The following is a 113,528-nucleotide window of genomic DNA, read 5'->3' on the forward strand; positions in this document are numbered from 1 at the left end:
CTATTATGCTTGGCAAGTAGGTGGACAACTACGTGATGGTGTATTCGTTGCGATAGAAAGCTATGGTGATTACCTACAAGTTAACCATCCCGATAATCAGGCAAAACCAATAGTACAAACCTCAACACCTGAGCAACTTCCTGAAGGCTTTGCTGTTGGTCTACACTTCTTTAACGGGTATACACGACCAGCGACTCAATTAACACAACGCTTCCCTCAACTGTTAGAGCGTAAGCAAGCAATGAGTGGATTACCTTACCATTCGGTTACGGATGTGTCTGATGACGCCTTACAAGCCTTAAAACCCATCGTTCAGAAAACAGAAATTACCTTATCACCAGAAGATAAAGTGTTATTTGCGGGCGATTCAATGATGCAAGGTGTTGCACCTTTACTTAAACGCCAGCTGAAAACAGATTACAACATCAGCAGTATCGATTTAAGTAAACAAAGTACAGGACTTGCTTATCCACGCTTTTTCAATTGGCCACAAACGATTGCGACACGTTTAGCCAGTGACGACTCTATCAAATTATTAGTGGTCTTTTTAGGTCCTAACGATCCTTGGGATATGCCACCCGATGGGGGAGGACGTTACTTAAAATTTGCGAGTGAAGCGTGGGAATCAGCCTATCGAGCTCGTATTGCAAGCATTATAGAAAATGCTCGGCAGAATAATGTCACTGTTATTTGGGTTGGACCACCTAATATGCGCAAGCAGAAGTTATCTGAAGGTATGGCATATCTCGATAAACTTTACCGTGAAGAAGCTGAAAAAATGGGCGAAATTTACCTTTCCGTCAATGATATGTTTAAATATGAGAAAGATATTTATTCTGATTATATGGGTGACGGTAGCAGTCGTGTTAAGTTAAGAGCCGGTGATGGCATTCATTTTAGCTTAAAAGGCCAGCAAATTATTGCTCAACACGTATTCTCACGCATTCATCTTCAAGAAGAAATTAAAGAAGATAATGCAGTCGATGATGTAAAAGATAAAAACACGGTTATTGTAAATGAAACAGATAACGCACATCCTTAAGCGTAAAACTTTAGTCAGTAGCTCAATCATATTGGCTTTAGTTTCACTCTTAGTTGCTTGTAACCAAGACACTGAAAAAAAAGTAAAGCTCCCCACACCAACCGTATTACCCGCTGATGGTTCAAGACAGCTTTATAACTATCATGATCCCAACTTTGCAGGCTTTGTTAAGAAACTCCAGCAAGGTCGCCAAACTGTTCACATTGTCCAGTTAGGAGATTCCCATACTGCGGCTGATTTTTTCAGTGGTAAGTTGCGTGAACGTTTTCAAACTGACTATGGTAATGGCGGTATTGGTTTTATTCCTCCGACAAATATCGCAGGTCAACGCATTGCAAACGTACAATACCAGAGTGACAAAAAGGCATGGGCACTGCTTTCAAGCAGAAAAGACAGCGATCCTGATTTCCCATTAGGAGGCTTTATTAGTGAACCTCAAGCGAAATGGGCAAAATTACAGTTATCTGAAAACCCTGTGACTCAACAACGCTATCAGTTACAAGCACTTTATAAAACGCCAACAACGGCACAAGTGAATGTACAGTCATCGACAAGCAAAGTCCTTTCACTATCGCAAACACAAGGTAAATGGCAGTTTTCAAATCCAACAGCCATGACATTCCCTGTCAACATTACAGTGAGCAAAAACCAGCCAGTAAAATTAGGCGGTTGGTTGATAACCAATCAACAACCTGGGGTAATGCTTTCTTCATTAGGCATTAATGGCGCCACTATCAATATGATGGATAAATGGGGCCCACAGTGGACTGAAACGTTAGGACAATTACATCCTGATATGGTGATTTTGGCTTATGGTACAAATGAAGCTTTTAATGACACCTTCGATTTAGTCGCCTATCGTCAACAACTTACGGATAAGATCCGCCAAATTCGCCAGTACGCTCCTAATAGTGCCATTTTATTAATTGGGCCTTCTGACTCAATCAAAAATAAAGAAGCGCTAGATTGCCGTTCACAACAACCTCAATGGCTAAGTGATATTGTCAGAATTCAAAAAGAAGTCGCCCAACAAGAAAAAACCCTTTTTTGGGATTGGCGTAACTATATGGGCGGAGAGTGCTCAATAAAAGTGTGGGCATTGTATGATTTAGCAAGGCCAGATGGTGTTCATCTTTCTCGTGAAGGTTATGAAAGTAGTGCCAATACACTTTATAGCCAATTAAATACCTTAATAAACAAAGGCTGATCCACTCTGTTTAATACACCAAAAGGAGCCTATCGCTCCTTCTTGGTTTTCTTATTTTTATTTATCTAATTAGTAAGTTCCTGAGTTTAATAAAACATCCACATACTTGATAACATCAACACTGGCTTGTTCCATTCGTTCTATATATTGCGTTACTGCATCTTGATCACCATTTATATTAGCGCTTAGTGCTAAACGCCCGCATTCATGTACCAACTTATGTGGTTCTTCTAAACGACGAAAAGCCTCTGTACCTGCGAATTTCCGTCCATCACCTTGGTAATACCATTTACCTAATCGACATTCGGTATGTTGGTTAACACAGTGCTCATCATCATTATTTAATAAATGGATATAAATCGCTTCTTTCCATAAAACATGATCAAGTTTAACGGTATTAAAAAATTGCTGCATCGAAATAAAGGTAAAAATATGTTTAAGTTCATTCACTTGCTCTGACAATGAGATTAAGTTTTGATGCCCTTCTTCTACCTGTATTTTTATTTGTTGAACCTGTTCTTGGTTTTTTTCTGTAGTTTCTTTAACTGGAATAAAGCGAGCACCTAAATTGTTATTAATGCTAGCAATAGAAGAAGCTTGTTTCTGGATTTCTAATGATAATTTTTTCATCTCTTGGGCTAAGACTGAAAATCCCGCACCTTCTCGCCCTATATGCCCAGCTTCAATTGCCGAATTTATCGATAACAAGTTCGCTTGACTAGAAAGCCTATCAATATTGCTGGCACTCTCTTTAATTTTTTTTAGCCAATCTGAAAAATTTTCTATCTCTTCTCGGCTATGCGTAAAATGTGTATCAACCTCATTTAAAAATTGAGTTAATAAGCTGGAATTATCTAACATCTTATTGAATAGATGTTCCATCTCATCAAGTAAATTAAGCTTATCTTGTAACTTATTACTTGATGCCAAAATCGAATCACGTATAAGTGTGATTGTATGAATATTACAATCCGTGTGTTTAATAAAAAGCGAATTATAGTCAACCATATATGATAGCCCTAAATATTCTCAACGAATAAAGAAACCTATAGGTTAATCATTAATGCGGTATTTTCTGTCATATTTGATAGGCATTTATAGCAATGAAAAAAGCGCGTCAAAAGACGCGCTAATAATTTGAAACACAGGGATTAGATATCAAAGAAAAGCGAAGAAAATCATACCGATCACTGCACCTGTTGTGCCAAGAATCGTTTCCATTAATGACCATGTTTTTAAGGTTTGTGCTTCTGTCGCACCCGTAAATTTACCAAACAACCAGAAACCTGAGTCATTAACATGGCTAAGAATAATAGAACCACCCGCGATACAGACTGACAATGCTGCCATTTGAGCACCACTGTATCCCAACTCATTGATCACCGGTAAAACTAAACCCACCGCGGTTAAACAAGCAACCGTTGCTGATCCTTGAATCACACGTACTGCACCCGCTAATATAAAACACGCGACTGCGATAGGCATACCCGCGCCAATTAAAGCATTCCCTAAGGCAGGGCCAACACCTGAATCGACTAATACTTGTTTAAAGACACCACCTGCACCCGTCACCAGCAAAATGATCCCCGCCGGTTGAATGGCAGCAGAACAAATCTCCATCACTTTTTCTTTGCTCATACCACGGCGGATTGCTAAGCCATAAATAGCCACTAAACACGCCACAAGAATAGCGATAAAAGGATGACCAACAAATTCAAGAATGTTGTACAGCTCTGAGCCTTTCTCAACGAAACGTGCACCAATGGTTTTACATCCCACTAAGACTAAAGGTAACAACACAAGTGCAAGACTGAAACCAAAAGAAGGCATTTTATTCTGACCTAAGCTAGGCTCAGATAAATCTTTTGGTAAGTCTAAGGTGACATAACGGCTGATAAAGTTACCAAAGATAGGACCGGCTAATAACATGCCTGGAATAGCCGCACACAAACCAATTAAGATCATCCAACCAAAATCAGCATTCATTTGATCAGCTAACAACATCGGTGTTGGTCCTGGCAATAAGAAAGCTGCAGCACCGGCAACCCCCGCAAATAGAGGAATAGCCATTTTTACCACATTGCCACCGGTACGACGAGCAACAGCGAATACAACACCAATTAATAAGACAACAGCGACATCAAAGAACAGAGGTAGAGCACAAATTAAACCTGCAATACCTAATGCGTAGTTGGCACGTTTCTCACCAAAGTATTTTAATAATCGCACTGCGATTTGGTCTAATGCCCCAGTTTCATGCAGTACCTTACCAAACATTGCCCCTAACGCGACGACAATAGAGAGGAAACCTAAAGTCCCCCCCATGCCGTTTTGCATGGTTTGTGTGATTTTCTCCAAAGGCATACCAGAGAAAAGGCCTGCGCCAATGGCAACAATCATTAATGCAATAAAAGCATGTAAACGAGCATACATCACAAAAAAGAGCAGTAATAAAACAGAGCCAACTGCCGTTAGCACCAGTGTTAATGTACTCATACCGTTTCCCCTTCAAAGGTCCCTTGAGTGACTGAATTTATCTTATTAATTGCACTTTCAATCACATCATCAAGTGGCATTGAAATATCAATTTCATACACATCGTTTTCAGCTTTAGTTGGCTCCTCTAAGGTTTCAAATTGAGTCACTAACATTTGAGGTTTAAAGAAGTGCCCTTTACGTGCTTTTAAGCGACTTTCAATCAGCTCATAGTCACCTTTTAAATATAAAAAGTGCAGACAATGATTGCCGTCTCTTAACATATCTCGATACTGTTTTTTCAATGCAGAACAAACAATTAATGAAACACTATTAGTTCTTTGCATTGCAAATGCGGCATCATTTAATGCTTGTAGCCAAGGTTTACGATCTTCATCATTTAAAGCATGGCCAGATGCCATTTTAGTAATATTTGAGCGAGGATGGAGGAAATCACCGTCCAAAAATGCAGCACCTGTACGTTGTGCTACACCACTTGCGACCGCAGATTTACCGCTGCCTGATACCCCCATTAAGATGAAAACATGGTGTAGGGATTGGGTATCGTTCATAGAATGCTCCTTTAAGGCAGATATTAAGTCTTTCTTGTAATGTTACCCGTAACTGTTACGGGTAACATATCCGAAATAGCAAGGTAAATACAACTACGAAGATCAACTAAGAAGTGAAAATGTGAAGCGACTCTCAAATGAAAGTAAGATGATCTACAAACTGACAACAAAATATCTTACTAACTTCTTTTTATTCTCAGCAAAATGGGGAGAGATAACGCTAAAAGCGAAAAGCAATCTCAATAAAAAAACCCTACTGTTACGAACATAACAATAGGGTTTAAATATTTATTTTTTAATATTATCAATAAGTTAATTAATCATATACTTTCACCAGTAATAATGCGGAAACCAACATCTATCACTTGACCCCGAGCAATTTTGCCTTTCATTCGTTTAAGCAATAAATCAGCCGCTTGTTGCCCCATTTCATCACGTGGCGTGAAAATACTGGCAAGGCGAGGTGTCATCACTTGTCCAACATCGTGCCCGTGGAAACCCGATATCGCAATATCGTCTGGTACAGAAATCCCTAAACGTTGACACTCAAAAACAGCACCAATTGCAATATCGTCATTGGTACAATAAAGCCCGTCTAAATCAGGATATTGCTTACGTGCAGCATGTAATAATTCGGCCCCTAACGAATAAGATGAGCTTTTGGGCGTCATCACATTACCGATAGGTAAACGCGCATCTTGCATTGCTTTTTCATAACCCTTTAAACGCATTAAGGTCCGTTCATCCTGTCTTGCACCAAGATAAATAACGCGTTTACATCCACGTTTGATCATCTCATTGACCATCTGTTCTGACGCATTCACATTATCTAATCCCACCGCCGAATCAAAACAAGGCGACACGCTGTCCATGATTTCCACCACAGGAATACCTGCAGTTTCTAACATTTTCATTGTCTTTGGCGTGTGCGTTCTTTCAGCAAGAATAAGCCCATCGATATTATAAGAGAGTAATGAAATCAGACGTTCTTCTTCTTTTTCAGCACGATATCCGTAGTGCGCTAACATGGTTTGATAACCGTATTTATCGGTCACTGATTCAATACCACGAATAACTTCAGCAAAAACTTGGTTAGTTAAAGAAGGTAGCAATACCCCAATCGCATGACTGGTCGAATTAGATAAAATATCAGGTGCGCGATTAGGAATATAATTGAGACTATCTAATTCACGCGCAATTTTTTCTCGTAAAGCTTCAGAGACTTGTTCGGGGTTACGCAGAAAACGACTCACAGTCATTTTGGTAACTCCAACTCGTGAAGCGACATCCTGTAATGAGGGGCGTTTTTTCTTCATTTTATATCGCAACTATCCAAAAACACTCGTATTAATACGCGCTTTAATTTTCCAAGAACGCTGATTATAGCCCTAGGTTATACACTATTTCGAATAAAGTTTTTCAGATGTGTACCTAGATTTGATTTTGACTGATGATCCCTTGACTTAAGCCAAAGGAAATATAGTATTCTTCGCTATATAATAAATGAAATAACGATACCAATATAAAACAATAAACAGTGTGAACTTATGGCGATCCGTAGACGACAATTTCTAACTTATCTCACAACCCTTGCAACATTATCAGCACTTCCGCATTCTGTAAGAGCCGCAATAACCTCACGTATTGCAGCTCAATTTGGTCATGTTCCAGTATCAACCGCAATCAATCGCGTGATAAGTGCAGGACCTCCTACTGATCAATTGTTACTCGCATTAGCACCTGAAAAATTATTGGGTTTTTCCTCACTTAATTTAGAAAAAAGTCCTTTATTTTCAGACGAACTGCGCAAATTACCCCGTTTAGGGCGTTTGTCAGGACGAGGAAGTACTCTTTCTTTAGAAGCTTTACTGACATTAGAACCCGATATCATTATTGATAGTGGTAATGTCGATGAAACCTATCGTTCATTAGCAAAACGTGTTTCCGATCAAACAGGTGTACCTTATGTATTAATTGATGGCACATTAAAAGATAGCCCAGCTCAGTTACGTCAAACAGGCGCTTTATTAGATGTTGTAGAAAGAGCCGAAACATTAGCACTCATTGCAGAACAGTATCTTAGTGATGCCACCTTGTTTGCATCCACACAAAAAACAGCTCCTCGTTTTTATCTTGCTCGCGGTGCAAAAGGGTTACAAACAGGCGCAAGGCAATCTATACATACCGAAGCTATTGAAATGTTAGGTTTTGAAAATGTGGCAGATATTCCTAATTTCACGGGATTAACGGATGTTTCACCAGAACAATTATTAATGTGGGATCCTGAAATTATCATCACACAAGATGAAAATGCCTATCAACAAATTAGGCAAGATCCTGTATGGAAAAGCGTTCAAGCCGTTAAAAATAACAATGTGTTGCTGTTTAAAGGCCTACCATTTGGTTGGTTAGATGGCCCTCCTGGTATCAATCGTTTAATGGGAATGCGTCGCTTACAGAGCCATTTTGACTCTCGAATAGAAAAACAAGCCACTCAAGATCTACAAAATTACTTTGCTCATTTTTACCATACGCAATTAAGTGCTGAACAATGTCAGCAATTGTTGGAGTATTCATGAGTCAAACCTTACGTATCACGCTTTTATTTGCGGTATTCTCTATCGTTGCGTTAATTGCAATCACTAGTGGTAAGTATTCACTTACTACTAATGAACTGTGGGTTCTGATAAGTAATAAATTTACCGGCAATATAGAGTATAACCGTACTGAAACCGTCTTTTGGCAAATCAGATTTCCTCGCGTTCTAGCGGCAATCTTAATTGGTGGAGGACTGGCGATTGCGGGTGCTGCTTATCAAGGAATGTTCCGTAATCCTTTGGTATCACCGGATATTCTTGGGGTATCCTCCGGTGCTGGCGTAGGTGCCGTGTTCGGTATTTTTCTTGGACAATCAATGTTGTCTATTCAACTTTTTGCCTTTACTGGCGGTTTAGCCACCGTTGCTCTAGTCTACTTTATTGCGAGGCTTGCAAAACAACACGATCCGGTACTTTCCCTTGTGTTGGTTGGTATTGCTGTTAGTGCATTGTGTGGCTCAGCAATCTCATTAATGAAAATTCTCGCCGATCCTTATACTCAATTACCTTCAATTACCTTTTGGCTTTTGGGTGGGCTTTCAACCATTACCGCTTCTGATTTAATTTCGATTGCCCCTTTAATGTTAGTGGGTTTTATTCCACTCATTTTATTACGCTGGCGTATGAATATACTCAGTTTATCTGACGAAGAAGCGAGAGCGTTAGGTTTAAACGTTGAAGTCACTCGACTTATCTTTATTTTGTCAGCCACATTAATCACCGCAAGTGCAGTTTCTATTGCAGGTATTATTGGGTGGCTCGGCTTAATTGTTCCCCATATTGCAAGATTGTTAGTGGGTGCCAACTTCAGCCAACAACTCCCTGTTTCCTTACTTGTGGGAGCCATCATGTTGTTAATTACGGACACATTAGCCCGTACAATTGCCAATATTGAACTTCCATTAGGTATTTTAACGTCTGCCATTGGTGCGCCATTCTTCTTAATGTTATTACTTCGAACGAGGAAAGGCTCATGATCATTGCTAATGCAAAGCAGCTCGCCATTGGCTATAAAGGCAAAACCTTAATTAAAGATCTCTCATTCCATATCGAGCAAGGGCAAATCATCTGCTTATTAGGCGCCAATGGTTGTGGCAAAACGACGTTGATGCGAACGCTGTTAGGGCTAATACCCTGTATTGATGGTCAGATTCATATTGCGGGTAAAACACTAAGTGAGTGGTCACCAACAGAACTTGCTAAAGTGGTGGCGTATGTTCCTCAAGCCACACATATCCCCTTTTCGTTCAATGTTATCGATATGGTTGTGATGGGGCGAGGGGCGCATATCTCCTTTTTCTCTATGCCTAGCTCACAAGATAAAGCAATGGCAATGGAAACCTTAGAAATGCTTTCACTTTCTCATCTTGCACAACGAACTTTTGATACTTTAAGTGGCGGTGAAAAACAGATGGTATTAATTGCACGCGCATTGATACAACAACCTAAGTTGCTGATTATGGATGAACCTGCAGCAAGCCTTGATTTTGGTAATCAAATAAAACTGCTTACCCAAGTTAAGGCATTAAAGGCTTTAGGGATCAGTGTGTTTATGTCTACACATCACCCTCAACATGCGGCCTCTTTAGCAGATGATGTTATTTTACTGACACCTCATACCCCTGTTTTACAAAACAGTCCTAACGTTTTGCTAACACCCGAAAACTTAGCGCACCTTTATGGTGTACAACCAACAGATATTCAGGCGCATTTTCACGCCTACTCTGATAATAAAAATGGCTATAGGCAAGAATATGAATACTATTGAAACCACTGATTTTGCTGAACTTTATAAAAACCATATGATACAGGCAGAAAGAACTAAAAAAGAGCCTGAACATTGGGATAAACGAGCTGAAAAGATGGCAGAAACCTGTGCCAATCCTAATGATCCCTATTTAATAAAATTTCGTGAAATGATGGATTTTACCGATGCTGAAACCCTATTAGATGTAGGTTGTGGCCCGGGCTCTATCAGCCTTCATGTGGCAGACAAATTCAAAAAAATCTTTGGTATTGATTACAGTACAGGCATGTTAACTGTCGCTAAACGCAGAGCTGAACAATCGGGTATCAACCACGCTGAATTTATCACTTGTTCATGGGAAGATAGTTGGGATGATCTTCCTCGTTGTGATATCGCCGTTGCTTCACGCTCAACATTAGTGATGGATTTAAAAACTGCGCTCTTAAAGCTTAATCGTCAAGCTAAACTACGTGTTTATACTACTCACACGGTTTCACCAACCTTTGTTGATCAACGTATTATTCGCTTACTGGGTCGAGATGTTCCTACTCTTCCGACGTATATTTATGCAGTGAATATGCTGAACCAAATGGGGATCAACCCTAAAGTGGATTATATCCGTAGCCGTAATTGTCAGAGTAATTTCAAAAACCTTGAGCAATTTATTGAAGGCATCAACTTCTCTGTAGGGCCTTTAAACGAAGACGAAATAGTACGCCTAACGCATTACTATCATGAAAGCATTGCAAGGGGTGTTTCACTGATTTCCCCCACTCGTGATTGGGCGATGGTTTCTTGGGATGTCGTCCCTGAAAGTGAGTTAACCCTATGATTTATTATCCTGATGCCTTTCTTGATAATTTATTGATGGAAGATATCCAATATGGCGACCTCACTAGTCGAGCGCTCAATATTGGTGATCACATCGGTACAATGACATTTACACGCCGTGAAGCGGGTTGTGTCAGTGGGATCACGCTAGGTTGCCGTTTATTAGAAAAATTAGGATTAGTAGTCACAAGACATCTACAAGACGGTGATTTTGCTAATAATGGTGATTGCTTAATCACTGCCGAAGGCCCTGCTGATGCACTACACCAAGGATGGAAAGTAGTACAAAACGTATTGGAGTGGAGTTGTGGCGTTAGTGACTATATGGCAAGAATGCTAGAAATCTATCACCGCTATCAACCTCAAGGGCAAATTGCGTGTACTCGTAAAAATATCCCTAATACCAAATTACTAGCAACCCAAGCAGTACTCGCTGGTGGTGGTATTATTCATCGCCAAGGTTGTTCTGAAACTATTTTACTCTTTGCTAATCATCGCCGATTTCTATCAGAGCCTGATAATTGGGCACAACACGTTAAGCAGTTACGCCAAGCGGCACCTGAAAAATGTATTGTTGTGGAAGCGGATGATATTGGACAAGCAAGAGAAGCGTTAAAAGCACAGCCTGATATTTTACAGTTAGATAAATTTTCGATTGAAGATATCTCACTGTTACAACAAGAAGCGCCTCAAATCGCACCTCATTGTCACTTATCTGTAGCTGGTGGTATTAACCTCAATACGATAGAAAATTATGCACGGACAGGTATTACTTTAATGGTAACGTCTGCGCCTTATTATGCTCCACCGGCAGATATTAAAGTTCGTTTGTATCCAAAAAATTAAATAAAAAATAACAAATTACATGTAAGTAAGTGTTTACAAATTTAATCAATAATAAGCAAAGAAAATGCACGTTGTAAACAAAGTGAAGTAAGCTACAAGGAGACGGTAGTGTCGACATAGTGGAATGCTTCGCCGTACTTGAGTCACTTTCAACGTAATCAATTTGTTTTATAAATAAGCAGAGCACTTATAAGTAAGTGCTCATTTTATTCATTTATTTTTACGCAAACCGTTATATAAATAATTATATAATGATTACATAATTTGAGATTGGAATAATGAAATTAAAACCTCTATGCTACTGCTTATCTTTCGCCCTACTACCAAATATTGCGCTTGCTGATACCACTTATGGCCAATCAACACCTGACTTATTAACTGTTTGGAGTAGCCCAATAGCGGCAAATCCAGATGTGTTAACGCAAGAGCAGATGCTTGAACAAAATAAAGTGAATGCAGCACAAGCTATTGCAACATTACCTGGTGTTGTTATGCAAAAATCAGGTAACCGTAATGAATACACCATTAAAGTACGTGGCTTTGATAGCCGCCAAATACCAATATTCTTTGATGGTATTCCTACTTATGTACCTTATGATGGCAACTTAGACTTGGCTCGTTTTACCACCAACGATCTGGCAAGCATTGAAGTTAATAAAGGTTACACGTCATTACTACAAGGCCCTAACTTAATGGGGGGCGCTATCAATATCACAACAGCAACACCGAAAAAACCGTTAGAAGGCAGTATTGCCTATTCTCAAGGCTTTGCTCGTGGTGCTGATTATGCACACAACATGAGTGCACGTTTAGGTGCTCGAAATGATTTAGGCTTTATTCAAATTAGTGGAAGTCAATTAAAACAACGTTTTACTCCAATCCCCGGCGCTGATGAAAATAATGCAGTAGCTGGAACTCATGGACGTCGTGATAATTCAGCAACTGATGATAAACGTGGCATGATCAAAGTTGGTTGGACACCTCGTCCTTCTGACGAATATACCCTAACTTATGTAAAACAAGAGGGTGAAAAAAATAGCCCGCCTAATACCTCTATTAATGCAAAAGGTAAATATAAGTATTGGGCATGGCCAGATTACAACAAAGAGAGCTACTACTATAGCGGTATTACTCAAATCACCGATGGTATTAATCTACAAAGCCGCGCTTATCACGACAAATTTGAAAACACTCTCTATATGTATCCGAAAAAAGGCAACGATGTTGACTATAGTCATTATGATGACTACAGCACAGGTGCCGCATTACAGTTAGGCATTGATACTCGCGAAAATGATTTACTCTCTTTTGCGACACACTGGAAAGATGATGTTCACCGCTCTCAAAAAAAGAGAAATGGTGATTGGATACGTTATAAAGACAGAACATGGTCTTTAGCCTCTGAATATCAGTGGGTGGCGACTAACGATTTAGATTTTGTGGGTGCGATTAGCTATGACTGGCGTGATAGTGTTGATACCGACAAAGGTGCTGATGATAATAAACAAACTGCCTTTAACTGGGAGATGATGGCTAAATATTCATTAGCGAATAATGATAGCATTCGTTTCTCTGTTTCTGATCGTAGCCGTTTCCCTACCCAAAAAGAACGTTACACGACTGAAAAACCGAAAGATAGCTCAAAAGGGATTATTAATCCTAATTTAAATCCTGAGCGCGCTTTATCTTTCGATTTAACCTATAACGGTCATATTACCGATAACTGGGGTTATCAGACGAGTCTTTACTACAATCGTATCAGCGATGCAATTATGGCACATACTGTTTATCGCAATGGTACAGCTTTCTTCCAAAACCAAAATAGCGGACGTATTGACTATATTGGTTTAGATTTAGGCACCAAAGGTAACGTGACAGATTGGTTAGAACTTGGCTTAAACTATAGTTATATTCATAGTGACCCGAAACAGATCGAACACATTGAAGGCTTACCAAAACATAAAGCCTATATGTGGATAACATTTATTCCAGTTGAACAAGTTCGCTTTACCGTTATGGAAGAAGCACAAGGTTGGACTTATAACCGGATTGATGAAGATGACAAGCTGGCCGGCTATGCAAAAACAGATCTACGTTTAGATTATGATTTGGGGTATGGCATTTCTGCTAATGCATCAATCAATAACCTATTCGATAAATCTTATGAATATACTCAGGGTTATATGGAAGATGGTCGTAATTACTGGTTAGGCGTTGAATATAAATTCTAATTTATTTTTATCGATGTAAGAGCTGATGTTTATTTTAATATCAGCTCTTTTTTATCCATAAATAAACTTTAATTTCCATTACGTTACTCTATAAAAAATTAGAAACGTAAGAATCCTTTTGCCATTTCTAATAAGGTATTCATGGTACTACTAACTATTTTAACAAAATTATCATAATTACTATTTGCAGCACTATATTTTTTAGAAAGCTCATCAAGATTAGTATTTATATTTTTTTCAAATGCATCTATACCATTTTTGAGCAAATTAAATTCCGATGATAAAAGTTTAACATCTGAACCATCAGAGGCTTTATTAATTTCATCCTCTGATGTTCCATCCAATACTAAATCTAATAATTTATTAAAACTAGACAAATCCACCTTGAAGTGAATTTCATATTCCATATCTTGGCTGGATAATTGATTTATACTAACCTTGCCACCTTTAATCTCCTTTAATAAATCTTCTATGGCATCAATAGGTACCATAATTCCATTAGCATATATTCTTTCGCCGTTAATTTCACGATAAAAATGACCATCACTATCTTGTTTGAAAACAAAACTCCCTAAATAAAGATCTTCATTGAAACGAGAACTATATTTATCAATAAAATCTTTTATTTTTTTATAAAAGTCTTTTCGTTTAAAGTTAATATGGTTATCATCACTTCCTGCACTAACATATTGGCTAATACTTGCTAATATCTCTCTTAATTCATTAACAAACTTCATATAATTAGAAAAAACATCTTTTAAAACATCTAAGTAATCATTTTTACCTGTGACAATAGAATCTTTGACTTCTTTAAAAAAATCATGCAATGAATTAGCATTAGAGTCACTTCTGCTATTAACTTGAGAGTCCATCTGTTGAATTTGAGATATCTCTTTCTCTAGTATTCTGGCATTGTTAGTATTTATTGCATATTTGTTTTTATTAATAATCTCTTCTTCTTTTAAAGAATAATGATTAACAAAACAAGTAGATGATGATGATATTGAAATAATTTTATTAATTTCATTTTGGAATTTCTCTTTAACTCTAATAGCTTCTTGGTTAAATTTTTCGGGCATTAGCTGATCATATTCTTTATCAACAACATAAGAGCTATTTTCGTAAAGATTAGTTCCCGTTAATAATTTTTTATTTTTTTCAAAAATATTAAAATTATCAATTACATGACCGACCATAATTAACCTCTTACCTTTAAATAAAATAAGTGGCTTTCTATAAATTATAAATTTATATATAAAGCCATAAAAAATTAAGTATCAGCACTTTTAGTTAAGTTATTACTTGATTTAAAGTCAAAACAATTGAATATTTTCAGTATAATTATAAATTTATAATGCTATCTATTTATTAAAAACGTAAAAATTCTTTTGCCATTTCTAGTAGTACATTCATTGTACTACTGACTATTTTTACAAAGTAACCATAATTACTATTTGCAGCACTGTATTTTTTAGAAAGTTCATTGAGATTGGTATTTATCCTTTTTCCTAATGCATCTAGTGATCTTTTAAATTACTTTTATTTAAATAAAGATTATTATTTTATAGTTTTTATCATAGTTAGTTGGGTTTACCACTATTAACCTCTTACATTACTAGAAATCGTTGAAGCCGTATCTTGATTGGCTCGAATAATTGCATCCATTGCTTGTATTAACGTTTTAATAATATCTAAGGCTTCGCGTTGGATCTCTGAATTATTACTATCCAATTGCCCTGCGGCATGAATAGAATTTTCTAATACCTTAATATCACCGTCCATACGTAATGCATTATTTTGAATAGAACTATCAACTATTTTTGATACAGGGTCTGCCATGGATGAAATAAATGAACCTTGAATCATAATCTTGTTATTTGTCTCACCTGATAATTTCGCCTTACCTAATCCTTTTATTGAGGTAAAAGCACCAATGCCATGAATGGCCATAGAAACAGTAGCACTTGAAATAGCAGCAGAAAATACAAGGTTCGCTTTTTTATATAAATCATCTTTTATTTGATTAGCGTAACTCAATTGCATTAACATAAACACATTGCCTAACTTTCTTGATGACTCATATTTTTTTATCATAGCTATTAGATAATCAATCATTAAGTTAATAATACTTATCATTTCTTTAGAAAGAAAATTAAAAATACTATTATTTATTATATTATTTTTCTTTACAGTTTTATCTTTTTGTAATTCAATAGTTAAATATTGATAATTTGCTTTGTTTTTTGGCTCCCTTATCTTAGGATTTTCAATATAAACCTGATATTCTTTTCTTTCAATTCGTTCATTTATCTCATTTGATCTCCTTCTACTTCTATTATCAAGCATTAAATTATTATTAGTTTCAGTGTTTTTCTTAACATTATCAATATTATCAATACCATTTTCTAACTGTTTTTTTATTGAAAATACATTATCATATTTATTACTTATATTGGAAACCATAATATTACTCCTATAAAATAAATTAAATATTCATATTTTTTACAATAAGTGCTCGAGTTTTATTACTTATAGATAAATTATCACTCATGCTCTGCAACATTTCAGTTAATGTGTCTACTTGTTCGTGATAACTATCCATAATTTTCTCTATTAGAGATTGGATTATATCTAATATAACTTGTAACTTTTTAGAATCTGCAATGGCTCTAATAATTGCATTGGTAATGGTCGCTGTATATATATTAATAATATTTTCAACTGTAGCAGTAATTAATCTTGATATTAAAAGCATTCTATTCAAAGCATTTAATCCAAAAGCAGCAAGATCTTTAGTTAATAGTTTAACTATTGATTTTAAAAGATTCTTTAATGCTTCTATAATTATTTCTTTAACCATTTTACCTAACATAGCTTCAAGATAAGTATTTAATATTTTCTTTAATATCATTTTAACTTGTTCAGTAAAAATCTTTTTAGCGACACTAGTCACCGCATTACCCGCTGGACCAGCAACAAAACTTAATGCAATACTTCCCGCTAAAAGTCCAATAGCAACGACAGACTTTACTACCATTCTTATCCGCTCTGTCATTTCATTTTTAGTTTTTTTCATAAGATCTTCAATAGCTTCTTTACTTACACCAAATTTCGATAAAATATTAGAAAATGCAGTTTGAAATTCAGCCACGAGTTCATCGGTAATAGCATCAACAAGTTTATCGACAAGTTCACTTACCGCCTTTGTAACAGGAGCCATTGCCTCTTCCATAAACGATTTATGAGTTATCGCTTGATAAATTTCATCAGCAACTGTTAAAGAGACACTGGCTACCATCATCACCACAGCAACACCAAGCAAAACTAATGAAGCACCCGCTGTAAAAATAGCAACGGCACCCGCAATAAGTGTTAATAAAGCACCCAATATCTTTAAAGCAATCCCCCCCCAAAAGTCAGTTTCTCTTTTCTTTTCAAGTTGAGTTTTTTGATCTTCAATTTTTTGTTTTAATGATTTAGTGGTCACTTCCTGAATATCATTAAATATTTTCTGTTCACCCCGAACACGTTGTAAGGTGACTCTTAATGTTAACTCTCGTAATTTAGCTAATAAAAAAGTTAATAAAGCCATTCCCGTTAGTACATGTGATACAACTTCGAGCTCTATTTTACTTTGCGATTTTGTTAGCTTAAGATAAATATCTTGTGCGCTATCTAATCTACTATTAATTGACTCATCATGCTTTTTATTAATTAATGAATTTAATTCATCTCTATGAAATGTAATAGAATTAAGCTTATCATTGCTCATAGAAACATTTGGTATATATTTAAATGCTTCATCTAAAAAATTAGCTAATAAATTAGCTAATTTATTAATATCCGCTAAAGTATAATCTTTAGTGCTATCAGGTAAGCGCATAAAAGGAAATTTATCTTTAAGAAAAACCTCCATTTCCTCTCTAGTTTTAATCTTTTTAGTAAGTAATTTGCTAATAACAGCATCAGGAATATTTTTATTTTTTAAAAAATTAATAACTTCATCTTTAGTTTTAAACTTATTAACCTTAATTTGATTATAGATTTCCATCCAATAATCAATATAAGCTTCTTTATAATTATTCATATCATCTAAAATAGATTGATAATCATTTTTTAGCCCATTAACACCTTGAGATAATCTATCTAATTTATCTAGATAATAATCAATATTATCAATATCTTTTAATTTATCTAAGATACTTTTATTTATTAAATTTTGATATGATAGTTGTAGATAGAGGTAAGTATTTGTTCCTTTCGGAGGGGAAAAGCTTGACTCAGTAGATAAATTCGGATGTTCTTTTATAGTAAGATTGATATTGATAGAATTTTGGTTTACACCACACTTACAATCATCATATAGGTGCTTTTGATTGGCTAAAATCTCCTCTTTTCTATTTGCCTCAACGGGGCTATTTAATACATATTCTCTCTCTGTTTCTTTTTTTTGAGGATATGGCTGTGCCTTGTCTTCTTGTGTTGCGGCTGTTTTGATATTAAAATTTAAATCAGATTTAGTATCTATTTTTTTACTATTTTCTTCTTGTTCTATAGGTGCTCTTAGAACAGGATATTCAAAACTATTTTTATCTTTTAAAACGACATCATTAATTAACTTTTCATTAGTAACAGTATTAATTATTTGAGCTTGTTTTACACTCTGCTTATTAACTTTCTCAACCTCCTTAGAAGGTGAGAAAGTGGAAATTTTTCGTTCATAAATAATATCATTATTAACTTTACCATTCATATTACTCATCCTTACTTTCATCGATGACGATAAGAGGTATATCTTTTAATGACTCTAAATAAACTATTGCTTTCTCTTTTATTGCTTTATCATTAATATTTTTAACCACTTGGTCAAAGCAATATTTTGCTTTCTCTTTTTCCCCTAAAGACAAGTTACACTGCCCTGCATAAAATACGGGGCGATAATCTTTATCTGCATTTAAATAAGCTAAAGCATATAGATCAACTGCTGCTTGGTACTGTTTTTTCAATTGATTAACTGCAGCTAATCCCATGATATAATCAACATTATAAAAATCATAAAGACATAAAAACTTGAAAATAGCTTCGGCTTCATCCAGCTTTCCCTTCTGGTAGAAGTCATAAGCAAATGAGTAGATTCCTTCCATAAACCCTTCTGGAATAGCGCTTTCATCCTTAAGTGTTGTCCCATTTTGAACAATAGAAACAATATAGCTTGCTAATTGATCAATTTCTTTTTCTGACATTTTTTCATATATTGACATCGTGTTAATCCTTTCATCTTAGATGAATAATTAATAATAAAATCATAGAATAATTTTCGTTCAATTACTTTAATAAAACACACGCCACTATTTATAAAAATGAATTATCTTTTTTTATATTTTTTTATATTTATAAAATAAAAAGCATTTATTCATTTATATAATCCATCTCTTCTCTTAATCTTCCATCGATTTCTATTCTCTTCAACCAAATTAAAATATCCATAATATCTAATAAATCCTGATCCATCATAACTTCAAAAAGATGATATTTATGATAAATCTTCCGGGCTAATTCAGGATATCTTACAACAGGCGTACCTACTTTTTTTGCATAGGATTTAACGGCTAATGCCTTTGCATTAATACATTTCAATGAAACCAATGGCATAATGCCATTATCAGGATCAAAATAGATCCCAACAGCCACATGGGTTGGATTAACAATGACTGCAGAAGAATCCCTAATCACTTTCTTCATCGGTTCATCAAGTAATTCTTGATGTAACTGTTTACGTGTTGATTTTATTTCGGGATCGCCCTCCATATTCTTATTTTCTTGTTTAACCTCATGCTTTTCCATCATCATATCTTTTAAGAACAGAAAGAAATCTGTAATAATGTTTAAAATAAGAATAGGTAAAGACAATATAAAAAAAACAAATATAAAACTAACAACTAGCGAACCCCATTTATCAATAACTTGATTTAATCCAGAACGATATAATAAAAATATTTCTCGTCCATATACAACAATAAATAAATAGCAAGTAATGACAAATACTACGATAAAAAGTAGTGTTTTTATAAAATCCTTAACAGTTCTTAAGCTAAATATTTTTTTAAATCCAGAAATGGGATTGATACGAGTTAAATCTAGTTTTATTGCCTCTGTGGCCAATTTAAAACGCGATTCAAACAAAGAAGGAATTGTGCCAACTAATGCAGTTACAACTAATATTGGCAAAATGATATCAAAAAATATTTTTGATATCACTTCAATATAACTTTTTAATGTAATATTAGTAGGATGAAGTAAAAGTGATTGGTAAAAATGAACAAACTCGGTGAAATCAGTCTGATGAAATATATACATCATACCAATAATATAGACTAACCCAGAAGTTAGCTCTTTATTTTTAAAGCTTTGGCCTTTTTTAGATGAATCGTCCAGTTTTTTCTGGGTTGGTTTTTCCGTTTTTTCAGCCATGATAAATTCTCATAAATAACTCATAAAAATATCTGTTATTAAAAAATTCAGATAATTCATTTGTTAATGCTGAAGCAAAAAAGAGGAGCAACGCAGAAAATGCTATGACCCCCTTAATACACAATGATAAAGAAAAAGCATTAAGTTGTGGGCAAAATAGAGAGTAAACACCCAATGCGACTTCACTTAAAAACATAATAATAAGTACAGGTGAAACAAGCACGATCGCAGCTCTTACCATATCAGTTAGCCATTTACCAATAAAAGAGTAGCCAATATTTTGATTAAAATAACCGATAGGAAAGACATCATAACTGTCTTTTAAAGTATCCATTAAAATAACTAAGCCACCTGTGTTCATAAAATAGGCAACACAAAATAACCCAGTTAAAGAAGCAAATTCAGAAGATTCAATACCTGTCGTTGGATTAATAGTATCACCAATGCTTGCACCTCGTTGATTATCAATAAATTCACCAAATGCTGACGCAATCCAAAAGGGGGTCGCTATTAATAATCCAATTAATATACCAACCACTAACTCGCTAATTAAAATAATCCCCCAACTCTCTCTAATATCATCAGTAATAGGAATACTGGCTTTTATTCCCATTGCAACATAAAATACGATAATGTATTTCAATAACTGACTATTTAATACTCGGCTATTAAGAAAAGGGATAAACATAAAGACAGGAAATAAGCGAGCAACTAAAAGTAGCAGATCGATCAAATAAACTTGTAAATACCCAAATAGTATCAACATGTTATTTATCCAGATAATCCTATAACTAGCATCTCTTTTGCATAGACTAATATTTTATCGCCCATCCAGCCCATCGAGATCAACAAACAGACAAAGACACTCACTAACTTTATTCCAAAAGGTAATGTTTGCTCTTGAACTTGCGTAATAGTTTGTAATAAACCAATAATTAAGCCAACAAAAGTTGCTACTGCTATCGGACCTGCAGAAAGCAAAATAACCAGATAAACTGCCTTATTTGCTGCATAGACCATATCCATTAGCTTACCGCCATAAGATCAAGATATTGATTAATCAATCCTTTTGATAATAAAGTCCAACCATCCATTGCAATAAATAAAATAAGTTTTAATGGTACTGATAGCGTTATAGGGCTCATCATCATCATCCCCAATGCTAATAAAATACAAGACACCACCAAATCAATAACAATAAAGGGAAGATAGAGATAGAATCCAATAATAAATGCAGATTTAATTTCACTTAATGCATAAGCAGGTAATAATGAGAGTAAAGAATTTTCAATATTTTCACTATCACCTTGGCTTTCGGGCCTATTTCCCTGCGCTTTTTCAAAAAACTCAAGTAATTCTGGCTCTGAATAACGATATAAATAGCGCTTGTATTCACCTAATGCTTCATCAGAAAAGCGTTCTAATGATTCTGGTGATGTAATGCTAATAGGTTCATCAACTAAATACTGATAGCTATTTTTAGCAATTGGCGTCATGACAAATAGCGCCATCATCAATGCAACCGCATTAAGTACCATATTTGACGGAACTTGTTGAACACCAAGTGCATTACGTGTCATCACTAATACTATTGAAAATTTTAAATAACATGTTCCTGCCGCAATAATAAAAGGAGCTAATGTTGCAAAAGCAAGCGTCAGAATTAGGGTTGTTGGGCTATCCATAAATTACTCTTGAGCTGAAAAAGAACGTTGTATTTCAACAGCAAAGTTATCGCCAACTTTAACTAACTCACCCGATGCAACAGATATGCCATTTACTTTTACAATAATATTTTGGTAAGCATTTTCTGGTAACTCTATTTTATCACCCGGCGCAAGTGCTTCTATCTGTTCTATCAATAACGTCTTACTTGCTAATAAAAAAGAGACAGTAACAGGAATGGTGCTAATTGATTGTAAATTGACAGAATTATCATGCTCTAGAGTTGGCAAAATATCATCATTATGGTCATCAACATTTTTTTGATGAAGTTGAATTAAATCATCAAGATCGGTTTTTTCAGGATCAAACATTTCATTTAATTCCACGCTATTTTCCCCTTTCCATTCAAATTTCATCCATTTCTTTTGCCCAATAACTAATATTGGAGAGACTGTCTTAATTAATAAAATATCGCCTTGTAATGCACTTTTAAGTAATGAAAGGGAAATTTGGCTACTTCCCCAATAAAAATCAGCTATAGCACCAATTTTCTTTTCTGATATGCTCATCCATTGAAATTTACCATTAATTTCATTTATAAATAATTCACCAATATCACTATTAACTACAGGATAACGAATGTCAGCCGACTTTCCCAAACAGACATTATTTACCTTAAGAGACATAGGCTCTTGTGCAAAAGGAAGTGTAATTTTTGAGAATTTTTCTAATAAAAAAGCACATAAATAAGATGCAGGAACTTGTGTCCAATCGATATTTTTTTCGGGGTAAATTTTAGTCATAACAGTATCCACTAAAATAAACCCACTAAAAGTGGCTAATGTATTTTCACCTTTAATATGAAAATAATAGCTTGATATGTCAGTAGGTAATGAATCAAATGATGCAGATAAATATTTCATTGCGCTGCCTTCATAATTTTCATTTTCTAATGGCGTATTCATCAATATTCATCCTCTTTATGCTTATCTGCATCAATTGAATTAATATGCCTATAGCTATTTTTTTCATTATTTTCTAAAGATAGTGTTGAACGACCTTGATACTGATTTAAATTTTCAAATGATGCTTGATAAACTCGTCCAGTTGATGCAATTAATTGAATTTGATTTTCTAGCGCAAAACGAATTTGTACTTGGTGATTGTCATTTCCCCAACGTTTAAAAACATAAGTTATATTATTAGGCTTAGAGAATAGAACATCTGTTTTATGTAAAATATTCCATGTTGGTAAATTAAGTAATTGCTTTCCAGAAAACATGTTTTCTATTTTAGGAGTTAACTGTGATTTTGCTATATCAGATAACGACATAGCCGTATTTATTAACGTTGTACCTTGTAATTGTTCTGTTAATCTATTTTTCGTCTTTTCTCTAAGATTATCGGCTAACAAAACATGATCATTATCCTGACCTAATTTATTATTTAATGGTAATTTATTATTCTCATCTTTTATGAGATCATGATGTGGCACACCCTCTATTAATATATTATCTAATTTATTCTTTGAGTTTGATAATTTATTTAAATCCCTATCAAAATTATGATTTTCTTCCTCAAAATGAATAAATTCATTTTTATTTTTTGATTCTAATCCATATTTGAAATCAGTATTTGATAAGTGTGGTACCATACTTTTTTTTAGTATTTTATTTATACTTTCTTTTTTATCAACCTTACTATCAACAAACTCTTTATCTTTTTGTTTTATATTTATTTTTTTATTTGTGATATTACTATCAGGCGTAGACAATTCTCTTTTAAGATCTACCTTTCTACTATTTTTATCAATATAATTTATAGTGTTTTTTAATTTATTATTTTTTATATCAATACCTTGACTGATTAACTGTTTTTTTAAATTCAATGGGATAACTGGTTGCATTATTTGCTGGTTGAGCAATAATCCTTCTAGATTTTTAAGCTCATCACCATCCGTTTCCAACTCATCTTTGGTATTTTTATTTGTAGATAATTTTTCTTTTTTATCTACAACTTCTGCGACTTCTTTTTTACTATCAACATCTTTTTTATCTATAACTTCAGCGACTTCTTTTTTACTACCAACATTTTTTTTCTCTGCGCTATTGCCTTTTTTACTTATAAGAGATAATAACTGCAATTTAATTTTGAAATTTTGTAGATTTTTAGACGTTATAGTTTTTAGTTGAGATTCATTATTTGTAAAATGAACCTCATCATTATAAGCAATCTGAGTTAACCTAATACTATCAGATATTATTTTGTTCATACAACGCCATCTCCTGTATTTCATTCTGTTCTAAACGTTCTAGATATAGTGTTTTTTCTAACAGTTTTCTATCAAAATAACGTTGCATTTTCTTTTGTTTCTTAACAGCTACAAGATACTCTTTTTGCAAAGCAATCTTATCTTGTTGTAATTGAGTTAATTTATTTTCAATTTCTTTAATTTGGGCATGACATATATTTAATGATGATAAAACGATAGCTTGTTTTCGTCGCTGTTGATTTAATGAAATAAAAGAATAAGTACCAGCTTTTTCATAAGCCGGTATCTCATTTTTTAATGCATTTGCTAATTGTTGTTGTTCTATTTTTTTATTTTCAGCTTCAATTAATAATTGTTGATATTGGTGCTGTTTTTTTTCTATTTTTTGTTGACGTTTAATAACAGCATTAATAAGAGATTGCTGTTCAAGAGGTAAGCGCATATAGCTTTTCCTGAGTTTCTTGAAATTCAGCTTTTTCTTTAAAGGATTGAACTAAAAAACGTTCAATTAAAGCTTGTTTATTGACGGCTTCGTCATTAAGTGCGTTATCGCCAACATGATATTCACCCAGTTCTTGCAATAATTTAATATCTTGTAAACGCATTAAAATTTGTCTTACTTTTAATGCTGCTTGTTGCTGTTTTTCACTCGTAATTTGTTGAAAAACACGACTTACACTGCCTAAAATATCAATAGCAGGATAATGGCCAGATGCTGCAATTTTACGCGAAAGATAAATATGACCATCCAAAATAGAGCGTACTTCTTCACCTATAGCATCAGGTTCATCATCGCTCTCCAATAAAACAGTATAAAAAGCAGTTATCGAACCGATTTTAGTCACACCAGGTCGTTCTAAGATTGCAGGTAACTTATCAAATACAGAAGCGGGATAACCTTTACGTACGGGTAATTCACCCGCAGTAAGCGCAACATCACGTAATGCCCGACAATAACGTGTTATCGAATCAATAAATAAGACAACATGTTTTCCCTTTTCCCGAAAATATTCTGCAACCGTTGTTGCTACAAGCGCAGCATTACAGCGATCAACCGCAGGCTGATCAGAAGTAGAACAGATCAAAACTGTTTTTTTGCAACGACTATCACTTTTCAACTCTTCAACAAATTCCGTGACTTCACGTCCCCTCTCGCCGATTAGGCCAATAACAAAAATATCAGCTTGTGAAAAACGGATAAACATATTCATTAACATGGTTTTACCTGTTCCTGCACTCGCAAATATTCCCATTCGTTGCCCTAATCCACAACTTAATAGACCATCAACGGCTCGTACTCCTGATTGAAAAAGTGTGTTAATAGGCAACCTATCACTAAATGATGGAGGGTTTGCGTCAACAGGAAATAACTCATTATACGTCTCTTCAGGTGGTTCACTGTTATCAAATCTTAATAAGCAGTGCCCTTTGATATCAATCATGCTACCTAATACATTGCTATTTAATGCAACCGAAAAAGATTTTCCTGTCGGCTCTACGACTATCTGTAAAGAATATCCTTGAGAACTTCCCATCATACTCAGTATTGTTATGCCATTACGAAATCCAATAACAATAGCTTCACCAACAGCTTCTTTATTTTCTATGCCTGTTTTTATTTGGCAAATTTCACCAATAAAAACGTCACGCAGCATCACCTCCAGAATATTTCCTTGTATTCGTGTAGGGTGAGCTGCGTAACGAAATGCTGAAAATAATTTGTTCATTACTAATTAATAAATTGCTGATAAATTTGATTCATAACTTGAAAAAATTCATCAATCGCTTTTGCCATTGTTTCACCATTTTGTAATGCAACAGGCATAAAAGAAGCTCTCAGTTCTAAATCAGACTCCACTTTCACTAAAGCAGGTTGACCAGGATAAAAGCTCTCTGTTTGTGTATTTATTTGCTCTAATAAAATACCACTGCTATTTTGTCGTAATTGATTTTCATCATATTCACGTAATACAGACCAAATCATAGGAACATCATCGACAGTTAATAAATTAATATCGGGCATTTCACCAAGACTAATAGTAATTGTTGAATGATTATCGATAGATCTACCACCAGAAAAAAGATCATCACGACCTATAACACTCATGGAGTCAATAATTAAACCTGCTAGATCACAAGACATATTCTTCCCCTAAATAGATTGCAAAACATTTATTTCCATATCTGAAGATAATTCGTCATAAGATAAAACTGAAAGCTGTGAAAATTGCGTCTCTAATAATTTTCTAACAAATCGTCTTATATCTATTGCCGTTAAAACAACATAGTTTTGAATATATTTAATTTCATCAAAAGCAACTGTCATTTTTTCCATAATAAGATCAAGCTCAGCAGGCTCTAAATTAAGGAATGTACCAGAAGAACTTTGCCTTATCCCACTACGGATTATCTCTTCGATTTCATTAGATAATATAACAACATTAATCTTTCCATTTTTAGAAAAAAAACTACTTATATATCGAGCTAGTAATGAACGAATATGCTCAGTTAATAATATAGGGTCTTTTTCTTTTCCACCCCATTGTACTAAACCACCAATAATTGTCTTTATATTTCTAATAGGTATTTTTTCTTGTATTAGTCTTTGTAAAACTTCATTAATACGCTGAATAGAAACTTGTCTATAACACTCTTTCATTAACTCAGGAGATCGCTCTTCGACTTTATCCAAAATATTTTTAGTCTCTTGAATACCTAAAAACTCGATAATATTGGATGTCATTAAATATGAAAATTTATTATAAAAGTAATTTTCTGACTTAATAACTTGATAATTTAACTTGGTAAGTTTCTCTTTTTCTGTTTCTTTCACCCAATATCTTTTTATTTTATTGTCTTCTTTTTCAATATAGTTTAATCCTAACGAGAAAAATTCATCATTAGGTTCCTCTATATTAATAAGGGGGAATGGACAATCAAACTCATCAGCTTTTACTTCATTAATTAAAATAATTATCCTATCTTCTTCAATTACATCAGAATAATGGATCATAATGTCAGGTAGCAAAACACCATATTGTAAAATAAACTCTTTTTTAAGCCATTTATCAAAAACAATTTTGGTTAGGTAATCTTTTTTCGTCGTTGAGACAGTGACAATTAAAGGTAAGGTTTCTGCTTGTTCTAAAGAGATCGTTTCTGTAAGTAAAACATTTTCTTCTTCCTCTTTCTTTCCTGAAAAAAGATTAGAAATAAGTCCTTTTTTACTTTCTCCCTCTTCATTTTTTTCGCCTTCTTCTGTTACCACTGATGCGGTGGTTTTCTTTTTATTTCTCCTATTTTTTTTAAAAAAATAAAGACTAATAATCGCAGAAAGAATAAGAAATACTGGAGTTGGAAAGCCAGGTAAAAAACCAATCACAAATGCTAGTATCGCTGTCACCAATAAAGCAAAGTCTTGAGCTAATAGCTCATTCATTATGCTAAAACCTAGGTTTTTATTTTCACCACCAACACGAGTAACAATAAAACCTGCACTAATAGAGATAAGCAATGCTGGAATTTGAGCAACTAAACCATCACCAATGGTCAATAATGTATAGGTATGCAATGCTTGTGAAATCGATAAATCCATTTGAGCCATACCAACAGAAATACCACCAATAAGATTGACAAAAATAATCACAATACCAGCAATTGCATCACCTTTAATAAATTTCATTGCACCATCAAATGAACCATAAAGTTGACTCTCTTGCCCTAATTCTTTACGCCTTATTTTGACCTCATCATTAGTAATGATGCCGGATTTTAAATCCGCATCAATACTCATTTGTTTACCCGGCATACCATCCAATGAAAAACGCGCAGCAACTTCTGCAACACGTTCAGAACCTTTGGTAATAACCAAAAACTGCACAATAGTGACAATTGAGAAAACCACAAATCCGACAACTAGGTTTTCACCAATAACAAATTCACCAAATGACGTAATAATTTCACCTGCATCAGCATCAAGTAAAATTAAGCGACTAGTACTAATAGAAAGTGCTAAACGAAAAAGAGTGGTTATCAGCAATAATGCTGGGAATGTCATGAAATTTAAAATTCGGGTAATATAAAAAGAACTCATAAAAATCAAAAGAGAAATTGTGATATTTAACCCGATAAGAAAATCGACGATGTAAGTCGGAAGCGGAATAATTAGCATCATGATCACTAAAACCATAATTGCTAATACAATAAGCTCAGAACGATTTCTAATGGCAGAAAGGAATTTATAAACCATAACTTATATCCATAAAAGCATGCTTAATATTATATTTATATTGATTTTCTTAAATAAAATCTTTCTATATTTATATATTCATCTATAATTTTTTGAATAATCACTTGGCACTCAAACCTAAACTCATCAGATAAAAACAAGCTCTCTGGATATTTATTAAACATGGTTTTTACTCCCTGTAATAACTTCATTTTTACCGTTATTAATAAACTTCCCCATTCACCTGATAATAGTGAGATTAAATATTTACTCATATCTTCTGGATATGTCATTCCATAAAATATTAATTGATAAAGTTGTTTTTCTGATATGGTATTCTGTAACTCTATTTTCTTAAAAAAATTCATATTTAATTCTATAAAACCATATAATGCTCTTAATTTATTTACTCGTTCTAATAATTGTCCAAATTCAGAACTTTGAGCACAACTAGGCATTAAAGATTGCATATCACATAACAAACTTTGAGAAAGAAATGTCAAAATAATCGTGCATTGTTTAACGTCATATTCTTCCATCCACATCTGAAAGAAATAAATTGGGTCTATATCTAAATTAATATAACTACGATATAAATCTCGTAGTACAGTGGGATTTAATGATAATAATTTAGCAAATGTTTTTGCTTTTAAGGCAATATTTATTCCTGCTTTAATATTCTTGGCATTTTCACTCTCAAGTAATCGAGCGATTTCATTTTCTATTCCAGCATCTAACTGAGCACCAAGTTTTTTCTTTCTTAATAACTCACGTAATACCATCACCAGATCGCTTTCATCAGGAAACATTTGCCGTAAATAAGCAAGAAGTTCTTGAAGACTTAGACCTGATTTTTTAAACATTAACAAAACTTTATCGAGTTTTTTATCTGCACCCTCTTCTGTTATATAGAGTGTACTTTTCCCCCGATTAGCTTTTTTATCTAACCACTTTCCATAACGTTGAGAAAATTGAGTCGCAACCATCGACATATCATCAGCAATATCGGCTAATTGATTTTGGTAATTTTGCTTTTCTGAAATTTTCGGTTGCTTATATTCTGTTTCTTGCTGACTTTTGCGACTAACGTTATTTTCTTTCGATTCCACTCTAATCGGTATAGAAGAGTTAATTGGTGCAATCATTACATTACCTCATAAAAGCTTGAAGTTGTTGCAATGCTTGTGTTGTTTTTTTATTCATTGGTTGAAATGGATCTTGGCTTAGGGATTCTGATAAATCCGTTTCTGTATTATCCAATAAACGAGGTTGTAACATAAAAATACGTACCATCTTTTTATTATTGTCTGATTTATAACTAAATAATCCACCAATCAAAGGTATTGAACTTAATACGGGAATTTTAGTTTCAGCATTAATATTATCTTCACGAGTATAGCCACCAATTAATAGACTTCCTCCTTCTGAAACGCGCGCGACAGTACTAATATTCGTGCGGTTAATTACAGGTAAACGTTCAACCGTCTCATCTTTTTCTGCATCATCTTTTTTTTCTGCCCCATCTTCCAAATTGATGATCATTTCAATTTCTTTATTAGATCCTCCAATTCTTGGCAATACACTCATCATCGTCCCAAACGTTGTTGATTCTAATGTCGCAACACGCTCACCTTTAATTTGGGTATAAAAGGTGGTGTTATTATCAAAAATTGCTGGAGTATTTTCTTGAGTTAATAGAATAGGGCGAGAAACCATTTTGGCATCGCCGTCTTCTGTTAATGCTTTTATTTTTCCTAAGAAATTAAAACCTGATGCAGCACTTAAACTTGATGTATTAAAAGAGAAGGAGTGATTGCCTGAGGTATATCCAGCTTGCCAATCAATACCTAAGCTATCCGCTTTATTTTTTGAAATATCAATAATCCATAGCGATAGTTCAACTTGTCGTTTAGGTTTATCGAGTTGTTCAATTAAAGAACTGACTAATTCTAACCCTTCTCGACTGGTTTTAACTAATAAGCTATTTGCGGCAGGCAAAGGAACCAATTCAACATGATATTGCCCCATTTGTGTAATAATCGGTGTGGCTGATAAATCATTTTCATTATTATCAGTAGGTAGTGAGCTATCACCTTCCCTTTCTATAGGGTTATTTCTTGAAGAATAAGTGCTTTTTATTGGTACTCCTGTTTGAGACATAAACAACTGCTGAAGCACTGTTGTAATACCTGGCAATACAATCTTTTCATCTCGTAAAGAGTAAGTTCTATCTTGTACAAAGGTATTTTTTAGTGCAAATACTTGCACAAATTCCTCTCCATAACGGGAACTACCTGTTGGTACTTGATTACTTATATTTTGATAAATTTGCTCCTGAACCGCATTATCAAGATACTCAGCAGCCGCTTTAACTAATTTAAGATAAACAGGAGGTCCAGAAATATAAAAAGTACGCTGATCCTGCCCTGAACGTAATGGAAAACGAGCATCAAATAGCCCTACATCTTGAAGATAATTTTTGAGTTCAGTTATTCCAATATTTTTTACTTGGAATAATTCTTGTTGGATCTCACTATTATCATAAACATAAATAGATTCCCCATCATTGAAATAGAGTAGTGACATTCTGCGCACCATCGAATCAAAAGCATCCTGAGGTGAAGAAATATCAAAATTTCCTGTCACTCGTTTTTTCTTAACAGCATTACTTAAAATAAATGGTTTATCTAATTTATCTGATAATACAAAGAAAAATTGCTCGATACGTGTATCAACTGCAATAAACATATCAGGTTTTTTTACCTGATGTGTGTAGATAACCTTCCCCTCTGCACCTTGAACAGGAAAAATTAAACTACAACAAATTGATAGCCCAATAGCACAGCAAATATTATTTTTTATTTTCATAAAGTAGGTGACCAATTCGACGGAATTCCGTCGGTGTAATACCAAACAGTGTTTTTATTTCATTAGAAAAATGGGATGCAGAACTAAACCCATTATCTACTGCAATTTGGGTCAACGATTCGCTTGTTGATAAAGTAGTAAGAATCGATGATGCCGCTCGCCATGAACGTAATTGACTCTTACCACAATTACCTAAATAACGTTTACAGAGCCTTCTAAAATGCGTGCCTGATACACCATATCGCTCTCCAATTTGAGCAATATTACTCTTTTTCTCATCTAAATAACTGATGAGATGTAATACAAGCCAATAGCTTTCACTATGGCGAATGGTGACAAAAAGAGGTTCTAATTGGCTATTCTCTTTTAAAGCTTCGCTAATTAATATGTACTCTAATGATCCTTCTCTATTTTCTATATGAAAAATCTGCTGATTAATATCAAATTCAGTGCCTATTGCTGTCATTTTTGAAAAATCACGAGCATAATCAATAAAGGCTAATAATCTGGCGCAGATAAAAAAAGACCTTTTTTCTATTTTCCAACTTTGATTATCAGATTGAAAAACAACATCACTATTTTTAGCATTATAAATAAATGCACTTCCTTTTATCATTTTTGTAAATTGGCCATCTCGTATTTTAATTGATGATTCATTATTCCGCGGAATACAAAAAAACAATGAATTACCCATTAATATGTTTTTATCACCACTTATCTTTATATCGTTTATCAACATAATTTAAACCTCAGGAATATAAATCAACTCAAAAATGACAAAGATAACGATACAATATCGTTAACGAGAGACAATTTACGTGTTATGATTTGCATGTTCTTCGAATAATACCATCAATAATTAGTGATAAAAATATATAATTAAAGTACCGAGTTTATATTTTACAAAATATTTTTATAAAAGGTATCTTAAAGTAACAAATAAAAAACCTGTTCTTTTTTTAAAAAAAACACTCTGATATTGTAATCTAATATCAATTCACGCAATAAATAGATGAGATAAATTCTAGGATATTTTTATGCTTTATTATTTATATATTTTGAATGGACCTTTAAAGTATACAAAAATATCATTAATCCCAAATGAATATTCACTATCAACATATAACAAAGGAAATAAAATACATGATGATGATGCAAGCCAACTTTACATTCCATGCGATGATGAGACATTAATTAAAAAAATTAATATAAAACTAAAAGATACAAAAGAAGATCAAAATACATTAGTGATAGAAGAGAGTATGGTAGCGAATGAAATAGGTAGTGAAATAAATATAGATCTTGATAAACCTATTTATCTTGATAATACCCCTATGTTTTTAATTAGTGAAAAAGCGAATTTAGTAAAAGAACAATTAGTATTTCAGAAGAGAGTCATTCACGTTAACTCACGTAAAAAGATAGCTATTACATTGATAGTAGCTATCTTTTTCTTATTGCTATCTATTCCAATTTTCTTTTTTAACAAAAAAGAAGTTAACAATGTCATACCAGAACCAACGTTATCAGTAGAAAACTATCACCATTTTTTAGGTTTAAAAAATCATTACTGTTTCTATGATGAGGCCACCCCTGAATGGGTTAAGAATAACAATAGTCAATATTCATATGTCGACATAAAAAAAATAAATCTTATTTTTAATCGAGAGAAAAAAATAATAAATAACATTTCAATTAAAGATGGTTCAAATCCAATAATAGCTTTTATTTATCATAACAACCATGAAAAAGATAAAATTAACACATTTATTCAACAACAGTTTTCCACTTTTTGCCAACCAACTATCAAAGCTATCTCTATTCCTAGTTTAATTGAACAGGTGAATGCATTCTCTTTTGCAAACGAAACCAGTTATCAAATAAAAGAAGAGAACAATGGGATCACCTTTATATTTGATGGTGTTTTAAATAGAGAAAGCAAAATAAGATTTGAACAATTTATAAAAAAACAAACCTTCATTTTTGGCAGAAAATTTATATTTTACCATGAGAATATAGGTAATCCCGATTTAATCAATAAAGCAACCTTACAGGAAGATAACGGATATATTTTTATTGATAGTCAACACCGTTATTTTCCTAAAGGATAATATTCATGCTTCATTACTATAAAGTCACAAATATTTAGAGGATTAATATCATGGCAAATAGCTCAGTGACCGATGATGTAAGTTCAATTAAAAAAATAGACGACTACTTTCAAGATCCCGTAAAAAATCAAAGTGATGCTTTAAAAGCATCACTAGATGCCTTAAAAGCAGATACTTCGAATGCCGCCGCATTAGCGGATTATCAAGCAAGATTAGCTGAATACAATATTACACGGAATGCTGAATCAACATCAATTAAAGTCGTTAAAGACTTAGCGATGAGTATTATTGGTAATATGCGTTAATCTTAATTTATATAAAGGATATTTATGGCTATTTTACCTGTTTCTACAGTTAATTTACCTGCATTATCTGAAAACACAGATAATGCAGATTCATTATCTTCAATAATAACTAAAAATATTGCCAGCGGTTTTCAATATGAAACGCAACTACATGAAAAACTGGCAACATTAAGTCAGCTTTCTGATGTTCACAGCTATACCAAGCTACAATCAACGCTAAATGATTATACCATTACGATGAATTTAGCCAGTACCTTGGCAAGAAAATCATTGAATATCGTAGAAACCTTATTAAAGGCGCAATAGTAATGAAAACCAGATATTTATTAAGCATGTTATTATTTTGTCTGGTTTCACTATTAACTGGGTGTAAAGAGCAGTCATTATTAACCGGTCTGAATCAGCGCCAGGCAACACAAGTGCAAGCTGTATTACAAAAACATCAGATAACCAGTACTCAAACTGCATTAGGCAAAGGATTATTTGATGTGTCAGTTAAAAAAGAGGATGTTGCTGTCGCTGTTCAGATATTGGAACAATATCAATTACCTAGTAATGAGCGGATTGAGGTTACTCAAATATTTCCATCTGATGCATTGGTTTCTTCACCACAAGCCGAAAAAGCACGATTAATTTCAGCTATTGAGCAACGATTAGAACAATCATTACTCACGATTGAAACCATCATCGATGCAAGAGTACATATTAGTTACCCTATATCTCCTTCAGAGCGCATTATTCCACCTCCTCACGCATCTGTTCTCATTTTTTATGAAGACAGTGTAATTGATGCTGAACAACTTGGTGAAGATGTTCGCGCTTTTATTCACAATTCCTTTAGCGATATGAATGAAGATAATATTACTGTTTTACTTTATCCACGAAATATCAATAAATTAAGAGCATTAAAACCTCTTACTAGTAATGAAAATAGTGCAGTCGCTTTTAATTATTGGTGGTTGGTCGTTCCACTTTTTATAGGCTTACTGTTTATCACTATATTGATTTTTATAAAGTATCGCCAAAAAAAGTTGATGGAAAAGGAGAAAAAAGATGACACTCTCTCTTCCACAGTTTGAGAAAATATCTACTGTGATGTATGAGCCTCTGCAATACATCCACCCAGACTATAAAACAGTAGCAATCCTCAATGAGGAACGTATTTGGCAACAATTTGCTAATCATCAATTGATTCAAGAATATCAGCTTATCACTGAAATAGACTGCGATATAGAAGCTGACCTTGTAGTCGAAAAACTATTTACTCAATGGTCGTTATTACCTCAATGCGCATTGTTTTTAGGTTATTTTTACTCGCCTAAATATATTTTGCATTCAGGTGATTACTATGAGTTATCATCATCACTACAAGCTTTTCTCTCTTTAAGACCCGTCATGTTAATAAATGAGGAAAATAAAAATGATAATAATGAGATAGAACCTATCACGTTAGGTTATCAATTATTATTTACTTTTATTCATTCTATTTCAGTCGCATTAGCACAACGGTTTAAACTCTGCTTCCCAATAAATCAGCCCCAACTTGAATTATCACCGAATCTACTTTTATCACGTTCACTTTTTCTTTTGGTGCTTAATTATGCTGCGTTCAGTGCCTGAAAAACTGTTGGATTATACCTGTGAAGGGCTGCTTATTCGTGCCCGTTATATCCGACAATTGGATAATATCCATAAAATAAATCTCGCCACAAAAAATAATGCGAAAAAACTTATTCGCGTTACTGAAGAAAAACTAAAATCAAATCATGATGCAATGGTTAGACAAGGTTATAGCGAGGGATTAAAAACACTGTTGGGGGATATATTAACCTTATTCTCTCGGTATCAAACCCATTTATTCAACTATGAAATAAAACAAAGAGAGTTGATCATCAATACAGTTGCTCAATATTTCCAATCACCAGATATGCAAATAGAACTAACAAAACAACTTATTGCCGCGAGCCCCTTAGATCATAAACTCACACTTAATATTCCTAAAACCTTGCAACCTTATTTAGAAAAGGCACTGAGTGATCAAAATGTTGAATTTATTCCCCATGATAATACAACGATTTCTGTCAGTGCTGGATCACAAATCCTTTTCTTTGATCCACCTCTTTTCATGCAAGATCTCAAAGCTCAATTTCATCAGCCTTATACTGAAAAAAACCAACTCGCATTTTCTCAAGAGCTTAAAACACATCTAATCAATTATATTCAACAATTTGAATTGTTAGAAAGCCAAGACGAAAATCAAATGCAAAGAGAGCACCCTAATGAAGATTGATCCTGCCTATACACAATCGCCATCTCACTTATCTTCAAGAATAAATACAGATAAAACAGAAATAATAGAGGATCACCCAACATCACTGCCTAGAGCAACAGAAAGTGATCTTTTAGCTCCTTTTCTTAATCGAGATTTTTATCAGCGATTACAAGCTCAAGGCATCAATGATGCAAAAAAGATCCTTAACTTCTTAAATCAATATGATGTAATGAATGATGGTAATCAAACAGTTAAAGAGAATCGTCAACGAAGCATATTAATGTATGCCCACCAACAGAGTGTATTAGATAATACAGAAAATAAAGAAGCGATTAATCAATCACTTATTTCATTTCTTTCTTACCAAGGTTTCTATCATCAAGTCACTCTTGATTTACTGGGTATGACAGATAACCAAGAAGAGTATTCAGATTTCTTTAAACCCGATTCAGCTTCATTTTTATTTTAATTATAAAATTTGAGCACCGGGTCCTTTTTCACCTAATACATCATCAGGATTACGTAACGGACAATCACTTAAAGATAGACAACCACAGCCAATGCAGTGATCAAGCCCGTTACGCAGTCGCTTAAGACGACGAATACGTTCATCTAACCGCGCTTTCCAATCCGTTGATATTTCGTGCCATTGTTCTGCCGTTAATTTACTGTTTGGTGGATATTTCCCTAATATCTCTTGAATTTCTTTTAACGGAATACCGGTACTTTGAGCAGCTTTAATAATCGCCACATAGCGTAATACAACCGGTGGGTAACGCCGTTGATTACCGGCACTTCGATAGCTTTCTATCAATCCTTTTTCTTCATAAAAATGCAATGTTGAAATTGCAACACCACTACGTTTTGCTACCTCGCCAACAGTAAGTGCTCTATTGAAATCTATTTTCTCTTTTTTCATTTTTTTCTCTTGACCTCAACTTAACTTGAGGTTTTATAGTCCTCACCTCAAATTAAGTCAAGTCAGTGAGATCCTGACTTTTATTTTTAAGAATGTTGAGGTCAGATGAATGCCTAACTCAATTGCACGTATTCTCGAAAGTCACGCTTTATGGCTTATCGCCAGATTACTCATTCTTGTTTTGTTTCTCTCCTCTGGCCTTGCCAAGATTTTTGATTACCAAAATAGTTTGGCTGAAATGCGTGCAGCCGGATTAACTCCAGATTGGTTTTTTAATATTGCCACAGCGATCATTTTACTTTGTAGCTCACTTTTAGTGCTTTTCGATCGCTATCTATGGCTAGGAGCAGGCTCTTTAGCCCTCTTTTTATTTTTAACTATCGTGATTGTTCATACTTTTTGGAATATGACAGGAGAGAAGGCGATGCTGTCGATATTTTTCGCAATAGAACACCTCGCTGTTATTGGTGGATTAATCACTACAGCAATAGCAAGTCATTTCAGAGCGTTATGGAAAAAAGCTAACGTATAAGACGATAAAAAAATATAAAAAAATTTCTGATGGGAACAATAATAATATGAATAAAAAACTAACTCTTACTGTATGTGCCTCACTCTTTTTCGTTAGTGCCGGTGTGATGGTTTATGCAACAACATCATCTGATAAAGATGCATCACAGCAATTTGCTTATCCCCCCACAAAAGTGGCATTAGCAACCGTACAATCATCAAAATTACCCAACAATATGCAAGGGGTTGGAGAATTAGAAGCCGCACGCCAAATTTATTTAGCGGCTGAAACTAATGGTCGAATTGCCGTAATTAATTTTGAGTCAGGGCAAACTGTTAAAGCTGGCCAAGTTTTAGCTAAATTAAATGATGAACCAGAACAAGCTGAATTATTACGTTTGCAAGCGCAATTAACCAACGCAGAAAAACTCTATTCTCGTACAAGACAACTTTATAGTAAAAACATGGTGGCAACAGCGCAATTAGATAGCACCTTATCCGAGCGCGATATGATTGTGGCCTCCATCCGTGAAGTGAAAGCGCGGATTGCACAAAAAACAATTAAAGCCCCCTTTGAAGGTATTGTTGGGATAAAACTTGTTCATGAAGGCCAGTATCTAAATGCAGGTGAACATGTCGCGTCACTTGTTGATGCAAACCATTTAAAACTCAATTTTTCACTTGATGAACAAGCCACACCAAAAATTTCAACAAAACAGCCAATCAATATTGAAGTCGATGCTTACCCAAATATCATTTTTACGGGTTCAATAAATGCAATTGATCCTCTTATTGGTTCTTCTCGTACAGTACAAATACAGGCTGTTTTACCAAATACTGACCATAAATTAAAAGCAGGCATGTTTGCTCGTGTTCAAGTTACTTCTCCTGATAGTCCTATGGTATTAACCGTACCAGAAACGGCGGTCACTTATACGGCCTATGGAGATACCGTGTTTGTAGCGCAATCTGACAATCAAAAAAACCTTATCGCTAAGCGTGTCTCTGTGAAAGTTGGATTGCGCTACAACGGCATGATTGAGATAAAAGAAGGCTTAACTATCGGTGATCAAGTTGTCTCTTCAGGCCAAATTAAATTAAGTGATGGGATCTCAATTGAACCCATTAAATTAGATACTTTAACGTTGGCTCAGTCTGCGACTGCAAAGCCATAACAGGAGCATAGTATGAAGTTTACCGATATTTTTGTTCGACGCCCTGTTTTGGCATTAGTTGTTAGCACACTCATTTTTTTACTGGGTGCATTTGCATTCAGTAAACTGCCAATTCGCCAATACCCTATGTTGCAAAATTCAACCATAACGATTGCAACAGACTACCCAGGAGCATCATCTGAACTGATGCAAGGATTTGTGACACAGCCGATCACACAAGCCGTTTCCTCTGTAGAAGGTATCGATTATATTTCTTCCTCTTCAATACAAGGAAAAAGCTTAGTCACCGTCAGAATGGAGTTAAACCGCGATCCCACCCAAGCATTAACGCAAGTAATGGCAAAGGTAAATCAAGTACGTTATAAGTTGCCAAACCAAGCTTATGATCCGGTCATTGAGCTTTCATCTGGGGAATCTACAGCTGTGGCTTATGTGGGTTTCTCAAGTGAACAGCTTTCTATTCCTGAACTCACAGACTACCTTTCCCGTGTTGTTGAGCCAATGTTCTCATCTATTAACGGTGTGGCTAAAGTACAGGTTTTTGGTGGACAACAATTAGCCATGCGCCTGTGGTTAGATGCAGATAAACTGGCTGGTCGCAACTTAACAGCAAGCGATGTAGCAGAAGCAGTTCGCCGTAATAACTATCAAGCGGCACCAGGTAAAGTCGAAGGTGAGTTTGTGATTGCCAACGTTTATGTCAATACCGATCTCACTAATGTCGAAGAATTTAAAGACATGGTTATCATGAATGATGGTAATAATCTTGTTCGCTTACGTGATATAGGTACTGTCGAGCTAGGTGCTGCTGCCACTGAAACTAGCGGTATTATGAATGGTAAAAAAGCGGTATTTTTGGGTTTATTCCCGACACCAACAGGTAATCCACTTGTGATTGTTGATGGCATTCGCGAACAGCTTGCTGATATTCAAAAAACCTTACCACCAAGCGTTGATGTAGAACTGGCATTTGAAACTTCACGCTTTATCAAAGCTTCTATTGAACAAGTAGTACAAACATTAATCGAAGCTATTTTAATTGTTATCGCGGTTATTTATCTCTGCTTGGGATCGTTCCGCTCTGTTCTTATTCCTGTACTAGCCATTCCATTATCGATGCTAGGTGCTGCCGGATTAATGCTTGCCTTTGGTTTTAGTATTAATTTGCTCACTTTATTGGCAATGGTTTTAGCTATTGGATTAGTTGTGGATGATGCAATAGTGGTTGTTGAAAACGTACATCGCCATATCGAAGAGGGATTATCACCTGTTCAAGCCGCTTTAGTGGGGGCAAGAGAAGTGGCTGGCCCTGTTATTGCTATGACCATAACGCTAGCGGCTGTTTATGCTCCCATTGGTTTAATGGCAGGATTAACAGGCGCATTATTTAAAGAATTTGCCATAACACTGGCAGGTAGTGTGATTGTATCCGGTATTGTGGCATTAACTTTATCCCCCGTGATGAGCTCATTAATGCTAAAACCAAAAGAAAATGAAGGCAAAATGGCCAAAATGGCAGAGTTTGTCTTCGATAAACTGGCTCATTATTATGGTTACATGCTTAATTTTTCTTTAGCTAATCGCTGGTTAACCATTGTTTTTGCCTTAGCTGTTTTCGTCAGTTTACCGTTTTTATACAGTCAGACAAAACAAGAGTTAGCACCTTCTGAAGATCAGGCTAGCGTTTTAACTGCTATAAAAGCGCCACAACATGCAAATCTTGCCTATGCAGAACGTTTTAATCAGAAATTAGATGAAATTTATATGAGTCTACCTGAAACAGATAGCACATGGATAATTAATGGAACTGATGGTCCATCAGCGAGTTTTGGTGGTATTAACTTTGATGGCTGGGCTCTACGTGATCGCAATGCAGATCAAATCCAAGCTGATTTGCAAAACCGCGTCAATAATGTGGAAGGTACTCGTATTTTTGCTTTCCAATTAGCCTCTCTACCCGGCTCAGTAGGTGGATTGCCAATACAAATGGTATTACGTAGCCCATTAGGTTACCCAATATTGTTTGAAACCATGGAAAACATTAAACAGCAAGCAAGAGAGAGTGGCCTGTTTGTCGTGGTGGATAGTGATTTAGATTACAACAATCCTGTCGTTCAAATCGCCATAGACAGAGCGAAGGCCAATACTCTAGGTATTCGAATGCAAGATATTGGTGAATCACTGTCTCTGTTAGTGGGCGAACATTATATCAACCGTTTTGGGATGGATGGTCGCTCTTATGACATTATTCCACAAAGTGTAAAACACCAACGTTTAACGCCTGCAGCACTTGCAGGGCACTATGTTCGTACCCAAGATAACGTGTTAATTCCATTATCAACGGTTGTTAATATTACGACTCAAGTAGAACCCAATAAACTGACACAGTTTAATCAGCAAAATGCAGCCATTTTCCAAGCTATTCCCGCACCGGGCATCACGATGGGGCAAGCTGTCGAATTTCTTGAAAATGTGGCAGATTCATTACCAGCCGGCTTTAGTCATGATTGGCAATCGGATTCTCGCCAATTTAAACAAGAAGGAAATACGTTAATATTTGCGTTTATTGCTGCACTTATTATTATTTATTTAGTGTTAGCTGCACAGTATGAAAGCTTGCTCGATCCTTTGATTATCTTAATTACCGTACCATTATCTATCTGTGGCGCATTAGTACCATTAGCGTTAGGTATGGTGACACTCAATATTTACACTCAAATTGGTTTAGTCACCTTGATAGGGCTTATCAGCAAGCACGGGATTTTAATGGTGGAATTCGCTAATGAATTACAAGTTCATAAAAACCTAAACCGTCGTGACGCCATTATTGAAGCAGCCAAAATCCGCTTACGTCCTGTATTAATGACCACGGCGGCAATGGTTATTGGGCTTATTCCACTGTTATTTGCCAGCGGTGCAGGCGCGAATAGCCGCTATGGATTAGGGCTAATTATTGTATCGGGTATGTTAGTTGGCACCCTGTTTACGCTATTTATATTACCAACGATGTATAGTTTCTTAGCGCGAAACCATCAAATCAGCGCTCAAACTGAGCGACAAAAACAGTTACAGCAAGTCCGAGAGTTGTAGACCTACAAAATAAAAGGCCATTACAAGCAATAATGTCGTAAAAATATCCCCATTGTGAATGCAATGGGGATTTTATTTATTAATGGGAATTATTTTTTAATAATGGAATACGTTTTGCTAAAGCAAATACTGTTAATTCTGCAAGTTGTCTAATTTCATACAATGCAAATGGTGTTCTTTTTTCTCTCACCTCATGCACCATTTCTTCTAAACTTGTTTTGTGTTTTTCATCAGGTGACATATTCATCATTCTTTCAACGAGAAGCATTTCCATCGTTCTTCCAATACCACCAAGACAGTGAACTAAACTATTTGAATTAGCAGATAAATCTATTGTTTTTTGTATAGTACAAAGTGTCATTTCTAATTTATTTGCATCTACTTCGGTATGATCTTTCCAATTAGGAATATGAACAAAATTTATTTCTTGAGTTCCCTGCGGGGAGGTTACTACCTTGGGATAAATATTATAGTTCAATATATCGTCTTTATCTTTAACAAATTTATTCTCCTTAGAGGAGTGCTCTTTTACATTTACATCATTATAACTTCTGTTATTTTCGAAATATTTTATTACATTATTAACATTATATTTAATATCATCATCTGATGCGAGAATATAAACAGTGTCAATTTTATTTTGTATCAGAGAGTTTAAATAATTCTCCATATTTTTTTCATCACTTTTAGGATATTGCGAGGCAACCCTTAAAGCGTTATCTTGAGTACCGCTAATTATATTAGCCGGTAGTTTTTCATTATTATATTTTAATAGATTTTCATTACATAACTTCATTCCAAAATTAGAATTATCTATTATTTCATATCGAGAAGATAAATACTTATTTGAAATTAAATTATTAAATAATGTCTTACTCATATTTAAAATATCCACTATATCTGAGGTGTTACTTTTTAGTTTACTGTTTACAGCCGTTAAAAAATCCGAAGAATTAGCTACCCTCTTATTACCTTTCTCATTAAAAAGATAAGCTGTAGGTTTTAAAATGCTGTATAATTTTGTCTGAATAGGTACTTGTGTATCCAAATTTAGTGAAGTATTTTTTAATTTTCTAGGTGGTAATTCTGGCGGCCTATTCACTTTAACGTTCTTAGGCGGTAAGGCTGGCGGACTATCAACACGACTTAATTGATTATATATTTGTTGAGTTTTAGTAGTATTATGTACTTGAGAAACTCCCTCGGTCATCGTTCTTTTTTCTGGATCAGGTGTATGCAATTTTTGACTGGTATTCTTAATATGACTAATACTATTATGAGAAGTATTCTCTTTTTTAACATATTTCGTTTCTAAACCTCTATTTATTTTATCAATATTTGGACGGCTAAAAAAATTTAATTTTGAAAACATATTTGACCTTTTTATAAATTACATTTAAATAAAAAACCGCCAAATGTTATACTTATTAAAAAATTTAAATATAGAAAAAACATCTTTTCTAACTAATGTTCATTTTAAGAAAGAGAAAACATTCAATGATAAAATGCCGATACTGTTGAAAAACATATCGGCATTTCAATTTAAAAGGAAAAATAAATATCTAACTCATATGATTATCTTACATAGTAGAGAATGTATTCATAATTATCCCGCCAGAGATAATCAATGCCATAGAGAATATGGCTGGTAAATCTGGTTTTTGCTTATATAAAATCATCGCCACTAAGGTCACACCGACAATACCAAATCCACACCATAGTGAATAAGCAACACCAACGGGGATATATCCCATTGCGCGTGTCAAGGCGAAATAACAAATACAGTAAGCAGCAATAACTAAAACAGAAGGGGCTAATTTACTAAAGCCATTTGTTTTTTTGATCATAGACGTGCCTGTGATTTCAGAACCGATAGACAGCGCCAGCCATAAGAATCCGGTAAACATAATTGTTATCCTTATTTATTTTAATAAATGCTTATTTATCAAAAAATAGTTTTATTAAAAAATAGATTTATTAAGAAATAGATTTATTTATTAACTGGCGATGCTGCCTGTTTAATAGTAGGAGTTTCTGTTGCCTCTTCTTCCTCTTCTGAGCCCATTTTAGAGAAGAGATTCATAATCACAATACCACTAGCAATAACAGCCATACCGATTATGGCCGCAGTATCAGGATGTTGACCATAAAACGCCATACCTAATGTTGATACAACTAATATACCTGTACCAGACCATGTTGCGTAAGCTAAACCAACCGGAATATTTTTTACTGCACGCGATAATGAGTAATAACAAATAACATAAAGAACAACAATTAAGCCTAATAATAATGTTTTAGTGGTACCCTCACTATTATCAAACATTTTTAAGGTAGAGGTTGCTGAGGTTTCTGAAATAATAACCGCCAACATCCAAAGCCATGATTTTGCTTTTGGGGACATAATAAGACTCCTAAAGTATCAGATGTAATTTAATATTAATTTTTCAAACTTTTTAAATATTCAATAGCAGAATCCGTCAATTTATCTTGCGATAAATGATATTCTCCAGGATTATTCATTACTTCATTTAAAGTAATATAGCGATTATTATTCTCTTGTTTAATTTCAGGTTTAGCTTGATGGTTAATATCATGGTTTATTAAATTAGCTTCAACATTATTTATAGAGTGAAACATAATCCCCATTGATTTTAATCGGCTAATATTTCCCTGAATAAGCAGGTTGTATTCTTTATTTTTATTTAAACCTAAAATCTCATTTAATTCACTTTCTGGTTGGCAAAAATAAGGTAATGCAGTAATAGGAATATTTTTAGCAAGCGCAGAATGAATTAATTTCCCTTCTTCACTGATAAATAGACCATTAATAATCTCTCCCACCAGTTTTTTATCGAAATAAGGAATGAATAAAGCGTGATAAGAAGATAACGTATTAATATCAAATTCACCCGCGTTATACATTTCTCCTAGATGACGCCATTTCGACAAATCATGACTGGCTCGTGCCTGTGTTGTGACAAAAAGAGAAAATCGAATATGAGAAAATGTGTTGATACGTTGACAGATTTCATCTTGATATCCCGGTGCAGGTGTAAGTGCTAACAACACCGACTTTTTCATTCTTTTTTCTATTTCAACCACTATCCTTTCAATTAACTGATCGTCCATTACGCCACCTCATTGTCTTAGCTGACAATAAATACGCTGTCGTTATTGCGAAGTCCTGCTGCATTGGCTTCATCAGTATCAATATGAAATTCCAAAGCAAATTTATCACTAACACGAACAACAACCTCATCAAAAATCAGGCTACGCTCACCTTCTGTTTTTACATGTACCTTTTGCCCATTGATGACGTTTAACATTCTGGCATCAATTTCACTCATATGAATATGGCGTTGTGCGCAAATCACTTGCTCTTTTAATTCAACATGACCCGCAGGCCCCATTAAAACAGCATTGCCAGAACCAACTAAATCACCCGATTCACGTACAGGTGCTTTTACACCTAATGCAAAACAGTCAGCTTTTGAAATTTCTAATTGGCTTTGTGAACGAACTGGCCCTAAAACACGCACTTTACTGATCGAACCTTTAGATCCCACAACAATCACACACTCTTTTGCAGCAAACTGCCCCGGTTGTTTAAGATCTTTAAATGGGGTGAGTTGATAACCTTTGCCAAATAATGCTTCAACATCTTGTTGTGATAGATGCACATGACGATTAGAAATACCAACAGGGATTGCCATTCCTTGCGTCTCTCCCGACATCACGCCATGTACAGGTAAACGAGAGAGAATTTTTCCCATGAGCTGTTGATTAATCATTATTTTTTACCTTTACGACTTTCTGGTTTACTCTCTTTTTTACTGCTTTGTGCTTTATCTGTAGTTGTCTTAGTTTCAGGAGTAACATTTTGAGCCTGTAAATCTGCAACTGCTTTTATCGAGTCAAGATCCTCAATTTCATTTTTAATCGGGGTCTCAACGACTGCTTCAACAACTTTTTCAAAAGCAGCCTCTTGCATTTTTTCAACAGCCACAGGCGCTTTTTTCTTACTTTTTATTGTCAATAATTTAGTAATAACGCTTGGCTCTGGTCTTGCGATCACTAATGATCCGATAACCAACTCTTTTTGGCTCACGACATCAACACCATGATCAACCGCTGTTCTTACTGCACTGATCTCTCCCTGAAAACAGATTGATACCAAACCAGATCCGACTTTCCGGTATCCGATAATTTCTACATTTGCGGCTTTACAAGCTGCATCTGCCGCTTGAATGGCTGCAGTTAACCCTCGTGTTTCAATCACACCTAAACTGTTCATCTTTCTCTCCTACTTAGTGACGGACAAGACGGATATCGAAATCAAATTTCTTAAAGAAGGCTTCTAAGCTGTCCAACTCTTCTGGCGTATAACTTGGATCGACTTTTATCGGATAGATCATGTCCAATTTGTCGTATTTATTACGTCCAAATTGGTGATAAGGAAGAATATCGATGCGCTGAAGATTACCGCGTTTTGAGAGTTCCATTGCGTAGTTAATTGCGCCAGTGATCGCATCATAAGAGTCGTTATAACCCCGCACTAAAGGCATACGGACAACCACATTTGCACCGAGATCCATTAGGCGCTCTAAATTACGGCGAACATTCTCATTACCAATGCCAAACAACGCTTTATGCTGAGTGGTATCAATGTGTTTAATATCAATCAGAAATTGATCAACAACTTCCGCTAATTTTTCATAATTCGCCACATTAGTGGTTGCTTGTGTTTCCACGGCGGTATTGATCATCATCTTTTTACATTCTCGTAAAAGCGCTACTGCAAAATCAGTTTGTAAACTCATTTCACCACCACCGATTGTGACACCACCGCCTGAAGAGATGTAAAAGTCATAATCTTGCATAATGATTTTCATCAACTCAGAAACAGAAACATCTTTTCCTATAATATCAAGCGCATCAGAGATACAGGCTTCTTCACATTTGCGACAACCAATACAATCAACAGCGCGATCAACACGATGAACTTGTTTACCACTTTCATTGGTTGTCATGTAATGCACACCTGCCGGACAAACATCAACGCATTTACCGCAATCGACACATTTGTCGTGAGAGTACATCACCTGAAATTCACTGCTAAGACCTTCTGGATTTGAACACCAAGGGCAGCGGATATTACAGCCTTTTAAAAAAACGAGAGTACGAATACCATCACCATCATAAATAGAGTATTTCTGGATATTAAATATCCGACCTCTTGTTTCTGCTGCCGTCTCCATCTTTACGCCTCCAAATCTGCATCAAACATCCCTGTTCGATAAATTTAAATCTTGTCTTGTCGATTAAAAGGGATAGCCTTTGCCATCCCTATGGCTATGATTAGAATTTCTCAATCACAGTACGACTGATAATTTCATCCTGAACTTCTTTACATAATTCAACGAAGTAAGCACTGTAACCTGCAACGCGAACAATCAAATCACGATACTTTTCAGGCTCAAGTTGTGCTTTTTTCAGTACTTCATTATCAACATAGCTAAATTGCATTTGGCCATTACCCAGAATTGAAGCCGTTCTTAATAAGGTAATTAAACCTTGGCGCCCTTCATTGGTATCTAATAAGCCTTTCAGGAATTTGAAGTTATGAACCATACCAATATTCATGGTTTCAACATTCATCTTACTGATTGATTTGATAATCGCCGTTGGACCATGCTTATCAGCGCCTTGTGTTGGGCTGATCCCATCTGATAATGGTTTCCATGCGAAGCGACCATTTGGCGTCGCTGCAGTTAATTCACCAATTGGTGTGTTGTTAGAGATAGACAGCGTTCCGTGGCTCAATGTGGAGTAGAGCATTTTATATTTACGACATTCACGCTCAGTCCATTCCGTAATATCTAACGCATATTGGTCAACTACATCGTCATCGTTACCAAATTTCGGTGCATTTAAGCAGTCACGTAAAAGCTCGTCATGGCCTTCAAAGTTAGCTAATAACGCATCACGGATTTGCTCTAAGGTGTATTTTTTATCTTCATAAACAAGTTTGCGAATAGCCGCCATTGAATCAACGTAAGTTGCTAAGCCAGAGAAGATAAGACCTGGGCCATGATTAACCATCGCCCCACCCGCCGTGACGTCTTTACCTTGTTCCATACAGCCTTCAACCAGCAGAGACATTAATGGTTTCGGTGCAACATCACGGTGAACACGTTGACTGATCACCGTACCAATAGCAGATAAACGAACGATATGTGCCACTTGCTCTTTTACAGCGCGATCAAAGTCTTCATAAGTACGCAAGTCGCGTAAATCGCCTGTATCTAAACCTTGATAGCTATCAAACAGCACCATACGGCCACGATTTAATACAAACTCAATGGCGATAGGCCATTGGGTATAACCTGTTGATGTCCACTGATAAATACGACCTGATTTTTGTGGCTCAACACATCCCATCAAGCAGTAGTCACGCGCATCTTCAAAATCAAAGCCTTTACGTAGCATCATCTTGATATGTGAATCATCGAAATGACACGCAGGGAACCCCATACCGGCTTTCACCACATCAACAATTTTTTCCATATATTGTTGTGGTGATTGATTATGAATACGACATGCGAGTGATGGTTGATACACTTTCACAAAGCGCACAGCATCCATAATTAAGTAAGTTAAATCGTTACATGCATCGCCACCAGAACGTTTTTGTCCGCCAATGGTTAAGTTGATAAATGGCTGATAACCTGCGAAATATTTCGCACCTAGCTCACTCGACATCCACATTAACTCAGCACATTTGATGATAAAGGCTTGCATCATTTCTAGTGCTTGTTCACGCGTTAAACGACCGGATTTGATATCGTTTTCATACATTGGGAAGCAGTATTGGTCTAAACGACCTAAAGAAAGACCCGTTTGGTTCTCTTCAACTTCAAACAGTGACTCTACTGTCCAAATGCTTTGCAGTGCTTCTTGCAGTGTTTTTGGTGGATTAGCAGGTACATTTTCGTTGACTTGAGCAATCGTCAGTAACTCTTCACGACGCTGTGGATCACTCTCTTTTGATGCTAATTCACGCGCATGTTCTGCAATGCGATGTGCATAGGCAATCACCCCTTCACAGCTTTCAATAGATGCTTTGTAGAAGTAAATACGATCGATATCAGCAGGATTGTCCATGCTTAATTCAGCGAGTTTTGCTTGTGCATCTGCTTTAATACCGTTCATGCCTTTAGTGAAAAGCAGTACGTCATAACCTGGGCAAGTATCGCCACCACCATTGATTTGGTGATAAGAAAGGTCACTGACAAAAGTTTCACCACTAAATTCCCATACACCCGCTTCGCGATATTGCGCTTCACAGATCTCATCTAAAGAACGACCTTCCCAGAATGGAACAATCTCTTCACGAATGACTTTTTTATCTTCTTCTGAAATTTGGAATGGATCTTGTGGACGCGTGCTCATAGTATCGAGTTCATCACGAACCCAGCGCCATGCAATATCAGGAGAGAAAGCACCAGCACGCGGTTTTCCACAAGGATGTCCAACAATCAGTTCTTCATCTTGAATTAAGATAGGTGCGGTTTCACATGCGCGACGGAATGCTTTAGCGCGCAGTAAAATAGGGGGTAACCCTGGGTTATTACGGACAATTTCAGTAAATGCTAATGCTCTATAAATAGAGACGCTTGGACGTGCTTCTAAATAGCGATTACGTAAACGTTGTAAGCGAGGTGTTAAACCTTCCATTACTTTGAATTCACCTGCATTCGCGCTTGGTGCAACAAAGTTTGCAGAAGGTGCAGCGTATTGAGGCTGTGAATTCGCACGACCATTATATAAACGTACTTGCAGTGAACTGTGTAAGCTTGACAAATTGGCGCGCGCTGATAATAACATTTCTGATAATTCGTTAATGCTGATACGAGGATCGTTGATATCAACACCCTGCGTTATTGCATCAAACATTGGATAACCATCAACTTCTTTGGTTGCACGCACTTCTGAAAGCTCAGCTAATTTCAGCCATACACTTTCAACAATTTCATACGCTTGTGCTTGCGTTAAACGCCCCTGGTCGATATCACGTTGATAGAAAGGATAAAGTGCTTTATCAAATCCCATTGGATTAACGGCATAACTACCATTTTCCAGATGTAAGACTAATTGCAATAAATAGAATACTTGAACCGCTTCTTTAAAGGTTTCTGCGGGTTTTGCCGGTACTTTACGTAATATTGCTGCGCTATCTAATAATTCGGCTTTACGGTATGGATTACCTTCCATTGCAGCCAAATTCTCTGCTTTTGCAGACAGAAGTTGCGCAAAATACAGTGCTGCATCACATGCATAAATCGCTGATTTACAATAATTAGCTTCATCCATACTGCTACGATTTACCGCACTACCAATGCTTCTAATTCTCTCTTCAAGCTGTGCTTTGATAGCTAAGAAACCTTGGTTTACCACCAGCATATAATCAGGTGATGCAACGCTATTGTTAATACTTAAGAAACGGTAGATAGAGTCACTACGCACTTCTTCTTCAGTGTGAAAAATCGCACCGCGTGGTGTTGATGACTGACTGCCGATAATCAGTTCATCTTGTGCTATATAGCTTGGAAAATGACGGATAAAATCATAAAAACGTTGCGCAGGTTTAATTGCTTGTGGAACACCCGCAATGCTGTTGTCTAATGAATCAAAAATTGTCGCGCGCTCTGTACTGATTGAGCTATTGCGTGAAACTAAACGTTCTGCCAGCATTTTTACGCGTGGCGTCAAAGAATATTTGGCCATGTGAGGCTCTCCTGATGTTCTTTACTTGACCTAATCGGTATTAATTTGGTTGAGTACTAACTGTGTGATACACCGGCAAATGCCTGACGATACAATGTTTCTAATTGGTGTGTGTTCACGTCACGCGGATTTGTCGGCGTACAGCTATCTCGTAAAGCCTGTCCAACCATTTCCGTTAAACGGGCATAAAAGTCCGCTTCACTGACACCGGTATCGCGAATACTCTTCGGCATACCCATTTCATCTTTCAATACATTAATGGCGACGATTAAACTGGTTACCCCTTCCTTTACGGTGTTAGCCGGAAGTCCTAAGCTTTGAGCAAGGTAGGCGTAACGTTTTGCAGCTTCACTATTACAATCACCATGAAGATTGGCGTTAAAGGCAACGACATGTGTCATCAATAACGCATTTGCACGACCGTGAGGAACGTGAAATACACCACCTAATGCGTGAGCAAGACTGTGAGTAATACCCAGCGAAGCGTTAGTAAATGCCATCCCCGCAATACAAGATGCGTTATGCATTTTTTCGCGAGCCATCAAGTTGTCACCTTGATGATGGCAATCAATAAGATGACCAAAGACTAACTTGACGGCTTTCTCTGCCATCGCATCAGAAAAATCAGATGCTGCTTTAGAAACATACGCTTCTAGTGCATGACAAAGAACATCCATACCTGTATCAGCGGTAATAGCTGGTGGCACAGATTTCACCAACTCAGGATCGAGAATGGCGACATCAGGCAACATAAACTCATCAACCAAGACCAGCTTTTCACTGCGTGATTTGATCACTGAAAAAGAGGTCACTTCAGAGCCCGTACCACTCGTGGTTGGGATCGCAATAAATTGTGGTTTTGTTCTGTTGCTCTCTTTACGGGTATGCCAGAGGGAGTACATAACGGCTTTCGCGGCATCAATCACTGATCCACCACCGAGTGCGATAACCAAGTCTGGATAATGAGCATCCATGATCTTCATACCACTCACGATGGCTGAAATATCCGGATCTGAAGCAACATCATCGTAAATTTGGAACTCGATACCTCGTTGCATTAACTTATCAGTGACTTTATTTGCAAAGCCAAACTTCACCATTGCTTTATCTGTCACCACAAATGCGCGGCGGGCAGTTAACCCAGAGAGAAAATCCAGTGCATTGGCGCCAAACTGAATTTTGGGTTTTATCAGAAACTCACTCATGTCGTTATTACTCCTTACTGTCCCGATAAACCTTCTCAACAATGGCAACCACTGACATCGCCTTGTAACGATCTTTGTTCAGTGCAAAGTATTCTTCAGCCAACACAACATCGTTGATACCTGCACCGACACTGTCCACAGCAACATAGGTTTTGTTTTTCAGTGGGTTAAGCTCATCATCTAAGGTGGCTATCATTAATAAATTGCTACCTTTCAATTCTGGGCTTTTTTGTGTCGCTACTACGTGTCCGATTACCTTTGCGAGGATCATGGTTTATATCGCCTTATATCAATGAGTTATTTACTCAGACGTCCGAGAACTTCCTTGATAATGCGTTCCACGTTTTCTTCGGTAATATCACCTTGTTCAATCACTTGTTGCGCACACGCACTGACCGTCGTTGCATAAGGAGATGTACCAAAGCGATCATCACCTTGAGTTTGGCGTTGTGCCGTAGCACATTCAGCATGAACAGGGGTTAAAGAAGGTGAACGAAAACGGTCATCATCAAGAATGCTGGTCTGGTGATTTGCGCTAGAAACAGCACAAGCAGAAACAGCAGGTTGAGTAGCTTCTTGTGCTAAGGGACAAGGTTGTTTCAACTCTTCAACAGTACGCACGCCATAACCTACTTTACGAATATTCAGTAGATTCATTGGGCCAACGTTGTCAGAGCTAGAACCACCTCCAACAGCACCGCAACCTAAAGTCAATGCAGGAGTAATATTCGTCGTTGCACCGATACCGCCTAATGCTGCAGGGGTATTAATCAAAATACGGTTAACGGGTTTTTCTAAAGAGAACTGACGAATAACATCTTCATTTTTGGTATGAATAACTAAGGTATGACCTAAACCTTCGTTAGTCAGTAACTGCACCACGCGATCACATGCTGATTTCCAATCTTCTTCGATATACATCCCTAAGATTGGGCATAATTTTTCGCGTGAATACGGATTTTTTGGTGAAACAGTATCTTGTAATGCGATTAATACTCGCGTATTTGCCGGTACGCTAAAACCTGCGCGCTGACTTAAATAAATCGCATCTTTGCCCACAACGGCTGGATTAATCGTACCGTTAGCACGCAGTAACATTGAAGCCACTTTTGTTGCTTCTTCGTCATTCATAAAGTAAGCACCTTGCGCTAATAGCTCGCGGTGAACTTCGTTATAAATGCAGCGCTCAACGATAATGGATTGCTCTGATGCACAGATAACTCCGTTATCGAATGTTTTACTGGTGATGATATCGCTCACTGCTTTTTTGATATCAGCACTACGTTCGATAAAAGCAGGACCATTACCTGGGCCACCACTGATGGTTGGTGTACCTGATGCATAAGCTGCACGCACCATCCCTTCACCACCAGTTGCTAAAATCAATGACACATCTTTGCTGTGCATTAATTCTTTTGTCGCTTCCAGCGTCAGTAATGTCACGCCATCAACAATACCTGCTGGTGCACCGGCTTCTAACGCCGCTTTTTTAACAATTTCTAACGCACGGAAACTACACTGTTTTGCATTTGGATGCGGAGAGAAAATAATCGCATTACCTGCTTTCAGTGCAATTAGGGTTTTATAGATAATGGTTGATGTTGGGTTAGTTGAAGGGACTAACGCCGTGATAACACCTAAAGGCACGCCAACATCCATGACTTTTTTCACTTTATCGTCATTAATAATGCCAACGGTCTTCATGTCTTTCATATGTTCATACACACGCAATGACGCGAAGGTATTCTTCAGAACTTTGTCTTCCCACTTACCAAAGCCTGTTTCTTCATTCGCCATTTTCGCCAGCTCTTCTGCATGACGAGCGGCTTCAAATGCAATGTGTTTTACAATACTGTCGATTTTTTCCTGCGAAAATTTAGCATAAACAAGTTGTGCATTTTTCGCGTTACGAACTAGCTCACGAGCCAGTTGTCTGGATTGCAAATCTTTATCTAATGCAACCATGTCTTCCCCCATACAGGAGTTAAAAAATTTAGCTGAATAACTTATTTCTTTGCTTTACAGCACGCCTGAATAATCAGGCTTTGTGCTGTTGTGCGATTTTCTCGATATCGTTATGCGGTCTTGCAATAACACGAGAAGTCACTACTGTGCCGATACGTTTTGCCGCTTCAACACCTGACTCAACCGCTGCATTGACTGCACCGACATCGCCTTTCACCATTGCTGTCACTAAACCTGAACCGACGTTTTCATAACCAATCAGTTCAACATTGGCTGCTTTGCACATTGCATCTGCAGCTTCAATGCAAGCGACAAGACCTTTGGTTTCAACTAGACCTAGTGCTTCTTTCATATTTATTTCCTTCGTTATTCAGTCACTTTGTACTGGGCAACGATTTTTTGAATATCGTTATGTGGACGAGCGATGACTAATGAAGTCACAACAGTACCAACACGTTGAGCAGCTTCTAAGCCAGATTCCACAGCGGCTTTAACGGCACCTACATCACCTTTCACCATTGCAGTTACTAAACCTGAACCCACATTTTCGTAGCCGATTAACTCAACATTTGCCGCCTTACACATCGCATCAGCGGCTTCAATACATGCCACCAGCCCTTGAGTTTCAATAAGTCCTAATGCATCACCCATACGTTCTCCTAAGGCAGAAACTATGCCTTGTGTTTGATAACAATCTTGTTGATGTCATTGTGAGGACGAGCAATCACGAGCGATGTAACAACTTCACCCACGCGTTGTGCTGACTCCACACCTGAATCTACTGCAGCTTTCACTGCGCCTACGTCGCCTTTCACCATCGCAGTCACGAGACCTGAACCCACATTTTCATAGCCAATAAGTTCAACGTTCGCGGCTTTACACATAGCGTCAGCGGCTTCAATACATGCCACCAGACCTTTGGTTTCGATCAGACCTAATGCATCACCCATTTTCATTTCCTCCGAGAAGCCGTTTAACGGTTTACGTTTGCCCATTGTGTCTGCGTGGTGATTTTTTAAACGCAGACGTTGGTTTCAAAATCACTATAACGCGTAAAAACGAAAACAAAATATAAATCCATGATATTGATGCATATAGAATTTAACTCTGTTATTTAGTGTTTTTTATCTCTATATTTATGCTTTCATGCTGTTAGTTTATTTTTTTCATCGTTATAAATTTATTTATTTTCACAAAAAATAGATAAAAAAATAGGCAAATTAACTTTGTTAGAAGGATGTTGAAAAGGTGAAAAAAGGCAGTACATATCGACGAAAAAGATGTGCGGAATATCACTGATATTTCAAGGTGAGATCAATAATTGAAAAAGGCTAAATCAAGTCTATATACAAATCGTGCTCTTTTTTGTCATGACTTCTTTATCAAAGCAAATATTGATGCGCTTTGTATCAGTGGCAAGACATAGGATCACTATTACTACGCTCCATTCAAATAATCAGCAGACAACCTGCAAAGAATAAGCGGATTAAACCGTTACTTATTGATGAGCAAAGTGAGTGAACCTCACTGTTATCAATTTTAATTACTGTCATACAACTAAGCCGATAAGCACGAATAAAAACAGAAAGAGGAGAGTTATAACCGAAGGGAATTGAATCAAAAGGTGATTATCATGCACCACCTTTTGATAAAAAAACATGAGGTAATACATCAAAATTAATCGAATTTACTACCCGGTTTTAAGGTACAAATATAGAGTGGTGAATTGAGCGAACTTAATAGTAATGTTTTCTCGTTTAGCTTCTGTGCATTAATAAATAACCCATCATGGCTGTCTGACATTTCACGCATAAAATAGTCAAAAATCACATCAGGTGACTCATCAATTGAGGATGCGCTCGACTCCCATTGGCTAACAAAATAGTGACGCTCTGTAGGGGAAACACGTTTGGTTGTATAATCAAATTTCACATAACGCTGTAAATACAACCATCCTGCTTTTGACGTGGTATAACCTTCAACAACAATTGACCCTTTACCATTGGCACCAAATGAAAAATGAATATTACCATTCACATTTTCATCTTCCATATTTTCAAAACGCATAATGCCTTTGGTTGAACAAACCATGACACCTTCATTTTTAATGGTTAATAATCTTGTTGCTGCGTAAGTAGCGACCAAGATAAAAATCAGGGCCGATAAAAAACATAAAAGTTTCCCTGAGATTTTCATTAGTATTTCCAAGAATAGTAAAAGTAGTTGTCACAATAACTAAATGGATTATCTTCGTTCTTAGCACAGTGCGCTAGAAATACGCGCCCCAATCCATTTGTTTGTAATTTATCACCATAAAAGAAAACAAATCGCTCACCCTTCACACACTGTAAATTAAGCTTCTTTCTTACCGCATCAAAATTACGAACATAATTATCACTTACCGAGGAATTAATCATGGCTTCATTAGAAAGTAACTCACAATCATTATGCGTTAATGGTGTCAGTGAAATGGGTTTTGATTGATGTTGATTAAAAAAGACGATCACCGCAATAAATATCGCACCTAACAGAAAACCGATGCTGGCTAAATACCAACAAATTTCTGGTTTCTTTGTTTTTTGTGACACTTCTGCTTGCGTGGACTCTAAAGGTATTTCAGTTTGCGTTAAAGGTGTCACTGTCTCAACCGCTATTTGGTTTTCATCTTTAACTAAAATAGGCGCTTCTTCATTTGTTTTAGTTGAAGGTAATAGCGTTGAATCATCAATTAACTCAACTGAAATATCCGGATTAAACTCTAATCGTCCTTTCGCAATGGTAACAATGATATTTTCAATACCATAATGGCGAAATGTTTTTCGTAATAAACTCAAATATTGGTTTAAATTACTGTTTGATGATACTAATCCATTATCATCCCAAACACGTTTTAATACTTCATCACGATTAACAACTCCAGGATGCTGAATAAAATAAAAGAGTAACGCATTTGCTGTAATAGAAAGATGTGTATCAACACTCTCTTTTTCTAAAGATATCGCGCCATCCGTTGCGTCGTAATAAATTAAGGCATTTATTTTGTATTTCATTGTGCCCTCATTCATCCTGATTAAAATTACTGATTTTCTGTGTTTGCTATATAGTCAAATGTCATCTCAGATAATCTTTCTACTAATGCGCTACGCTCGTCTTGTGAAATCGTAGGGCCTTCTGTTAATTCAGATAACCAAAGACCATCTGCGGCATAACGAATTAATGTACCTAAATAACTATTATCTAATTTATCGCCTTTAGCTAAATGACCTAACATCCAATCTCGCCAGCACTTACGCATAATAGGTTCGTTTGGCATGGCTAAAGACAGTATGGCTAATTGGCGACTTTCGTCGGACTGTTTTAAATCAGAAATATAAGTTAAATACGCGCGAGAAAAACGCCCTACTTCAATAGGATCATTTTCCATAATAACTGCAATACGACTATCCATAATACCTAATAGCCGTTTAAATACTGCCTGCACTAATTCTAATTTTCCGGGGAAGTGATGAAGTAGACCACCTTTACTTACCCCAGCTTCTTTTGCTACTGCATTTAAAGAAAGAGAGGCTATTCCTTCATTAGCCACAATAATGCTTGCCGCTTCCAATAATTGCTCTTGAACTCGGATGGGGTCTTTTTTTCGGTGATGCGCAGTCGTATTCATGCATAGGATAATACCGACCAGTCGGTATGTTCCTTATTGATCAAAATCAATCCCTTTTAGACTCGTACTTATTATATGCAAATAATGCAGTTGACTTCACATTCCTTTATTTTCAATCAAATTTAATTTAAAAACTGTAAATTAATTTACAGTTTTGACCTAGATAGATAAATCTATAAATTGAAGATAAGTTAAATTTGACTTTTATCAAAAATAAAAAATTAATTTATTATTTTATTTAAAGTAAAAAAGCAGAAAAATAAAGAAAACAAACCTCCAAGATTTCTTTATTTGGAATTAAAGTTAATATTATTTTCTACTTTAAATTTATATTAAATAGATTTAATAACATCATAAATAAATTATAAATAACCCTAACATCATACAATTTTAGTGTGTTAAATATAAAAAACCTCCTTTAAATAAAGAAGGTTTTTAATTCTTAATGTATAACTTTAATTAAATACTGGCGTTTAATGCCTGCTCTAAATCGGCAAGAATATCGTCAATATGCTCAATACCAATCGATAAACGAATTAAATCTCGTGAAACGCCTGCGCATTCTAATTCTTCATCATTTAATTGGCGATGAGTGGTCGATGCTGGATGACATGCTAATGATTTGGCATCTCCAATATTCACAAGGCGAACAATGAGTTGTAATGCATCGATAAATTTTGCACCCGCTTCAGCGCCCCCTTTAATACCGAAAGAGAGAATGCCCGCTGGCTTACCTGACATATAACGTACCGCTAAATCATGCTCTGGGTGATGACTTAAACCCGCATATTTAACCCATGCCACTTGAGGATGATTTTGCAAATACTCTGCCACTTTCTGTGCATTTTCAGTGTGGCGATCCATACGTAATGCTAGCGTTTCTAATCCTTGTAGAATTAAAAAAGCATTAAATGGCGACAGTGCTGCGCCAGTTCCACGCAAAGGTGCAACACGACATCTTGCTATATAAGCAGCAGCACCAAAGTGCTCAACATAATTTACTCCATGATAAGAAACATCAGGTGTATTTAATATTTCAAAACGATCTTTATGTGCAGCCCAAGGGAACTTACCAGAATCAACAACAATGCCACCAATCGAATTGCCGTGGCCACCAATATATTTGGTTAAAGAATGAATAATAATATCCGCACCATGTTCAAAAGGGCGGCATAAATAAGGTGTAGCAACGGTATTATCGACAATCAAAGGCACACCATGGCGATGAGCGACATCTGCCAATGCTTGAATATCGACAATATTTCCACTTGGATTTGTGATGGTTTCACAAAATACCGCTTTTGTTTTGTGGTCAATTAACGCTTCAAGGGCAGCAATATCATCATGAGGAGCAAAGCGTGCTTCAATACCAATACGAGGAAAAGTGTGCGCCATTAAGTTATAAGTACCACCATAAAGCTTAGCGACAGAAACTATATTGTCACCCACTTGTGCAATTGTTTGGATTGCATAAGTAATAGCGGCCATACCCGATGCTACGGCAACTGCCGCAATACCACCTTCTAATGCTGCAACACGTTTTTCTAATACGTCATTGGTTGGATTCATTATACGGGTATAAATATTACCGGGCACTTTTAAGTCAAAAAGATCCGCACCATGTTGCGTATCATCAAATGCATAAGATGTTGTTTGGTAAATAGGCACAGCAACTGCTTTTGTGGTTGGATCAGGTGAATAACCGGCGTGAACAGAGAGTGTCTCAAGTTTCATAGCAATTCCTTTTTTGTTGCATTTGTTCTTATCGTATTACTTAACATATCTTCTTTATTGGAGATGTTCCAAGTGTAACTATTCAGTTTATAAGTAATATAGATAAGCTGATATTTTCTTCATCGCATAGTGAAAAAATTTCAACTTACACAAATGTTATTTTTAAAATAGAATTTCTTGATCCAATAACCTCTATTGACGTCAATATTTAACTTAAAACTCCTCTATTTTATGTCATTTAGCCATTTTAAATCGTTTTATCGTTTTTTGGCGAGTTGCTAACCAACAAATTAAAGATCCCCCTGTCACCATCATTACACCTTGCCAAAATGAGAAAGAGAGTGCGGTAGACAAGAGTATTGATGAAAATGCAGTAGAAATAACAGGAGTAAAATAAGAAAGTGTCGCTAATAAGGTCACATTGCCTCTGATCATACCAATTGTCCAAGCCGCATTTGCTAGCCCAATAGCAGCACCCGTTATTAATAATAGTGTGATACTTTTTGTAGTCACGATCCATTCTACTGGCGCTGAAAATAGATATTGCCCCCACAATGCAAGTGACGTTAATAAAAAGAAAGGTACAATGCCATTATTCCCGCCAGACATAAGACGAGTTAAATTACTATAAAACGCCCATAAAATAGCCCCTGAAAACGCTAATATGTAGCTTAATGGATTACTTTGAATATTTTCCCATAAACCATCAACTGTCAGCGGATTATCGCCACTAACAACCCAGACTAATCCACTAAATGCACATAATAATCCGATAATCAGTAAAATAGAGAATCGCTGCTTATTAAGTATGACTGCAAGGGCTAACGTAAAACTAGGCCATAAATAGTTAACCATTCCTAACTCTATGGCTTGTATTCTGTCTGTTGCAAATCCTAAAGCCAGAGATAAACACACTTCATAAGTGACAAATAATAGCCCACCCCAGAAAAGATAGCGTTTAGGAAAGTGTGATAACTTAGGCATACCTAAAATAAAAATAAGAAAGAGTGTGCCTGTAGTATAAATCAGTGCAGCACCCCCTACGGCACCAAAATACTCACTAATATTACGAATTAATCCAACAATGGTGCTCCAAAGAAGAATAGCAACAATGCCATATAACGTCCCTTTTGATGAGCTAGATATCATTTTGTGCCTTCAGATTTAAGATTGTGCCATTAGCGCCGATATTAAAATAAAATCAGCATAATTGCTTTAGCCATTTTTATACAAAAAAATAAAAAAAAAACTTGAACACTGAAACATTTTGTTACAATTAATATCAAGTAGAAAACAGATTGACCTACTCCCATAGGTAGTAAAAAAAGTATCATCAATTTTATATTTTTAAAATATGCCTTTTAATTTCAATTTAAAATGAATAAATAATATTTCTATTTTTTTATTCAAATATTAATTTCAATTTTATATTTGAATAAAAAAGAAACCAGATCATCTCTATTGAACATAAAAAGTGTTATTTTTTGTATCCTTTTATAAATAGTTTCGCTATGAAATATATCATATGAAACATCATCTTATAAGTATATTTACAGAGTCCTTTTAAGACGCTCTTTATTAGAGACGCATGGCGAAATAAAAACAAAAAATAAAAACTCATTAAATATCAATATGATATGTAATATCAAAAAAATCATTAGATAAAATAATATATTACTCCACTTTTTAACGCTAGCTATTACCGATAGTTATCAAGATATCAATAGATATCACCTATAAAACAAGCTAAAAACGATCGTTTAAAACGATTTCTCTATTTTTTTTAGCACATCTATAATTTTTGAAAATTTGACTTAGGTGTGAATATAACTGTTTTATCGTTTTTACGATAATTGCGGTAATCAGCTCTCTGTTAAATATATAAACAACCTTACGTTACACGTCTAAAAAATAATTTACCCCCTTTTATTCTCTATTTAAAAATAGGGAATAAATAGAGTTAACAATTAACTTAATATATTAAGTTAATTGTTAGATATATATTTAAAACATAGGAATAATTAATGAAAAAGTTATTATTGTCTGCAATTATCACTTCTGCAATGGCAATTATTGTAGCACCTGCATTTGCAGAAGACACCGGCACGCCTGCGCCAACAGAAGTCACCGTCAATGGCGGTACTGTTAATTTTGAAGGTTCTGTTGTTAATGCAGCTTGTGGTGTTGATAGTAGCTCAGCAAACCAAACTGTTCGTTTGGGTCAATTCCGCGTTGCCGAATTTACTAAAAAAGGTGATGAAACAGGTCGCATTCCTTTTAGTATTAAATTAAATAACTGCGATATTACCGTTTCAACATTAGCCGCTATTACTTTTAATGGTACAGCCTCTGATGGAGATGCAAACGCATTTGCATTGCAAGGTAGTGGTGCCGCGACAAATGTAGCATTAAAAATTACTGACTCAAGCAGTAAAAATGTTATTCCGGGCCAACCATCAACAACTCAAAAGTTAATTGAAGGCGAAAACCAATTAAATTATAACGCATCGCTTGTTTCAACTGATGATACTGTTAAGGCAGGTAGCGCAAACGTTACCACAAACTTTATGGTCACCTACTCTTAATTGCTCATCATTTTTGATTGATATCTGATTGCCAAGGACGGCATATTTTTATCAAAAATATAATTGCCCTATATTCACTACCTAATATATTTTTATTATGAAAAAAATACTTATATTCCTTACTATTTTTCTCTTTCCATTATTATCTTATTCTAATGGTGTTTCATTAGGTGCCACACGTATTATTTATAATTCAAATATTAAACAAACTAACCTTGTTATTACTAACTCAGATAAAGAAAACAGTTTTTTAATTCAGTCATGGGTTTCTGATAATAAAGGCGTTAAAAATAATGATTTTATCGTCACTCCCCCTTTATATATTCTTGATGCTAATAAAGAAAATGCATTAAGAATTATGTATACCGGTGCACCATTATCTGAAGATAGAGAAAGTTTATTTTGGATGAATGTAAAAGTAATCCCTTCATTACAAGATGAGCTAGCTAAGGAAAATACACTACAAATCGCAATACAGAGTCGAATAAAACTTTTCTATCGCCCCGCAAATTTGCCTGCTTATAATGAAAAATTTGCAAATGAGATTTCTTTTTCTTACCAGAATGGTGAGCTTATTGCGAATAACCCAACGCCTTATCATATAACTATGGTGAATTTAGCGGTAAAAGATAATCAACTTCCTGCCAGTATCATGATAAATCCGTTATCTCAATTAATGTTAGGAAAAATAAAAAGTAATGCAAACCTCATTTCATTCCAAACAATTAATGATTATGGCGCACAGACGGCTGTATTAAAAAAAGAAATTTCTCATTAAAGATTACATCAGCTCAAAGCTTCTTGGTCAAAAAACATGATTAATAAAAATACAGTTTATTTCTTCTTTTCTGGTGCTATTACTATATCAATGGCTTTGCCATTTTTAGCACACAGTGCAAACCGATTTAATCCTGCATTTTTGGCTGACTCTCCCGATTCTGTCGCTGATTTAAGCTATTTTGAAGCCGGAAATAGTATCAAACCCGGCGACTACCCTCTTGATATTATTTTTAATAATGAATATCTGAGAACAGAGAACATTCATTTTATTAGCCAAGATAAAAGTGTAATTCCTTGTTTAAATAAATCTTTTTATCAATCATTAAATATTAATACTAAACTATTTTCTGATATTGAAAGCGCCTTAGATAAACAATGTATTAATATTGAAAACATTATTCCCGATTCAGTTGTTAATTATGATATTGAGAAACAAGCATTAAAAGTTCAAATTCCTCAAGCAGCTTTAGATCTTAAAGCACGTGGTTATATTCCACCAGAGAAATGGGATAACGGTATTACTGCGGGAATATTAAATTATACCTTTAGCGGTGCCAACAGTTGGGGAAATTCTCATAATAATAGTTACTATCTAAATCTACGTAGTGGGATCAATATTGGCGCTTGGCGATTAAGAGATTATTCCACTTGGCATTCATCGAATGGGAAAAACCAGTGGAACCACATCAACACCTATCTTCAACGCAATATTGTGTCGTTAAAAAGCCAATTACAAATTGGCGATAGTTATACGTCATCAACACTTTTTGACAGCATTAATTTCCGAGGTATTTCCTTAGAAAGCGATGACACCATGTTGCCTGATAGCCAAAGAGGTTTTGCCCCTATTGTTAGGGGAATAGCGAATAGTAATGCCAAAGTCGTTATAAAACAAAATGGCTATGTTATTTACCAAACCTTTGTTGCACCCGGAGCATTTGAAATTAAAGATCTCTATCCAACATCAAATAGCGGAGATCTCTATGTTTCTATTGAAGAGAATGACGGCAGTAAACATGATTATGTTGTACCGTATTCTGCCGTGCCCGTTTTACAGCGAGAAGGTCAAAAACAATTTGTTATTCAAGCAGGTGAGATCCGCCAAAATAACCAAAATAAAAAACCACGCTTTTTACAAGGCCATCTGATTTATGGATTGCCTTATGACACAACTGCATATGGTGGGGCTTTAGTTAGCGCTGATTATCAATCTTATGCACTTGGTGCCGGTAAAAATATGGGCTCCTTAGGCGCATTATCAACAGATATCACTTTTGCTCATAGTAAACTACCTGATAATTCGACATCAGAAGGTTACTCTTTACGCTTTCTCTACGCGAAATCACTTAACCAATTTGGTACTAATTTTCAATTATTAGGCTATCGCTATTCTACTTCTGGATTTTACACACTAGAAGAGACACTCAACACGCGGATGTCTGGCTATCTCTATGAAGATAATCAACAAACACCTTCACGTTACTTTGATTTGCGTAATCATAAAAAAGGCAGTCTCCAGATCAATTTATCACAACAACTTGCCGATTATGGCTCTGTTTTTATGACAACACACTGGCAAAACTATTGGGGAACAAATGAGAAAAATGTTTTAGTTCAAACGGGTTATAACGGCAATATCAAAGGGCTTTCTTACAACATTATTTACAGTTATAACCGTATGATGAATAGTGGAGAACGGGATCAAACACTCTCTCTTGGCGTTTCTATTCCGTTACAACTTCTTATGCCTTCAGGTTATCAGCCCATCAATAGTGCTTATCTCACTTATAACTACAGCCATAATAATAACGGTTATTCTGCTCATAATGCAGGTGTTGCAGGCACATTGCTTGACGACAATACGTTAAATTACAGTGTTCAACAGGGATATAGCAATCAAGGTGGCAATTATACGGGAAGTGCTTCTCTTGGATATCAAAGTCGCTATGGCAATTTCAATGCCGGTTATAACTACCATCAAGATGCTCAGCAACTCAATTACAGCCTTGCAGGTGGCATGCTGTTACATAGTGAAGGGATCACATTAAGTCAGCCATTAAGCTCAAATACCATTTTAGTTGATGCTGGCAAAACAGCAGATGTCCCCATTGATAATGCCACGGGAATTTATACTGATTGGCGTGGATTCGCGGTTATTCCCTATGCCACAGCTTATCGCCAAAACAAAGTTGCCCTGGATACCACGGCTCTCCCTGATAACATCGAAATTGAACAAAATATTCAGCAAGTCATTCCTACTCAAGGTGCGGTTATTAAAGTTAACTTTGACGCCAAAACAGGATATCGATTATTACTGACATTAAAACAACAGGGGCGACCGCTACCTTTCGGTGCTATCGCTACCGATAAACAGAATCATCTCTCCGGTATTGTAGGGGATGAGGGTTTACTCTACCTCTCTGGCGTACCTCACTCAGGCCTATTAGATGTTCGCTGGGGCAATGGATCATCTAAACATTGCCAAGTGAACTATCAATTACCTATTGAACAACACAATGAGCCCTTTGTAAAAATGACACAGGAGTGCCAATAATGCGCAGATTAATGCTTGTGTTGGCTTTATTGATACTTTCCATAAGCAAAGGCAATACTTATGACACTTTGATTCAAATTAATGCCCGAGTGACCGGCAACACTTGTACAGTAGAAACTAACTCAAAAACAATTACGGTGAAACTAGGTAATATTGCGACGAAAGATTTCACTTCAACAACAATTACTCAACAACGTACACCTATTATCCCTTTTAGTATTAAGTTAGTAGATTGCCAACCCGAAGCCAGTGGCGTGAAAGTCAGCTTCAAAGGAACACCTTCTGCATCGGATAATACATTACTTGCCGTTAATCAGGATGGTGCTCAAGGTATTGCTATTGCGCTTATGGATAAGTCAGGCACCCCTATTGCCATCAATGAAAAAAGCCAACCTTACCTGTTATTACCTAATCAAGATAATACCTTGCAATTCTATGCCCGCTATGTCGCGACACATCTACCTGTTAGTTCAGGGCAAGCAAATGCGACTACGACTTTTTTACTGGAGTACCAATAATGAAACATTTCCTTTCTTTCTTATCATTACTGGTTTTTTTAGTGTTTATTCCTGAAAAAATGGTATGGGCAGTGGCTGATCCTCTTATTGTATCACCTGTACCAATGAGTTTTGATGGTGCAGCGGACGGAACACCAGCCGGTACACCAATCACTTCAACATGGATTGGGGAAACATCTGTTCATAATGGTTTTAAATGTGAGAATAAATTTCTACAAAAATGTTGGGTTGATACACTCTATGCTAATGCGTTAGGTTCAAAAATAAGTGGGATCTACTATTATGAAGGCAGTAATCGATATCCTGTGTATGCTCTTGCTGGCGTAAAAGGTATTGGTTATGCCTTTGGGTTAAAAGATAATAATGACAATGTTTCTTATGTACCTATTGATGTCGGCACAGGCTCAAGTGCGACGATTATTTATCCCGCAGCAGGCTCAACAGTAAACAAAGGCGTAGACCGCGTCTCATTAAAAGCAAAAGTCGTCTTTGTCGTCACTGATGAACACTTAGAAACTGGCGTTTATAATATTCCTTACACCGTAATTGCCAATACTTGGTCTGAATACGGAGGCGCTCATAAAGGAAATAACACATCACTTGTCGCAATAAATCCTGTAACAATCACCATTAAAGCTCGTGGCTGCACAGTCAATACCAAAAACCTAACCTATAAATTAGGTGATATCTCAATGAGAGAGATGAGTGCTGTTGGTTCAACCTCCAAAATACAAACAAAACCCATTTCAGTGACTTGTGATACCAATGTTCACTTGTACGCCAGTATGACCGATCAATCTACCTATTCTAATAATACAGATATTCTCACCTTAACATCAGATTCAGATGCATCAGGTATCGGTATTCAATTTTTCTTTAATGATACTCCTACCCCCGTCACTTATGGACCTGACATTAGTGCAACGGGACAACCTAACCAACGTTTACTTCATATAACAACATCTAATAACGAAAACTACACATTAAACCTGTCAACTCGGTATATCACGACTGGAACACTAAAACCTGGTAAAGCAAACGGGTTAGCCAGTCTGACTTTTTCTTATCAATGATGATTTGAATTTTTAAGGCTGATAAATGATAGATAACAGCAAAACCATTAATTTTCGTATAGGCCAGCGAATACGCCATTTACGAAAAAAATTAAAATATTCAGGTACTTTATTCGCTAAAGAATTAGAGATAAGCCAACAACAGCTTTCTCGTTATGAACGAGGAACAAATAGGATCAGTATCGAATTAATTTATCGTATCTCTGAGAAATTTGATGTTCATATTAGTTATTTCTTACAAAGTAATCATATTTCAAGTATTGAACAACGAAGAAAAACTCAAGAAAAAAATAATCGGTTAATTGCCGAAAGCTGTATTAAGAATGATTTTAATTGAACGTAGTCTATTTACTCTTTTTCTTATTACTGACTATCTTTTACTTCTCTTTATTTTTAATTAAATAAAAATGTATTCTTTTCTGTTATAAAAAAGCCACCTTAACGGTGGCTTTAGGGTAAGAGTTAAAGGTAATTAACGTCCGGCTTTTAATTTTTGGTAATAGCTTTCGTATAATACAGTTGCATCACCCACATCATTTTGCCATTCACCTTTATTAATAATTTCTTCTGTTGGATAAAGAGAATTATCTTTAGTGATCACATTTGGTAGTAATTTTTGAGCTGCAAGATTTGGTGTTGGATAACCAATGTTTTCAGCCACTTTTGCTGCGATTTCTGGACGCAATAAGAAATCGATAAGTTTATGAGCGCCTTCGACATTCTTGGCATTAGCAGGGATCGCTAAGCTATCCATCCAGAAAATGCCGCCTTCTTTTGGCCACACCATTTCAATAGGTGCGCCTGCATCACGAGCAATAAATGCCGAGCCATTCCAAATCATCCCTAAATTAACTTCCCCTTGCATATAAGGGTTAGCTGGATTATCTGAATTGAATGCTAATACATTTGGCATCAACTTTTGCAGCTCTTTATAAGCTTCTTCAATCTGTTTAGGATCGGTTGTATTGCCCGAATAACCTAATTTCAATAATGCCATTTGGAAAACTTCACGGGCATCATCCGTTAATAATAAACTATCTTTATATTCAGGTTTCCATAAATCAGCCCATGAAGTAATGCTACTCACATCCACTTCATCGCTATTTATACCAATCGCAGTCGCACCCCAAATATAAGGAATGGAGTAGTCATTTTCGGGGTCGAATGATTTATGTAATAAACTAGGATCGAGATTATCAAAATGAGTTAATTTTGATTTATCGATTTTTTGTAGCATTCCTTCATGACTCATCTTAGAAATAAAATAAGTAGAAGGAACCACCAAGTCATAAGCACCCTCTTTATAGGTCTTTAACTTGGTATACATGCTTTCATTAGATTCATAGGTGGAATAAATCACCTTAATCCCAGTTTCTTTCGTAAACTGTTCAAGCAAACCAGGCGGCACATACTCCGTCCAGTTATAGAAATATAATGTCTTACCATCATCAGCCGATGCTGTGCCGATACTTAATGCCATTACGCTGGCAGCAAGTACTGAGGACCACTTTTTCATTTATGTTTCCTTCAGTGGTTGATGCGTTAATATCAAATAGGCAGCGAGCCTACCTCCAACAGATTGGTCTTCAAGACCCCAAAAAGTGCGAGAAACTCGCACTAATACATGTTTACGCTTTGTCCGTTCTGTCTCTTAAGATCAGTTGACTAATTAATACTAATACTAAGGATAGACCTAAAAGGATAGTTGCAAGCGCATTCACTTCTGGCGAAACCCCCACTTTTACCATTGAGTAAATTTTCAGTGGTAAAATTTCATAACTTGGCCCCGTCACAAAAGAGGAAACTACGACGTCATCCATGGATAACGTAAAGCTTAATAACCAACCTGAAGCTACTGCTGGCATTGCTAGTGGCATAATGATTTTACGTAAAATAGTAAATTCACTCGCCCCTAAATCTTTAGCCGCTTCCAACATTTTCACATCAAACCCACTTAATCGTGAGTACACCGTAACCACAACAAAAGGCAGACAAAATGTAATATGTGAAAATAAAAGCGACCAAAATCCTAACGAAACACCTAGGATCATAAACAGTACAAGCAAAGAGATCGCCATAACAATATCCGGCGACATCATCACAACAAACAGCATTCCACCCACAAATTTTTTGCCACGAAAACGGTAGCGATAAAGCGCAACTGCTGCTAATGAGCCAATTAATGTCGCAAATGTCGCAGAAGTGACAGCCATTGTTAATGAATGCCCAGCAGCTTGAAGCAGACTGTCATTATTAAATAAAATGGTGTACCAATCTGTGGTAAATCCTTTCCAATTAATCCCGAAACGCGATGAGTTAAAAGAGTTAACTATCAGAATGATGATCGGGATATAAAGATACGCGTAAATAATGGACATAAATCCACCACGCAATAACCGTCCTATCATTCTATCTCTACCTTCTTATGCAGTAACTTCACGGCTCGGTAATACACAAACAGCATTAATCCCATCACCAATGTTAAACAAATACTTGTGGCTGCACCGAAAGGCCAGTCACGAATATTTAAGAATTGGCTCTTAATTACGTTACCAATTAATAAATTTTTCGCGCCCCCCATTAAATCAGCAACAAAGAATAACCCCATTGCAGGTAACATCACGAGTAAACAACCCGCAATAATGCCTGGCATTGTTAATGGAATAATAATACGAATAAAGGTTTGAAATTTATTAGCCCCTAAATCGCGCGCTGCTTCTAAACAAGGTTTATCTAACTTTTCAATGCTGGAATATAGCGGTAATACCATAAAAGGTAGCAAAATATAAACCAGCCCCAGTACCACGGCTTCTGGGGTATAAATAATTCTGAGTGGTTTATCAATAAGTCCAATCCACAGCAGAAATTCGTTAAAATAACCTTTTGTACTTAAGAATATCTTTAATCCATAAATACGAATAAGCGAGTTTGTCCAAAAAGGCACAATCAATAAAAACAACATTAATGGCTGTATTTTCTTAGGCATTTTTGCAAGGAAATAAGCAAAAGGATAACCTAATAATAAACAAGCTAATGTTGCGACCACCGCCATATTAATAGAATGCAGTAACACTTCTGCATACATAGGATCAAATAAGCGATAGTAGTTATCGAGTGTAAAGACCATCTCGACAAGGTTGGCATCATCACGTGTTAAAAAACTGGTCGCAATGATCATGATATTCGGCAAGAAGACGAACACCATCAACCAACCCACAACACCAGTAATTACGATGTTTTGAAATAGTTTACGTGTTTTCTTCATCTGCCAGCACGACCTCCCAGCTTTCAACCCAAGTTACTGCAATTTTTTGGTCTAACGAGTGATCAACATCTGGATCATCTTCATTAAAGAATTCACTCACCATCACCACCTTGCCATTTTCCATCTCAACAACAGAATCTAGCGTCATGCCTTTATAGTTACGTTCACGAACATAACCAATTAGCCCAGGAAGATTTTCAAGATCGTGAATTTCTTCAACCCGGAGATCTTCAGGTCGAAGTAATACTTTGAGTTTCTGGTTTTGTGTCACAGGTAATGTGGTATAAATATCACATTCATGACCTTCAACATCAGCACGAATACGCGTTTCATCAATACGATGGAGTACACGCGCATCAAAGATATTAATTTCACCTATAAATTGCGCAACAAACAGATTTGTTGGCTCTTCATAAATTTCACGCGGAGTACCATCTTGCTCAATACGCCCTTCACGCATTACCACGATCCGGTCTGACATGGTCAGCGCCTCTTCTTGGTCATGAGTTACGAAAATAAAGGTGATCCCTAATTTACGTTGTAAGGCTTTTAATTCATTTTGCATCTGTTTACGTAATTTGTAATCCAGTGCAGATAATGATTCATCAAGCAGTAAGACCTTTGGTTTATTCACAACAGCACGCGCAATCGCAACGCGCTGTTGTTGTCCACCCGAAAGGTGTGCAGGACGGCGTTGTGCGAAAGCTTCAAGTTGCACCATACGCAAGGCTTCTTCAACGCGAATATTAATCTCGTCAGCAGGTGTTTTTTGCATACGAAGACCAAATGCGACGTTTTCAAAAACAGTCATATGTGGGAAAAGCGCGTAACTTTGAAAAACCGTATTTACAAAACGTTGTTCTGCTGGGATATCCGTAATATCTTGTCCATCAAGGATAATTTGCCCATCATCAACGTCTTCTAAACCCGCAATTAAACGCAAAACCGTCGTCTTACCACAGCCTGAAGGACCGAGGATAGTTAAAAACTCGCCATGGTTGATAGTGAGATCGAGGCGGGAAATAATTTGTTTTCCGTCGAAACCTTTACTTAAGGATTTTAATTCGACAACTGGTATCAGAGATGTTTTCTCAGTCATTTAAGGTAATACTCTATCCCGAAGAATAATGCAGATAGAACCGCCACTGGAAAAGACTGTGTGAGCTGCCGGAGCATTATGCTCCACAGAAGCCCAAAACCAGCGACGCCGTATGTATAGTACAAGCGGAAAATGATAAACGCAGTGGCGTGAAATTGAAAGCAAAAAGGTGCTTAAACAATGAAAAACTATTCATATTTAAGTTTTTCATCATAAACTATGCCCTTTAGGATTTATGCTAAAAACACAATAAAATCAAAATGCTATTAATTTATATAAATAGTAAAAACCAATTAAGTTTATGATTAAATAAATTTTCTCTTAGAAGTTGTCTAATCGCCTTATTTTCCTATAAATACTTATTAGCTCGTTTATTTGTAACACTATTTTTTGTGTCGTTATTCATACAAAAAGTTAATTAAATTACGCTTATTTTTATATTTTCATCTTATTATGATGATAAAAACTTTATATTTCATAGAGATAAAATTTAAATAACACCTCCTCATATTTAGGAGGTGTTAAAGGAATTAATGTTATTGTACTTGATGACGTTTTATTAATTTTTTTAAATACAAAATTGCGTTATTCACATTGGGTAAAGGGCCAATTTTGTCATTTAACAGTGGAAAAGTACCTGTTCTAATTAATAAATCACGCATTTGTATCGGCGTTAACACTCTGTTTGTATGCTTTTTATACCAAGATTGGATCACCGCTGCGGCGCCCGCAACTAAAGCACTCGCTGACGATGTGCCACTAAAATTAGCCGTATAAGTATGATTATCATCACTTCTAAACAGATCACCATAACCTGCTGTTGCAACGTCTTCTCCCCATGCTTGTACATGAATAGGTGAACCGTGCGTTGAGAAAGGTAATCGATTTAATGTATAGGGTGAACCCGCTCCAACACGTATTGAATTATTATCATGACGTTGTCGATAACTTTTATAAACAGGCAAATCTAGATCTACCCCTCCATTACCTGCGGCCATAATCACAATGATCCCAGCATCTGTTAATGCACGAGTTGCTTCCCAAATATGCATTTCATAATCTGCGGGTACGTAAGCTTGATGTTCACAAATTGTCTGCATTTCATATAAAACAATATCACCGGCATGTAATATACGTTTACTCGCAATAATCGCATCAATACGCCCACAAGTTAATTCAGAGATGGCATAAAACATATCTAATTTATAAGCGAGTCCGGTGATCCCTTTACCATCATTTTTTCCCATAATTAAACCCGCGACCGCAGTACCATGATCTGCCTGACTGGTTTTTTCATTAAATGGTAATAATGACGTAATATTATCCGTTGATAAATCATGATGAGAAAGGTTGAAATCCCACTCAATATCAGCGACTTGTACCCCTTGCCCATAAGCGTCTTGCTCCCACGCATCAAAAACACCCAACCCTTTAATTTTATTGATATTTATTGTTTTTTCTGGTGTGTTTAAGTATTGCTGATATTGAGAAAAGTCAGGTGTTATATTAGGAGGTTCAATAGGCTGTATTGGCACCATTTGTACATATTCAATATCAGGGTGTTGTTGTAATACTTTAATCAATTCATTTAAAGAATAATGATTATTCTCTGGTAAATTAAGGTAATAATATTTATTTAGATCATTAAAATTTATTGAAATAGAATCAATATAACTTTTAGGTGGTAATTGATGAACAGATGATACTATTGGAACTAAAGATATATTAGTTAAAAGAGGATGATATATTTTATGAAACCCAGAAAATAATAGAGTTTTATTATCATAATCAAGATTTTTTACTTTTATAAGTATCTTTCTTTTAATGTTCATATTCAATGCTCCTTTTTTTATTTTTTTGCTTTATAGCGTAAAATATTGAGCAGTGACTATTTTCATTTTTAATAGAGATAATACAAATAAGTTACTCTATAAAAATAAATATCAAACCTATATTCTAAAAAAGAGGCTTGATATTTTTGGATAATATTTATTAACTAAAATCGATATGTAGACGTAAACTTCCGCAACAACAACATTTAAATAAATAACCTTGGCATTCACCATCATCCCATAAGCGCTCTGATAAATCAGAAAGTTCAAAACCAATGTCTTGAATATCTTGTTCTAAAGAAGCAAATTGTTCTAATTTATCTTTGATATCGTCCCATTCTACATAATCAATAAAGGCACAAGGTTCATCGCAATGTATTAGCCAATGTTCTTGTTGCCAGCCATGATAACCAGGCGTCCGTTTTGTTAATTCATCGAGTTTGTTTCTATCTATAGGAGGCAAAGTAGAACCACAATACTCCCCTTCTTCGTCATAGAGAACTTCTCCACCTTCAATGCTTGTAATATCTTGAAACTCACCATCAAACTTTTCACTTGCAGAACCATCAGCAATACACCACGGACATAGTGCATCAATATCTTCTACTGAGTAAAAAGGGCTACCATAATAGATATCAGTTTCCTTTCCACAACAATCACATACAACAATATCACCTGTAATAAAAGCCCCTGTCTTTATCGGATCTGGATGATATTTAAAATAAGGTAATGCTCTTTTTTCTGCTGGCATATATTTTCTCATTTTGTTTTTCTAACGACGCATATTAGATTCAGTAAAGCAATTCTAACATCAGATCCACCATGCGTTAGTTATTCTCTATGTTATAATGCGCCCTCATTTTATCTCCTTTATAAATTAGAGATAATCAACGCCTAAATAGACGAAAGAACTACAGTATGTCAGAAAATATAGAACTCAATAAACCAACAGAAAATCATGATATTAGTCGCCATTCAAATACATATAATTTGAACAGATTCTCTGTTGCGCCGATGCTCGATTGGACTGATCGTCATTGTCGTTATTTCTTTCGTCAATTAAGTAAAAATACGTTGCTTTATACTGAGATGGTGACAACTGGTGCCATTATTCATGGTAAAGGCGACTATCTAAAATACAGTGATGAAGAACACCCAGTCTCTTTGCAATTAGGCGGAAGTGATCCTCAAGCTTTAGCGCAATGTGCAAAATTGGCACAAGAGCGTGGTTATGATGAAATTAATTTAAATGTAGGTTGCCCTTCAGATCGCGTACAAAATGGGCGCTTTGGTGCTTGTTTAATGGGAGATGCGCAACTCGTCGCAGATTGTGTAAAAGCTATGCGTGATGTGGTTGATATCCCTGTTACAGTAAAAACGCGCATTGGGATCGATGACCAAGATAGCTACGAATTTTTATGTGATTTTATTGATACGGTTAGTCGCGATAATAATTGCGATACTTTTATTATTCATGCACGTAAAGCATGGTTATCAGGTTTAAGTCCAAAAGAGAACCGTGAAGTTCCACCTTTAGATTATCCCCGTGTTTATCAATTAAAGCGTGATTTCTCGCATCTCACAATGGCGATTAATGGTGGTATTAAGTCACTAGAAGAAGCTAAGGAACATTTAAAATATATGGATGGTGTTATGGTTGGTCGTGAGGCTTATCAAAACCCGTCAATTTTAGCGCATGTTGATCATGAACTTTTTGATAATCAATTGCCTATTGTTGATGCAGTCGCTGCGGTAAGAGCAATGTATCCTTATATTGAAAAAGAACTCTCACAAGGTACTTATTTAGGTCATGTTACACGTCATATGTTGGGAATATTCCAAGGTATTCCGGGCGCTAGACAATGGCGTCGCCATTTAAGTGAAAATGCTCATAAGCAAGGTGCTGATTTAGCTGTATTAGAAAATGCCCTTAAATTTGTGACTGAAAAATAATTAAATAATAAAACCAGCCATCCAATGGCTGGTTTATTCTTATTAAAGTAATGAGAAGAAGCGATTATAATTTGCAATTAAATAAGCAATTTGAAATTCAAAAGCTTCTTTTACTTCACTCTTACCCTCTTCTGAGCTTTCTTTCTTTTTAATATCAAAAAAGGCATTTTGCATTAATTGAACTGATACATCCATCGATTTTTGGAATGCTGATAAATTATTATTTTCACCAAAGCGTTTAAATAATGCATCTATCTTTTCATCAGCCACATCACGAATAAACTGTAACTCAACATTACTGACTTTATTATCTTCATAAATAAAATCAATAAAATCCTTTAATTCATCCTTTTGCATAAATGCTCCATATTCCATTAATAAAAATCACGAAAACATAAATTAAAAGAGATAGCGTTAAAAATAAATATAAAATAAAAATAAGGTTTTTTTTTGATAATCAAACTGGAAATGATTTATATTTATTAATAATAAATACTCAAAACCTATTTAATTTATTTTAAATAGGTTTTAGTCTTTAAAAATAATAATTAAGGAATAAGTAAGCTTGATCCTTGAGATTGTCTACTTTCAAGATAACGATGTGCATCTTTCGCATCAGCTAAAGCAAATTTCTGATTATCAGGCACACTTACATTAATTTTACCGCTACCAATTAACGCAAATAACGCTTCACTTGCAGCATCTAGCTCTTCACGCGTTGTGATATAACCCGAAATAGATGGGCGCGTCACATATAGAGAACCTTTTTTATTGAGAATACCTAAATCAACACCAGTTACAGCACCTGATGCATTACCAAAACTCACCATTAAGCCACGGCGTTGCAAGCAATCTAACGAATCTAACCAAGTTGATTTACCAACAGAGTCGAAAACAACAGGCACTTTTTGGTTATTAGTTAGCGCCAAAACACGTTCCACAATCGACTCTGTCTGGTAATTAATCACCTCCCATGCGCCAGCGGCCTTTGCTTTAGCAACTTTTTCATCACTACCTGCTGTACCAATCATTTTTGCTCCAATGGCTTTTGCCCACTGGCTTGCAATTAAACCAACGCCACCAGCAGCAGCGTGAAATAAGAAGGTTTCACCCGCTTGTAATTTATAGGTTTCATAGAAAAGATAATAAACCGTTAATCCTTTTAAAAAAGAGGCGGCGGCTTGTTCAAAAGAGATATTATCAGGCAGACGAGCCACTTTATTTTCTGGTACATTATGCGTATCGCTATAAGCTCCTAGCGGAGATTGCGCATACACAACTCTGTCCCCTTCCTTTAGTGATGTCACTTTAGCGCCAGTTCTGATAATAATGCCTGCTGCTTCAGTGCCTAATCCACTTGGGAATTGGCTTACAGGATATAATCCGCTACGTACATAAGTATCAATATAGTTAATACCAATTGCCTTATTGGCAACTTGAACTTCATGATCGCCAAGAGGTGCAGGTGCAAATGTTGCTAACTCAAGGACATCTGCATCACCATGAGTTGCAAATTGAATACGTTGAGCCATTACTATCTCCTTTGTAGGATAAGAGGTTAAATAAGCGAGCGCAAAAAGACCTTTAGAGATAATGACAAAGGATAGCTATTTCTACAAGGCACAGATAATTGGGTTAGCGTATACTAATATGCTGACTGAGACTTTTTCGATTTTATGCAGGATTTATGGCCAGAAACAAGACCACTGACAAGCTGATGTCTGATATTAAAGACCGACAAATGGAGGGATTAAAGCTACCTCCCCATTCGCTGGAAGCAGAGCAGTCCGTGTTAGGCGGTCTGATGATAGATAATGAACGTTGGGATAATGTTTCGGAGCGCGTCACCGCAGAAGACTTTTATAGCCGACCTCATCGTACTATTTTCTCACAAATGCAACGTTTGTTGGAATTAGGCAAACCTATCGATCTTATTACGCTATCAGAAGCATTAGAGCAAAATGCAGAACTAGACAGTGTAGGTGGTTTTGCTTACTTAGCTGAACTTTCAAAAAATACGCCAAGTGCAGCGAATATCAACGCTTATGCAGATATCGTCAGAGAACGTGCTGTTGTTCGCGATATGATAAAAGTCGCCAACGAAATTGCAGATGCAGGTTTTGATCCTCAAGGGCGCACCAGTGAAGATCTACTCGACTTTGCTGAATCAAGAGTGTTCCAAATTGCTGAGACAAGAGCCAACAAAGACGAAGGTCCTAAAGCAATAGATGCCATTTTAGAAGAGACTGTTGAAAAAATAGAACAGCTCTATCAAAAGCCTCATGATGGTGTAACAGGCGTTTCAAGTGGTTATCAAGATCTTGATAAAAAAACGGCTGGATTACAAAAATCAGATTTAATTATTGTCGCTGCGCGTCCTTCTATGGGTAAAACCACATTTGCCATGAACTTATGTGAAAATGCGGCAATGACAGAAGAAAAACCCGTACTTATCTTTAGCTTAGAGATGCCTGGCAACCAAATCATGATGCGTATGTTGGCATCATTATCTCGTGTCGATCAAACAAGAATTCGTACTGGTCAGCTTGATGATGAAGATTGGGCTCGTATTTCGAGCACCATGGGTATTTTGCTTGAAAAACGCAATATGTATATCGATGATTCATCAGGTTTAACACCAACAGAAGTACGCTCTCGTGCTCGTCGAATTTATCGTGAACATGGCGGTTTAAGTCTTATCATGATTGACTACTTACAGCTAATGAGAGTACCTTCATTATCTGAAAATAGAACACTAGAAATTGCTGAAATTTCCCGTTCTTTAAAAGCATTAGCTAAAGAATTACAAGTTCCTGTGGTTGCTCTATCACAGTTAAACCGTAGTTTGGAACAACGTGCTGATAAACGCCCGGTTAACTCCGACTTACGTGAATCAGGCTCTATTGAGCAAGATGCTGACCTTATCATGTTTATTTATCGTGACGAGGTTTACCACGAAAGTAGTGATTTAAAAGGGGTTGCAGAAATCATCATCGGTAAACAACGTAATGGCCCAATTGGTACAGTAAGGCTTACCTTTAACGGTCAATGGTCACGCTTTGATAATTACGCTGGCCCTGCTTACGACGATGAATAATCACTCACTTTGACTTAATTAAAGGAAGTATTGGAATAATATGAAAGCGGCAACCGCAGTGATAGATCGCCGCGCTCTGCGTCACAATTTTCAGCATGTGAGAGACTATGCCCCACATAGCCACCTGATAGCTGTCGTGAAAGCAAACGCTTATGGTCATGGGTTATTAGAAACAGCATATACCTTAATGGATAATGCCGATTGTTTTGGTGTTGCGCGTATTGGTGAAGCATTAACCTTACGCAGTGGAGGTATTGTAAAACCCATTCTTCTGTTAGAAGGCTTTTTTGATGTCATCGACCTACCTATTTTGGTCGTCAACCACATTGAAACTGTTGTTCATAGCCAAGAACAATTAGAAGCATTAGAACAAGCCGACTTAGATGAACCTGTCAAAGTATGGATGAAAATTGATACAGGAATGCATCGTTTAGGGGTAAGACCTGAAGATGCGCAAGCCTTCTATTTACGACTTTCCGCCTGCAAAAATGTACAACAACCTATCAATATTGTGAGCCATTTTAGTCGTGCGGATGAGCCAGATGCGCCTGAAGCGACACAAAAACAAATCTCACTATTTCAAGATTTTATTCAAGATAAAGCCGGTGATAAGTCTATCGCAGCTTCTGCTGGTATTTTATTTTGGCCCCAAGTTCATTATCAATGGGTTCGCCCCGGCATTATTACTTATGGTATCTCCCCTACTGGTGATGAAAGAACGGGTAAAGACTTTGGCTTAATTCCTGCAATGACGCTAAAAACAAGCCTGATTGCCGTCCGTAAACATAAAGCAGGTGAACCTGTTGGTTATGGTGGCACATGGATAAGTGAAAAAGACACTTATCTTGGTGTGATCGCTATTGGTTATGGTGATGGTTATCCTCGTAGCGCACCTTCAGGTACACCTGTGTGGATCAATGGTCGAAAAGTGCCTATTGTTGGCCGAGTTTCAATGGATATGATCAGCGTCGATTTAGGGACTGAACTGATTGATTGTGTCGGTGATGAGGCTATTTTATGGGGAGATGTGTTGCCCGTAGAAGAAATTGCCAAATATAGTGGTATTAGCGCCTATGAATTGATTACGAAATTAACCTCGCGCGTCATCATGGAATACCTAGACGAACAATAATACACACGATATTGTATCCCTATGACACACTAAAAGTGATTGGAGAAGAAGCCGTGTTTCAACAGGTTGAAGCGTTTCCGGGAGATCCGATTCTCTCATTGATGGATGTTTATAACAAAGACCCGCGTCAGGATAAAATTAATTTAAGCATCGGTCTTTATTATGACGAAGAAGGCAAGACCCCTATTTTAGGGACTGTTTCTGTCGCACGTCAGCAACTCAATGCCATGACACCTACCGCAACACTTTACCTTCCAATGGAAGGGCTAGCCCCTTATCGCAGTGAAGTTCAAAAGCTCCTTTTCGGTGCAGATAATCCTCTAATTGCAGAAAAGAAAATTGCTACAATCCAAACATTAGGTGGATCAGGTGCATTAAAAGTGGGCGCTGATTTTCTGCATCGCTATTTCCCAGGATCAGAAGTGTGGATAAGTGATCCAACTTGGGATAATCATGCTTCTATTTTTGCAGGCTCGGGTTTCAAGGTGAATAACTACCCTTACTTTGATCCTGAAACCAAAGGCGTAAAATTTGAAGCACTATTAGATTGCTTTAAAAAGCTACCTGAAAAAAGCATTGTATTGATGCATCCATGTTGCCACAATCCGACAGGCTCTGATCTGACTAAAGATCAATGGGATCAAGTCACTGAAGTATTAAAAGCTCGTCAAGCAATTCCATTCTTAGATATTGCTTATCAAGGCTTTGCTGAAAATTTAGATGAAGATGCTTACGCGATTCGTACTATGACAAAAGCAGGACTGCCAATACTTATCAGTAACTCTTTTTCAAAAATATTTGGGATCTACGGTGAACGTGCTGGTGGCTTATCGATTGTTTGTAATAATGCCACTGAATGTGAACATGTATTAGGTCAGTTAAAAGCAGCTGTACGTCGTATCTATTCAAGCCCAGCAAACTATGGTGCACAAATTGTCAATAAAGTGCTATCAGACCAGGTTTTGACTGCACAATGGCAAAAAGAAGTTGCACATATGCGTGATCGCATTAAAGAGATGCGTGTTACGTTAGTCAAAGCTTTAAAAGTTGCACTACCTGAAAAGAATTTTGATCATCTATTAACTCAACGCGGTATGTTCAGCTATACCGGCTTTACACAAGCACAAGTTGATAGATTACGTGACGAATTTGGTATTTATCTTGTCGGTACTGGTCGTGTATGTATGGCTGGTGTTAACACAGGTAATGTTCAGCGTATTGCTCAAGCCTTTGCGGCTGTGAGTATTTAAGCCAATCAACGTCATTTCATGATAAAAAATACCTGCCTATTTTCATAGACAGGTATTTCTTTTACTCCATCACAACATCACTGTCATTTTAAGCTTTTGCCTTTTATATATTGACAGCTTGCTTCTTTTCCCCAGCATTACGGCGCGCTTTTTCTTCCATTATCTCAATGATTTGAATATCTGTATGTTGCATTGCACGACTCGCTAATGCACAGAGATTCGCTATTGAGCTATCAACATTGTCGCTGACAATACCATCAGTACCCGCAACACTTTGATTTTGCATCGCCATCAATACTGCTTTATAAGCACTTGCTGCACTACTGGATACTTTCATTGCACAGCTATTCGATGCACCATCACAGATAATGCCACTGATATCACCAATCATACTGTTGATAGACATACTGACAGTGGTGAAATCTTTTGTGAGCAACCATGCCATTCCTGCGGCTGCTCCCATTGAAGCGGTTGTTGCAGCACAAAGGGCGGAAAGTGGTGGAAAATGACTATGAACATAAATTGCCATTAAATGAGATAAAACTAATGCACGTAGTAAAGTTTCATCATCTGCTTTAATAAATTCAGCAACAACCATTACGGGCAATGTTGCGGCAATACCCTGATTACCAGAACCTGAATTACTCATTGCAGGTAATACCGCTCCTCCCATACGAGCATCAGATGCTGCTGATGCCCTGATCATGATTTCATTAAGTAAGTCTTTACCTAATAAACCTTTCTCTTGTTGCAGAATTAAGGTACGACCAATGGCTAATCCATAGGTGTTTTGTAGCCCCTCTTCTGATAAAGCACCATTTAAACGAGCAGCATTAAGCATAAACTCAATTTCACTCACTGGCACATTAAGTGCGAAGTTATAGATATCTTCAGCACAAACATCAGTAAAAGGCTTTTCATCAGTACATGCACAATTATTGGTAAGCGCTGATTTGTCTTCTTCAAAAACAACATTACCATTACATTCACAACGAACAACGTGTGTATGCTCTCTTGCAATACTGACGATGGCATAACCAGATTGGCTATACACTTTCGCTTCAGAGTAAAGAACATCTTCACAAGGTGCTTTTACACCAACGGTGACTTTACCTTGAGCAACCAGTGTTTTAGCTTCAGCAACCGCATCAGTGGATGCTTTTAACAAGACCTCCAATCCAGCATCAGGATCTCCACCTGTCGCACCTAATGCTGCCGCAATAGGTAGCCCAGCCATTCCCGTTCCCGGCACTGTTACGCCCATTCCGTTTTTCATCAAGTTTGGCGAAACCCAAGCTTCGATACGAATAACTGGCTCTCCTAAAAGCGCAGTTGCTTTCGCTGCTGCCAATGCTAATGAAATTGGCTCAGTACAACCGACTGCAGGCTTAACACCTTCACGTAACTGACGAACAAACTGTGACCATAAATGAGAATTTTTGTTCTGGCTCATAATCTAACACCTTGGATTAATTTAGTTTTTAAAAACAACTCCTAACTAGAACCGAAGTTGGCGACTATGAGAATGCCAAGAACGGAGAGATAACGAGCAGTAACCCGGTAAAGATAATCAGATAGAGTGACGCACCTTTGTATTTGTGTAACATGGGTACTTTGTACACTAAGTATGCAGGGATAAGACAACCCACCATACCGAAGATTGGGCTACAAATTGAAGTGAAGCTCAGTACTGGTGCATTAAGGATGATTGCCCCCCATGCCAGTAGCACAGCGAAAATCATGATGCCGTTTTGTACCCATTTTTGGTTGATTTTCTCTAATGGGATATAACGTTGCAGAATGTTCATGACGATCCCTTGTGTCGCCTCACGGAAACCTAAGTAGACACCAAAGAATGCAGTCATTACAGCGAAGATATTCAGCATAACACTTACTACTGTAACCCAACCACCAGGGAAGAATTTCGCAGCAATCGCCAGAGCAGAGATATTTTGTTCATACGCTTTAACTGCTTCATCATGGCCCATTGCTAATGTGAATGAGATTGCATAGAAGAAAACAGTACAGAACAACACACCAAACGCGATATTCATTGCACGCAACGCTTTGTGACGAGCAACTTCACGGTTTTTATTACGACCACGGTAAGAGATAACCATTGGACTCAATGTTTGGATAAACAGAATTGAAGTCAGTGTAAAAGGTAATGTAATGATTGCTTCTTTGATTAAACGTCCAGCAGGTGGTAATGCTCCTACGTTATAAAGATGCCACATACCAATCATGGAGAGCCCTAACGCTGCAACAACAAGCAGTTTAGTTAGCACCATAAAGCTTGATAATTTAAACAGTAATTGCTCACCACGAGAAGAGATAGCGACTAAAGCACAAATCAGGATCAAACCATAAAATGGGTTTTCTGACAGTAAACTTTCAGTCACACCAAATGTTTGTAAATAAGAAGCACTGTCATTGGTGATTGCTGTTGAGTAAACAAACATCCAAATGACTAACATAACAAAGTAAAGTGCCCCTAATAAAATCCCCCAGTTTTTACCAAGATAACCAGTGATAACACTTGGATAGTCTTTACACTCTGGAGATTCCGCCAACGTATTAATAAATAGACGTTGGAAAAGGTACATAGCAGGATAACCAATCAGTGAGGATAGTAGAAAAACCCATAATCCCATCAGGCCTACCTGTACAGGTAAAAACACAATACCTGCACCGATCGCCATACCGATACTCATGATAACCCAGCCCACATCATTGCCGTCGAATTTAATAGCTGCACGCCATTCTTGTTCAGTCATACCTGCGCGACGCGCGCCAGCACTAGTTGCGGGATAGCTTGTTGTCTCTGTTTTTGAGGAAGCCGTTTCCATATTAGTACTCACTTTTTATATTGTAATTGTTAATAGCAAAACGAATTTTGGGGGTAAAAAAGTCTATCTAACATTGCGATGTCAAAATAACCTTACTCTTTGCAGGTATTATTTATTATGGGTAAATGATAGGAAATATTGCGGAGAAAAAAGTTGTTATAAATCGTGATAGCCTGAAATGATTTGGAAAAAAATTCTATCGTAAGGAGAAAAGTAGGATTATCTGTTCAAAGAGCACAGTAAATAATACCCCTCCCTTTACCCCAACCTTTAAAAACAAATAAATTATTGATTAATAATGTAAAATATCTATTGTTATACAATAATAGTCAAGTATAACAATTGAAACAAATCACCAAATAAACTGTGCAGTCCATCACGATATACTATGATAATCCTTTCTATTTAACTTTGTTATCTCGTATTTGGTTAAAATACTGTTACAAAACAGCATAATTAACCATTTAATCCGCTTTTTATAAAAATAGCCGATTAATAAGATAAAAATAGATAAGGAAGTGTATAACCAAAAGAGAATACTTTTTTCGATAGAATTAAATTCTATCATATTCCATGGATTTACTTTTCTTGAAGAAAGCGCGCTACAAACAGTAAAGTGTTTATTGTCTGTAGCGCTTAGATCATAAGAGAATAAGTAGCGCGATGTTAATAGCCACGCTCTAAGATTGGTTTTAAGAATCTTGCAGTATGAGAGCCTTCAAACTCTGCAACTTGCTCTGGTGTGCCTGACACTAAAATTTGACCACCACCGCTTCCGCCTTCAGGGCCAAGATCCACTATCCAGTCTGCTGTTTTGATCACATCAAGATTGTGCTCAATCACAACAATAGTATTACCTTGGTCGCGTAACTGATGAAGCACGTCAAGTAACAGCTCAATATCAGCAAAGTGAAGCCCAGTTGTAGGCTCATCGAGAATATAAAGAGTCTGTCCCGTACCACGTTTTGACAACTCTTTTGCTAACTTAACCCGTTGCGCTTCACCGCCCGATAACGTCGTTGCTGATTGTCCCAAGCGAATATAAGAAAGACCAACATCAATCAATGTTTGTAGCTTACGAGCTAATGCAGGCACCGCATCAAAGAACTCTCTCGCCTCTTCAATGGTCATATCTAACGCTTCGTGAATATTTTTTCCTTTGTATTTAACTTCAAGAGTTTCACGATTATAACGCTGGCCTTTACATTGATCACAAGGTACATACACATCAGGCAAGAAATGCATTTCAACTTTTAAAACACCATCACCTTGGCAAGCTTCACAACGCCCACCTTTTACGTTGAAACTGAACCGCCCCGGTGTATAACCACGAGTACGAGACTCAGGTACACCCGCAAATAACTCACGAATAGGTGTAAAGACACCGGTATAAGTTGCGGGGTTTGAACGAGGAGTACGACCAATTGGGCTTTGGTTAATATCAATCACTTTATCGAAATATTCTAGCCCTTCAACATCTAAATAAGGTGCAGGTACACTATTTGTCGCCCCATTTAATTGGCGTTGTGCGATAGGAAATAACGTATCGTTGATCAGCGTTGATTTACCTGATCCTGAAACACCTGTAATACAGGTAAATAAACCTACGGGTAATTTTAGATTTACATTTTTTAGGTTATTACCTTTTGCGCCAAGAATGGTCAGCATTTTTTCGCGATCAACAGGCACTCGTTGTTCTGGAATTGCGATGCGACGTTCACCACTTAAGAATTTCCCCGTTAATGAATTCGGGTTATTAATAATATCTTCAAGCGTCCCTTGGGCGACAATTTCACCGCCATGAACACCCGCACCAGGACCAATATCAATGATATGATCAGCGGCTCGGATGGCATCTTCGTCATGCTCTACGACGATCACAGTGTTACCCAAATTGCGCAAATGGATCAGCGTTTCCAGCAAACGATCGTTATCTCGTTGATGTAACCCTATCGAAGGTTCATCCAATACATACATCACGCCAACTAATCCCGCACCAATCTGACTCGCCAAGCGAATACGTTGAGCTTCACCACCTGATAAAGTTTCTGCAGAACGAGATAGTGTGAGGTAATTTAATCCCACATTGACTAAGAATTTTAATCGGTCACTGATCTCTTTTAAGACTTTTTCTGCAATCTTCGCTCGCTGACCACTCAATTTTAGATTTTGGAAAAAGATCATTGCATGACCAATACTGTAATCGGCTATTTCAGGTAATGTTGTATTCTCAACATACACATGGCGCGCTTCTCGGCGTAAACGTGTACCACCACAAGAAGCACAAGGGCGATTACTAATATATTTAGAAAGCTCTTCACGTACCGCACTAGATTCTGTCTCGCGGTAACGGCGTTCCATATTATTTAATACACCTTCAAAAGGATGATGACGAACAACAACATCACCACGATCGTTTGTGTATTTAAATTCAATATTCTCTTTGCCTGAACCCGTTAAAATGACTTTTTGAATATTATCTGGCAACGAATCAAATGGCGCTTCAACATCAAAATGATAGTGTTCACCCAATGAGCGAAGCATTTGGAAATAGTAGAAGTTACGACGATCCCATCCTTTAATTGCGCCACCAGCAAGAGAGATTTCTCTATTTTGGATCACTAATTCAGGATCAAAAAATTGCTGAACACCTAAACCATCACAAGTTGGACAAGCACCCGCAGGATTATTAAAAGAGAATAAACGTGGTTCTAGCTCACTCATGCTGTAACCACAAACAGGACAAGCAAAGTTCGCAGAGAAAACAATATCATCGGCATTGTTATCATCCATATCAGAGATAACGGCAGTACCACCAGAAAGCTCTAATGCGGTTTCAAAAGATTCTGCTAAACGTTGAGCCAGATCGTCACGAACCTTAAAGCGGTCAATAACCACTTCAATGGTGTGTTTTTTCTGTAATTCTAATGTTGGTGGATCAGAAAGATCACACACTTCGCCATCAATACGGGCACGAATATAACCTTGAGCGGCAAGATTATTGAGTAACTTAATATGCTCGCCTTTACGCTCTTTAACCACAGGTGCTAACAGCATTAAACGCTTACCCTCTGGCTGCTCAAGTACATTATCAACCATTTGGCTCACTGTTTGAGCGGCTAATGGAATGTCGTGATCAGGACAACGAGGCTCACCAACACGTGCAAATAAAAGACGTAGATAATCGTGAATTTCTGTAATCGTTCCCACTGTCGAACGTGGGTTGTGCGACGTAGATTTCTGCTCAATCGAAATAGCGGGAGATAAACCTTCAATATGATCAACGTCAGGTTTTTCCATCAATGAAAGAAACTGACGAGCGTAGGCAGAAAGCGACTCGACATAACGTCGTTGCCCTTCCGCATAAAGCGTATCAAAGGCTAAAGAAGATTTACCTGAACCAGAAAGCCCCGTAATAACAATGAGTTTATCGCGAGGAATGATCAAATTGATATTTTTTAGATTATGGGTGCGAGCGCCCCGTACTTCGATTTTATCCATGAATATATCCCGGATTGAGAGAGTCGCCGAAAAAGAAAGAATCGGATAATTATGACACAAAGTTAACTGAATGGATATACAGTATATATAGTGAAATTGAATGCTAGTGTAACTCTGTCATTTTGAGACAAAAAAATGTCGACAATGTTCACAAATGAGAAATTCATTACTCGTCATATTCAAATTTTAGCGTACGTGATAAACTTATTCGCTTATGATTTCAAAAAATTTACTTTCGCAGGAGTACCTCACATGGCGAGCAGAGGCGTAAACAAAGTTATTCTTATCGGTAATTTAGGGCAGGATCCAGAAATCCGTTATATGCCAAGTGGCGGTGCAGTTGCCAACCTAACACTGGCAACATCAGAAAGCTGGCGCGATAAACAAACCGGTGAAATGAAAGAAAAAACCGAGTGGCACCGTGTGGTAATTTTCGGCAAATTAGCGGAAATTGCAGGCGAATATCTGCGTAAAGGTTCACAAGTGTATATCGAAGGCCAATTACAAACACGTAAATGGCAAGATCAAAGCGGCCAAGACAGATATAGCACTGAAGTTGTTGTTAACATCGGTGGCACAATGCAGATGTTAGGTGGCCGTGGTGGTCAAGATAACGCACCATCTCAAGGTGGCCAAGGCGGTTGGGGTCAACCACAACAACCACAAGCATCTCAACAATTTAGTGGTGGTGCGCAATCTCGCCCACAACAACCAGCAGCAGCTCCAGCACCAAGTAATGAACCACCAATGGATTTTGATGACGATATCCCGTTCTGAGATGACTTATCTTAAAACCATCTAAAAAACCCCAGCTTAAGCTGGGGTTTTTGTTGTTTATCATCATTAGATACCGCCCTATATAAACCATCCCACTTTTGCATCGTATAAAATGGCTTTACACAACTCTCTTTGCATTCTTCTCTTCCTTCTTAAAAATGCTTTCTTTATATTGAAAGAAAAGATGATATTGAAAAAACATGTTTTCTTATCTAACAACAGATCCCTTTAAAAAGAGCGTAATTCCACAGTTATTTTTATAAAACCCCACTTTACACAAAGGTTTACTCTGGAAAAATATGATAGGATCCGTGTTATTAACAACGTCTGAGAGCATCTTATCCCCATGAATGAAGAGAAATTGCTCGCTCAGGCAGAAAAGATCTGCCAGAAACGAGGTGTTCGCCTGACTTCACAACGTCTGGCAGTATTACGTCTGATAATGCAGCAACCTTCTGCTATCAGCGCATACGACTTATTGGATTTATTACGCCAAGTTGAGCCTCAAGCAAAACCCCCAACAGTCTATCGCGGATTAGAGTTTTTACTTGAGCAAGGATTTATCCATAAAATAGAATCCACCAACAGTTATGTGCTTTGCCATCATTTTGATGATGTTGAACATACGTCAGTAATGCTAATTTGTGACCGTTGTTTGTCTGTCACTGAAAAGAATAGCCATAAAATCGAAGATGCGATTTCATTACTGGCAAAAGAGAGTGGGTTTCATTTACGACATAGCGTCATAGAAATTCATGGATTATGTTCACAGTGCCACGAAGCACAAGAGTGCACCCATCCTGAAGGTTGTCATCATGATCATAGTATAGATGATAACCTTAAACAGAAAAAAACCGGTGATTATAAGCCACGTTGATTGAGCAACTGTCAGTAAGTCTAGACATAAAAAAATGCAGATGGTTTTGTGTTTTACACATCATCTGCATCTTTATAAAATAAGTTGTATTGACTTACTTTGGTACAAATTACAGCCATTCACCGTTACGAATAACCCCAACGGCTAAACCTTCAACAGTAAAGCTTTGTTCGCGTAAATCGACGATAATAGGTGAAAACTCTGGGTTTTCTGCATGAAGCTCAATTTTATTACCACTTTTCTTAAAGCGCTTTACTGTCACTTCATCTTCAATACGCGCCACAATGACTTGCCCGTTGTGAACATCTTGCGTTTTATGCACAGCAAGTAAATCACCATCCATAATACCGATATCTTTCATTGACATACCATTAACGCGCAATAAAAAATCTGCACTCGGTTTAAATAGCATTGGGTCAACTTGATAATGGCTTTCAATATGCTCTTGCGCTAAAAGTGGTTCACCAGCCGCGACTCGCCCAATTAATGGCAACCCTTCTGGCTCTTCTTCCATTAGCAAACGGATACCTCTAGATGCACCAGAGACAATTTCTATCACGCCTTTACGAGCAAGAGCTTTTAAGTGCTCTTCTGCCGCATTTGGTGAGCGAAACCCAAGTTGGGAAGCTATTTCAGCCCGTGTTGGTGGCATACCCGTTTGCGAAATGTGATCACGAACCAAATCGTAAACCTGCTGCTGCCTTGCAGTTAATGCTTTCATTCCGCCCCCTGTTTGTTTATACAGTCAGACTGTGAGTATATACAGGTATATGACGATTTGAAACCTTAAATGAATATAAAACACGCATCTTTGGATTATTTTTCGACAAAAAGCGAATTTTTTAACTTTATGCGAAGAAATGTCCCCAAAGAATGGTTACCCAAGTAAATAATCCCAATATAATAGCAATTAGAACGGCGGCAGAACCCATATCTTTTGCACGTCCGGATAATTCGTGGTATTCAGATCCAATTCGATCGACAACGGCTTCTATTGCACTATTTACTAGTTCCAAAATCACAACCAATACAACGGAACCAATGAGTAAAATGCGCTCTAGACCACTGACATCGATGAAAAATGAAAGGATAATTGCAACTAAGGTCACAATTGCTTCTTGTCTAAAAGCGGCTTCATTAATCCATGCGGCACGAATACCTTGGTATGAATAACCACCAGCTTTGATGATTCGGGTAAGACCTTTATTTTGATTAGCCATAATAAACTCTATCGAAAACAAACGATTATTTTGTCACTTTTCTCTATTAATATTGTCACAGCACCACAGATCTACGAAAGACTTTCTGTTATGCTTTCGAAGTATTGCTAATAAGAGGCTACAACTATTTATGTCAGCTTGGCGTAAACTATATTATAACACATTGAATTTACCACTAAAATTACTGGTAAAAAGTAAACGAGTCCCGACTGATCCTATCACTGAATTAGGGTTAGATACGTCGCGCTCTTTCCTTTATGTTCTGCCTTATCATTCAAAGGCTGACTTACTGACATTAAGACAGCAATGTCTCTCTTTAGGGTTGCCTGATCCACTGCAACCTATTGAGATCGGTGGAACTAAGCTTCCTGCTTATGTCTTTATTGATGACGGCCCAAGAGTATTCCGTTATTACTCGCCCGATCCTCGTAAAGACTCCGTGAAGACATTTCACGCTTATCTTGATGCACATCGTAATAACCCACATCTTGATATCGAGATGTTGCCAGTTTCTGTGATGTTTGGCCGCTCTCCTGGTCGTGAAGGTCATAATGGCGTTCCTCATTTACGCGTGCTTAACGGTATCCAGAAATTTATCGCTATCCTCTGGTTAGGTCGTGATAGTTTTGTTCGTTTTTCACCCACTGTATCAATGCGTGAAATGGCGAACGAACACGGTACAGACACCAGTATAGCGAGAAAACTTGCACGTGTTGCGCGTATCCACTTTTCACGCCAACGTTTAGCTGCTGTTGGCCCTAAATTGCCAGCACGCCAAGATCTCTTCAATAAATTGCTTTCATCAAAAGCGATTGAAAAAGCGATTGAAGATGAATCAAAAGCGAAGAAAATCTCACTTGATAAAGCGCGTAAAAATGCCACAGATATCATGGAAGAGATCGCTGCTAACTTCTCATATGAAGCAGTGCGTATTAGTGATCGCGTATTAAGTTGGACATGGAATAAGCTCTATCAAGGTATCAACGTTTATAATGCCGAACGCGTACGTAAACTCGCGCAAGATGGGCATGAAATCGTGTATGTTCCTTGTCACCGTAGCCATATGGACTACTTACTGCTTTCTTATGTGCTTTATCACCAAGGTTTAGTACCACCCCATATAGCTGCCGGTATTAACCTCAATTTCTGGCCAGCTGGCCCTATTTTCCGCCGTTTAGGGGCTTTCTTTATTCGAAGAACCTTTAAAGGTAACAAGCTTTACTCCACCATTTTCCGCGAATATTTAGGTGAGCTATTTACACGAGGCTACTCCATTGAATACTTCGTTGAAGGTGGTCGCTCTCGTACAGGTCGATTGTTAGATCCTAAAACAGGAACACTTTCAATGACAGTACAAGCCATGTTACGCGGTGAAACACGCCCTATCTCTGTTGTTCCAATTTACATTGGTTATGAGCACGTTATGGAAGTCGCAACCTATGCTAAAGAGTTACGTGGAGCAACAAAAGAGAAAGAAGGCTTTATGCAGATGGTCAGAGGATTACGTAAATTACGTAACCTTGGTCAAGGCTATGTGAACTTTGGTGAGCCAATTTCTGTTGTACAATACTTAAATCAAGCTGTACCACAATGGCGTGATGATATTGATCCAATTGAGCCACAGCGCCCAAGTTGGTTAAACCCAACAGTAAGCACACTCGCTGATAACATTATGGTTCATATCAATAATGCAGCATCGATTAATGCAATCAATCTGGTTTCAACAGCCTTATTGGCATCACGTCAGCGCGCACTCACGAGAGAACAACTGTTAGAGCAAATAGATTGTTATCTACAATTATTACGCAATGTGCCTTATTCGACAGATATGATTGTGTCTGATAAAAACGCTGAAACTTTATTAGAACACGCACTACAATCAGATAAATTCCAAGTTGAAAAAGACAGTCTGGGTGATATTGTGGTACTCCCTCGTGAAAGTGCGGTATTAATGACTTATTACCGTAATAACACAATCCACTTAATGATCACTCCGTCATTAATTGCCAGCATTGTCTTACATCATGAAAAAATTCATCGTGATGATTTAATGAAACAAGTGGAGCTCATCTTCCCTCTGATTAAAGCGGAACTATTTATTCGTTATGAGAAAGAAGAACTCCCTGAAGTCATTAATACTTTGATTGCAGAATTGTGCCGTCAGCGCCTGATTTGTTGTAATAGTGATGGTTTACTGCGTATCAACCCAGCGCGTATTCGTCCATTACAGCTTTTAGCCGCCAGCGTCAGAGAAACATTACAACGCTACGGCATTACACTCTCTTTACTCAATTTTGCACCTGAAATTAGCCGAGCATTATTGGAAAAAGAGAGCCGGATCTTGGCACAACGTCTTTCTGTTCTACATGGTATCAACGCACCTGAATTCTTTGATAAAGCGGTATTCTCTACCTTAGTTTCAACGCTACGTGAAGAAGGGTATCTCAATGATAATGAAGATATCCTAAAAGCAGATGCATCTGCCCTTTACCAAGTGATTGCAAAATTAATGTCACCAGAAATTCGCTTAACCATTGAAAGCGTCGGGATCGCTGAAGATAATAATTCAGTACAAGCCATTGGCGAAAAAAGTGAAACTAAAGCTGATGAATAATCAGTAAATAGCACCATGACCGAAATAGAAAAGGGATAAGCTTATTGCTTATCCCTTTTTGTTTTGACTCAATGGTAGAGAAGACTTCAGCACTGACTTATCTTAAAAATAACTAAATAAAATACCCGCAAATAAAACAAAACCAACATAGTTATTATTCATAAAAGCTTGGAAACACGGCGCTCTTTCACGCTCTGCAATAAGTTTCTGTTGATAAATAAATAGCGCTGTTACTAACAATAGCGACCAGTAGTAGATACCTTTCAGATCCAATAAAATACCGATCCCCACTAATAATGCCAACATCACCAATTGTAAAATGCCGATAATAATTTTGTCATAACGACCGAATAAAATAGCGGTAGATTTAACCCCAATTTTTATATCATCATTACGATCAACCATTGCATATTGCGTATCGTAAACAACAGACCAAACAATATTGACAAAGAATAATAGCCAACACACCAACGGCAAACTTTCAGAAACGGCAGCAAATCCCATAGGGATTGACCAGCCAAAAGCCATACCTAAAATAAGCTGAGGTAAATTACTAAACCGTTTAACGAAAGGATAAAACCACGCCAGTGCGAGCCCTGCCACAGAGAGCCAAATAGTCATGGTATTAAGTGTTAGGACTAATGCAAATGACAAGAGTACCAAAACGATAAATAAGATTTTGCTCTCTTTCTCTGTCACAGCCCCACTAGGTAATGGTCTATTTTTAGTTCGTTCAACACTGCCATCAATTTTTCGGTCAGCAAAGTCGTTTATTACACACCCAGCGGCACGCATCGAGAACACACCAATAGTAAAGACAATCAGAATATGCCAATCAGGAAAGCCTTTAGCAGCAATCCATAAAGCCCAATAAGTTGGCCAAAGTAGTAATAGCGCTCCGATAGGTTTATCTATACGCATTAAACGGCTATATGCTTGCCATTTACTTTGCGTCATACTTCCCTCCAATTTTAGCTCCCCCTAATTACTTCTCATACACTGGTGATGCAGGTAGAAACATCTCGGTTAATAATAAAGGTTTATCTGAAAGCTGAAAACGAGAACGGCGTAACCAATACCCATTTTGTTGCCCAATATGAATAAAATCACGAATTAAGGTTGTTTCCTGAAACAGATAACGCCCAAGTGGAACGGTTCTTAGATTGACCAGTTTTCTGTCTTCACCTGTCAATGTCTCTTCTGGCACTAACGTCCGCCCTAATAACCAAGGAATATCATCACCACACAATACCACTTCTCTTAACCAATAACGCTGACTTTTGGGTAAACACGCTCTTTCGTCAGCGGGTTCAATAAAATCAACAAATCCTTCTTGGTAAGGCATTACAGTGACTTTATTACAATATTGCTCAAAACGCCGAGTCATCGAGCCTAATTCCATTAACCAACTTAATGTACTTTCTTTAATGTTTTCGTGTTCCTCATTAGGTAACCAATGGATAGGAGCGGGAGTAATTATTGATTTTTTGAACATTATTTCATCATCACGCGTTGATGATCCTAGCTTGTACGATTTATTATTCATAAGGATATCATGATGTGACTAATGGAAGTTAAAAGCTGATAACATTTCGCATAAATAATCTAAAAAAGCGTTAAAAGAAAATCAGATAAAATGCTAATGATGCCAAAAAGAAAGGAGGTTATTACAACCTCCTTTTTATCTAACCAACTACTTATATTCAGTTTATTCGATTAACGCCATGCTTTATAACGATTAATCAGATTATTTGTTGAGCTATCATGGCTGTTAACACTTTCCTTACCTTTTAATTCAGGAAGAATACGGTTAGCCAGCTGTTTACCTAATTCAACACCCCATTGGTCAAACGTAAAGATGTTGAAGATAACACCTTGTACAAAGATTTTATGCTCATACATGGCAATTAATGCACCCAATGAGTAAGGTGTAATTTCTTTTAATAAAATAGAGTTTGTTGGTCGATTACCTTCAAATACTTTAAAAGGTGCAACATAATCCATGGTTTTAGGATCTTTTCCTGCAGCAGCAAATTCAGCATCAACTTGCTCACGAGTTTTACCAAAAGCGAGTGCTTCAGTTTGAGCAAAGAAGTTAGACATCAGTTTTGCGTGATGATCTGATAGAGGATTATGGCTAATAGCTGGCGCAATAAAATCACAAGGAATAATTTTTGTCCCTTGATGGATCAATTGATAAAACGCATGTTGACCATTTGTACCCGGCTCACCCCAAATGATAGGGCCCGTTTGATAATTAACTTTATTACCATCACGATCAATATACTTACCATTAGACTCCATATTACCTTGTTGGAAGTAAGCAGCAAAACGATGCATATATTGATCGTATGGCAGAATCGCTTCAGTTTCTGTGCCAAAAAAATTGTTATACCAAATGCCAATCAGAGCGAGGATCATCGGAATGTTATTTTCAGCACTTGCTGTTTTAAAGTGGTTATCCATTGCATGAGCACCTTCCAACAATTGCTCAAAATTGTCATAACCAACAGATAATGCGATAGATAAACCAATTGCTGACCATAATGAATAACGACCACCTACCCAATCCCAGAACTCAAACATATTGGCTGTATCAATACCAAATTTTGCCACTTCAGTACTGTTTGTGGATAACGCGACAAAGTGTTTAGCCACAAAAGCACTCTCTTTAGCAGAAGCTAAAAACCAATCTCTTGCTGAGTGTGCATTGGTCATAGTTTCTTGTGTGGTAAAGGTTTTTGACGCGATTAAGAAGAGCGTTGTTTCTGGATCACATTTTTTCAATGTTTCTGCGATATGAGTGCCATCAACATTAGAAACAAAATGCATAGTCAAATGATTTTTATAAGGACGTAAAGCTTCTGTCACCATATAAGGGCCAAGATCAGAACCCCCAATACCGATATTCACAACATCAGTAATCGCCTTACCTGTATAACCTTTCCATTCACCACTAATAATGCGTTCACTGAACTGTTTCATTTTATTCAGTACAGCATTAACTTCTGGCATTACATCTTTACCATCAACGATTACGGGAGCATTGCTGCGATTACGTAATGCAGTATGCAATACAGCACGATCTTCAGTACGGTTGATTTTTTCCCCCGTAAACATGCTATTTATCGCACCTTCAACGTCGCATTCCTTAGCCAAAGCCTGCAATTTCTCTAATGTTTCTTTCGTAATACGGTTTTTTGAAAAATCTACTAGAATTTGGTCTGAAAACGTTTTTGAAAACTGATCAAAGCGTGATGGCTCCTGAGCAAACAATGTTTTCATCTCGGTATCTTTGATAACCGAAAAATGGTTTTCTAATGCTTTCCAGGCTAGTGTTTGGGTTGGGTTTACATTTTTCATTCACAATACTCTCTTAAGATTACAATCTGATATTCTCAGATTGTAGCCTGACATTTAATAGTTACAGTCAATTCTTTCTCATTTGATGATATTGGTCAAAACCATTCAACAAATCTAGTACTAATTACTTTCATAGGTAAAACCGATAATGCAGCACTGATTATTAATTAAATTGATTATTCTTCACTCTGCATTGACTCTCTACTTAATAACCGATATTCCTAAGTTGTGTCCAACATCTCATTTTTGCCTAAAGGAATACGACAATGACTGATAATACTGCTACGCCTTCATCTGCATCATCGCCATACACTATCGCTAAATTTGGTGGCACCAGTGTTGCTAACTTTTCAGCAATGGAGAAGTGTGCAGATATTATTCTTAAACAAAAATCAGTGCGTGTTGTCGTTCTTTCGGCATCTGCAGGAATCACTAATTTATTAATTGAACTTGCATCAGGGACTGAACTTTCACAACGAGAAGCTTTACTCTCACAAGTACGTGATATTGAGTATGCGATTATCAACCAGCTTTCTCAGCCAGAAATTATTTCTCAAGAAATAAATCGTCTGCTTGAGAATATTGAGATGCTCTCAGAAGCAGCGTCGCTAGCCACATCTGATGCATTGACAGATGAATTAGTCAGCCACGGTGAATTAATGTCAACATTGCTCTTTGTTGAATTATTGCGTGAAAAAGGTATACAAGCAGACTGGTTTGATGTCAGAAAAGTGATGAAAACCAACGATCTGTTTTGCCATGCTGAACCTGATATGATGCAATTAACAGAGCTCACACAAAGCCTTATTCAACCTCGTTTAGAAGAAACAGTGATTGTCACTCAAGGTTTTATTGGTCAAGAGCCAAAAGGGAGAACCACAACCCTAGGACGCGGTGGCAGCGATTATACCGCAGCACTTATTGGTGAGGCGCTGGGTATGTCTCGTGTAGATATTTGGACAGATGTACCGGGTATTTACAGCACTGATCCAAGAATAGTGCCAGAGGCGCATCGTATTGATCAAATTGCCTTTGATGAAGCGGCTGAAATGGCAACTTTTGGCGCTAAAATTTTGCATCCAGCCACATTATTACCGGCTGTTCGTAGCTGTATTCCTGTTTTTGTTGGCTCAAGCAAAGCCCCCGAAGAAGGTGGTACTTTAGTGTGTGCACAAACAGAGAATCCACCTGTATTCCGTGCAATTGCACTACGTAGAAAACAAACGTTACTCACGTTACATAGTCTGAAAATGCTTCATGCGCGTGGCTTCTTGGCTGAAATTTTTACCATTTTATCGCGCCACCATATTTCGGTTGATGTGATAACCACCTCTGAAGTAAGCATTGCATTAACTCTCGATACAACAGGAACCACCAGCGCATCAGGTAGTTTATTAACCAATGCACTCTTAACGGAACTATCCGCATTATGTCGTGTTGAAGTTGAAGAAAATTTGGCTCTGGTTGCGATTATCGGTAATTCACTCTCACAAGTGAATGGCTTAGGAAGCCAGATTTTTGGCGCATTAGAAGATTACAATATTCGTATGATAAGCCATGGTGCAAGCACTCACAATTTATGTTTATTAGTTGATGGCAAAGATGCCGATAATATTGTGCGTAAATTACATGATACACTGTTTTAATTAATAATTTCAATATATAGAAGAGAGATAACACATTATTTCTCTTCTATTTTTCATACTTTGCATTAAAAACACTTCATTTTTAATAAACCCGATAACCACCATATTTTTTTGCAAATTGATTAAATTTACCAAAATCAATTAAGGCAATCTCTAAAGTTTTATGCGAAAGATGAGACATTTTTGCAATTTTTTCAACAAAAACTCGGTTATCTTCCAGCAACTTAGCGGTAAGCGTAGCGGCAATGATTTCACACTCATTTGGTGTGACAATCCAACCATCATTGGTAGCAAATTTATGAATAGGGATATGACCTTCTTTGTCACTTTCTTTGGCTAATAATGCCTCTTCTTCTTTCATTGCCTGTTTAAATAATTCTATTTCTTCTTCAACAGGCTCTGGAGAGGTAGGAATTTTATGATAAATATAGTCTCCCACTTCTTCGATTCGAGCCGGCGTCATTTCTGCTTTTAGCCAAATATTATCAAATGCTTTTTCGTCTAAAATTGCCTCTGTATCTAAACTTCCTGTTAATTGCATCAGATTTAAAAAAGCATTAATTAACACTTCATTTAAGGGATAACCCCCTTTCGCTAAAGAAGGAAAAGGTATTTCAGTGCCCGTAAGGGGCGTTTTCTGAAGATACAAAGTATAACTCATCGTCATGTCCTTTTTTCTGATACAGGCTTATAGCTTATACACCTTTAATAGGAACTGCGAGAGAAAATAACAAGGGGATATCTCGATCCCCATGGTATTTATTATATTGTTGAGATCTCAGAATTAAGAGAAATTAAGACTCATACCCTAAATTAGGAGCAAGCCAACGTTCAACTTCACTGACGCTCATCCCTCGGCGTTGTGCATAATCTTCAACCTGATCTTTTTGTATTTGAGCAACAGCGAAATATTTACTATCAGGATGACTAAAATACCAACCCGATACTGACGCCCCAGGCCACATGGCATAAGCATCAGTCAATTTCATCCCAATGCGATTTTCAACATCAAGTAATTGCCAAATTTTGGCTTTTTCCGTGTGTTCAGGGCAAGCAGGATAACCAGGCGCAGGTCGTGTTCCTTGATATTTTTCTCTAATTAATTCGTCATTAGAGAGGTTTTCATCAGGGCTGTAGCCCCAAATTTTCGTTCTGACTTGCTGATGAAGATATTCGGCAAAGGCTTCTGCTAATCTATCTGATAATGCTTTTACCATAATTTTATTATAATCATCATGGGCATTATCATAAGCATTCGCGAGAGTATCTTCTTCTAATCCGCCTGTTACTGCAAAAGCACCGAAGTAATCAGCAATACCACTTTCTGCGGGTGCAATAAAATCCGCTAAACAGTAATTAGGAAACTCTTTTTTCTCTGTTTGCTGACGTAAATGGCAGCTATATAACAACGGTTGTTGCCTAGTTTCATCGCGATAAATCACAATGTCATCACCGACACGATTAGCTGGAAATATCCCAACAATTCCTTTTGGTGTTAATAATTTTTCACAACTTAATTTATCCAGCATCGCATTTGCATCAGCAAATACACGCTTAGCCTCTTCACCAACCACATCATCTTCTAAAATACGTGGGTATTTTCCAGCTAAAGACCATGTCATAAAGAAAGGGGTCCAATCGATATATTCACGCAATATTTCAATACTTGCTGTGATCTCTTGCACTCCTAATTGATTAGGTTTTGGCGGTGTGTAATTTTGCCAATCAATTTGTAGCGCATTGTTTCGCGCAACCTCTATAGAAACGGGCGGTGTACGAGGTTTTTTTCTAGCGTATTGCTGACGTACGACTTCGTATTCCCGTCGTGTTTTAGCAACAAAATCGGCTTTTTGTGTTTCAGATAATAGTGCAGCAACAACACCTACAGTTCTCGATGCATTTTGTACATAAACAGTAGGATGACTATAATTCGGCTCTATTTTTACGGCAGTATGTGCTTTAGACGTTGTTGCTCCCCCAATCATTAAAGGTAAAGAAAAACCGCGCCTTTCCATCTCTTTGGCAACATTCACCATTTCATCAAGTGAAGGTGTGATAAGTCCTGAAAGACCAATAATGTCGACTTTTTCATCAATTGCTGTTTGCAAAATTTTATCGCAAGGCACCATCACACCTAAATCGATAATTTCGTAGTTATTGCACTGCAAAACCACACCCACAATATTTTTACCAATATCGTGAACATCCCCTTTTACGGTAGCCAGTAAAACTTTACCTGCGGATGTACCCGCTTGTTTTGTCGCTTGAATATAAGGTTCAAGATAAGCAACGGCTTGTTTCATCACCCTTGCTGATTTCACAACTTGAGGTAAAAACATTTTACCTTCGCCAAATAAATCTCCAACAGTATTCATGCCATTCATCAATGGCCCTTCTATGACTTCAATCGGGCTTGATGCTTGTTGTCGACACGCTTCGGTATCTTCAACAATAAATTCAGTGATCCCTTTCACTAACGCGTATTCTAAGCGTTTTTCTACATCCCATTGTCGCCATTCTGCCAACTGATGATTTTGCTCATCACTTTTACTACCACGATAACGCTCAGCAAGTGCTAATAAATTATCAGTACTCTCTTCATGACGATTTAATATGACATCTTCTACTGCGTTACGCAGTTCATCCGGTAATGAGTCGTAAATGGCAAGTTGCCCTGCATTCACAATTCCCATATCCATGCCATTTTTAACGGCGTAATAGAGAAAAACAGAGTGAATAGCCTCACGAACGGGATCGTTACCTCGAAATGAAAATGAAACGTTAGAAACACCACCAGAAATTAAGGCATAAGGTAGTTGAGACTTAATATCCGCACAGACTTCAATAAAATCAACAGCATAATTATTATGTTCAGCAATACCGGTTGCAACAGCAAAAATATTAGGATCAAAAATAATATCTTCAGGTGGGAAACCTGCCTGTTCTGTGAGAAGTTGATAAGCTCGGCGACAAATTTCAATTTTGCGCTCTCGAGTATCCGCTTGCCCCACTTCATCAAATGCCATAACAACAACTGCTGCACCATATTTACGTACTAATTTAGCGTGTTCAAGAAAAGGTTTTTCTCCCTCTTTCATTGAAATAGAGTTAACAATGCCTTTGCCTTGAATACATTTTAATCCCTCTTCAATCACTTCCCATTTAGAAGAATCAATCATCACAGGAACTTTAGCAATATCAGGCTCACCCGCAATCAGATTTAGAAAACGTGTCATGGCTTCAACTGCATCTAACATGCCTTCATCCATGTTGATATCAATGATTTGAGCACCATTTTCAACTTGCTGACGCGCAACATCTAACGCCTCTTGATAGTTTCCTTCTTTTATTAAACGTTTAAATTTAGCCGATCCTGTAACATTGGTTCGTTCACCCACATTCACAAACAGTGAATTCTCATCAATGATTAATGGCTCAAGACCTGAAAGGCGGCATGCTTTTTTCAAGGTTGGTAATACTCTTGGTGCAATACCTTCTACTGCTTGTGAAATAGCAAGAATATGCGCAGGTGTTGTTCCGCAACATCCACCTACAATATTAAGAAAACCCGCTTGTGCCCACTCTTTAATTTGCTCAGCCATTTCTTGAGCATCTAAATCATAGCCTCCAAATGCATTAGGCAAACCAGCATTAGGATGAGCACTAACATAAGTTTCAGAAATTTGTGAAAGTGTTTGAATATATTGGCGTAATTCTTTAGGGCCTAACGCGCAGTTTAAACCAAATGAGAGCGCATCAGCATGACGTAAGGAGTGATAAAATGCTTCTGTTGTTTGACCCGTTAGGGTTCTTCCTGAAGCATCTGTAATGGTGCCAGAGATCATCACAGGTAATTCAATATTGAGCGATTCAAACTCACATTTAATCGCAAAAATAGCCGCTTTCGCATTTAGTGTGTCGAAAATAGTTTCGACCATAATTAAATCAACACCGCCTTTAATTAACCCACGCGTTGCTTCTCGATAAGCCTCTACCAGCTTATCAAATGAAACATTACGAAAAGCTGGATCATTAACATCAGGGGATATAGATGCCGTTCTGTTTGTTGGCCCTAAAACACCCGCAACATAGCGAGGTTTATCCGGAGTTAAAGCACTCCATTTATCTGCACAGGCTCTCGCTAATTTTGCAGCCTCTTCATTCAACTCAAAACAGAGTGACTCCATGTGATAATCAGCCATCGCGATAGAAGTCGAGTTAAAGGTATTGGTTTCAACAATATCAGCACCGGCTTGAAAATAAGCATCATGTATATCAGCAATGATCTGAGGTTGTGTTAAGACTAAAAGATCATTATTCCCTTTAACATCACAATTCCAATCAGCAAAACGTTCACCTCGATAATCGACTTCTGTAAGTTGATATTGCTGGATCATCGTCCCCATTGCGCCATCAAGTACTAAGATACGTTTTTCTAATGCTTCCACCAGTTGTTGTTTTATGTTTGCCACGTTATTTCCTCTTAATCGAGAATGCTTTTGTGCTTATTTTTTATCGTTATTTCGTTGTTTTTTTATCCTACCATATCTTTTTGCAAAGATTTCTAAGACGAAGATGAGAGATTTTCACTTAGTGATAAACGCTTTTAATAAATATTTCTTATCACACATATTGTTTTGAAAAATGCGGTGATCGGAGGAGTTTTATTACGCGAGATAGTTCATAATAGATATTAATATGGATAGCATTTCTGGAGTGTATACATGACAGTTTCCCCTACAAATAAAAAAGTGCGTAAGACAAAAACAACTGCCACTCAAAGCACTACACAAGGAGGCCCTGTTCAATCGTTAAGTCGCGGACTTACACTATTGGAATATATTTCCGAATCTCCGGGTGGTATCGCTCTGACCGATCTCGCATTTCAAGCAGGATTACCCAATTCCACAACACATCGCCTACTCACGACACTTCAACAACATGGTTTTGTTCGTCAAGTCGGAGATTTAGGCTTATGGGTTGTAGGCACTCACGCCTTTATTGTTGGCAGTAGCTTTCTACAAACTCGCAATCTTTTGGTCATGGTGCATCCTATTTTACGTCAGTTGATGGAAGATTCTGGCGAAACCGTTAACCTAGCTATTCTTGACCAAATTGAATTTGATGCAGTAATTGTCGATCAGGTGCAATGTAATGCGCTAATGAGAATGTCAGCGCCTATTGGCGGTAAATTACCGATGCATGCATCTGGTGCAGGTAAAGCATTCCTTTCTACTTTAGCAGATAATAAATTACTGCCTTTGCTCCAGAAGAAAGGTCTAATGGCTTATACACCTCACACCCGAACACTCCCTTCATCCTTAAAAGAAAACTTAGAGCAGGCTCGCAAACAAGGTTTTTCTTTCGATGATGAAGAACATGCTTTAGGCCTGCGCTGTATAGGTGCTTGTATTTATGATGAACACCACCAGCCTTTTGCGGCTATTTCACTTTCAGGCCCAGTTTCTAGAATGACGGATTCGCGTATCACTGAATTAGGTGCAATGGTTATCAAAGCAGCAAAACAAATTAGCCGTGAATATGGCGGTGTAAAAAGTTAACCCAATTTCTCCTTCCTTGTCATCAACAGCAAGGAAGGTATTTTCCAAAATAAAACGATTCAGCTTTGCAAAAAAGCGACTTTTATCTCTTTATTCCCATCAAATATTAAAAAACTGTTACTTATCACCTTAAAAAATTGATGTCGATCACAGATGTTGTTTAAGACGAATTAAGAGTATTGCAACTCTTCTTGTTACCCGTAACAATGTTACCGGTAACAAATACTATAGCGAATTTAAAGATCCTCTTTTGAAAGCCAATAGTAACGCTCATCACCCTTGTGTGAATAAAGGAAGTATCATTATGAACCCTAAAAATCATGACCCTATTCAGAACGACTTTGTTCCCCTTAATGAGACAGTAAAGCAGGTGACTGAGCGCATTATTGCTCGCTCATATGCAACTCGTCGTGCTTATCTGAAAAAAATTGAAGCTGCAAAAAGTCAAACCGTACATCGTGCTCAGTTGGCTTGCGGTAATTTAGCTCATGGTTTTGCTGCTTGTCAGGCTGATGATAAAAATCGCCTGAAAAATATGGTTCATAATGATATTGCCATTATCACGGCTTACAATGATATGTTGTCGGCTCATAAGCCGTATGAAGATTATCCCCAAAAAATTAAAAAAGCATTACATGCTGTTGGTGCCGTAGGACAAGTAGCAGGCGGTGTTCCAGCAATGTGCGACGGTGTCACACAGGGACAAGATGGTATGGAGCTATCGCTCCTAAGTCGTGATGTTATTGCAATGTCAGCGGCAGTTGGTTTATCCCATAATATGTTTGATGGTGCACTCTATTTAGGGATCTGCGATAAAATCGTTCCCGGACTGACTATGGCCGCTCTCTCTTTTGGTCATCTTCCTGCCATTTTTGTTCCAGCAGGCCCCATGACTAGCGGTTTGCCAAATAAAGAAAAAGTCCGTATTCGCCAACTCTATGCAGAAGGTAAAGTTGATCGTAATGCGTTGTTAGAAGCCGAGGCGGCATCTTATCATAGCATTGGAACCTGTACTTTTTACGGTACAGCAAACTCTAATCAAATGGTCATGGAAATGATGGGATTACATCTACCCGGCGCTTCTTTTGTCCATCCAGATACGCCATTGCGTGATGCATTAACAGATGCTGCGGCAAATCAGATTGTACGATTAACAGAAAACTCAGGTAATTATCTTCCTATCGGTCAGTTAGTTGATGAAAAAGTCATTGTTAACGGCATTATTGCGCTACTGACAACAGGTGGTTCAACTAATCTAACCATGCACTTAGTCGCCATGGCACGCGCAGCAGGGATTATAATTAATTGGGATGATTTTTCTGAACTGTCTCAAGTTGTTCCTCTTATTGCACGCATTTATCCTAATGGGCCTGCCGATATCAACCAATTTCAAGCAGCAGGCGGCATTGCACTGATCATTCGTCAATTACTGAAAAAAGGCTTAATTCATCGTGATGTAAACACTGTTGCTGGATTTGGTATTGAGCGATATACCTTAGAGCCTTGGTTAAATGACGGTAAACTTGATTGGCGTGAAGGCGCAATAAGCTCTTTAGATAAAGATGTGATTGCCGATATAAATACCCCATTCTCATCGCATGGTGGAACACAAGTAATGCAGGGTAATTTAGGTCGAGCTGTAATGAAGACCTCAGCAGTGCCTGATGAAAATAAAATCATCGAAGCGCCTGCCATTGTATTTAATAGCCAACATGATATCGCCGCTAAGTTTGAAGCCGGCGAGTTAAATAAAGATTGTGTGGTTGTTGTACGTTATCAAGGACCGCAAGCGAATGGTATGCCTGAATTGCATAAACTGATGCCACCTTTAGGTGTATTAATGGATAAAGGCTATAAAGTAGCATTAGTTACAGATGGTCGACTTTCAGGCGCTTCAGGTAAAGTTCCCGCAGCAATTCATGTTACACCAGAGGCTGTTAATAGAGGTTTATTATCCAAAGTACGTGATGGTGATATCATTCGTGTTAATGGTAAAACAGGTGAGTTAACGTTGCTTGTCGATGAGCAAATATTAAATGCTCGCCAAGATGAAATTCCTGATTTAAGTGCCAATAATACAGGCTGTGGTCGTGAGTTATTCGTTAATTTACGCCGTCATTTATCAGGTGCTGAACAAGGTGCTTGCTGCATTGATTTTTAATATAGCAAGTTTGAGGCTTAACGAGGAGCAGATTGCATTTATTTGCTCACCACTTTCTGATTAGGAAATACAATCATGGATCATTGGAATACAAGTGCAGAGTCTGTACTAAAATCAGGGCCTGTTGTTCCTGTTATTGTTATCAACCATATTGATGATGCCGTCCCTGTAGCAAAAGCTTTAGTCGCCGGTGGCGTAAAAGTTTTAGAAGTGACATTACGTACAGAATGTGCAATTGAGGCTATCCGCCGTATTGCAAAAGAAGTGCCTGAAGCTATTGTTGGCGCGGGTACAGTAATTAATCCTCAACAATTAGCACAAGTCACTGAAGCCGGTGCTCAATTTGCTATTAGCCCTGGATTAACAGAAGCATTACTCAAAGCAGCCGTTGCGGGAACTATTCCTTTAATCCCAGGTATTTCAACAGTTTCTGAATTAATGCTGGGAATGAGCTACGGTTTAAATGAATTTAAATTTTTCCCAGCAGAAGCTAATGGTGGGGTCAAGGCATTAAAAGCAATTGCAGGCCCATTCTCAACAGTCCGTTTCTGCCCAACTGGTGGCATTTCACCTGAAAACTACCGTAATTACCTTGCACTTGAGAGCGTACTTTGTATTGGTGGTTCTTGGTTAGTGCCTAACGATGCAGTGAAAGCAGGTGATTTCAAACGTATTACCGAATTAGCTAAAGAAGCCGTTGCAGGCACTCAACGTTAATTATCTCAATACAAAAATAGGTTTTATCCAATAAAGGTAGGTATCCCCTTGTACCTATCTTTATTTTTATCTTTTCGTGACTGCTCCCCGCCCTGTCGGGCGAGGCTTCCCACTTCTTAGACCGCAACCGTCTGTCTAAGGCAATTTATTAAGTAAATCGCTTAGTTTGGGAATAGGCATAAACATCTTCGATATACCCTTCTTTAATTTTTTGCTGTTGCTGTTGCCAATATTCTGGTGATAAAAGCTCATGATGTTGAGCTTCAAAATAGTGGCAAACTCGCTTATCACTACATAAAAAATAGCGAAATTCTTCAGGAAATACATCATTGAGTGCAACGCTATACCAAGGCTCACTTGCTAATTCATCTTCAGGGTAACGAGCAGGAGGGATCGCACGAAAATTCATATCTGTCATATAACTAATTTCATCATAGTCATAGAAAATCACACGATGATGTCGAGTCACACCAAAGTTTTTAAACAGCATATCGCCGGGAAAAATATTCGCCGCAATAAGCTCCTTCAACGCCTGCCCATAATCTTCAACAATAGCTTTAAGTTGATTATCATCGCACTTCTCCATATAGATATTGAGCGGTATCATTCTCCGCTCCATATAAAGATGACGGATCAATATCTTATCGCCCAGATCTTCCAATTTATTGGCGATCTCTTGTTCAAAGATCGTCATTAATTCAGGGCTAATTCTTTTCTTCTCGATCATAAAATTCTCAAACTCTTGAGTATCTGCCATTCGCCCAACACGATCGTGCTCTTTAACCAATTGATAGCATTCTTTTACACGCTCTGCCGTGATCGTTTTTTGTGGTGCAAACTTATCTTTGATCACTTTAAAAACACGATCATAAGTTGGTAATGTAAAGACCAACATCACCATCCCCTTTACACCAGGAGCTTCAATAAATTGCTCTGATGAAAAATTCATAAAGGCAAGGTATTCACGATAGTATTCTGTTTTGCCGTGTTTTTGACACCCTATCGACATATAAAGCTCCGCAATAGATTTGCTCGGTAAGATATCTCTTAACCACGCGACTAATGCAGCAGGAAATGGGGCATAAACCATAAAATAAGAGCGGGCAAAACCAAAGACAATACTCGCTTCATCTGCCGAGATAAGGCAGGTATCAATCAGTAATTGTTGTTCAACATTATGAATGGGTAATAAGAATGGAATATATTGATCATTAATCACTATTTTGCCAATCAACCAAGCCGCTTTATTACGATAAAAGAGTTCATTTGCGATATGAAATACCGCACTCTGTAATTGTTCAGAAGAGAACTGAGCGGTAAGTACGTTACAAATAGAGTGAATATCACGTTGTTTATTTTGCCACGGTAGTCGCAAAGGTAAACGTGATAAAATGTCTTGCAATAATGCGGGTAAATCACTCTGAATAACAAACTGCTTTGATAACGGTCGAGGCGCTTGTGTAAAGCGGTAAGCTGGCTGTGATGAAAAAACAAAGAGGTTTTTTTTATTCAACTCACGATGGTAAAACAGACGACAATAAACAGAATTAAAAAAACTCTCTGCAATCTCAAATCGAGGGTAATTGGGTAATAATTGCGTATAGTTATCTTTCACCTTTTGTAAAAAAAGACTATCTTTATCAATATCATGTCGAATACATTTAAGTTGCTCAACGACTAATCCAACATGATTATCATATAAACGGATGCGCTCTTTCATCGCGATTTGCACACCATGCCAATCCGCTTGCTCAAAACGATATTGTGCCCCTGACGTTATCTCAAGGAAGCGACCATATTGGGCATCAAAGCCTTGTAAAATTGTTTGAGCAATTAAATCTTCTGGCGTCATTAGCAACCTCACGAAAAAGAGGAGCATCCTGCTCCTGAATTATCACCACAAAAACAGATAATAATATTTTTGGATCTTAGAATTGCTGTTCTTCTGTTGAGCCTGTTAGTGCCGTCACCGAAGACATGCCACCTTGAATAATCGTCGTGACTTTATCAAAATACCCTGTTCCGACCTCTTGCTGATGCGATGAGAAGGTATAACCTTGATTAAGTGCCGCAAACTCTTTTTCTTGCACTTTCTCAACATAATGTTTCATACCTTCGCCCTTAGCATAATCATGAGCCAGATCGAACATGTTGAACCACATGCTGTGAATGCCTGCTAACGTAATAAATTGGAATTTATATCCCATTGCGGAGAGTTCATCTTGGAAATGCGCTATCGTGCGATCATCTAGGTTCTTTTTCCAGTTAAAGGAAGGAGAACAGTTGTAAGCCAACATTTTCCCTGGATATTTATCGTGGATAGCTTCAGCAAACTTAGCCGCCATTTTCAGATCAGGTAGCGATGTTTCACACCACACCAGATCGGCGTAAGGAGCATAAGCAAGCCCTCGACTAATAGCTTGATCAATACCTGCATGAGTACAGAAAAAACCTTCAGGTGTGCGTTCTCCAGTTAAGAACGAACTATCATAAGGATCGCAGTCTGAAGTCAAGAGATCGGCTGCATCGGCATCCGTTCTTGCAACAAGTAATGTAGGCACATCAGACACATCTGCGGCTAAACGTGCAGCAACCAGCTTTTGAACAGCCTCTTGGGTCGGAACAAGTACTTTTCCCCCCATATGACCGCATTTTTTCACTGCTGCTAACTGATCTTCAAAGTGAACACCTGCTGCTCCCGCCTCAATCATCGCCTTCATTAATTCAAAGGCATTTAATACTCCCCCAAAACCGGCTTCCGCATCAGCCACAATAGGAAGGAAAAAATCAATATAATCTTTATGTTGAGGACCAATGCCATTTGACCACTGAATTTGATCGGCTCGTCTAAAGGTATTATTAATACGTTGGACAACATTAGGAACAGAATCAACTGGATATAGCGACTGATCAGGGTACATGCTTGCAGCTGTGTTGGCATCAGCAGCGACTTGCCACCCTGAAAGATAAACAGCTTCTAATCCTGCTTTTGCTTGTTGCAATGCTTGCCCACCCGTTAAAGCACCCAATGCATTAACATAGCCTTTCTTCGATTTTCCATTTAATGATGACCAAAGCCTTTGTGCACCACGTCTTGCTAAGGTATGTTCTGGGTTAACCGAACCTCTTAATTTAATAACATCTTCAGCGCTATAAGGACGAGTAATACCTTTCCAGCGAGGTTGTTCCCACTCTTTCTCTAATTGGGCGATTTGCTCTGATCTACTGATAGTCATAAAAACAGCTCCTATAAATACGGTAGTGATGATGTTTGCAGTTTATAAATACGTTGTGACGTATCTTTTTTAATTTAAAAGTTGGTAACCCGGTAAAGTCAGAAAATCGACTAATTCATCTTGGGTTGTGATCTTATCCATTAAAGAAGCCGCTTCTTTAAAACGCCCTTCTTCAAAACGAGTATCACCGACTTCTTGATGTATCACTTCAAGCTCTTCTCTCAGCATTTTACGAAAGAGATCTTTGGTCACGACTTGTCCATCAGACAGTGTTTTTTGATGGCGGATCCATTGCCATATAGAGGTACGTGATATTTCTGCTGTTGCTGCATCTTCCATTAATCCATAGATAGGTACGCAACCATTACCAGAAATCCATGCTTCAATATATTGCACAGCAACACGGATATTCGCTCTCATGCCTTTTTCTGTACGTTCACCGGCACAAGGTGCTAATAACATTTCTGCCGTTATTTTTTCATTACGTTGCACATCGAGCTGATTAGAGCGGGTTCCCAATACGGCATCAAAAGCAGACAATACCGTTTCAGCAAGACCTGGATGAGCAATCCAAGTGCCATCATGGCCATTTGTTGCTTCAAATTCTTTATCATCAAATACTTTTTTCAAAATAATGCCGTTCTGCTCTGGATCTCGACTTGGAATAAATGCAGACATTCCGCCCATAGCAAAAGCACCACGTTTATGGCAAGTCTGGATCAGTAAACGCGAATAAGCACTTAAGAAAGGTTGAGTCATCGTGATCCCCTGTCTATCAGGTAAGACACGATCAGGATAATTTTTTAATGTTTTGATATAGCTAAAAATATAATCCCAACGACCACAATTAAGCCCAACGATATGCTCTTTCATATGAAAGAGGATTTCTTCCATTTGGAAAACTGCGGGTAAGGTTTCGATTAATACAGTGGCTTTAATGGTTCCTGTTGCTAAACCAAAGCGCTTTTCAGTGAAATGAAAAACATCGCTCCACCATTTAGCTTCTTGCCATGTTTGCAATTTAGGAATGTAAAAATAAGGACCACTCCCTTTTTCTAATAGGGCTTTGTGGTTATGGTAAAAATACAAAGCAAAATCAAATAATCCCCCTGCAATAGGCTTCCCTTTCCATAACACATGCTTCTCAGGAAGGTGAAGTCCTCTTACTCGGGCAATCAATACTGCAGGTGACGCTTTAAGTTGATAGCATTTGCCTTGTTCATTGGTATAAGAAATAGTGCCTTTGACGGCATCGCGCAAATTGATTTGACCATCAATCACTTTATCCCACGTAGGTGCTAAGGAATCTTCAAAGTCCGCCATAAACACTTTCACATTAGCATTTAATGCATTGATAACCATTTTTCGATCAACTGGCCCTGTTATTTCAACACGACGGTCTTGAAGATCTTTGGGTATGGGGTTAACTTTCCACTCTGATTTTATAATGGAATCTGATTCCGAAATAAAATCAGGAAGCTCACCATTATCAACTCTGTGTTTCCAGCTATCTCTTTCAGCTAATAAAGCATGGCGTCTATCTGAAAAATGATTTAACAAGTCAGTCAAAAACAACTTAACATCATGATTTAGTATCTCTTTTTCCTGTTCACCAAAAGATTGCGTAAAATTTAATTCTTCTGTAGTTAACGATTGTGACATTCTGCATTCCCCTAAAAGCGTTTACACACCTGATTAAGATTAATGCAGTTTTTACAAAAATCAAAAATGAATTCCATTTTTATTTAAATAATTTTTAACATTGTGATTACACCGTTGTTTTTTTATTGTACAAAAATCGGAATTACAAAATAATTCGAGCACTTTGGAAGAGATCGAGAATAGACAGAGAAAAGGAATGTTAATGTTTGATAATTTTGGCTATATAGCTTTTTCTTATATGAATATTCTTCATACACAACATGAAGACCTCGACATTCAAAAGGTTATTAGCTAAATTCAGGCTTCTAGATGTCTAGATGCTTTTTAGAGGTTATTAAAATGCCAATTAGAGTCCCCGATGAGCTACCCGCAGTCAGTTGTTTACAAAAAGAAAATGTCTTTGTTATGACATCCAGTAGAGCGAGCATTCAAGATATTCGGCCATTAAAAGTGCTTATCCTTAATTTAATGCCAAAGAAAATAGAAACAGAAAATCAATTTCTGCGATTACTTTCTAATAGCCCTCTTCAAATCGATATTCAATTATTGCGTATTGACTCTCGTATACCTAAAAATACTCCAGTAGAACATCTCGATACTTTCTACTGCGATTTTGACCAAATTAAAGAACAAAATTTCGATGGACTTATCGTCACAGGTGCACCATTAGGACTAGTGGAATTTAAAGATGTGACTTATTGGAATGAAATAAAAGAAGTCATTACATGGGCTAAAGAGCATGTAACTTCTACACTCTTTATTTGCTGGGCGGCTCAAGCTGGATTAAATATCTTATATAACCTGCCAAAATACACACTAGAACAAAAAATTTCAGGCGTATATAGTCATAACACTTGTTCACCATTTTCACTGTTAACTCGTGGATTTGATGAGACTTTTTTTGCTCCACATTCTCGTTATGCCGGTTTTCCTATCGACCTTATTCAAAACAATACTGATTTAGAGATCCTTGCAACTTCAGAAGAAGCGGGTGCTTATTTATTTGCATCAAAAGATAAAAGAGTCGTTTTTGCAACAGGGCACCCAGAGTATGATCCCAATACACTAGCAGATGAATACCATCGTGATATGAAAGCAGGACTAGACCCTCAATTACCAGAAAACTATTTTCCTAATAATGATCCGAATAAAAAACCTATTGCTTCTTGGCGTAGCCATGGTCATTTGTTGTTTGCAAATTGGTTAAACTATTATGTTTATCAGATAACACCATTCGATCTTACCCAAATGAATCCAACATTAGATTAAACAAAAACCCCAAAATCAATTTGGGGTTTTAAGATAATCACTTACCAAACTAAGAATTATTTATAACGATGAGCTAACGCGTTAGCTGCAACCATTGCATTATAAACATCTTCTTCAGTCACTCTCATTGGCATATTACCCATAGTGTCTCCTTCTGCACAGGCAATCTTAGCAACAGTGCGCCATTCACTTTCAATAAATTCCTTCATGCCCATATCTTCAAGTGTCAGTGGTAATTCTGCCGCTTTAATAATACGGATCACTTCATCAATTTCTTCTTGTGGTGCATTTTCTAACACTAATTGAGTTAATAAACCGAATACTACTTTTTCACCATGTTGAACATGGTGTAAAGACTCAACCGCAGACATACCATTATTTACTGCATGAGCAGCAGCTAAACCACCGGCTTCAGCACCAACACCACTAAGGTAGATTGTCGCTTCAATTGTTTGTTCTAATGCAGGAGTAGTAATTTTATGGCGAATAGCGTCCATAGCTTTATCAATGTTTTCACTTAACATTTCAAAGCAAAGCTGTGCTAAGCCAAGACCTGTACGTGATGGACGTTGATTGACTAAATTTAAGCCGTCTGCTTGATAGCAAGCACGTGCTTCAAAGTAAGTGGCTAGGGCATCACCAACACCTGCTGAGAAAAAGCGTTGTGGGGCAGAGGCAATAATAGCGGTATCTGCAATAACAACGTCTGGGTTTTGTGGCAAGAACAAATATTTATCAAACTCACCATTTTCTTTATATAACACAGACAATGCCGTACAAGGAGCGTCAGTTGAAGCGATAGTCGGAAATAAAATAACAGGAATGTGCTGATAATAAGCAACGGCTTTAGACACGTCTAATGTCTTACCTCCTCCAATACCAATAATCACGTTCGCTTTATTTTCAACCGCAATTTTACCAAGGCGATTAACTTCTGCCTCAGTGCATTCATAATTAAATTTTTCAACCTGTGAAACAATGCTATTTTCTTTTAGAGAAGGAATGGCTTCTTTAGTTACTTTTTCTAAAAAAAACTCATCACTAATAATAAATGCGTTATCACCAAAATCTTTTACATATTTACCGACAGAAGACAGTAATTGACTACCAATAAAGAATTTTTTTGGTGAGGTTACAGAACGAGGTAATATAGATGACATAACTAAATTCCTTTATTTTAGATTTTGCTACACACAATAGCAGAATTAGTATTTTATCTTACCTCTCATCATAATATGAATCTAGTAAACTCTCTAATAGTCATTATCTAAATCATTTTCGTTAATTATTTTTAATTTATATAAAACAAATAGTTATTTTATATTCTTTTAAAAAACAGATTATCTACGTATTTATCACGATAATAAAGGCATCACGACGGTGATGCCATAAAAAGTACAACACAATAAATCGTTATTTGATATACAGTCATGCTATATTCACGATATAACAATATATTATTTTATTAAGGTGATTTCTTGTGGAAGACGCTGTTATTCTCGTAGATAAAAATGATAATGAGCTGGGAACGATGCCAAAGCTTGAAGCTCATATTGTAGGCGCCTTACATCGAGCCTTCTCAATATTTATTTTTAACTCAAAAAAGCAATTACTTATTCAACAACGTGCAATATCCAAATACCACTCTGGTGGTTTATGGGCAAATACATGTTGTAGTCACCCGCTTCCAAATGAATTACTTTCAGATGCTATTCATCGTCGTTTAAATGAAGAATTAGGCATGAAATGTGATATGCAATCTATCGGCACTATTCTGTATAACGAAAAAGTGACAGATGATCTGATAGAACATGAATTTGATCATCTATTTCTTGGGTTTAGTAACGAATTACCCCAAAGCAATCCAGATGAAGTAATGGATTACCGCTGGCTCTCTCTCGATTCTCTTTATCAAGATATTGAAGAGAATGCACAAAATTACAGTGTTTGGTTTCGTTATATATTAAATCGGATGGGAATTGAGCAATTTTCTCGTTGGAGCCAAGGTATTATTTAGCAATTATCTTATTAACAAACTAAATATAAAATAAATTGCTCATTTTTTAAAAACCCCAAACGCAAAAAAGCCAACCCAGTGGGTTGGCTTTCTCGTCTTATTTAATGCCTGGCAGTTCCCTACTCTCA

The 113,528-nt window shown here is 37.0% G+C and carries 101 protein-coding genes (1 of these 101 only partly in view); 37 read left to right on the plus strand and 64 right to left on the minus strand.

Features of this window, described 5'->3' with window-relative positions:
* Positions 1-1,042 carry the 3' portion of an SGNH/GDSL hydrolase family protein gene (locus DK858_RS16180; RefSeq protein ID WP_109398279.1) on the plus strand. It extends 161 nt beyond the left edge of the window, so 1,042 of the gene's 1,203 nt are visible here — the last part of the coding sequence; the start codon falls outside the window, past its left edge; the stop codon is at positions 1,040-1,042.
* Positions 1,017-2,249, plus strand: a complete 1,233-nt coding sequence (locus tag DK858_RS16185; RefSeq protein WP_109398280.1) for an SGNH/GDSL hydrolase family protein — start codon at positions 1,017-1,019, stop codon at positions 2,247-2,249. Before DK858_RS16180 ends, DK858_RS16185 begins: the two co-directional genes overlap by 26 nt.
* Before the next feature lie 69 nt (positions 2,250-2,318).
* Here the strand turns inward: DK858_RS16185 and DK858_RS16190 are convergent, their stop codons facing one another.
* From DK858_RS16190 to gntR, 4 genes are all read right to left on the minus strand, one after another.
* The gene (locus DK858_RS16190; RefSeq protein ID WP_109398281.1) at positions 2,319-3,257 is read right to left on the minus strand and encodes a methyl-accepting chemotaxis protein; all 939 of its coding nucleotides are present in this window, start codon (positions 3,255-3,257) and stop codon (positions 2,319-2,321) included.
* Between the two features lie 150 nt (positions 3,258-3,407).
* On the minus strand, positions 3,408-4,745 hold the full coding sequence (gene gntU / locus DK858_RS16195; RefSeq protein WP_109398282.1) for a gluconate transporter: 1,338 nt from the start codon (positions 4,743-4,745) through the stop codon (positions 3,408-3,410).
* Complete coding sequence (gntK, locus tag DK858_RS16200; protein ID WP_109398283.1) at positions 4,742-5,296, minus strand: gluconokinase; 555 nt, start codon at positions 5,294-5,296, stop codon at positions 4,742-4,744. Before gntK ends, gntU begins: the two co-directional genes overlap by 4 nt.
* A gap of 320 nt (positions 5,297-5,616) precedes the next feature.
* Complete coding sequence (gntR, locus tag DK858_RS16205; protein WP_109398284.1) at positions 5,617-6,612, minus strand: gluconate operon transcriptional repressor GntR; 996 nt, start codon at positions 6,610-6,612, stop codon at positions 5,617-5,619.
* Positions 6,613-6,843: 231 nt separating this feature from the next.
* On the opposite strand from gntR, the gene DK858_RS16210 reads away from it, so the two are divergent.
* From DK858_RS16210 to DK858_RS16235, 6 genes are all read left to right on the plus strand, one after another.
* Complete coding sequence (locus DK858_RS16210; protein ID WP_109398285.1) at positions 6,844-7,875, plus strand: iron ABC transporter substrate-binding protein; 1,032 nt, start codon at positions 6,844-6,846, stop codon at positions 7,873-7,875.
* Positions 7,872-8,870 carry a FecCD family ABC transporter permease gene (locus tag DK858_RS16215; protein WP_109398286.1) on the plus strand — a complete coding sequence of 333 codons (999 nt, stop codon included), beginning with the start codon at positions 7,872-7,874 and terminating at the stop codon, positions 8,868-8,870. The genes DK858_RS16210 and DK858_RS16215 overlap by 4 nt, the downstream gene beginning before the upstream one ends.
* A complete protein-coding gene (locus DK858_RS16220; protein ID WP_109398287.1) occupies positions 8,867-9,661 on the plus strand; it encodes an ABC transporter ATP-binding protein in 795 nt (264 codons plus the stop codon). The genes DK858_RS16215 and DK858_RS16220 overlap by 4 nt, the downstream gene beginning before the upstream one ends.
* On the plus strand, positions 9,648-10,472 hold the full coding sequence (locus tag DK858_RS16225; protein WP_109398288.1) for a class I SAM-dependent methyltransferase: 825 nt from the start codon (positions 9,648-9,650) through the stop codon (positions 10,470-10,472). The genes DK858_RS16220 and DK858_RS16225 overlap by 14 nt, the downstream gene beginning before the upstream one ends.
* On the plus strand, positions 10,469-11,317 hold the full coding sequence (modD, locus tag DK858_RS16230; RefSeq protein ID WP_109398289.1) for a ModD protein: 849 nt from the start codon (positions 10,469-10,471) through the stop codon (positions 11,315-11,317). Before DK858_RS16225 ends, modD begins: the two co-directional genes overlap by 4 nt.
* Positions 11,318-11,595: 278 nt before the next feature.
* Positions 11,596-13,548: a TonB-dependent receptor plug domain-containing protein gene (locus DK858_RS16235; RefSeq protein WP_109398290.1), complete on the plus strand. Its 1,953-nt coding sequence runs from the start codon at positions 11,596-11,598 to the stop codon at positions 13,546-13,548.
* A 98-nt stretch (positions 13,549-13,646) separates the two neighbouring features.
* Here the strand turns inward: DK858_RS16235 and DK858_RS16240 are convergent, their stop codons facing one another.
* From DK858_RS16240 to DK858_RS16325, 18 genes are all read right to left on the minus strand, one after another.
* The gene (locus tag DK858_RS16240) at positions 13,647-14,744 is read right to left on the minus strand and encodes an IpaD/SipD/SspD family type III secretion system needle tip protein (RefSeq protein ID WP_109398291.1); all 1,098 of its coding nucleotides are present in this window, start codon (positions 14,742-14,744) and stop codon (positions 13,647-13,649) included.
* A gap of 172 nt (positions 14,745-14,916) precedes the next feature.
* Positions 14,917-15,048 (minus strand): IpaD/SipD/SspD family type III secretion system needle tip protein, encoded by a 132-nt coding sequence (locus DK858_RS16245; protein WP_109398365.1) that lies wholly within the window; start codon positions 15,046-15,048, stop codon positions 14,917-14,919.
* A gap of 99 nt (positions 15,049-15,147) precedes the next feature.
* Positions 15,148-16,011 (minus strand): type III secretion protein, encoded by an 864-nt coding sequence (locus DK858_RS16250; RefSeq protein WP_109398292.1) that lies wholly within the window; start codon positions 16,009-16,011, stop codon positions 15,148-15,150.
* Positions 16,012-16,033: 22 nt separating this feature from the next.
* The gene (gene sctE, locus DK858_RS16255) at positions 16,034-18,301 is read right to left on the minus strand and encodes a type III secretion system translocon subunit SctE (RefSeq protein WP_162556462.1); all 2,268 of its coding nucleotides are present in this window, start codon (positions 18,299-18,301) and stop codon (positions 16,034-16,036) included.
* A gap of 1 nt (position 18,302) precedes the next feature.
* Positions 18,303-18,809 (minus strand): type III secretion system translocator chaperone SicA, encoded by a 507-nt coding sequence (gene sicA / locus DK858_RS16260; protein ID WP_109398294.1) that lies wholly within the window; start codon positions 18,807-18,809, stop codon positions 18,303-18,305.
* Between the two features lie 148 nt (positions 18,810-18,957).
* Entirely contained in the window at positions 18,958-20,019 is a 1,062-nt protein-coding gene (locus tag DK858_RS16265) for an EscU/YscU/HrcU family type III secretion system export apparatus switch protein (RefSeq protein ID WP_109398295.1), read from the minus strand.
* Entirely contained in the window at positions 20,012-20,785 is a 774-nt protein-coding gene (gene sctT, locus DK858_RS16270) for a type III secretion system export apparatus subunit SctT (protein ID WP_109398296.1), read from the minus strand. Before sctT ends, DK858_RS16265 begins: the two co-directional genes overlap by 8 nt.
* Before the next feature lie 5 nt (positions 20,786-20,790).
* Complete coding sequence (gene sctS, locus DK858_RS16275; RefSeq protein ID WP_109398297.1) at positions 20,791-21,045, minus strand: type III secretion system export apparatus subunit SctS; 255 nt, start codon at positions 21,043-21,045, stop codon at positions 20,791-20,793.
* Complete coding sequence (locus tag DK858_RS16280; protein WP_109398298.1) at positions 21,045-21,704, minus strand: EscR/YscR/HrcR family type III secretion system export apparatus protein; 660 nt, start codon at positions 21,702-21,704, stop codon at positions 21,045-21,047. The genes sctS and DK858_RS16280 overlap by 1 nt, the downstream gene beginning before the upstream one ends.
* Positions 21,705-21,707: 3 nt before the next feature.
* The gene (locus DK858_RS16285) at positions 21,708-22,649 is read right to left on the minus strand and encodes a FliM/FliN family flagellar motor switch protein (protein ID WP_109398299.1); all 942 of its coding nucleotides are present in this window, start codon (positions 22,647-22,649) and stop codon (positions 21,708-21,710) included.
* Positions 22,649-23,956, minus strand: coding sequence for a hypothetical protein (locus DK858_RS16290; protein ID WP_109398300.1), 1,308 nt, complete (start codon positions 23,954-23,956; stop codon positions 22,649-22,651). The genes DK858_RS16285 and DK858_RS16290 overlap by 1 nt, the downstream gene beginning before the upstream one ends.
* Positions 23,937-24,398 (minus strand): type III secretion protein, encoded by a 462-nt coding sequence (locus DK858_RS16295; protein ID WP_109398301.1) that lies wholly within the window; start codon positions 24,396-24,398, stop codon positions 23,937-23,939. Before DK858_RS16295 ends, DK858_RS16290 begins: the two co-directional genes overlap by 20 nt.
* Complete coding sequence (gene sctN / locus DK858_RS16300; protein WP_109398302.1) at positions 24,382-25,683, minus strand: type III secretion system ATPase SctN; 1,302 nt, start codon at positions 25,681-25,683, stop codon at positions 24,382-24,384. Before sctN ends, DK858_RS16295 begins: the two co-directional genes overlap by 17 nt.
* Before the next feature lie 2 nt (positions 25,684-25,685).
* Positions 25,686-26,099 (minus strand): InvB/SpaK family type III secretion system chaperone, encoded by a 414-nt coding sequence (locus tag DK858_RS16305; RefSeq protein ID WP_109398303.1) that lies wholly within the window; start codon positions 26,097-26,099, stop codon positions 25,686-25,688.
* A gap of 9 nt (positions 26,100-26,108) precedes the next feature.
* Positions 26,109-28,205, minus strand: coding sequence for an EscV/YscV/HrcV family type III secretion system export apparatus protein (locus DK858_RS16310; RefSeq protein ID WP_109398304.1), 2,097 nt, complete (start codon positions 28,203-28,205; stop codon positions 26,109-26,111).
* Positions 28,206-28,240: 35 nt separating this feature from the next.
* A complete protein-coding gene (sctW, locus tag DK858_RS16315) occupies positions 28,241-29,329 on the minus strand; it encodes a type III secretion system gatekeeper subunit SctW (RefSeq protein ID WP_109398305.1) in 1,089 nt (362 codons plus the stop codon).
* Positions 29,330-29,333: 4 nt separating this feature from the next.
* Positions 29,334-31,052, minus strand: coding sequence for a type III secretion system outer membrane ring subunit SctC (gene sctC, locus DK858_RS16320; protein ID WP_109398306.1), 1,719 nt, complete (start codon positions 31,050-31,052; stop codon positions 29,334-29,336).
* Positions 31,036-31,791 (minus strand): helix-turn-helix domain-containing protein, encoded by a 756-nt coding sequence (locus DK858_RS16325; protein ID WP_109398307.1) that lies wholly within the window; start codon positions 31,789-31,791, stop codon positions 31,036-31,038. The genes sctC and DK858_RS16325 overlap by 17 nt, the downstream gene beginning before the upstream one ends.
* 298 nt (positions 31,792-32,089) lie before the next feature.
* On the opposite strand from DK858_RS16325, the gene DK858_RS16330 reads away from it, so the two are divergent.
* The 7 genes from DK858_RS16330 to DK858_RS16360 are packed head-to-tail and all read left to right on the plus strand — an operon-like array spanning position 32,090 to position 36,209.
* On the plus strand, positions 32,090-33,163 hold the full coding sequence (locus tag DK858_RS16330) for a hypothetical protein (protein WP_109398308.1): 1,074 nt from the start codon (positions 32,090-32,092) through the stop codon (positions 33,161-33,163).
* Positions 33,164-33,213: 50 nt separating this feature from the next.
* Complete coding sequence (locus DK858_RS16335; protein WP_109398309.1) at positions 33,214-33,468, plus strand: EscF/YscF/HrpA family type III secretion system needle major subunit; 255 nt, start codon at positions 33,214-33,216, stop codon at positions 33,466-33,468.
* Positions 33,469-33,492: 24 nt separating this feature from the next.
* On the plus strand, positions 33,493-33,774 hold the full coding sequence (sctI, locus tag DK858_RS16340) for a type III secretion system inner rod subunit SctI (protein ID WP_109398310.1): 282 nt from the start codon (positions 33,493-33,495) through the stop codon (positions 33,772-33,774).
* Between the two features lie 2 nt (positions 33,775-33,776).
* The gene (gene sctJ / locus DK858_RS16345) at positions 33,777-34,547 is read left to right on the plus strand and encodes a type III secretion system inner membrane ring lipoprotein SctJ (protein WP_194294858.1); all 771 of its coding nucleotides are present in this window, start codon (positions 33,777-33,779) and stop codon (positions 34,545-34,547) included.
* Positions 34,522-35,088: a type III secretion protein gene (locus tag DK858_RS16350; protein ID WP_109398311.1), complete on the plus strand. Its 567-nt coding sequence runs from the start codon at positions 34,522-34,524 to the stop codon at positions 35,086-35,088. The genes sctJ and DK858_RS16350 overlap by 26 nt, the downstream gene beginning before the upstream one ends.
* On the plus strand, positions 35,069-35,758 hold the full coding sequence (locus DK858_RS16355; protein WP_109398312.1) for a type III secretion protein: 690 nt from the start codon (positions 35,069-35,071) through the stop codon (positions 35,756-35,758). The genes DK858_RS16350 and DK858_RS16355 overlap by 20 nt, the downstream gene beginning before the upstream one ends.
* Positions 35,748-36,209 (plus strand): hypothetical protein, encoded by a 462-nt coding sequence (locus DK858_RS16360; RefSeq protein WP_109398313.1) that lies wholly within the window; start codon positions 35,748-35,750, stop codon positions 36,207-36,209. Before DK858_RS16355 ends, DK858_RS16360 begins: the two co-directional genes overlap by 11 nt.
* Here DK858_RS16360 and soxR read toward each other — a convergent pair whose 3' ends face one another.
* Entirely contained in the window at positions 36,210-36,659 is a 450-nt protein-coding gene (gene soxR, locus DK858_RS16365) for a redox-sensitive transcriptional activator SoxR (RefSeq protein ID WP_109398314.1), read from the minus strand.
* Between the two features lie 109 nt (positions 36,660-36,768).
* Between soxR and DK858_RS16370 the strand changes: the two genes are divergently transcribed.
* From DK858_RS16370 to DK858_RS16380, 3 genes are read left to right on the plus strand one after another with little or no spacing between them, the layout of a single operon-like run.
* A complete protein-coding gene (locus DK858_RS16370) occupies positions 36,769-37,191 on the plus strand; it encodes a DoxX family protein (protein ID WP_109398315.1) in 423 nt (140 codons plus the stop codon).
* A gap of 46 nt (positions 37,192-37,237) precedes the next feature.
* Positions 37,238-38,344, plus strand: coding sequence for an efflux RND transporter periplasmic adaptor subunit (locus tag DK858_RS16375; RefSeq protein WP_109398316.1), 1,107 nt, complete (start codon positions 37,238-37,240; stop codon positions 38,342-38,344).
* A gap of 12 nt (positions 38,345-38,356) precedes the next feature.
* A complete protein-coding gene (locus DK858_RS16380) occupies positions 38,357-41,434 on the plus strand; it encodes a MexW/MexI family multidrug efflux RND transporter permease subunit (RefSeq protein WP_109398317.1) in 3,078 nt (1,025 codons plus the stop codon).
* A 79-nt stretch (positions 41,435-41,513) separates the two neighbouring features.
* Here the strand turns inward: DK858_RS16380 and DK858_RS16385 are convergent, their stop codons facing one another.
* The 19 genes from DK858_RS16385 to yddG all read right to left on the minus strand — a co-directional run bounded on the left by DK858_RS16385 (position 41,514) and on the right by yddG (position 59,941).
* Positions 41,514-42,806 carry a protein-tyrosine phosphatase family protein gene (locus DK858_RS16385; RefSeq protein ID WP_109398318.1) on the minus strand — a complete coding sequence of 431 codons (1,293 nt, stop codon included), beginning with the start codon at positions 42,804-42,806 and terminating at the stop codon, positions 41,514-41,516.
* A 208-nt stretch (positions 42,807-43,014) separates the two neighbouring features.
* Positions 43,015-43,341 carry a DMT family transporter gene (locus DK858_RS16390; protein ID WP_004245856.1) on the minus strand — a complete coding sequence of 109 codons (327 nt, stop codon included), beginning with the start codon at positions 43,339-43,341 and terminating at the stop codon, positions 43,015-43,017.
* 83 nt (positions 43,342-43,424) lie between these two features.
* Positions 43,425-43,838: a DMT family transporter gene (locus DK858_RS16395; protein ID WP_109398319.1), complete on the minus strand. Its 414-nt coding sequence runs from the start codon at positions 43,836-43,838 to the stop codon at positions 43,425-43,427.
* 35 nt (positions 43,839-43,873) lie between these two features.
* Positions 43,874-44,566 (minus strand): hypothetical protein, encoded by a 693-nt coding sequence (locus DK858_RS16400; protein ID WP_109398320.1) that lies wholly within the window; start codon positions 44,564-44,566, stop codon positions 43,874-43,876.
* A gap of 17 nt (positions 44,567-44,583) precedes the next feature.
* Positions 44,584-45,171 (minus strand): phosphate propanoyltransferase, encoded by a 588-nt coding sequence (locus DK858_RS16405; RefSeq protein WP_410110874.1) that lies wholly within the window; start codon positions 45,169-45,171, stop codon positions 44,584-44,586.
* Positions 45,172-45,227: 56 nt separating this feature from the next.
* Positions 45,228-45,731, minus strand: a complete 504-nt coding sequence (locus tag DK858_RS16410; RefSeq protein WP_109398322.1) for a BMC domain-containing protein — start codon at positions 45,729-45,731, stop codon at positions 45,228-45,230.
* Between the two features lie 13 nt (positions 45,732-45,744).
* Positions 45,745-46,695: a choline TMA-lyase-activating enzyme gene (cutD, locus tag DK858_RS16415; RefSeq protein ID WP_109398323.1), complete on the minus strand. Its 951-nt coding sequence runs from the start codon at positions 46,693-46,695 to the stop codon at positions 45,745-45,747.
* Between the two features lie 100 nt (positions 46,696-46,795).
* Positions 46,796-50,224, minus strand: coding sequence for a choline trimethylamine-lyase (cutC, locus tag DK858_RS16420; RefSeq protein WP_109398324.1), 3,429 nt, complete (start codon positions 50,222-50,224; stop codon positions 46,796-46,798).
* A gap of 56 nt (positions 50,225-50,280) precedes the next feature.
* Positions 50,281-51,429 (minus strand): 1-propanol dehydrogenase PduQ, encoded by a 1,149-nt coding sequence (locus DK858_RS16425; protein WP_109398325.1) that lies wholly within the window; start codon positions 51,427-51,429, stop codon positions 50,281-50,283.
* A 7-nt stretch (positions 51,430-51,436) separates the two neighbouring features.
* Complete coding sequence (locus DK858_RS16430; RefSeq protein ID WP_004245867.1) at positions 51,437-51,700, minus strand: EutN/CcmL family microcompartment protein; 264 nt, start codon at positions 51,698-51,700, stop codon at positions 51,437-51,439.
* 26 nt (positions 51,701-51,726) lie between these two features.
* Positions 51,727-53,394, minus strand: coding sequence for an acetaldehyde dehydrogenase (acetylating) (locus DK858_RS16435; protein ID WP_109398326.1), 1,668 nt, complete (start codon positions 53,392-53,394; stop codon positions 51,727-51,729).
* Between the two features lie 73 nt (positions 53,395-53,467).
* The gene (locus DK858_RS16440) at positions 53,468-53,746 is read right to left on the minus strand and encodes a BMC domain-containing protein (protein WP_006536328.1); all 279 of its coding nucleotides are present in this window, start codon (positions 53,744-53,746) and stop codon (positions 53,468-53,470) included.
* A gap of 14 nt (positions 53,747-53,760) precedes the next feature.
* Entirely contained in the window at positions 53,761-54,045 is a 285-nt protein-coding gene (locus tag DK858_RS16445; protein WP_006536329.1) for a BMC domain-containing protein, read from the minus strand.
* Positions 54,046-54,065: 20 nt separating this feature from the next.
* On the minus strand, positions 54,066-54,344 hold the full coding sequence (locus DK858_RS16450; protein WP_004249182.1) for a BMC domain-containing protein: 279 nt from the start codon (positions 54,342-54,344) through the stop codon (positions 54,066-54,068).
* A gap of 727 nt (positions 54,345-55,071) precedes the next feature.
* Positions 55,072-55,590 (minus strand): FidL-like protein, encoded by a 519-nt coding sequence (locus DK858_RS16455; RefSeq protein WP_109398327.1) that lies wholly within the window; start codon positions 55,588-55,590, stop codon positions 55,072-55,074.
* A complete protein-coding gene (locus tag DK858_RS16460; protein WP_109398328.1) occupies positions 55,590-56,444 on the minus strand; it encodes a transcriptional regulator in 855 nt (284 codons plus the stop codon). The genes DK858_RS16455 and DK858_RS16460 overlap by 1 nt, the downstream gene beginning before the upstream one ends.
* A gap of 26 nt (positions 56,445-56,470) precedes the next feature.
* A complete protein-coding gene (locus DK858_RS16465) occupies positions 56,471-57,058 on the minus strand; it encodes a TetR/AcrR family transcriptional regulator (RefSeq protein ID WP_109398329.1) in 588 nt (195 codons plus the stop codon).
* Between the two features lie 459 nt (positions 57,059-57,517).
* Positions 57,518-58,792: a bifunctional O-acetylhomoserine aminocarboxypropyltransferase/cysteine synthase gene (locus DK858_RS16470; protein ID WP_109398330.1), complete on the minus strand. Its 1,275-nt coding sequence runs from the start codon at positions 58,790-58,792 to the stop codon at positions 57,518-57,520.
* Between the two features lie 234 nt (positions 58,793-59,026).
* Entirely contained in the window at positions 59,027-59,941 is a 915-nt protein-coding gene (yddG, locus tag DK858_RS16475) for an aromatic amino acid DMT transporter YddG (protein WP_109398331.1), read from the minus strand.
* Between the two features lie 875 nt (positions 59,942-60,816).
* Between yddG and DK858_RS16480 the strand changes: the two genes are divergently transcribed.
* From DK858_RS16480 to DK858_RS16505, 6 genes are all read left to right on the plus strand, one after another.
* Positions 60,817-61,377 carry a fimbrial protein gene (locus DK858_RS16480; protein WP_109398332.1) on the plus strand — a complete coding sequence of 187 codons (561 nt, stop codon included), beginning with the start codon at positions 60,817-60,819 and terminating at the stop codon, positions 61,375-61,377.
* A gap of 97 nt (positions 61,378-61,474) precedes the next feature.
* Positions 61,475-62,155, plus strand: coding sequence for a fimbrial biogenesis chaperone (locus tag DK858_RS16485; RefSeq protein WP_109398333.1), 681 nt, complete (start codon positions 61,475-61,477; stop codon positions 62,153-62,155).
* 36 nt (positions 62,156-62,191) lie between these two features.
* A complete protein-coding gene (locus DK858_RS16490) occupies positions 62,192-64,711 on the plus strand; it encodes a fimbria/pilus outer membrane usher protein (RefSeq protein WP_109398334.1) in 2,520 nt (839 codons plus the stop codon).
* Complete coding sequence (locus DK858_RS16495) at positions 64,711-65,229, plus strand: fimbrial protein (RefSeq protein ID WP_109398335.1); 519 nt, start codon at positions 64,711-64,713, stop codon at positions 65,227-65,229. Before DK858_RS16490 ends, DK858_RS16495 begins: the two co-directional genes overlap by 1 nt.
* Positions 65,229-66,302, plus strand: a complete 1,074-nt coding sequence (locus DK858_RS16500; RefSeq protein WP_109398336.1) for a fimbrial protein — start codon at positions 65,229-65,231, stop codon at positions 66,300-66,302. The genes DK858_RS16495 and DK858_RS16500 overlap by 1 nt, the downstream gene beginning before the upstream one ends.
* Before the next feature lie 25 nt (positions 66,303-66,327).
* Complete coding sequence (locus DK858_RS16505; protein WP_072064475.1) at positions 66,328-66,639, plus strand: helix-turn-helix domain-containing protein; 312 nt, start codon at positions 66,328-66,330, stop codon at positions 66,637-66,639.
* A 135-nt stretch (positions 66,640-66,774) separates the two neighbouring features.
* On the opposite strand, the gene potD is transcribed toward DK858_RS16505, so the two are convergent.
* The 6 genes from potD to cbrC form a co-directional block, all read right to left on the minus strand.
* A complete protein-coding gene (potD, locus tag DK858_RS16510) occupies positions 66,775-67,818 on the minus strand; it encodes a spermidine/putrescine ABC transporter substrate-binding protein PotD (RefSeq protein WP_006536345.1) in 1,044 nt (347 codons plus the stop codon).
* A gap of 112 nt (positions 67,819-67,930) precedes the next feature.
* Complete coding sequence (potC, locus tag DK858_RS16515; RefSeq protein WP_109398337.1) at positions 67,931-68,710, minus strand: spermidine/putrescine ABC transporter permease PotC; 780 nt, start codon at positions 68,708-68,710, stop codon at positions 67,931-67,933.
* Entirely contained in the window at positions 68,707-69,567 is an 861-nt protein-coding gene (potB, locus tag DK858_RS16520) for a spermidine/putrescine ABC transporter permease PotB (RefSeq protein ID WP_023583058.1), read from the minus strand. Before potB ends, potC begins: the two co-directional genes overlap by 4 nt.
* Complete coding sequence (potA, locus tag DK858_RS16525) at positions 69,551-70,666, minus strand: spermidine/putrescine ABC transporter ATP-binding protein PotA (RefSeq protein ID WP_109398338.1); 1,116 nt, start codon at positions 70,664-70,666, stop codon at positions 69,551-69,553. The genes potB and potA overlap by 17 nt, the downstream gene beginning before the upstream one ends.
* Before the next feature lie 536 nt (positions 70,667-71,202).
* Positions 71,203-72,498 (minus strand): S8 family peptidase, encoded by a 1,296-nt coding sequence (locus DK858_RS16530; RefSeq protein WP_109398339.1) that lies wholly within the window; start codon positions 72,496-72,498, stop codon positions 71,203-71,205.
* 160 nt (positions 72,499-72,658) lie between these two features.
* The gene (cbrC, locus tag DK858_RS16535; protein ID WP_109398340.1) at positions 72,659-73,249 is read right to left on the minus strand and encodes a PF03691 family colicin E2 tolerance protein CbrC; all 591 of its coding nucleotides are present in this window, start codon (positions 73,247-73,249) and stop codon (positions 72,659-72,661) included.
* A gap of 167 nt (positions 73,250-73,416) precedes the next feature.
* Between cbrC and dusA the strand changes: the two genes are divergently transcribed.
* Positions 73,417-74,451 (plus strand): tRNA dihydrouridine(20/20a) synthase DusA, encoded by a 1,035-nt coding sequence (gene dusA / locus DK858_RS16540; protein ID WP_109398341.1) that lies wholly within the window; start codon positions 73,417-73,419, stop codon positions 74,449-74,451.
* Between the two features lie 42 nt (positions 74,452-74,493).
* Here dusA and DK858_RS16545 read toward each other — a convergent pair whose 3' ends face one another.
* A complete protein-coding gene (locus DK858_RS16545; protein ID WP_228407347.1) occupies positions 74,494-74,808 on the minus strand; it encodes a hypothetical protein in 315 nt (104 codons plus the stop codon).
* A 191-nt stretch (positions 74,809-74,999) separates the two neighbouring features.
* Positions 75,000-75,983 (minus strand): quinone oxidoreductase, encoded by a 984-nt coding sequence (locus DK858_RS16550; RefSeq protein WP_109398342.1) that lies wholly within the window; start codon positions 75,981-75,983, stop codon positions 75,000-75,002.
* A gap of 155 nt (positions 75,984-76,138) precedes the next feature.
* Between DK858_RS16550 and dnaB the strand changes: the two genes are divergently transcribed.
* The 3 genes from dnaB to DK858_RS16565 are packed head-to-tail and all read left to right on the plus strand — an operon-like array spanning position 76,139 to position 79,930.
* The gene (dnaB, locus tag DK858_RS16555) at positions 76,139-77,548 is read left to right on the plus strand and encodes a replicative DNA helicase (RefSeq protein WP_023583065.1); all 1,410 of its coding nucleotides are present in this window, start codon (positions 76,139-76,141) and stop codon (positions 77,546-77,548) included.
* A gap of 40 nt (positions 77,549-77,588) precedes the next feature.
* Positions 77,589-78,680, plus strand: coding sequence for an alanine racemase (gene alr / locus DK858_RS16560; RefSeq protein ID WP_109398343.1), 1,092 nt, complete (start codon positions 77,589-77,591; stop codon positions 78,678-78,680).
* Between the two features lie 53 nt (positions 78,681-78,733).
* Positions 78,734-79,930, plus strand: coding sequence for an amino acid aminotransferase (locus DK858_RS16565; RefSeq protein ID WP_109398344.1), 1,197 nt, complete (start codon positions 78,734-78,736; stop codon positions 79,928-79,930).
* A 103-nt stretch (positions 79,931-80,033) separates the two neighbouring features.
* Here DK858_RS16565 and DK858_RS16570 read toward each other — a convergent pair whose 3' ends face one another.
* The 3 genes from DK858_RS16570 to uvrA all read right to left on the minus strand — a co-directional run bounded on the left by DK858_RS16570 (position 80,034) and on the right by uvrA (position 86,280).
* Entirely contained in the window at positions 80,034-81,383 is a 1,350-nt protein-coding gene (locus tag DK858_RS16570; RefSeq protein ID WP_109398345.1) for an L-cysteine desulfidase family protein, read from the minus strand.
* Positions 81,384-81,447: 64 nt separating this feature from the next.
* Complete coding sequence (locus tag DK858_RS16575) at positions 81,448-82,779, minus strand: SLC5/6 family protein (protein ID WP_006536365.1); 1,332 nt, start codon at positions 82,777-82,779, stop codon at positions 81,448-81,450.
* Between the two features lie 666 nt (positions 82,780-83,445).
* Positions 83,446-86,280, minus strand: coding sequence for an excinuclease ABC subunit UvrA (gene uvrA / locus DK858_RS16580; RefSeq protein WP_109398346.1), 2,835 nt, complete (start codon positions 86,278-86,280; stop codon positions 83,446-83,448).
* 252 nt (positions 86,281-86,532) lie between these two features.
* Between uvrA and ssb1 the strand changes: the two genes are divergently transcribed.
* Together ssb1 and zur are read left to right on the plus strand one after the other, a co-directional pair.
* Positions 86,533-87,057, plus strand: coding sequence for a single-stranded DNA-binding protein SSB1 (ssb1, locus tag DK858_RS16585; protein ID WP_109398347.1), 525 nt, complete (start codon positions 86,533-86,535; stop codon positions 87,055-87,057).
* Positions 87,058-87,403: 346 nt separating this feature from the next.
* Positions 87,404-87,934, plus strand: coding sequence for a zinc uptake transcriptional repressor Zur (gene zur, locus DK858_RS16590; RefSeq protein ID WP_109398348.1), 531 nt, complete (start codon positions 87,404-87,406; stop codon positions 87,932-87,934).
* A gap of 109 nt (positions 87,935-88,043) precedes the next feature.
* On the opposite strand, the gene lexA is transcribed toward zur, so the two are convergent.
* Together lexA and DK858_RS16600 are read right to left on the minus strand one after the other, a co-directional pair.
* Entirely contained in the window at positions 88,044-88,655 is a 612-nt protein-coding gene (gene lexA, locus DK858_RS16595) for a transcriptional repressor LexA (protein WP_023583074.1), read from the minus strand.
* A gap of 127 nt (positions 88,656-88,782) precedes the next feature.
* Positions 88,783-89,154, minus strand: a complete 372-nt coding sequence (locus DK858_RS16600; protein ID WP_109398349.1) for a diacylglycerol kinase — start codon at positions 89,152-89,154, stop codon at positions 88,783-88,785.
* A 130-nt stretch (positions 89,155-89,284) separates the two neighbouring features.
* Here DK858_RS16600 and plsB point away from each other — a divergent pair, with 130 nt between their 5' ends.
* Complete coding sequence (plsB, locus tag DK858_RS16605; protein WP_109398350.1) at positions 89,285-91,768, plus strand: glycerol-3-phosphate 1-O-acyltransferase PlsB; 2,484 nt, start codon at positions 89,285-89,287, stop codon at positions 91,766-91,768.
* A gap of 102 nt (positions 91,769-91,870) precedes the next feature.
* On the opposite strand, the gene ubiA is transcribed toward plsB, so the two are convergent.
* The 3 genes from ubiA to pgi all read right to left on the minus strand — a co-directional run bounded on the left by ubiA (position 91,871) and on the right by pgi (position 95,131).
* Positions 91,871-92,725, minus strand: a complete 855-nt coding sequence (ubiA, locus tag DK858_RS16610; RefSeq protein ID WP_109398351.1) for a 4-hydroxybenzoate octaprenyltransferase — start codon at positions 92,723-92,725, stop codon at positions 91,871-91,873.
* A gap of 28 nt (positions 92,726-92,753) precedes the next feature.
* A complete protein-coding gene (gene ubiC, locus DK858_RS16615) occupies positions 92,754-93,263 on the minus strand; it encodes a chorismate lyase (RefSeq protein ID WP_109398352.1) in 510 nt (169 codons plus the stop codon).
* 221 nt (positions 93,264-93,484) lie between these two features.
* Positions 93,485-95,131, minus strand: a complete 1,647-nt coding sequence (gene pgi / locus DK858_RS16620; RefSeq protein WP_109398353.1) for a glucose-6-phosphate isomerase — start codon at positions 95,129-95,131, stop codon at positions 93,485-93,487.
* Positions 95,132-95,397: 266 nt separating this feature from the next.
* Between pgi and lysC the strand changes: the two genes are divergently transcribed.
* A complete protein-coding gene (lysC, locus tag DK858_RS16625) occupies positions 95,398-96,777 on the plus strand; it encodes a lysine-sensitive aspartokinase 3 (RefSeq protein ID WP_109398354.1) in 1,380 nt (459 codons plus the stop codon).
* Positions 96,778-96,859: 82 nt separating this feature from the next.
* Here lysC and DK858_RS16630 read toward each other — a convergent pair whose 3' ends face one another.
* Together DK858_RS16630 and metH are read right to left on the minus strand one after the other, a co-directional pair.
* Entirely contained in the window at positions 96,860-97,438 is a 579-nt protein-coding gene (locus DK858_RS16630; RefSeq protein ID WP_228407349.1) for a hypothetical protein, read from the minus strand.
* A gap of 133 nt (positions 97,439-97,571) precedes the next feature.
* Positions 97,572-101,249 (minus strand): methionine synthase, encoded by a 3,678-nt coding sequence (metH, locus tag DK858_RS16635; protein ID WP_109398356.1) that lies wholly within the window; start codon positions 101,247-101,249, stop codon positions 97,572-97,574.
* 252 nt (positions 101,250-101,501) lie between these two features.
* Between metH and iclR the strand changes: the two genes are divergently transcribed.
* From iclR to DK858_RS16650, 3 genes are all read left to right on the plus strand, one after another.
* On the plus strand, positions 101,502-102,338 hold the full coding sequence (gene iclR, locus DK858_RS16640) for a glyoxylate bypass operon transcriptional repressor IclR (protein ID WP_109398357.1): 837 nt from the start codon (positions 101,502-101,504) through the stop codon (positions 102,336-102,338).
* 304 nt (positions 102,339-102,642) lie between these two features.
* Positions 102,643-104,499, plus strand: coding sequence for a phosphogluconate dehydratase (gene edd, locus DK858_RS16645; protein ID WP_109398358.1), 1,857 nt, complete (start codon positions 102,643-102,645; stop codon positions 104,497-104,499).
* Positions 104,500-104,574: 75 nt separating this feature from the next.
* A complete protein-coding gene (locus DK858_RS16650) occupies positions 104,575-105,216 on the plus strand; it encodes a bifunctional 4-hydroxy-2-oxoglutarate aldolase/2-dehydro-3-deoxy-phosphogluconate aldolase (protein WP_109398359.1) in 642 nt (213 codons plus the stop codon).
* Between the two features lie 148 nt (positions 105,217-105,364).
* On the opposite strand, the gene aceK is transcribed toward DK858_RS16650, so the two are convergent.
* From aceK to aceB, 3 genes are all read right to left on the minus strand, one after another.
* Positions 105,365-107,074: a bifunctional isocitrate dehydrogenase kinase/phosphatase gene (aceK, locus tag DK858_RS16655; protein ID WP_410110876.1), complete on the minus strand. Its 1,710-nt coding sequence runs from the start codon at positions 107,072-107,074 to the stop codon at positions 105,365-105,367.
* Between the two features lie 70 nt (positions 107,075-107,144).
* A complete protein-coding gene (gene aceA / locus DK858_RS16660; RefSeq protein ID WP_072065199.1) occupies positions 107,145-108,452 on the minus strand; it encodes an isocitrate lyase in 1,308 nt (435 codons plus the stop codon).
* Positions 108,453-108,521: 69 nt separating this feature from the next.
* A complete protein-coding gene (aceB, locus tag DK858_RS16665; protein WP_109398361.1) occupies positions 108,522-110,114 on the minus strand; it encodes a malate synthase A in 1,593 nt (530 codons plus the stop codon).
* A 339-nt stretch (positions 110,115-110,453) separates the two neighbouring features.
* On the opposite strand from aceB, the gene metA reads away from it, so the two are divergent.
* Complete coding sequence (gene metA, locus DK858_RS16670) at positions 110,454-111,383, plus strand: homoserine O-acetyltransferase MetA (protein WP_109398362.1); 930 nt, start codon at positions 110,454-110,456, stop codon at positions 111,381-111,383.
* 56 nt (positions 111,384-111,439) lie between these two features.
* Here the strand turns inward: metA and DK858_RS16675 are convergent, their stop codons facing one another.
* Positions 111,440-112,543, minus strand: a complete 1,104-nt coding sequence (locus tag DK858_RS16675; RefSeq protein ID WP_109398363.1) for a glycerol dehydrogenase — start codon at positions 112,541-112,543, stop codon at positions 111,440-111,442.
* Between the two features lie 320 nt (positions 112,544-112,863).
* Between DK858_RS16675 and idi the strand changes: the two genes are divergently transcribed.
* Positions 112,864-113,400: an isopentenyl-diphosphate Delta-isomerase gene (idi, locus tag DK858_RS16680; protein WP_109398364.1), complete on the plus strand. Its 537-nt coding sequence runs from the start codon at positions 112,864-112,866 to the stop codon at positions 113,398-113,400.
* Positions 113,401-113,528: the final 128 nt, after the last annotated feature.

Origin of the sequence: Proteus faecis (assembly GCF_003144395.1) — a bacterium.
GTDB lineage: Bacteria > Pseudomonadota > Gammaproteobacteria > Enterobacterales > Enterobacteriaceae > Proteus > Proteus faecis.

Bases quoted from the DNA above. Each gene is read 5' to 3' on its own strand.
- DK858_RS16185 (WP_109398280.1), top strand. From the start codon at position 1,017: ATGAAACAGATAACGCACATCCTTAAGCGTAAAACTTTAGTCAGTAGC.
- DK858_RS16190 (WP_109398281.1), bottom strand. From the start codon at position 3,257: ATGGTTGACTATAATTCGCTTTTTATTAAACACACGGATTGTAATATT.
- gntU (WP_109398282.1), bottom strand. From the start codon at position 4,745: ATGAGTACATTAACACTGGTGCTAACGGCAGTTGGCTCTGTTTTATTA.
- gntK (WP_109398283.1), bottom strand. From the start codon at position 5,296: ATGAACGATACCCAATCCCTACACCATGTTTTCATCTTAATGGGGGTA.
- gntR (WP_109398284.1), bottom strand. From the start codon at position 6,612: ATGAAGAAAAAACGCCCCTCATTACAGGATGTCGCTTCACGAGTTGGA.
- DK858_RS16210 (WP_109398285.1), top strand. From the start codon at position 6,844: ATGGCGATCCGTAGACGACAATTTCTAACTTATCTCACAACCCTTGCA.
- DK858_RS16215 (WP_109398286.1), top strand. From the start codon at position 7,872: ATGAGTCAAACCTTACGTATCACGCTTTTATTTGCGGTATTCTCTATC.
- DK858_RS16220 (WP_109398287.1), top strand. From the start codon at position 8,867: ATGATCATTGCTAATGCAAAGCAGCTCGCCATTGGCTATAAAGGCAAA.
- DK858_RS16225 (WP_109398288.1), top strand. From the start codon at position 9,648: ATGAATACTATTGAAACCACTGATTTTGCTGAACTTTATAAAAACCAT.
- modD (WP_109398289.1), top strand. From the start codon at position 10,469: ATGATTTATTATCCTGATGCCTTTCTTGATAATTTATTGATGGAAGAT.
- DK858_RS16235 (WP_109398290.1), top strand. From the start codon at position 11,596: ATGAAATTAAAACCTCTATGCTACTGCTTATCTTTCGCCCTACTACCA.
- DK858_RS16240 (WP_109398291.1), bottom strand. From the start codon at position 14,744: ATGGTCGGTCATGTAATTGATAATTTTAATATTTTTGAAAAAAATAAA.
- DK858_RS16250 (WP_109398292.1), bottom strand. From the start codon at position 16,011: ATGGTTTCCAATATAAGTAATAAATATGATAATGTATTTTCAATAAAA.
- sctE (WP_162556462.1), bottom strand. From the start codon at position 18,301: ATGAATGGTAAAGTTAATAATGATATTATTTATGAACGAAAAATTTCC.
- sicA (WP_109398294.1), bottom strand. From the start codon at position 18,809: ATGTCAATATATGAAAAAATGTCAGAAAAAGAAATTGATCAATTAGCA.
- DK858_RS16265 (WP_109398295.1), bottom strand. From the start codon at position 20,019: ATGGCTGAAAAAACGGAAAAACCAACCCAGAAAAAACTGGACGATTCA.
- sctT (WP_109398296.1), bottom strand. From the start codon at position 20,785: ATGTTGATACTATTTGGGTATTTACAAGTTTATTTGATCGATCTGCTA.
- sctS (WP_109398297.1), bottom strand. From the start codon at position 21,045: ATGGATATGGTCTATGCAGCAAATAAGGCAGTTTATCTGGTTATTTTG.
- DK858_RS16280 (WP_109398298.1), bottom strand. From the start codon at position 21,704: ATGGATAGCCCAACAACCCTAATTCTGACGCTTGCTTTTGCAACATTA.
- DK858_RS16285 (WP_109398299.1), bottom strand. From the start codon at position 22,649: ATGAATACGCCATTAGAAAATGAAAATTATGAAGGCAGCGCAATGAAA.
- DK858_RS16290 (WP_109398300.1), bottom strand. From the start codon at position 23,956: ATGAACAAAATAATATCTGATAGTATTAGGTTAACTCAGATTGCTTAT.
- DK858_RS16295 (WP_109398301.1), bottom strand. From the start codon at position 24,398: ATGCGCTTACCTCTTGAACAGCAATCTCTTATTAATGCTGTTATTAAA.
- sctN (WP_109398302.1), bottom strand. From the start codon at position 25,683: ATGAACAAATTATTTTCAGCATTTCGTTACGCAGCTCACCCTACACGA.
- DK858_RS16305 (WP_109398303.1), bottom strand. From the start codon at position 26,099: ATGTCTTGTGATCTAGCAGGTTTAATTATTGACTCCATGAGTGTTATA.
- DK858_RS16310 (WP_109398304.1), bottom strand. From the start codon at position 28,205: ATGGTTTATAAATTCCTTTCTGCCATTAGAAATCGTTCTGAGCTTATT.
- sctW (WP_109398305.1), bottom strand. From the start codon at position 29,329: ATGATTGCACCAATTAACTCTTCTATACCGATTAGAGTGGAATCGAAA.
- sctC (WP_109398306.1), bottom strand. From the start codon at position 31,052: ATGAAAATAAAAAATAATATTTGCTGTGCTATTGGGCTATCAATTTGT.
- DK858_RS16325 (WP_109398307.1), bottom strand. From the start codon at position 31,791: ATGTTGATAAACGATATAAAGATAAGTGGTGATAAAAACATATTAATG.
- DK858_RS16330 (WP_109398308.1), top strand. From the start codon at position 32,090: ATGCTTTATTATTTATATATTTTGAATGGACCTTTAAAGTATACAAAA.
- DK858_RS16335 (WP_109398309.1), top strand. From the start codon at position 33,214: ATGGCAAATAGCTCAGTGACCGATGATGTAAGTTCAATTAAAAAAATA.
- sctI (WP_109398310.1), top strand. From the start codon at position 33,493: ATGGCTATTTTACCTGTTTCTACAGTTAATTTACCTGCATTATCTGAA.
- sctJ (WP_194294858.1), top strand. From the start codon at position 33,777: ATGAAAACCAGATATTTATTAAGCATGTTATTATTTTGTCTGGTTTCA.
- DK858_RS16350 (WP_109398311.1), top strand. From the start codon at position 34,522: ATGACACTCTCTCTTCCACAGTTTGAGAAAATATCTACTGTGATGTAT.
- DK858_RS16355 (WP_109398312.1), top strand. From the start codon at position 35,069: ATGCTGCGTTCAGTGCCTGAAAAACTGTTGGATTATACCTGTGAAGGG.
- DK858_RS16360 (WP_109398313.1), top strand. From the start codon at position 35,748: ATGAAGATTGATCCTGCCTATACACAATCGCCATCTCACTTATCTTCA.
- soxR (WP_109398314.1), bottom strand. From the start codon at position 36,659: ATGAAAAAAGAGAAAATAGATTTCAATAGAGCACTTACTGTTGGCGAG.
- DK858_RS16370 (WP_109398315.1), top strand. From the start codon at position 36,769: ATGCCTAACTCAATTGCACGTATTCTCGAAAGTCACGCTTTATGGCTT.
- DK858_RS16375 (WP_109398316.1), top strand. From the start codon at position 37,238: ATGAATAAAAAACTAACTCTTACTGTATGTGCCTCACTCTTTTTCGTT.
- DK858_RS16380 (WP_109398317.1), top strand. From the start codon at position 38,357: ATGAAGTTTACCGATATTTTTGTTCGACGCCCTGTTTTGGCATTAGTT.
- DK858_RS16385 (WP_109398318.1), bottom strand. From the start codon at position 42,806: ATGTTTTCAAAATTAAATTTTTTTAGCCGTCCAAATATTGATAAAATA.
- DK858_RS16390 (WP_004245856.1), bottom strand. From the start codon at position 43,341: ATGTTTACCGGATTCTTATGGCTGGCGCTGTCTATCGGTTCTGAAATC.
- DK858_RS16395 (WP_109398319.1), bottom strand. From the start codon at position 43,838: ATGTCCCCAAAAGCAAAATCATGGCTTTGGATGTTGGCGGTTATTATT.
- DK858_RS16400 (WP_109398320.1), bottom strand. From the start codon at position 44,566: ATGGACGATCAGTTAATTGAAAGGATAGTGGTTGAAATAGAAAAAAGA.
- DK858_RS16405 (WP_410110874.1), bottom strand. From the start codon at position 45,171: ATGTCGGGAGAGACGCAAGGAATGGCAATCCCTGTTGGTATTTCTAAT.
- DK858_RS16410 (WP_109398322.1), bottom strand. From the start codon at position 45,731: ATGAACAGTTTAGGTGTGATTGAAACACGAGGGTTAACTGCAGCCATT.
- cutD (WP_109398323.1), bottom strand. From the start codon at position 46,695: ATGGAGACGGCAGCAGAAACAAGAGGTCGGATATTTAATATCCAGAAA.
- cutC (WP_109398324.1), bottom strand. From the start codon at position 50,224: ATGGCCAAATATTCTTTGACGCCACGCGTAAAAATGCTGGCAGAACGT.
- DK858_RS16425 (WP_109398325.1), bottom strand. From the start codon at position 51,429: ATGAGTGAGTTTCTGATAAAACCCAAAATTCAGTTTGGCGCCAATGCA.
- DK858_RS16430 (WP_004245867.1), bottom strand. From the start codon at position 51,700: ATGATCCTCGCAAAGGTAATCGGACACGTAGTAGCGACACAAAAAAGC.
- DK858_RS16435 (WP_109398326.1), bottom strand. From the start codon at position 53,394: ATGGTTGCATTAGATAAAGATTTGCAATCCAGACAACTGGCTCGTGAG.
- DK858_RS16440 (WP_006536328.1), bottom strand. From the start codon at position 53,746: ATGAAAGAAGCACTAGGTCTAGTTGAAACCAAAGGTCTTGTCGCTTGC.
- DK858_RS16445 (WP_006536329.1), bottom strand. From the start codon at position 54,045: ATGGGTGATGCATTAGGACTTATTGAAACTCAAGGGCTGGTGGCATGT.
- DK858_RS16450 (WP_004249182.1), bottom strand. From the start codon at position 54,344: ATGGGTGATGCATTAGGTCTGATCGAAACCAAAGGTCTGGTGGCATGT.
- DK858_RS16455 (WP_109398327.1), bottom strand. From the start codon at position 55,590: ATGAAAATCTCAGGGAAACTTTTATGTTTTTTATCGGCCCTGATTTTT.
- DK858_RS16460 (WP_109398328.1), bottom strand. From the start codon at position 56,444: ATGAAATACAAAATAAATGCCTTAATTTATTACGACGCAACGGATGGC.
- DK858_RS16465 (WP_109398329.1), bottom strand. From the start codon at position 57,058: ATGAATACGACTGCGCATCACCGAAAAAAAGACCCCATCCGAGTTCAA.
- DK858_RS16470 (WP_109398330.1), bottom strand. From the start codon at position 58,792: ATGAAACTTGAGACACTCTCTGTTCACGCCGGTTATTCACCTGATCCA.
- yddG (WP_109398331.1), bottom strand. From the start codon at position 59,941: ATGATATCTAGCTCATCAAAAGGGACGTTATATGGCATTGTTGCTATT.
- DK858_RS16480 (WP_109398332.1), top strand. From the start codon at position 60,817: ATGAAAAAGTTATTATTGTCTGCAATTATCACTTCTGCAATGGCAATT.
- DK858_RS16485 (WP_109398333.1), top strand. From the start codon at position 61,475: ATGAAAAAAATACTTATATTCCTTACTATTTTTCTCTTTCCATTATTA.
- DK858_RS16490 (WP_109398334.1), top strand. From the start codon at position 62,192: ATGATTAATAAAAATACAGTTTATTTCTTCTTTTCTGGTGCTATTACT.
- DK858_RS16495 (WP_109398335.1), top strand. From the start codon at position 64,711: ATGCGCAGATTAATGCTTGTGTTGGCTTTATTGATACTTTCCATAAGC.
- DK858_RS16500 (WP_109398336.1), top strand. From the start codon at position 65,229: ATGAAACATTTCCTTTCTTTCTTATCATTACTGGTTTTTTTAGTGTTT.
- DK858_RS16505 (WP_072064475.1), top strand. From the start codon at position 66,328: ATGATAGATAACAGCAAAACCATTAATTTTCGTATAGGCCAGCGAATA.
- potD (WP_006536345.1), bottom strand. From the start codon at position 67,818: ATGAAAAAGTGGTCCTCAGTACTTGCTGCCAGCGTAATGGCATTAAGT.
- potC (WP_109398337.1), bottom strand. From the start codon at position 68,710: ATGATAGGACGGTTATTGCGTGGTGGATTTATGTCCATTATTTACGCG.
- potB (WP_023583058.1), bottom strand. From the start codon at position 69,567: ATGAAGAAAACACGTAAACTATTTCAAAACATCGTAATTACTGGTGTT.
- potA (WP_109398338.1), bottom strand. From the start codon at position 70,666: ATGACTGAGAAAACATCTCTGATACCAGTTGTCGAATTAAAATCCTTA.
- DK858_RS16530 (WP_109398339.1), bottom strand. From the start codon at position 72,498: ATGAACATTAAAAGAAAGATACTTATAAAAGTAAAAAATCTTGATTAT.
- cbrC (WP_109398340.1), bottom strand. From the start codon at position 73,249: ATGCCAGCAGAAAAAAGAGCATTACCTTATTTTAAATATCATCCAGAT.
- dusA (WP_109398341.1), top strand. From the start codon at position 73,417: ATGTCAGAAAATATAGAACTCAATAAACCAACAGAAAATCATGATATT.
- DK858_RS16545 (WP_228407347.1), bottom strand. From the start codon at position 74,808: ATGCAAAAGGATGAATTAAAGGATTTTATTGATTTTATTTATGAAGAT.
- DK858_RS16550 (WP_109398342.1), bottom strand. From the start codon at position 75,983: ATGGCTCAACGTATTCAATTTGCAACTCATGGTGATGCAGATGTCCTT.
- dnaB (WP_023583065.1), top strand. From the start codon at position 76,139: ATGGCCAGAAACAAGACCACTGACAAGCTGATGTCTGATATTAAAGAC.
- alr (WP_109398343.1), top strand. From the start codon at position 77,589: ATGAAAGCGGCAACCGCAGTGATAGATCGCCGCGCTCTGCGTCACAAT.
- DK858_RS16570 (WP_109398345.1), bottom strand. From the start codon at position 81,383: ATGAGCCAGAACAAAAATTCTCATTTATGGTCACAGTTTGTTCGTCAG.
- DK858_RS16575 (WP_006536365.1), bottom strand. From the start codon at position 82,779: ATGGAAACGGCTTCCTCAAAAACAGAGACAACAAGCTATCCCGCAACT.
- uvrA (WP_109398346.1), bottom strand. From the start codon at position 86,280: ATGGATAAAATCGAAGTACGGGGCGCTCGCACCCATAATCTAAAAAAT.
- ssb1 (WP_109398347.1), top strand. From the start codon at position 86,533: ATGGCGAGCAGAGGCGTAAACAAAGTTATTCTTATCGGTAATTTAGGG.
- zur (WP_109398348.1), top strand. From the start codon at position 87,404: ATGAATGAAGAGAAATTGCTCGCTCAGGCAGAAAAGATCTGCCAGAAA.
- lexA (WP_023583074.1), bottom strand. From the start codon at position 88,655: ATGAAAGCATTAACTGCAAGGCAGCAGCAGGTTTACGATTTGGTTCGT.
- DK858_RS16600 (WP_109398349.1), bottom strand. From the start codon at position 89,154: ATGGCTAATCAAAATAAAGGTCTTACCCGAATCATCAAAGCTGGTGGT.
- plsB (WP_109398350.1), top strand. From the start codon at position 89,285: ATGTCAGCTTGGCGTAAACTATATTATAACACATTGAATTTACCACTA.
- ubiA (WP_109398351.1), bottom strand. From the start codon at position 92,725: ATGACGCAAAGTAAATGGCAAGCATATAGCCGTTTAATGCGTATAGAT.
- ubiC (WP_109398352.1), bottom strand. From the start codon at position 93,263: ATGTTCAAAAAATCAATAATTACTCCCGCTCCTATCCATTGGTTACCT.
- pgi (WP_109398353.1), bottom strand. From the start codon at position 95,131: ATGAAAAATGTAAACCCAACCCAAACACTAGCCTGGAAAGCATTAGAA.
- lysC (WP_109398354.1), top strand. From the start codon at position 95,398: ATGACTGATAATACTGCTACGCCTTCATCTGCATCATCGCCATACACT.
- DK858_RS16630 (WP_228407349.1), bottom strand. From the start codon at position 97,438: ATGAGTTATACTTTGTATCTTCAGAAAACGCCCCTTACGGGCACTGAA.
- iclR (WP_109398357.1), top strand. From the start codon at position 101,502: ATGACAGTTTCCCCTACAAATAAAAAAGTGCGTAAGACAAAAACAACT.
- edd (WP_109398358.1), top strand. From the start codon at position 102,643: ATGAACCCTAAAAATCATGACCCTATTCAGAACGACTTTGTTCCCCTT.
- DK858_RS16650 (WP_109398359.1), top strand. From the start codon at position 104,575: ATGGATCATTGGAATACAAGTGCAGAGTCTGTACTAAAATCAGGGCCT.
- aceA (WP_072065199.1), bottom strand. From the start codon at position 108,452: ATGACTATCAGTAGATCAGAGCAAATCGCCCAATTAGAGAAAGAGTGG.
- aceB (WP_109398361.1), bottom strand. From the start codon at position 110,114: ATGTCACAATCGTTAACTACAGAAGAATTAAATTTTACGCAATCTTTT.
- metA (WP_109398362.1), top strand. From the start codon at position 110,454: ATGCCAATTAGAGTCCCCGATGAGCTACCCGCAGTCAGTTGTTTACAA.
- DK858_RS16675 (WP_109398363.1), bottom strand. From the start codon at position 112,543: ATGTCATCTATATTACCTCGTTCTGTAACCTCACCAAAAAAATTCTTT.